Source organism: Candidatus Enterococcus moelleringii, from assembly GCF_017377575.1.
GTDB classification, from domain to species: Bacteria; Bacillota; Bacilli; order Lactobacillales; family Enterococcaceae; genus Enterococcus_A; species Enterococcus_A moelleringii.
In genome coordinates, this window is record NZ_JAFREM010000011.1 from 1 (window position 1) to 115,343 (window position 115,343).

Here is a 115,343-nt window from a genome sequence, read left to right on the forward strand (position 1 = left end):
GAGCCATCGGGATCAACAACGGAGTCATCGGAATCAATAATCCCAAGTTCACCGAGTGGAACAGGGACCTTGCCTTCAACGGGGCAAGGCACCCCTTCTAATCGGAGTCTGCTGCCGCAGACGGGTGAGCAAGTGGTTTACATGTTTCTAAGTGGTTTGTTATTAGTACTGATTTCTTTATTCTTTTTGAAAAAACGGCGGGAGGAGGAGCTGGAATGACCCAAAAAGAAAGACGACAGCATCTGTTTCGAGTGTTTCTTAAGAGTAAGCTGCTTTTTGCCTGCTTCTCTCTTGTTTTAAGTTTGTTATTGATTGTCGGCAGCACCTATGCTTGGATTACTTCAGCTGATGAGCGGGTAAATCGGTCAGATGTGAATGAGCGAAGATTATCGGCAATTATCGAGGAAGATTTCAACCGAGTCTATCGTTGGGCACCAGGAACAACGAAAGAAAAAAACGTTCGAGTTCGGAACACAGGCGAGATGCCAGCGATCGTTCGTCTGTCGCTAAAGGAATTCTTAGTTATCTTCGAGACGGTAACCAACGATAATCACGATCATACGACCCGAAACGGCAATGGAAATCTAAAGGTTTACGGCCAACCTACTACATCGATTAAAGTAGAGGATCCTTCTACTTGGGTGTCTGGAAATACGTATGGAATAAATGGTTCTACGTTTTACAAAGCCAGCAATAGCACTCTGACGAATCAAACCTATCAATATGATGCCTTAAATACTCGTAACGCTGCATTGGTTGGATTTGAGTTGGAATTTATGGCAGGAAAAGTATTTGATGCAACTAATCCACCACTAGCTGGTACGACGGAGTATTGGTATTACGAGAATGGCTATTTCTATTACTCAGAGGTATTACCACCAAAGGGTGTAACGCCCAATTTGTTGGATAGTGTGTCTTTAAGTGATGAGTATGCTAATCAATACAAAGGTGCTTTATACAAGCTAGTATCAGAGATGGATGCTCATGATCTGACGCGAGAATTATTTTCTGACTGGTCCATTCCGGAGAATGGAACAAATGCTATTTTCAAAATGTATGACAAAAAAATTGATCAACGAGATTAACGAAGGAGGAACAAGATGAAACGACCGAAGAATCCGGTACGCCGGGCTGTTTATATTGTTGTTACGTTAGGCTTGCTCCTTTTGTTAGTTGGCGGCAGTTATTTTGTCTACGCAGCAATGACAGCGGAGGATCGGAAAGATAATGATTTTCAAGTAGGACAGGTAGAGACAGAGCTAGTCGAAGAAGATTTTGTACAATCTACTGAAATTTCGAAAGATGTGACTGTCGATAAGAAAATATCTGTTAGGAACCACGGGACGATCAATCAGTTTATTCGGGTGATGGTCTTGCCAGAGGTAAAAGCAGATGTTGCGGATGAGCCGAGTAATAAAGAAGTGATGTCATTAGTGATTGGTAAAGATTTGATCTTGGTGAATTTGAATACAACGGATTGGCAAGACGGTGAAGATGGGTATTACTACTATATTAAAGAAGCAGTAAAACCGAATGATCCGACAACAGCTCTGTTCGATGGAATCAAATTATCCAATAGTATCAGTGACAAATATGACGGAGCGGAGTTTTCATTGTCGATGAAGGTAGAGACGATCAACTGCAATACGACAGCGTATCGTCAAGCTTGGTGGCATGGAGATACACCGACGAGCGCACCATTAAGTATTATTGATACTGCGTTACAAAGTAAGACAGACAACTAGGGATACAGCGTGAGCTGTATCCTTTCAAAAAAAAGCAACACTCATGAGATGAGTGTTTTACCGAGTGGAACATTGATTTGATAAGTGTTGAAAAGGAGTCGAGAAGAATGAAATGGGTCAAGAAAAAACACACAAAGAAGCTTTTAGTACTAGGAGTTCTTTGCTTACTAGCAGGCGGTTTGTTTGCCGGATTTAAATGGATGACTGATTCCGAAAAGGTCGAGAATATTCAAGCATCAACTGTTGTCCCAGGCAAGGATGGGGATTTTCGATTAACGGCGACTAATAAATGGGATAATACGGGAAGATTGAACTACGCCGATTTGGAATGGGCTCCGATAGCTGATCTGTCACAAGAAGGTTACCGATTGTTTCAGTCAAGTGACAGTGGGAATACGTGGACGAATCAGTCCTTGAATTATGGTAAGCAGATTAGGGTGCTGAATGTTTATCCGGACAGACAGCAGTCTAACACCTTATATACATGGATGAACAGTTTAAATTTAAAGGATGAGGATGGAAATAATTTAATTGATGTTTATCCTGTAGCCATAAGCACTTTCAATCAAAACCCGAATCAATATTTGAAAAATCAGCTTACTGGAGATTATAACATGGATGTCATTATGTTTGGTAGCTGGGACGATAATTATGCTAGAGATATCTCAGACCTTGGGGCACAGGCCACTCAAGAATTTATTGCATCAGGTCGGGGAGTACTGTTTGGACACGACACGGTATATAGTGCTCCAAACCAGAATCCTAAAAAGAACTGGTGGAAATACTTCCATGAACAAATGGATTATTTAGGAGTCGGGCATGATCCTAATATGCAATATCCCAATGGAAATGGTAATTATCCGATGATTAGAACCGATTATTGGTCGGGTTCTACGAAGGTAAAGATAACCAATGATGGGTACTTAATGAAATATCCCTTTGAGATGGAAAATGGGTTGGAATTGACCATTCCCTATTCTCATAATATTGAATTACAAAGAAAAAATGTAGGAACAGTATGGGCTGAATTCACGAGTCCTTTTACAGGTGATTATCCTCGTCCGCCATTCGACAATGCTACTTGGCGTGGTGGTTGGTATCTAAAGACGAATAACAATGTAGCCATGATCCAAACGGGTCATAGTAATGGTCGTTCGACAAGGGATGAGAATAGAATAATCGCTAACGTTCTTTATAATCTGGCGCAAGTTTCTCTGCAAAACAATGCACAAGACTACTCAGTTTCAGACCGTCAAGCTCCCGATGCGCCAGATTTGGATATTCGTTGCGGGGATAGCGATAACTTAAATGTTCGAGTCGATGCAAAAGATAATGGAGATCTTTATCAATGGTACGTAGAGGCGAGTACAAAAGAAAATGGTGTACTTAAATCAGATACTGTGGAAGAAGAAATCAGCAGTAATATCGCTGGGTATTTTTATCGGGTAGTAGCGGATCCAGCAAGTGAACGTGATTTTATAGATGTGGTAAATGATAAAAAAGATAACTATGGGCGATTTGCTGAATCTCAATTTGATTCGTATGTTGCGCCTAATACTGATTCCCTGGATTATCTAACAACCGGTTCTTTTACAATCAATGAAAAACAGGATTCAGGGAAGTATTTACAGGTAGTTGCAGCAGATCGGATGAGTAATGTAAGTAAAGTGACGACGGTACAAATCAAAGATCTGGCTCAGCACATTGATTTTGAAACTGAACGAACCGTTGATGAAGCGAAGTTAGTCGATATGACTTTGAGTTCAGAAACGGATCAAACCATGAAAGAAATAGAAATTCAGGTTCCTAAAAATACGGAGATTAAAGATTTGGGAACGTCAGCGATGACTCTGCCAAATACATGGTCTTATACCCAAAATGGCGCAAATGCCGGATACGATTCTATCACTTTTGATATGCAAGCCAACAATAGCAAAGCGGTTATTCAACCATTTTTGGAAGATCTGCGTTTTACTATCAAGAGTTCACCGAATACTTCAGGAAAGATTCAAATCATTTTGAAGAAGAATGAAGAATCGGTCAAGGATAATTGCTGGAATGCAGCGATTCCGCAAAAAATATCCTTAACTGCTTACAAGGAAGACGGCACCGCTTTGCCAGATGGGGATATTCTATACGATCAACAGCTGCGTATCGGACAAGGCATTACTGTTTCTCCAATTAGTTTGGATTTTTATGAATTCTTGGAAATGAGAGAGACGAACGATACTCCTAGAGTATTAGGATTAGATTATACAGTCTCTAATACGTATCAGGAAGGCAAAATAATCTATTCATTACGTAAAGCTACGCTGCATGTTCGGCAAGTGATAGTCGATTCATCGGATGAAATTGTTGTGCCTAGTGAAGGATATGTAAAAATAGAAAGCAATTTGTACAACAATGGCAATCCGGCAGTTGATACTGCTTATCAAGCAGATAAAATTGTTACATCTGGAAAGCAGGCGGATACGCCAGCATTTAGCGATTTTGTTTTGTCCACTAAGCATTTAAGCAGTGGAGACGATCAAGTCCTGTTTAGCCCAGTTGTACCAGCCTTTTATAGTTATTTAGGTCATTATGTATCGACGGATGCGGCTAGTCAACAGACTAATCCTTCTATCACAGCCGGATCTGCACCGATTACACGAAGCGACATCGATGCATCGAGGGAATTTTGGATTACGCTTTATATTAAACCAAATGTGGATGCTCAAGGTGATTCTAAAACACCGCAGCCTTACAGCTGGGATTATCAAAAGAATGATTTAGGAACAATCAAAACAAAATAAACGAAAGAGGCGAGGCAGATAGTGGTCTATCTATTGTTATTAGTATTAGGCCTAGTTGTATTAGTCCAAAGCTATTTATTGTTCTCGCTGATGCGAAGTCAACGGGACATACATGTGAAGGTCAACCGACTGCTTAGAAAGCAAAAGCGGTCGGCGCCACCTTTGCGAAAAACTCCGACAGAGAGAGGAAGGACACGATGAATCTAGGCTATGCACGGGGGTATCAGATTACCCAACAATTGGACGCGCTGGAGGATTATCCGGTGGATGAACTCTTTTCTGACGGGCATCAAGAGATCGAAGCAATGACCTCAGACACCAGTGAATTTCAAGCGCTGCTGAACTTTGCCCAACCGGGGGATTGTTTGGTGATTACCTCCTGGGAAGTGGTTTCTCGGGATTACCGACAGCTGCTGCTGTGTCTGGATAAGCTGGAGGCTTTGGAGGTTAAGCTGGAGGTCTTGAACCTCCCGCCGTTGACCATTGCTGAGTGGCGCCAAATTTTTCTTTGGTCGTTGCGCAACGATCGACTTCTCCATCCTTTTCTGGTGAAGGCGGGAAAAGAACGGGACCGCAGCAAGGATGCCTATTCCTTGTTTAGTAAAGAACCGGAGGCCAAGAAGCTGTATCGGGAGATCATCTGGCTGTTAGTCGAAAAGCGGACCATCCGCCAGGTTTCCCAACAAAAACGGGTACCGCTGGAAACTGTCTACCGGATTCAACAGGATTTGAAGCAGCTTCAGCTGGCGATTGTCCTGGTGGTGTGTTTCCTGTTAGCAATCTTTAGTATCAAGCTGGCTGAATCTTACTTCGATCAGCTATGGATTCAGGTGATTATTTGTATTGTCGTTACGCTAGTAATTTTGTGGAATGTACTGGTGGACATCGAAGAACCGGAAGCCCTGGGCAAACCGGCAGTAAAAGAAAAAAAGATTCCGAAAACTTAAAGAGAAGGTGATGAAGTATGCAACATGCGTTAATTCTTACCATGAATATACTGACAGAAGAAGAGCTAGTCAAAAAGCTGCAGCGAATGAACTATGAAACCTTATGCTCCAGCGACGTACTCAAACGTCTAAAAAGTCCCACGATCGGAGCTTTTCTGGGGTACTTCCATTTGGTTCTGTTGAGCGAAAACTTATCCAACAGCGAAGTTGAAGAAATTCTATCCCTGTTAAATCGCTATCCAATGTTAGTCGTTCGAATTACGGAGGACTATCCCAGTGAAGAAGAGCAGAGCTATTGGAAGGAGCTTGGCCTGGCCGATTGGTTGGTTCGGCAAGACGGCTTTGAAGACACTCGCGAGCGGTTGAGCGTCCTGCGCAAGCAGCTACCACAGGAAAGCCAAATTCTGGCATTTCCAACTGAGAGCTTGACGACGGTACCCACCAATTTCGAAAAGCTGTTTAAGAGCTTCTCGAAAACAGAAAAGAAAGTCTTTGAATATCTATTGAAGGCTTACCCGGAACAGGAGGTCTCCTCCCGTCAAGATATGTGCAATCACCTGTGGAGTGATGGTAGCACATCATCCAATATGAGTCAGCTCTCCTGCTTGATCAATAAGCTGAAGCGTAAATGTAAACAACATGGCATCACCGGCGATATGATCTCGACGTACTGGGGCCGCGGCTACAGGCTGAGTGATGACTTTTACCAGCAATGGGTTCAAGGAACGCCTGAGAATTCTCAGCTTTATTATTCGGCAACCAATTAAATCAGATCGCATCGCTCAATCAAAGGAATGGTTGAGCGATTTTAACGATAAGGGGATGGTTACAATTAAGAAGGTATACATAGTATGTTTGAGTTTTGTAATTTTTTTTGGGTTTAGTCTGGAGGTTCAGGCTGATCCAAAGGAAGATACTCAGCAGACGATCGTGGAACTGCAGGAACGACTAAGCAAGCTGAACGATGAAATCTCGACTTCAGTGGTTCAGCAGGAAGATCAAGAAAAGCAGATCGCAACCTTGGATCAAGAACTCATTGAACAGGAAAAGAAAGTGACTGAGATGAACGACAAATTGACAGTGCTGGAAAAAGAAATCCAAGAGCGAGTAAGAGCGATCCAGCTGACCGATGCCAATCAGAAGGCAGCTTTTTTTAAGGTGGACGGCTGGTCGAAAATGTTAGGATCGGTTAAAGGTGTTGAAAAGGTTCAGAAGGCGGACGCAGCTCGGGCCAAGGAATATACTGATTTAGTGGAGGCTATTTCTAAACAGCAGAAGGCCTTAGAGAAGAAACGGCAGGAGTATCAGGCAGCGCAGGATTTATTGAAGACGACGATTGAGAAGCAGAATGCTAGTAAGGCCGAGTTGGAGAAAGAGCTGAAGGATAATGAAGCTTTGTTGGCGCAAATTCAGGAAGAAGAACGGCAACAAGAACTTGCCTTGAAAGCTCAGCAGGAGGCCCTTTTGCAACAAGTCGTATTAGGTCAAAACTTTACTACAGATGAAGAGGCTTCGAAAAAGGCTCAAGATATTATCCTGTCAGCAAAGCAATACCTTGGAGTTCCTTATGTTTGGGGTGGAACGACTCCAGCTGGTTTTGATTGTAGTGGATTGATGCAGTGGGTCTTTGCCCAGAATGGGATTGGGATTCCACGAGTGAGTCAGGCACAACAGGCTTCTATTAAAGAAATTCCTATTAGTGAAGTGCAACCGGGGGACTTAGTATTTTGGGGACGGCCTGCTCATCATGTGGCGTTGTATATTGGGGAAGGGTATTTTATTCAAGCACCACAACCTGGAGATGTCGTGAAGATTACCCATAATAGCTGGTATCCGTTTGAGAGTGCGGGAAGAGTGCTGAATTAATTAAATAAGTAGAGCCGAAAGTATTGTAAAAGATACTTTCGGCTTTTTTGTGCGCTCTTCAGACGATCGATGGTTTTAACCAACCTATCGTCAGTTTGCGATTATAGCAAAAATTGTAAACCTGTGCTTGAGGATGTTGTTGATTGTTATTGAAAAATGATGAAAATAAAATTTACAAACCTTTTGCTAAAAACTTATTTAAAAATTGTGTATGTGCTATATAATTAAAGTTGTTGAAGGATGCAAATTTATAGTGTTTTCTTTTTTTACGAACAATTGATAGAGAAAAGAACGAAAGGATTTGATAAAGGTTGATTTCTTGGTCTAGTAAAGACCAAGAGTGAGAGAGGATAATAGTTGAGCTTTTTAATATTTTGGCGTCCTACTCTAGTATTATTATAGATTACGATAAAAAAATACGCAATATATTTTAAGAAAATAACCAAAATGAATATTATTCCAAAAATGATTGAAAATTGGATCGCGCGACGGTTCGTAAAAAGACCATAGAATAAGCTATTTTATTTACCGTCAAAAATACCGTCGATTATATAGAAAGGAAGTGTACACATGCGTCGTGGAGAAAACATTTATCGCCGCAAGGACAGGAGATGGGAGGGTCGTTATGCGGTTGGAAAAAAGGAAAATGGAAAAACAAAGTACAAATCCGTATATGGCAAAACTTTGCAGGAAGTTAGAGAGAAGCTCTATCCGCTAAAGGTGAAATATCAGATTATTTTGCATGTTCAAGGGGAAGCCACAATTTCCTTTTACGAGTGGGGGTATCAATGGCTGGAGGAGGTCCAATCAGGCGTTAAACAGTCCACTCACGCCAACTACAAATACAAGCTCACTCAGTATGTTCTTTCCGTTCTTGGAAACTATGCACTGAACGAATTGGATGAACAGGCCGGAGAAGAACTGCTGAAAAGCTTGAAGGGGCGGGGGTTTTCGCCGTCTATGATCCAAGCGGTGTTCCGTATTACTAAGCAATGTGTGAATTTAGCTATTCGGAAAAAACTAATCAAGGAGAATCCTTTTAAGGCCATTCAGCTGCCTAAGGTTGAACAGGTTAAGAACCAGGCGTTGACTAAGCAGGAACAAAAGCGTTTGGAAATTGCTGCGACAGAGGACGAAAAAGGACGTGGCATTCCGGTCTTACTAGCGCTACATGCTGGTTTGCGGATTGGCGAAATTGCCGCGTTGACTTGGAAGGACTTAGACTTTGAGAATAACCTGATCCATGTTCGTTCCACCTATCAACGGGTTTTCAGCTTGTTAGAGGGGCAGAAAACGGAGCTGGTTTTCACCAGTTCTAAGACTTCTTCATCGGTTCGCTCGATTCCTATGAGTAAGCTCTTGAAGGAAGTATTGTTAAAAAGAAAGCAGGCATCAATCGGTGAATTTGTGGTGGCTAACAAGAATAAGCCTTTGGAACCGCGGCTTTTGACGTATCATTTCCATCAGATTCGTCAGATGGCTAATTTGCCTGAGACACATTTTCATCAGCTGCGTCATACGTTTGCGACGCGTTGCTTGGAATGCAAAGGGGACATCATGAGTGTCAGTGCTATGTTGGGGCACAGCTCTACTCAGATGACCTTGGACCGCTACGCAGGTTCTGTGATGGAGCAGCGTATCCAAGTAGTCGAACAAATGGCTCACTCAATCGCATAAAACGTTTTCAAAAATTGCTTTTTGCATTTTTGGGGTGTTTTTTTTTGTTTTTTTCTAAGAAAACGCTTACCTAAGGTGGTGTAACCCAATTTTAGAATGAATGACTGATTTTTGCGGCTGAGACCTCTTTTTTCTCCCAAATCCTCTTTTAGTTTATAAAAATAACACTCATTAAAGATCGCTCTAATTGTATAAACCGTCAGCTGCCGTCAAGAGGCGGCTTTTTTTGTTGTTATGACGGTCTTTTCATGGTTTTTCGTAGTCTTTACTAGACCAGGAAAACCAGATGAGAGGTTTTACCATCAATAAAAGTATAACACGCAAGTGGGAAATTCGTAAAAAAGACTAGGTTGTTAGAGGAGGAAGCTGAATGTTTGGATTTGGCAAACAGAAGAAGGAGACATTTCAAGATCCGCAAGAAGAGTATTACTACGACGAATACGATGAAGGTTACGAAGAGGATTACGGGTACGATGCCTATCCTGAAGAGGACTACGATCGACCCGTTGACAATCATAATGACTATGATCGCGGCGAACGAAGAGGGCGCAGAAAGCCGGCACCCGCTGCAGAGGAACGCTACGAAGAACGGTATGACAGCCGCTATGACGATGGAAAAGCGTTGCGTCCGGAAGAAGAACCTGCTCCACGGGACGAATCGCCTTTACAACAAGAGGTCGAACGCCTAGAAGAGACAGTGGCTCAATTGAAGGGTCAGCTTGAGGTGAAGCAAACTGAAATGTCCCATATGGCGACGACTTTAACCGAGAAGAATCAAGCGCTGGAAGAGCAAAACGCTGAAAAAGCCCAACAGCTGGAGGAGCTGCAAGCGAAGATGCACCAAGAGCTGCAGGAATTGCAGACAACGACCGACCAGCTGCTGCAGGAAGTCCAAACAAAGAAAGATCAAGAGCTTCAAGGCATGCGAGCAGAAAAAGATCAAACCATCACTCAATTGCAGCAGGAAGTTGAACGGCTAAAGGTCCAGCTGAAAGAAACGCAAACAACGCAAGCTGATGCGCTGATTCAAGCCCAACGGAAAATCGACGATCTGAATCGAACAAAGGTTGAAAATGACGAAATGAAGGCTGAGTTAACCAACATTTTGATCGAAACCAAAAAACAGGAACGGGCGATTTTGGAACGAGCAGAATATGAGGCCAAAGGGATTCGCAGCCAAGCAGAACAGGAAGCTCATCAAGTCATGCACGATGCTTCGTTGGAGCTACGGGTGATGAAGCAGGAAATCAGAAATTATCGCAAACGGATTCGCTCGGTACAGGAAGAAACGACTCAGGTCTTTGTTCGCCTGTTAGCCAATAGCGACACGCTGTTGGAAGATGAGTAGCGGAAAGGGAAGAGTTGTATGAAGCAAGCCAATAGTCAAATCGCTCTGTATCCGACACCTGCTCCGTTGATGCAAGAAGAACTGATTACACAGCCTTTATTAGAGGAAATCGAACGGGCCTGTGAGTATTTGTATGCGCCCCATGGCACCTTGAATGAGGACCAGCGCAAGAAAATTTATCAGCACTTTGAGCAGTTGTTTCAACTCATGAACAGCAGCTATCACTTTGAATTACTGTTGGTACCGGGAACCTTCAACTGGAAAGCTTTTTGGCAATCTTTGCACCAGTTTTTCCCGCAGTTTGCCTGGATCAAAGCTCAAACCGATCAGCCGAAGTATGGCAAACAAGTTTATCGCTTTGATTTTGTACCGTTGGTTTACCGCAAGGAAGGTTTTCCCTTTGCCATTCATTTGGAAGACAGCTTGGTCCAGCAATTTCCGCTAACCGGAGAAGAAGCTATCGAACGGGCAGAACAGCTGCTGCTGGAGCTGGCAGGACAACATTTTTCAGAGGGCATTGTGAAAGAGGTCGTAAAAGACCCGCAGCCTGCGAAAAAGCCGGAAACTAGTTCGGCACCGATTGAACAAGCTGAAACGAAAGCCCAAGCGGTGGAGGTATCCGTTGGTGAACGAGTCCAACAGGAAGAGGTTCGTCAAGAAAGCCAAAGCAAGGCGCGCCTCAGGGCCGTGAATCAAAAGCTGGAAATGGTGATTGAAAAATTAGAGCTTTCTATGCTATATAGCGGCATTCAGTACTTCGACCAGGAGCACCGCGAAGAAGGCGATTGGGATAAGCGCATCAAGATTAGCTTGCGAGAATATACCTATTTATTGCAGAAGGCTAGATTTCTGGAACAGATGTGGAACCTCAACGGCGAGCTGATTAATAAAACGGAAAAAATGACCGTCACCGGTAACAAGCTGGTCTACGAACGAGATCAAGTTAAACAAATTAAAGACAATCTTTCGGCTAGAGATATTCATTTTGTGCTCTACGAATGCCAAGTAATTGAGTCGCGAGCAAAGGTTCACGCTCGACCTTGGTTCAGAAAGCCCTATGTGAAGTTGATGAAGATGGATTACGACAATCTATTAAGCAAAGCAGCTTACTTTGATCTTTTGCAGGGTGAAAGTGCGATTTTGGAAAAAATCGTGCGGGAACACCAGGATGCACCGGTTAAAGAAGCCCGGGAGGTTGGCTGAGGTCAGCCGTTCAATCGACTGCTTTTAGCAAAACTCGGGCTGACTTTTGTCGTGTGTTACTGCATATTTTTCGGCATTTTCCGGGGTTATCACTGGATGTATCCCAAGTATTCCGTCAGCGGCGAATCGATGAATCCGACATTTTGGGAAGAAGAAGTGGTGCAAGTTAAAGCCCATCATAAACCGGAACGCTTCGATGTAGTCGTCCTGCATCCACCGAATGATCGGGAGGATTTGTATTTGAAGCGGGTCATTGGTTTGCCAGGAGAGCGGATCGATTACTGGGAAGGTCAACTACTAGTCAACAATCAGCTAGTGGATGATGCGTTTGCCGGTGAAACGGAGAATTTTATGTGGGATCTGGTGTACCACCAGCCGATTCCAGCAGGCTATTACTTTGTATTAGGGGACAATCGCGCAATTTCAAAGGACAGCCGGATTTTTGGCTTGGTTCCAGAAAAACAAATTTTAGGCATCGTCAAAGAGGGGAACAGCAGGGAATGAAGACATTGCAAGAAAAAATCGAATGGTACACCTTTTGGTACTGGGTTTACTGGCTCTTCTCTTTTGTGATTTTACTAGGTGTGTTGGTGTTAGGTATCTTTTTCTACTTTACCGATTTCCAGGAAGTGGTGACGGTCAGTCAATTGTTTCTATTATTACTGCTGATGGTGTTAGCTGTGTATTTGCGCATGACCGCGCTGCATTACCACTCGATACTTTTGAAGCTGAAGCAGGCCGCTGCCCGACCAAGAAGACCGCGAGGACGGCCGCCGCAGGAAAGGCGGAAACCAAATGAAGGGTAAGGCACTCTTGCTTGTTGGCTGTCTGCTTCTAACTGGTTGTCAGGCGCAAGTGAAACAATCGGTTTCGGCGGAGACGAAAGAATCGCTCGCGGTGCAACAGGAATCTGTGGAGAGTCAACCATCGGTATCAAGTGAAGCTACACCACCAAGTGAGGCCAGCAGTCAGCCAATTGAACAAAGCTCCGTGCAGGAATCTTCTATTAAAGAAGAAGTTGGCTCGACTGTCGAAAGTACAGAAGTGAGTCCTGAAACGGCTGTCTCCAGTTCTGCCGGCGAAACAACTGAAGAGTCAAAGCCAGCAGAAGCACCTGCTGAAGCAGTTAAGCAGGTTATTTCACCGCCAATTACAGCAGAAAAGGTTGAAGAGAACTACCAATTCTCGGTGGTAAAAAATCAGACTACCGAAGAATTCATTCAAGCCATTGGCAAAGATGCCCAGCAGATTGCCTGGGACGAAGGACTCTATGCTTCTGTGATGATCGCTCAAGCGATTCTGGAAACTGGTTCAGGAAATAGCCAATTGGCAAGACCCCCGCATCATAATTTGTTTGGTATTAAAGGGAGTTATCAAGGGAAACAAGTGAACTTCAATACCCGAGAAGACAAGGGAAACGGCCAGTTGTATACGATCAACTCGTCTTTCCGTCAATATCCCAGCTACAAAGAATCGCTGGAGGATTATGCGGCACTGCTGAAGAACGGACTTTCCGGCAATCCGGGATTTTACCAAGCAACGTGGAAAGAATCAGCCGCAACTTATCAAGATGCCACGAAGGCACTCACTGGCAAGTATGCCACGGATACGTCTTATGACAAGAAGTTGAATGCCTTGATTGAGACGTATGAGTTAACAAGATATGACCAAGAAACTGAACCGGAGGTAACTGAAGAGAGCAGCGTTGCTTCCGAGCCAAAACAGGAAAGTTCGGAACAACCGGCTTCATCTGAAACTACCGAGTCTTCTATAGAAGAAACTGGAAAATCACGCGTATACGAAACCCGTGTACCGGTTCAACAAATCGCTGATTTTGCCCAGCGCCAGGCCAGAAATGTAAAAGGAACAGAAACTGTCAAATGAAAGAAGGGGAGCTATGACCAGAGAAAGAGAAGAACGGCCTCGGCGCTATGAAGAAGCACCACCAAGGTATTCTCAAAGACCTGACTCACAGCGCCCACCAGCCCAACGACTACGAAGAGAACGAATGCCAACGGATGGGCGGTATCAGGAACGACCGGTAAGGCGCCCGTATCGGGAAGAGGATGCGTACGACGAACGGCGCCGACCTAGATCTGATTGGGAAGAGGATGTTTACGGCGAGCCACCTCGTAGGCCTAGACCGCCAAGGGAAGGGCAGCGACCAACGAATCGCCGAATGCCACCGCCGAGAAATCCGGAATATGGAGGCAATCGTCATTACGATGAGCGTAGCTATGGCAATGGTCGACCTCGGCCGCAGGGGATGCGGCCACCGACTGCTGGGCCTGTCGTTGCGGAAGATCAGAAAACAAGCGGAAAGAAACGAATTTTTCTCTTTCTTTACAACCTGATCTTTTACAGCTTTACCATCGGCATCTTAATGACTGCATTGATGTTTGCCTTTAGTGAACAGACAGATGCCTCGATTTTAGGTTATCGCTTCTATCAAGTTCTAACTGATTCGATGGCACCTGTCGAGGGAGCGCCAGATGGCGGCTTCTATTCAGGGGATGTGGTGATCGTCAAGATGATGGACGGATCTGAAGTGCAGCCGGGAGACATCGTGACCTACCAGCTGGGTGGCGGCAAGAGCTACCTGACTCACCGGATGGTGGAGCGCTTAACTGAACTAAATGGCGAACCGGGCGATTACATCGTCACTAAAGGGGATGCCAACAACAGTAACGATCCACCGATCAAAGCGGAACGAGTGCATGGGAAAGTAATTTTCGTTGTACCGAATGTGGGCACGTTGTTAACTTTTGTACGCAACAGTTTCTGGTTGTGCTTAGTCTGTGCACTGTCACTGTTCGGGTTCTTCTTAGTATTAAAAGCTTACTTCTTGGAACCAAACGAGGCCAAGAAACAAGCAAAAAAAGGGGTATGATCATTTGCTCGTCAAATGTTTATATAAAAAAAGGAAAAAGGATGTATAGGAGGAAAAGAAATGAAGAACAATAAGAGAAAGAAAAAGATGTTGGCCGCAGCTGCGGTACTGGCATTAATTGCCGCAATGTCGGGAACGTTTGCCTGGCTTACTGCTCAGGACCAAGCGATTAACAGGGCAGCTAGTGCAGTAGTAAAAGACGACAGCGTAACAATCAGTGAAAAATTTACACCAATCCCACTGATGGCTGGAACATCAACAGAGAAGGAAGTAAAAGTTAAAAATACAGGGACAGCTGACGTATTTGTCCGTGTATCTTATGAAGAAGTACTGAAGCATTTGGCCGATAAAGGAAATGTCACTTATGGTGCTGACAATAGTCAAACGGATGGAACAAATCCGAAATATACCGATGTTCCTAATGATCCAGGATTGGACAAGCACATGCCGGTTGAATTTGACTGGGCGAAGTCAGTAGCTGAAGGCTTTGTCGTGTCTGAAGGAACGGTCACTGGTAAAGGGACCGATCCAAATGTTCTTTTGCTGATAACAGGGCAAAGAATCGTTAATCCATTAGATCCTGCAGATATAAACCATCAGTTTACAGGTCAATTAGTGCATCGTTATCGTACAGATACAACGACGCCTGCCAATAACAAATATCAAATTATGTCTTTTGATTCACTTGTATTGGATAGCGACAACGGAAGTACTGATCCAAAAGATTGGGACTTCACAGTTGGCGGTGTGAAATTCGGTTATTACAAGGACGGATACAAGCATTCACTGGCTAACTGGGCAACTTCTAAATTAGCACCAACTGGACAAGCTGCACCAACTGGACGTGCTGTTTTAGGTGAGACAGGTAATCGCCATAATGTAGAATTCGATTACACCGCAGCGACTTTAGGAACTACACTTCCAAGTGTAACTCCTGTCACTGGTGATACAAAAGGCCAACTACCTGAGGCAGGCGAAGAGAAGAGTGTTCAAGCTGACCAAGTCGACCCTATTGGTAAAGGAATTAAAGTGAAATACAGTGCGGATATTACTGATACAACGACAATGGATTCTGACAAATGGGTCTACAACCCAGAAGATGGCTGGTTCTATTACACTACACCAGTAAAAGCACCTATTGCAGGGTCAACTAGTGAAACGAAACCTTTGATTGAACGCCTGATCTTTGATGGTTCAATGGGTAAAGAGTACAACAATGCTTCATACGACTTAGTAGTTAAGATGGAAGCTATTTTTGCCGATCGTGAAGCATTAACAGGAACCGAGGGCTGGACGATGGATACTACTGCCGGCAGCGACTCTCTGAAGATTGTTGATAAATTAGCGCCAGTAACACCTTAATACAATTGATTACCGAGAACACCACAGCCATGACAGAAGGAGGCGTGTATGACGATTCGCAAATTCATTCGTATGCTAACACTGTTCATGAGTTTGATTGCTGGTTTTGGCTTTTGTCTAACCAGTGAGGCCGCCAATACGCTTCCTCCAGGCATGGTGATTGGCGATTCCAATGGGATTTACGCCAGCGACGAGGGAGAGTACGGGATTGACCTGGATAATCTCTTGCCTGGCGAAACTCATGAAAAAGAAATAACCATCCGCAGCTTGGATTTAGAAGAGCCGTTCTCACTTGGGCTGCTGGTGGAGCCGATTTCCTCTGAGGGGCCGATTGCCTGGGAAGATCATATTGAGATGACCTTAACCTTGGATGGTGAAGAGATTTACCAAGGTCCCTTGTTGGGAGACGGTAGTTTTGATTGGACGAAAACTCCGCTAGAGTTGGGTGTGTGCAAGTATGGCACAGACAAGTTATTGAAGGCGACCTTTATCACGGATCGTACGTTGAGTATGGATCAATTCAGAGAAGCCAGTGAATTAACCTTTTACTGGACCTTTGTGGGGACGAAGGATCAACAGCCGACAACACCGTCTGAGTCTGAGCCGCCAACATCTTCTACATCAGAGGAACCTGTAACGCCTGGCGAACCGCAGCGCCCGAACCTGCCAGATGCTGGTGGAACGGGAATCCTGGAACGGCTAGCCAAACGCCTGCCGCAAACTGGTGAAGAAGTGCGGGATGCCTTGTACAAAGTTTTAGCTGGATTATTGATGGTACTCATTGCTCTATTTCTATGGAAGAAACAACGAGAGGAGGAGAAGGAGTGAGTCTGCGAAAGAAACTGCGTCATTTGCTCCGAATATTTTTCAAAAGTAAGCTGCTCTTTGCCTTCTTCTCCCTTTCGTTGAGTTTACTTCTGGTAGTTGGTAGTACCTATGCTTGGATTACTGATAGTGATCAGCGGCTGAACCGGAGTGAGAAGCAGACAAGTAAATTGCAGGTGCGATTAGATGGTGACTTTAATCAGGTGATGTATTGGGCACCGGGAACTACGAAGCAAAAGCCGATTCGAGTAGCTAATTACGGCAAAGTGCCGGCGATGGTCCGTATCTCTTTTGAAGAATTTTTCGTTGGCTTTGAAACCGATGTGCAGGACAACCACGGCGATGGGAATGGGAATGGCGATCTAGTTGTTTATGCAAGCCCAGAGTTACCAGCCATTACTCGCGATACATCAACTTGGGTAGTTGGGAAAACCTATGAAGCCAATGCCAATAAGTATTATAAGGCGAACAAGGTTTTGCTTAATGAAGCCTATGCGTATAAAGGCACTCGAGCAGAACCATTGCCAGCTGTTCAATTGAATTTTATTTCAAACAAGTTTTTTGATTCAACCAATCAGCCAGGAAACACCGAAAAGGATTACTGGTATTACGAGGACGGATTTTTCTATTATTCAGAGATCTTAGAGCCAAACGATACGACAACCGATTTATTGGCCAGTGTCACTTTGAGTTCAGATTATGCCAATCAATACAAGGGTGGTTTGTATCACTTGGTACCTACCATGGATGCCCATGATATTGGGAAGTCACTGTTAACCAACTGGACGTTGGATCCTAGTAAATTCGTTCATGACATGTACAAAGACAAGCTGCATTAGAGAGGGTGGTTATGATGAGAAAGAGAAAATTAACGAGTATCTGGCGTAGCCGCCTGATCTTTTTATTGCCGATCGTATTTATTGGTTTATGTGTCGGTAGTTTAGTGGTCTATGCGGCGATGACTTTGCAGGAACAAAAGGAAAATCAATTCCAAGTTGGGAATGTGGAGACGAAGATAGAAGAAGTCTTTACCAAGCCAACAACGATCAAACCAACAGTTGCTGTACCGAAAGAAGTCAAAATCAAAAATACCGGAACGATTAAGCAATTTGTCCGGGTAATGATTCAGCCAGAAATTGTCAGCAGTATCACCAGCGGTAGTAATAAGCTGATCCTGTCATCGAAAATCGGCGAAGAAGTCGGATTGGATATTACTGGAGATTGGGTGAGCGGGAATGATGGCTACTATTATTACACCAAAGCAGTCGAGCCTACTAAGGAAACCGCGGTGCTATTTAATGAAGTGACCTTGAAAGGTGGATTGGATCGTTTTTACACAGGTGGGACTTTCCAAATTGTTTTGAAGGTGGAAGCCATCCACTGTCATGGATCAAAAGCTGATGGGACAGGCGCTTTCCAAGAAGCCTGGTGGCAAGGGAAAAAGCCAACCGCAGCACCATTGACAACAATCAATACAGCGCTAATGAGCGCAGTGGAAGAATAGCAGTAAAAATTCAAAAATCTATGAGGTGAGGGTTTGAACAAATCCAACCTTGATTTGATGGATTTTTAGAAAGGAAAACGGTGAAAGAATGTGAAAAAGATTTCCTTAAAGAAGAAATACCTTGTTGGGCTGCTTTTGGTCTTAGGGATAGCAGTTGTTGGTGGCAGCTTACTTTGGTCATCGAATCAGAAAAGTGAGCCTCCTAAGAAGAAAGTCTCGGCCCATCCAACGAATGAAATCGTGATTAATAAAGATACCACGAATAAATATACCGTAGGGAAAGATGCGACAGGGAAAGTGGAAGATACGATTCCAGCTGATTATGTGCAGCGGGATAAGTTTTATTATCGGTTCCGGAAGGATAAGATTGATGCTTATATAGAGCCGTATTTTGGTTACGGAAATTCGTATACACTGACTTATTTTGAAAATAGAATTCCTATTGATGAAAAACACGATGCGATTGTAACTTACGGGTATAGACCCGGGTTACCTATTTTTGCTGGATCTGCTGCAGTAATGGTGGATAAAAGTGGGACTGTTGTTACAGATAATACAGGTTTACCAAAAGCAGTACGCTCAAGTCCGATAGCTCCTTGGCCCCCCCAGTTTGGTGCCAGATATACACATCAAGCAGGTCCTGGAGGATTAGTAAACTATCCAGATGGAAACTTCGGTTTAATTACCGGTCCCTATGACGAAGCAGCAGTATATACAACACGATTTAATAACGAGTTTAATGTTACGACACCGACTACTTCTATACCACTTACTGGTTCAAGTCTACCTGTCATGACTCCTTATGGTGGATATATGGAAGGGGATATTGCTTATCTACAAGTTCATAATCGAAGTGATAATGCCTCTACTGCTAGATTAGTAAAAGTTAACCTAGTTACCCAAACGGTTGAAGGAATAGAAACTTATAAAATACTACCCTCATCAAGCTTCCTAGGAAACTACGTATTAGGGAATGAATCGCAACTAAATTTTGGCGGGTATGATTATGCAAAACAGTTCATGAAAACATCTGATGGTGGAACAATAGGTGCGGTTCATTATAGATCAAATCCAGAAAATACATTCTTAATCGTTGTTTACAAATGGGATGCTCAAGGAGAGATAGAATATTGGACACGTGGCCCACATGAAACCTATGCCAAAGAAAGGTTCACACCTTGTTTAAGTATATCAGATGAAAACTATTATTATTTTTGGAAAAATGGTTCGCATGATTCTGACTCTAGATTGTGTCGTATTGATTTAAAAAATCCTGGAGAAACGAATTCAGATAAATCGCTGAAAGATATAGAGGTAGTCAAAATACTTCCCAAAACTTCCTTAATGCAATTACAAAAAGAAAATGCAACGGATACCTATTTCTTTCAAGGGTATGTTAGTGAGTTGACTGACGAATTAAGAGCTGTAGGTATAGACAATCCTGGTGTAATTATGGGTCAGTTAGATAAAAATTTTAATGTCATTAGCGGTCAAACAGTAGAAGCAAACGGATATACATGGTTCACAAAATTTGATTTTGATCCGGATAATCCAACATCAATTTCTGTTGAAGGTTCTTCATCAGCTAATAACTTTATGGATAAAAAATATCAAGATTATTATAATCGGAGTAATGCTAATTATGGTACAGCGGCTAAAGAATATTATCAATACGCCTTCTGGGGCGACATGACTGCCTTCAAAAACTATGCTCCAGCGATCAAAGTAGAAGACAATATCCAAATCAATATCAATCAATTTTCTGAGAAAAATGCTTTTGAACAAGAATTGCTTTCGAAAGTTTCTGTTACCGATACCTTCGACTTAGGGACGGGAATAAACGGAGGAAATCTGACCCAAGATTCTTTGGACAAACGAATCAATCGCAACCCGAATGATTTGTCTTTAGACATTGATTGGGAAGCGTTAGGAATCGATCGGACGAAACCAGGTCCGCATCAAACGACCTTTTTCGTAACCGATTCTACTAAGTTAGAAACATCTACCTCCAAGTGGGTGGATCTAACAACCAATCAAACGGTGATTGAGAATAAATTTGCCTTGGATGCACAAAACTTTTCGATCCCGTTAACCGACGTTGGAACCATCACCGATGCGGATGTTTTCAAGAAGCTGGCTAAAACAACCGCTTGGAACATGACCGATCACACGGTGGATGAAGATAGTTCGACTGGGAAGCTATCGCCAAAAGTAACAGTGAATGCCGAACAACTAGCGGCTGTTCAAAATGCTAAAGTAGCTAAGCCGTATCCAGTGGATGTGACTTATGCCGCAGATGGAACGACGTCTGTGACGAACCGAGTTTGGGTCTTTGTCACAACGAAGAATACCAAAGTAGATACCAATACAGGTATTGTCATTTATGCAAACGACTATTCATTGCCAGTTTACTTGGCAGCTCAAGAAACGTTACAGGATGTTTATACTCATTCTGATGTGAAGGTCTATGACTATTACGATTCAACTCATGAGAGTGATCCTGAATTACCAACTTTGGCCGATAAGGATACGATTACTGGCTTAGGAGTTACCAATCTGAACGTCATTACAGGGGCCACGACTGCCTCGGTGGTGCAGCCGGAAATTACTTATACCGGCAATAGTCAGACTACCTCGACTACAGTGGACGTCACGATTATCACCGCCTTTACCTTGCATGCACGACAGGTAATCGTGGATGGATCGGATGAACTGGTGGTGCCAACTAAGGGCTATCTGCAGCTGGAAAATACAGCTGATCGAGTGGTCAACTTGGAAGTGGATTCCGCTAAAGAGGACAGCTTGCCAAATTACCGGACCGCGGACGTTGAAGTCGATAATAAGGGCGGCAATAATACCGTCGATTTCAAAGTGGTCGTGCCGGAATATTACGAATATCTGGGCTATGTAGTGACCGACGCGGATACACCGCATCAATCCAGCAGCTTAACTGGAACGAGCGTCTATCGTTATGATTTCACTTCTGGTGACTATGAAAAATGGCTGACGGTTTACCTGAAGCCGAAGTTCGGTTCCGAAGGGGCTCCTAACATGTATGGTTGGGACTATGAAGAAAATGACCTGGGAGAAATCGAACCAGATGGGCCATAGAAAGGATTCTTTCATTGATTTATTTACTACTGTTACTGTTGGGGTTGGTTATACTAGCTCACAGCTTCCTAATTATTTCCCTCATGAAAGCCAACCAACGACTGGAGGGGCGGATTCGCTCCTTAAGTCGGGTCGTTGGCAAGAAACCACGACCAGTAAACCAGGCTCAAGGACACGCAAGAAAGGGGCCAGTAAAATCTAGAAATCAAGGACGGTAAGAGTATGAGATTAGGCTATGCACGCGGCAACAATCTAACCCAGCAATTGGATCTTTTAGAGGACTATCCAGTGGATGAACTCTTTTCTGATGGCAATCAGGATGAAGAGGCCATTACCTCGTCGGCCAGCGAATTTCAGGCGCTTTTGAAGTTCGCCCAAGCCGGGGATATGATGGTGATTGCCTCGTGGGAAGTGGTTTCCCGTGACTATCGTCAGCTGCTGATGTGCTTGGATCGGCTGGAAGAGTTGGAGGTAGGTTTAGATGTCGTGAATCTGCCAGCCTTGACGATTGAGGAGTGGCGCCAGATTTTCTTGTGGTCGCTGCGGAATGATCGATTGCTTCATCCGTTTTTGGTGAAGGTCGGAAAAGAAAGAGAACGCAGTAAAGATGCCTACTGGCTATTTAGCAGAGAACCGGAAGCGCGGAAGCTGTACCGGGAAATCATTTTGCTGTTAATCGAAAAGCAAACCATTCGGCAGGTGGCCCAGCAAAAGCGGGTGCCTTTGGAGACGGTGTACCGGATTCAACAGGAATTGAAGCAGCTTCAACTGGCGATTGTGCTGGTGGTGTGCTTTTTGTTAGCGATTTTTAGTATCAAACTGGCCGAATCTTATTTTGACCAGCTGTGGATTCAGGTAACGATTTGTGTGGTGGTAACTGGGGTCATTTTATGGAATGTATTGATCGACAGCGACGAGCCGGATACCCAGTCAAAGCCAGCACCAAAAGAGAAGAAAACCTAAAGAGAGGGTGACGAAGTATGCAACACGCATTAATTTTAACCAAAAATATTTTACCTGAGGAGTCCCTCGTAAAGAAATTGCAGCGAATGAGCTATGAAACTTTGTGCTCCACGGACCTGTTAAGCCGCTTGGCTCATCCGTCCACCAGTGCTGTGCTGTCCTATTTCCAATGGGTGCTGTTAAGTGAAAGCTTGTGTAATCACGAGGTCGAGAGTATTCTTCAGCAGTTAACCGGCTATCCGTTGATTATGGTCCGAGTGACGGAGAACTATCCCAATGAAGAAGACCAAGCCTTCTGGAAAGAACGTGGTCTATCAGACTGGTTGGAAAAAGATGCCGGTTTTGAAGAAACACGGGAAAAATTAAGCGCCCTGCAGCAACAGCGCCAGCAGGAGATCGAGTCTGGCAATCGGATTCTATCTTTCCCGACAGGCGAATCTGCAGCGAATGGGTCTACGACGCTGGAGGATTTGTATGATCGTTTTTCCAAAACGGAAAAGCGGGTGTTTGAATATCTGGTGAAGGCTTATTCAGAACAAGGTGTGTCGTCTCGCAAAGAATTGTGTGAACACTTATGGCGCGAGGGTGACACGCCATCCAATATGAGTCAGCTGTCTTGTTTGATTAATAAACTGAAACGTAAGTGCGAAATGCAGGGAATCCAAGGTGAGATAGTGACGACCTTATGGGGCCGCGGGTACATGCTAAGTGATGAGTTTTACCAACGATGGATTCAAGGTTCGCAAATGTTTGATATGCAGCGTTACTATTCCGTTAATAACTAAGCGTCATCGCTCAATCCAATTGTCGATTGGGCGTTTTTATCGACAAGGAGGCGTCAATGATTAAAAAGTTATACATAGTCTTGTTAGTCTGTGTCGGGTTGTTCAGTTTTGGACTGACTGCTCAGGCTGATCCAAAAGAAGAAGCGGAACAGACCGTGACCGCCTTGCAGGAGCGACTGAGCCAGCTGAATGACGAAATCTCAACTTCGGTAGTCCAACAGGCGGAACAAGAAAAGCAGATCATAGCCTTGGATCAAGAACTGGTGGAACAGGAAAAGAAAGTTGCGGATATGAATAGTCAACTGAGTCAGTTGGAAAAAGAAATCCAAGAACGAGTCCGTGCGATTCAGCTGACAGACGCCAATCAAAAAGCAGCTTTCTTTCAAGTAGATGGCTGGTCGAAAATGCTGGGTTCGGTTAAGGGTGTTGAAAAGGTTCAAAAGGCGGACGCAGCCCGGGCCAAGGAATATACTGAGTTGGTAGAAGCAATTACCAAACAACAGAAAGCCTTAGAGAAGAAACGGCAGGAGTATCAAGCAGCGCAGGATTTGTTAACGACGACAATTGAGAAGCAGACCGCCAGTAAAGCAGAGCTGGAGAAAGAACTGGCCGATAATCAGGAGTTATTAACACGAATTCAGGAAGAAGAGCGACAACAAGAGCAAGCCTTGAAAGCCCAACAGGAGGCTCTTTTACAACAAGTCATAGTAGGCCAAACTTTCGCAACGGATGAAGAGGTTTCTGAGAAGGCCCAGGATATTATTTTGTCAGCGAAGCAATACCTTGGAGTTCCTTACGTTTGGGGTGGAACGACACCATCTGGTTTTGACTGTAGTGGATTGATGCAGTGGGTCTTTGCCCAAAATGGCATTGGGATTCCAAGAGTCAGTCAGGCACAGCAAGCATCTGTTAAGGAAATTCCGATTAGTGAAGTGCAGCCAGGAGATCTGGTATTTTGGGGACGACCGGCTCATCATGTAGCGTTGTATATTGGGGATGGGTACTTTATTCAGGCTCCTCAGCCTGGGGACGTGGTGAAAATTACCCATAATAGTTGGTATCCGTTTGAGAGTGCGGGACGGGTTTTGCAATAAATAATAATATTTCACACTGATTTATGGGGTTTTTAAGTGTACCGTTTAATGAACCTTTGGGATATGTTATACTTTTAATAGTAGTTTTTTGTTCGGATGGACAGTCGATGGGACAACCCAGCTGTTCGAATACGTATGACTTAACCCAAGTAGTGAGGTGTCTACAATGATTGAAATGAGAAATGTGAGTAAGTTTATCACTGAACCCCGCAGAGTGAATATTAATGGAACCATTAAAATAAAAAAGCAGCAGCTGCCGATTTTGAGTCGGGTCAATCTGCTGATACCGTCTGGTGAGTTTGTCTATATTACCGGTGCATCTGGCGCTGGTAAATCCACCTTGTTGAAGCTTTTGTACAAGGATATGGTGCCGGAGCAAGGAGAAATTTACGTGAATCAATACCGGCTTAGCCAAATGAAACGCAAAGAGCTTCCTTATTTGCGTCGGGAAATTGGTGTCGTCTTCCAGGACTTCCGCCTGTTGCCGCAAATGACGGTGGAGGAAAATCTGGTGTATGCACTGGATATTGTCAAGACGCCGCCAGAGCAGATCCCGCGTAAGGTCAATCAAGTACTGCGTTTAGTGGGATTAACCCATAAACGTCATGCGACGAAGCTCTCAGGCGGTGAAGCGCAGCGGGCAGCGATTGCTCGGGCGATTATCAATCAGCCGCGAATTTTGTTAGCCGATGAACCAACTGGGAACTTGGATGCAAAGAACGCGATGCAGGTACTAGACCTGTTGGAGCGCATCCATCGTAAAGGCGTAACGGTGGTTATGACAACCCATAACCAATCGTTGGTTCGCCGCTTTCCGCACCGAGTGATCCACTTGGCTAACGGAAAAGTCGTCCATGATAGCCGCCCAGCGAAACGACTGGTTCGGAAGAAGACCCGGGCTAAGGCGTATAGTAGATAGAAATATTCGCACCTCTCAGCTTTGAGAGGTGTTTTTTGAGATAACACGAATTAAAAAGGAAAAGGGGATTTTGTTATGGCGACTACCAATGAAAGCTTGCTGCAAATCACAATTGATGAGGAGTTATTAAACAAAGCCGAAAAGGTGTTCAATGAGCTGGGTTTAACTATGACTGATGCTATTATCATGTTCCTGCAAGAAACAGTTGCTCGCCAAGCACTGCCTTTTCAGCTTGACCAGGAGGATATGGATACGTTAAAGGCTCTAAAGGACGCTGAAACTGGGAACCTTCACGGCGGCTTTGATTCAATCGATTCTTTAATAGAAGATTTAGATAGTTGATCCGCACCTCTTGCATTGAGAGGTGTTTTTGTTTTGCAGTATAATAGAAGTGAGGTGATCAAAATGGACACAACAATTCAAGCAGCAGTAGAAAAAATCCAACAAGCTAAAAGTATAACCTTTTTGACCGGGGCGGGAGTTTCGACGCCTTCTGGAGTGCCGGATTACCGGTCGTTGATGGGAGTCTATCAAGGGATCGATGCACCGGAATATTTATTAAGCATCGATTGCTTAGATCGGGAGCCGGATAAGTTTTATCGGTTTGTGAAGACCCTGTATCATCCGACAGCCAAACCGAATGTGATTCATAAGAAAATGGCAAAGCTGGAGAGTAGGAAGCCAGTCTGGATCGTGTCACAAAATATTGACGGACTGCACCAAGCGGCCGGCAGCCAGCAGCTGGTGAATTTCCACGGTTCGCTGTACGATTGCTACTGTCGCAAATGTGGTCAGGCGGTGCCTTGGCAGGAGTATCTGGTAAGTGATCATCACGAGAATTGTGGTGGACAGATTCGGCCGGGGATTGTTTTGTACGGCGAAGGCTTTACCGAGGATACCCTCAGTCAGGCGATTCACGCAGTAAATGTTTCAGATTTGGTAGTAATCGTTGGAACGAGCTTTCAAGTCCATCCGTTTTGTGATTTAATTTATGAGAAGAAGGAATCAGCTGCCGTATTGGCGATCAACCAGACGCCGATTTATATTCCTGGGAAGTATGAGTTTGTGGAAGCAGAAGGCAGTGCTGTTTTTGAACAAGTATAGGAGGCGCGTGATGGAAATGGAACGTACAGAAAAAGAAAAAATGATTGCCGGGGAACTATATTTTGCCGGGGATGCGGAATTATCAGCTGACCGTAAAGATGCTCGGGTGAAGCTGCGGGCGATTAATAATGAAACAGATTCAGCGAAGCGCTCGCTGTTAGTAAAGGATACTTTCGGTAAGACCGGCGAACGTGTTCATGTGGAACCGTCGATTTCCTTTGATTATGGCTACAATATTTTCGTAGGAGAAAACTTCTACTGCAACTTTAACAATATTTTCTTGGATATTTGTCCAATTACGATTGGCGACAACTGTATGTTTGGCCCGAATTGTCAGCTTTATGCGGCCACTCATCCCCTTGAGCCAGTCAAGCGCAACAGTGGGCTGGAATACGGCAAACCGATCACGATTGGCGACAATGCCTGGTTTGGCGGCGGAGTCGTGGTTACTCCTGGCGTGACTTTAGGTAATAATGTCGTCGTAGCAGCCGGTGCAGTGGTTACAAAATCTTTCCCAGACAACGTGGTGCTTGGCGGAAATCCGGCTCGCATCATTAAAACGATCGATGTCGATGGCGAAGGTGATCAGCTAGCTGAAGCCCGCCGTCAAATCGATGCCATTGACCAACAACTAGTCGTGCTGCTGGAAAAACGGCTGCAGGCTGTTACCGAAGTCACTGCTTACAAAAAGGAACATCAAAAAGACGTGTTGGATCAAAGTCGGGAAACGGAAGTGTTGGAAAGAGTCGCTAGCCGGGTTCAAAATCCATTGTTCAAGGAGACGATTGGTGCCACTTTTGAGGATATCATGAAGCAATCCCGAAACTTCCAATCCAAAGAATTGAGTGAGTAAATATGAAGGATGGAATCAAACGTAGACGAGAGATTCTAAAGATCTTAAAAAGTAACAAAAGCCCCGTCAGTGCCACAAAATTTGCGGAACGTTTTGGCGTAAGCCGCCAGAGTATCGTGGGGGATGTCGCTTTGTTGCGGGCAGCCGGTGAGAATATCATCGCAATGCCCCGCGGCTATGTGCTGGAGCGTTCTTCTGCCCGTATCACCAGCAAAATTGCGGTGCAGCACGATCGAGATCAGGCCGAAGAAGAATTACGCACAATTGTGGAAGCCGGCGGTGAGATCGTTGATGTGATTGTGGAACATCCTTTATATGGTGAGCTGGTGGGTGGTCTGCACATCCGTACGCAAAAGGATGTCGATAGCTTCATAAAAAACTATCACTCGTCGAAGGCCGTTTTCTTATCAGAGCTAACCGATGGGATTCATTTGCATACAATTGCCTATGATACTAAGAGAGACTTGGCGAAGATTACTCAGGCGTTGTCTGAAAAAGGGATTATGTACGAGGAAAAAGAATAGGTTTGCCAAAACACGAAAACTGTATAGTTTAAAAGGAAATGCTTTCATGTCGAAAGCATTTTTTTTGTTTCGTCTCAATGTTTGCGTTTACATCTCATTAATTTTAAGGTATACTCGTCTTGAGGATAAGACGTTATAACGTCTTATCTAGTAGGGGTCGTGTTTCTGTCTTAATGAATAGGAAGGAGATAACACTTATGGGGACAACAGAGGCTTTGGCTAAACATTTACTAGAATTTATGGGAGGTGCTAATAACGTTGTTTCAGTGACGCATTGTGCTACAAGACTGCGTCCGAAATTGAGAGATCGATCTGCTGTAGATGTGGGGAAAATTGAGGCACTTGATGGCGTAACAGGGATAGTAGACAAGGATTCAGGGATTCAGGTAGTCATCGGTACAACTGTTGGGGAAGTTTATGAAGCATTTATAGGTGAATTGGACGTAAACCATTCAGAGAGCAATGACAAAAATTTAGAAACAACTGAGAGTAAAGAAAAGCATTTATTGAATGATTTTGTTGGACTAGTTGTAAGTATATTTTCGCCATTGCTACCATTGCTTGCCGGATCAGGTTTGCTTCGAGGATTCACAATTTTAGCAAATGAATTAGGGTGGTTATCTACAGAAAGCACAACCAATTTGATGCTTACTTTAGCAGCTACTTCAGTATTTTACTTTTTACCGTTATTAGTTGCTGTTACTTCTGCCAATCGTTTTAAAACCAGTCCTTTCATTGCAATCGCCGTTATGGGGGCATTGATTATGCCGGATTTCATATCTTTAATACAGGGTGATGGCGGAAACATGATCTCATTTTTAGGTATTTCCATTCCTGTATTTAATTATACTAGCCAAGTGATACCAGCAATCTTAACCATATGGGTTCAATCAAAAATGGAACACTTTATGAAAAAGAAATTACCAAATAGTCTACACATGATCGTTATTCCTACAATTTTATTGCTATTATTAGTGCCGATAGCAGCTGGTATTTTTGGACCATTAGGAAATTACTTGAGCATTGGTATCGCTAATGCTGTTGGCTGGTTAGCAAATATTAATCAGATTGTTACAGGAGCTGTCATTGGAGGAATTTGGAATATCTTAATTATGTTTGGTGTTCATTGGGCTCCAAATACGATGGTTATCATTCCAGAAATAGCTAGAACAGGATCTTCTGCGTTTATCGCGTATGGAGCAAATGCTAATTTTGGAATGGCCGGAGCAGCTTTTGCCATCTTCTTGCGATCCCGCAATCAAAAACTGAAAAACTTTTCATTAACTGCTATAACATCAGTTTTTCTTTCTGGAATTGTAGAGCCGGCGATTTACGGGCTAGGTGTAAAATTCAAAACGCCATTAATTGCAGGATGCATAGGAGCAGCGCTTGGCGGAGCCTTTATGGGAGCTTTTGATGTAGTAGGGAATGCCTTTGTTTTTGGTGGTTTGACCACAATACCAGCTTTTGCTGGACCAACGTTGTGGGCCTATATCGTGGGATTAGCCATTTCCTTTTTAGGTGGATTGATACTAACCATTGTTTTAGGAGTTAAGGACCCAGAAGCAGAGATGTCGAATATAAAAAAATAGGAGTAAGAGAGGAAGATAATTATGTCATTACAAACAAAAATTCAAGGTGTTTTAGGTTTAGCAGCAATTGGAGACGCGATGGGAGCTGCCACAGAGAATCTATCATTTGACCAAATTCGCAAGCATTTCGGAGGAAAAGTCACTGATTTACAAAAACCAGGTGAAACAGCATTTGCTCTAGGAAATGAAGCTGGGCAAGTAACGGATGATTTCTCACAAGTCTATTTTATGTCTAAAGCAATTTTAAAAAATGAAGGGGTACTCGATAAAGAGACCGTTATAAAGGCAATTCTTGACTGGTCAGATGTTTCTTGGTACTTTGATCGATTCGCAGGACCTACTACGAGAAGTGCAGTAGCGATGTATAAAGATCCTGAGCTAAAAATGAAAGCTTTGCCTGGCGCAGTGACGGTAGATTATGCTTCCAAAGCAACAAATGGGGCGGCTATGAAGATTGCACCAGCAGGTATTCTAAATCCAGATAATGTAGCTGGAGCTATTGAAGCAGCAATTACTATTACTAGAGTGACTCATGATAATTCTTTAGCCATTTCGGGAGCTTGCGCTATTGCGGCAGCAACGAGTGCCTCATTGGCACCGCACTCAACTGTAGAAGAAGCATTGGCAGCTGGCTACTATGGAGCTATTCGCGGAGAAACCTTAGCCAAAGAGATTTCTCGTGAGGTGGCAGGGCCTGGTGTTGTAGAGCGCATTCAACTAGCGTATAATATTGTAGACGGCGTAGGAACAAAAGAAGAAAAATTACGTCGGCTTTCAAAGATCGTTGGTAGTGGACTCCACATTTCTGAAGCTGTTCCGTGTGCTTTTGGGATTGTGGCTTTAAATAAGGATAGCGCTTTAGATGCAGTAATTGATGCGGTAAACATTGGGTATGATACAGATACAATTGCTACGATTGTTGGAACAATGGTTGGAGCATTTGTTGATCTAAGCGATCCGGAGTTTCTTTCTCTATTTAAAACCGTCCAACAAGCCAATGATTTTGACTTAGTAGAATTATCAAATTCATTAGCAGATGTGGTGAGGTTTCATGAAAGGGAACAGTGTTAAATATCTATCTATTTATGAGGAATTGAAACAAGATATTGTCGATGGGAAATATCCTGTGGGTGATTTATTTCCAGCTGAACCTGATTTACAAAAGCGCTTTAATGTAAGTCGTATAACTGTGCGAAATGCAGTGAAACTTTTGGTAGATGAAGGCTATGTTCAGCGTATCCATGGGGTTGGTACGATCGTATTGAGCCGAAAAGAATCTCTTCAATTACAGACACTACTCAGCTTTTCGGAAGAAAATAGTGACCGTAATGTACATGCATCTCTGCACTCTTTTAAAGATTCTATGGTTGCCGATCCAATGGTTTGCTCCCAATTGGAATTACCTAAAGGGGCTACTGTCAGCTGTCACGAGCGGCTACGATGGATAGGGGATGTACCGATTGGTTTCCAACGTGTGTATTGTCCGTCCTTCATTACTTTGTATGCTGAAGAACTAGAAGGGCCAAATGTTTCTTTATACAAGTTGTTACGGGAAAAGGGTTTTGTAGTAACTAACGCTAAAGAAACTATAGAGTCGATAGAGGCAGACAAGCGTTTGGCTGAAGTATTGCAAGTAGAAGAAAATAAACCATTGCTGTATGTTCAACGAGTGACCAGAGACCAACGAGATCGACTGATTGAGTATGCTGAGATTTTTTATCGCGGAGATCGCTATCGATACAATGTGCAATTACAGGTACCAAGATAATTATCGTAAAAACTGAACAATTAAGACAAGGGTTTCTCAAGCTACTGCTTTGAGAGATCCTTTTTTTAGCAAAATAGTACAATTCAAAAACAAAATCGTAGGATGCAAAATAAACCTTTGACGTATATGATAGACTAGTAATAGGAGTGAAAGCGATTTATATAGATAATCTGTATTACTCGCAAAAGAGCTCCGTTTGTTTATCAAGCATCTTGTGAATTACATAACATGAATGGAGGAAGAACAATGGTAAATCGTATGATCCTGAACGAAACATCCTATTTTGGTAAAGGGGCAATCAATGATATTGTGCCGGAATTCAAAAAACGCAACTTCAAAAAGGCGATCGTCATCACGGATAAAGGGTTAATCGAACACAAAGTAGCCACCCGAGTGACTGATCTGCTGGATGAAGCGGGCGTTGACTACGAAGTATACGACGGTGTCGTGCCGAATCCAACGGTTCAAAATGTGAAGGACGGCGTGGCAGCAGTCAAAGCTTCCGGAGCAGAATGCATGATCGCCATCGGCGGCGGCTCACCGATTGATGTAGCTAAAGCGATCGGAATTATCGTGACTAATCCAGAATATGCCGATGTTTTAAGTTTAGAAGGACCGGTTGAAACCAAGAATCCATGTATGCCAATTTTAGCAGTGCCGACCACTTCAGGAACCGCAGCTGAAGTAACCATTAACTACGTAATTACTGATGAAGTCAATCATCGTAAGTTCGTTTGTGTCGATCCTCATGATATTCCAGTCGTAGCCTTTGTCGACAGCGAAATGATGATGGGCATGCCAAAAGCGTTGGCTGCTGCAACTGGGATGGATGCGATGACTCACGCGATTGAAGGCCTGATAACTAAAGGTGCTTGGGAACTAACCGATATGCTTCATCTAAAAGCAATCGAAATCGTGGGTCGTTCTTTGAGAGATTCCGTAGCTGAAAAACTGGAAGCCAGAGAAGAAATGGCATTAGGCCAATACATTGCTGGTATGGGCTTCTCTAACGTTGGGTTAGGATTAGTTCACGGTATGGCGCATCCGTTAAGTGCTTGGTACGATATTCCTCATGGCGTTGCCTGTGCATCGTTGTTGCCAACAGTGATGAAATTCAATAAAGAATATACCGGTGAAAAATATCGGGATATTGCACGGGTGTTAAATGTAGAAGGTGCTGACACCATGAGTATTGAAGATGCGCGCGATGCAGCTTGCGATGCCATCGACCTGTTAAGTAAGGATGTGGGTATTCCGCCAACTATTTCTGAATTAGGCGTGAAAGCTGAAGATATTCCGAAGATTGCGGAAGATGCGTTCCGGGATGTTTGTTCACCAGGAAATCCGCGGGATGCGACAGTTGAAGAAATTATCGAGCTGTATCAAAGCTTGATGTAGATAGAGGGAAGGCTAGTTCTGTGAAGGGACTAGTCTTTTTTTTAGTCATTTCTGCTGTGTTCAGCAGAGTATTATAGGAAGGAAAAAGTTTTGAATGCTTCGTACGAACTCGAAGAACGGTTGGAAAGCTAGCGCTGCTAACCGTTCTTCGAGCTTTTATTTAGCCTTTTTCCACCAATCGACTGGATCAATCAAAAATAAATAGGCAGCTAAATAGTTGCTATATCGGCCTTTTCAGCAGAGATTGAAAAAAAGTTCACTTATATTAAAAAAATTCATTGACTGAACTTTAGTTTAGTTGTATACTTCATTCATAGGCAAGATGAAAAAAAGTTCATCGGATAGCAATTATTTTAGTAAGACTTCGAAGTTGAATAGGTTAAGCAAGTTGCAGTAGGAAAAGATTAAGTTTGTAAAAAATTTGGAGGCGACGAAATGGAAACGGTATCAGGTGTGTTAATGTTAGTTCTTGTATTATGTGGGATGTCTTTATTTTCTTTTAAAGCACCGCGGGGTAGAAAAGCGTTAGGCGCTCTGTCTGGGGCAGCGTGTGCAACGTTTTTACCAGAAGCATTTTTACGGTATGCAGTCGGCGGAGTATTCAATATTGAATATATCTCAAACATAGGTGAAGTCATGGGTGGTCTCGGAGGTTTAGCCGCGGGTGCATTAGTACCGCTGGCATTTGGCATCAGTCCAGTATTTTCAATCATTATGGGAATTTCATTAATCAAGGTTAGTTTGTTACCAGCATTTATTACAGCGTATCTATTATCTTTCCTTATTCGTCAAATCGAAAAACGAGTGACTGAAGGAATTGATTTACTAGTGATCATCTTGGTTATTCCATTAAGTGCAGCGTTAATCGCCGGTTTGATTCAACCAGTTGTCCTAAGTGTCTTAGGAGTGATCGGCGGAACCATCTTAAATGCAGTCGAAGGCAATCCTTATGTCATGGCAGCAATCTTAGGAGCAATTATCCCGATCGTCGGTATGACACCGCTAAGTTCAATGGTTCTAACTGCGCTAATCGGATTGACGGGCGTTCCAATGGCTATCGGCGCGATGACCTGCTACGGCAGCTCATTAGTCAATGCTGTACTATTCAAACGCATGAAGCTAGGCAGCAAATCTACACCGTTAGCAGTTGCAATTGAACCATTAACTCAGATCGATATCATTAGTTCAAATCCGATTCCGGTTTATATGACTAATTTAGTCTCAGGTATCATTAGCGGAATCATTGTTACCTTCTTCGGATTAACTGTTCCGGTAACAGGAATGGCTACACCATGGGCCGGCTTATTGGTTACCCTTGGCAATAATCCAATTCAAACGACACTGCTTGTTGTAGTCTTGATCACTGTTGTCAGCATTATCTGCGGATTACTTGGAGCTATCGTATTCAGAAATTACAAAGCTGTCGAAATTGACAATGCCAAAAAATTGGGAACGCCAGAAACCATGGTAACTGAGCTGGAAAATTAGCCATAAATAAAGGAGAGTTATATATATGAATGCAGTATTAACGATGGACAAACCGAAGAAAATAAAGAGTGCGATGAATTATAAAAGTTGTTTTGATGTGATTGGTCCGATTATGATTGGGCCATCAAGTTCTCATACAGCGGGTGCATTAGCTATTGGAGCAGCAGCTCGCAAATTATTTGGTGGTACACCGAATAAGATTTCTATTAAATATTACGAATCCTTTGCAGATACGCATAAGGGACACGGAACCGATTTTGCCATTATCGGTGGGGTTTTAGGTTTTAAAGCCAACGATGCGGGAGTTATTAATTCGATTGCAATAGCAGAAGAGCAAGGAATCGAGATTGAATTTCATGAAATGTGTGAAGAAAGTCCGGTACAACACGCCAATACAGCTTGTGTGACCTTGAGTGACGACACTCATGAAATCCATTTAACCGGCATCTCTGTCGGCGGTGGAACAATTGAAGTGAAATATATTGAACTAGAAGGCTTTGGCGTTGAATTGCACGGACCGTTGCCGATCTTGATTGTCATCAATGAAGATGAGCGGGCTATGCAAAAATTCAAAGAATCTGATCTTACCATCAATTCAGTTTCTCGCTATGTAAATCACGATGCGGCATTGTTCGCTTTTGATCTAGATACGACACCAATGGAATCTGTAAAAGACGAGCTGTTTTCGTTGGATGATTCATCACAAATAATTTTATTGTAGGGAGAATTTAAAGATGTATTATTCGATTGCAGAATTTATTGAAGAAGCTGAAAACAGCGGGAAAAGTATTTCGGATTTAATGATTGAGCTGGAAATGGAACGCAGTCAAAAAAGCCGTGAAGAGCTTTTGGATCTGATGGAGCAAAATTTAATCGTGATGGATGCAGCCGTTAAACGTTCGCAAGAAGGCGACGGCGTCTTCTCACCAACTGGTTTAACCGGCGGCGATGCGGTTCGTCTGAAAAATTATCGGGCAAAAGGGAAAACGCTATCAGGTGATCTGATGGTCTCAGCCGTTCAAGCGGCTTTAGGGACAAATGAAGTCAATGCGTCGATGGGTGTTGTTTGTGCGACACCGACAGCTGGAGCCAGCGGGACACTTCCAGGGGTATTGATGGCGATTAGAGATACCTTGAACTTAACGACGGAACAACAAGTCCGCTTTTTATTTACTAGTTCGTTGTTCGGAATGGTCACCGCCAATAATGCCATGATTGCTGGGGCAATCGGTGGATGCCAAGCAGAAGTGGGCAGTGCGTCAGCGATGGCAGCCGCCGCTGCAGTCGAAATGGCCGGTGGAACACCGCAGCAATCCTCTGAAGCTTTTGCTATTGCGTTGGGCAATTTGCTGGGACTGGTCTGTGATCCAGTGGCTGGTTTAGTGGAAATTCCTTGTGTGAAGCGAAATGCTATTGGGGCGGGCAATGCTTTGATCGCGGCAGATATGGCTTTAGCAGGAATCGTCAATAAAATTCCGGCAGATGAAGTGCTGGAGGCTATGAATAAAGTCGGACGCCAATTACCACGATCACTCCGGGAAACAGGACTAGGTGGATTAGCCGATACGGAAACCGGGCGACGAATGAAAAAAGAAGTGTTTAGTCAAGTGAAATTCACATTTCACTAAAAAATAGGGTGTTAAGAAGGTAGGACTATGTTAGATATTAAAAGAATTCGTCAGAATGCAGAAGAAGTAAAAACCAAAATGATTTCTCGTGGTGTTGAACCAGAAGTGATCGATTCGTTTTTGGACTTAGATGAGCAGCGTCGTGAATTATTAGTGAAGGTTGAAGAATTGAAGCAGTATCGGAATACCGTTTCTACGAAGATTGCTGAGATGAAGCGGGCGGGCACTGATGCTTCTGCTCAAGTGGCTGAAATGAAGGAATTAGGCGAGCAGATTAAGCAGATGGATAAAGAAATTGCGGCGGTTGAAGCAGCGTCTAAAGATATCGCAGAAAACTTACCTAACCTGCCTCACGACAGCGTACCGGTTGGCGAAGATGAAGACGATAATGTGGAAGTCCGCAAATGGGGAAATCCAGCAGACTTTGCTTTCGAAGCAAAACCGCATTGGGCAATTGGGGAAGACTTAGACATCTTAGATTTCGAAAGAGGCAGTAAAGTGTCTGGAAGCCGATTCCTTTATTACAAAGGCTTAGGCGCTCGACTGGAACGGGCTGTTTACAACTTCATGCTGGATCAACATGTGGATGAGCATGGCTATACCGAGATGATTACGCCATATCTGGTAAACAGCCAATCAATGTTTGGCACCGGGCAGTTTCCTAAATTCAAAGAAGATGTTTTTCAAATTGATGATAGAGACCTCACCTTGATTCCGACGGCAGAGGTACCATTAACCAATTATTATAGTCAGGAAATTTTGGATAAGGCGGATTTGCCGATTTACTTTACGGCGATGAGCCCATCATTTAGATCAGAAGCAGGAAGTGCCGGTAGAGACACTCGCGGTTTGATCCGGCTGCATCAATTTCATAAAGTTGAAATGGTGAAATTCAGCGATGCCGAAAATTCTTATGACGAATTGGAAAAAATGGTCACAAACGCCGAAAGCCTGTTGCAAAAACTGAACTTGCCTTACCGGATTGTGACTCTCTCAACCGGAGATATGGGCTTTTCAGCTGCGAAAACCTATGATATCGAAGTCTGGATTCCAGCCCAAGATACCTATCGTGAAATCAGCTCCTGTTCAAATTGTGAAGATTTTCAAGCCCGTCGCGGGATGATTCGTTACCGTGATGAGAATGATAAAGTTCAATACGCGCATACGTTAAATGGCTCGGGCTTAGCAGTTGGCCGTACAGTAGCCGCTATTTTAGAAAATTACCAAAATGAAGATGGTTCGGTAACCGTTCCTCTTGCATTAGTTCCATATATGGGCGGAACGACTGAAATTAAGTAAGCAATAATGCTGCAAAAAAGAGATCAAACTCAAATGTGTGAATATTTGAGTACCCCTTTCTATTGTGACGTTTTAGTCGATGAAACAATAGCAAAAGGGGGCTCTTTTTGGTACACTCAACTATGTGAAATATAAAAACACGGAGATATATTGGCAGCGCTGACTTTCTGTTAGATCTTCGGGTTGTTATGAGTCGTTCTGACCTAATTAGATAGCGAAGAACAACAATCATTTTAAATAAATTCAGGAAATGGAGGGCTTATTTTGGAACCCTATTTACGTTTAAGTGAAGTTGATAAGCAAATACTACAATCTTATACCATGATGTTGGATGGTTTAGGAAATTTTATGGGGAACTCATGCGAAATTATTCTCCACAGTTTAGAATATCTGGAAAATTCCGCGATTAAGGTGATTAATGGGCACTTCAGCAATCGGAAACAAGGAGCACCTATTACCAATTTAGCGCTAAAAATGCTGGATCAATTAAATGATAGTGAGGATTATTCAGCTATGCCGTACTTTAATAAGAATATAGACGGTGTGAATTTGAAATCCTCCACAATCCCGATATTTGGGGAGAACAATCGCATTATCGGCTTAATTTGTATTAACATGCACTTAGAGCAGCCATTGTACGAATTTTTACATGATCTTTTACCGGCTACTCATCCAGTTGAAGCTTCTAACGATTCGAATAATTCAGAGCATTTTTCTGATAATATTGATGACTTAATCATGACGGCTTTAGCAAAAGCGAAGCAATCCGTTAAAGCAGATCCAAAAATCTCGAATTTGAATCAAAATAAGGAAATCGTCATTCGGTTGTACGATCAAGGTATTTTCAATTTGAAGGATTCAGTGATCAAAATTGCGAACTCTTTGGATATCTCAAAAAATACGATTTACCTGCATATCCGCAATCACAAAAAAGAAAACAAAACAGAGTAAAATCGAATCATTTCCATTCCAGCAATTTGTGAAGCAGCCCTTCATGAATTGTTTTTTTATTTTGTGGGAACTTTTTGGTGGTTTATTTGCTCTAATAGAGTGTAGTAAGAAAAAAGGTGGTGAGTTTTAATTGTTGAAAGAAATATGGCTGGTGAAAAAGGCGCAGCAAGGCGATGGAGAAGCTTTTGTCCAACTAACGAAACAGTACGAAAAAATTCTTTATGGCGTAGCCAGACGGTATCTGAAAGATGAGGATGTGGCCGACGTATTACAAGACACACTCTTGATTGCATTTAAGAACATACATAGTTTGAAGCAGCCAAAATATTTCAATACTTGGCTTACCAAAATTTTGATTAATGAATGCAATAAACTCCTCAAAAAGAATAAGCAATACTCCTATCAAACGCTGGAGGAAAATGCTGATCTGGCTGAACGAACATCGGTAGATACTTTGGAATTAGAGGAGCTGATTTCTGAACTAAATCCAATCTACAAGACGCCGATTCTGCTCTATTACTACAGTGGATTTTCCTACAAAGAAATCAGCCGCATTATCGATGAGCCTCTAGGTACAGTGAAATCACGCATTTCTAGAGGGAAGGCGTTACTGCAAAAAGAATACCGGAAAGGAGAGTAGCGGGATGGATCACGAATTTGAAAAAAAGCTCCAAATGCTAAAGCATGAAGAAATTGAAATACCTGATGAAGTAAGGAATAAGTTGGATAGAACTTACCAAAAAATAGAGATGAACAAACTGAAAAAGCGACGTTTTCGAAAAAACAGGGTAGGAATCGTGCTGGCTGCGGTTGTGCTTTTGATCCTGATTGGCTTTTCGCCCATCGCCAAAGCCGTGGATAACTACATCAAGTTCGGCCAATTCACCTCCAAGACTTTAAAGGACGAGGGATTTGTCGCAAAACCGGCTGAGACAGTTAAAAGCAGTGGGATAAAAATAGTCTTAGAAGAAGCTTATCTGGATCAAAAACAATTAGGACTGCATTTTATGGTTATGATCCCGAAAGATTCTGACTTGAATTCTGATCAGATCGATTTTTACAGTCTCGGTTTTTCAATTAAGAATAGTGAAGACCGTGTTCTTTTTTCTAATGTCTCGGCAGAGGGTTCTTTTGAGGGAACGGCTACTGGCAACCAACATTTTGACCAAAAGAATCATACCTTGGAAATTACTTATCTATTGAATAACTATCAAGAAGAGTTTGCAGACTCTGGTGATTTGTCGATTGAAATCACGAGAATTTCGGGTGTCGTTCAAGGCAAGACAGAAGTGGGAGCTGGGTTTAGTAAAGTAAAATCGGTCGCAACTGAAGGGACTTGGACGCTGCCTTTAAAGACAAACAGTATAAAAGAATTTAAGCCTTTGGATTACTCGGGAGTACTTAATGATAACGATCAGAAGGTAACAGGCGAAGCTTTCCCAACCATGTTCAAAGTTGTGACCGAACCTTTTGAAGCAGCTAAAAATACCTTAGATATCGAACTGGTTTCGAGGGATCAGAGCTCTGTTAAAACGTATCTTCTGTCAAGCAGCTCAATAGAAGATGGTTTATTGGTTTGGTATTTCGATTATCCTTGCTATGATCAAAATAGTGAAGTAACACTGCGGATTGATGGACAGGATGTAGCAGTGTTAACGAGAAAATGAAGCCAAAAAAATACTGGAAATCAGAATTCCCTGATTTCCAGTCGCTGTTTATTCGATTACCAATACGCCTTCATCTAAAGTGAACGGTGATTGTTCGTTGATGTGGTCGTAGAACATGATGCCATTGATGTGATCAATTTCGTGTTGAACGACGATTGCGTTGTAGTTTTTCAAACGAACCTTTTGTTTGTTGCCTTCAGCATCATAGTAAGAAACCGTGATGCGAGCGGCACGTACAACATAACCTGGCACTTCCCGGTCAACCGATAGACAGCCTTCGCCTTCACCAAGGCTGGCTTGTTGAACTGAGTGGCTCAAAACTTTCGGGTTATACATGACGGTGCTGAGGCCTGATTCTGGTTTTTCAGGATCAAGACTAGGCACATGAACAGCAATAATTCGTTTTGAAATATCTAATTGGGGAGCAGCTAATCCGACGCCTCCGCGCAGCTGCAATTCTTCAGCTTTAACCGGATCTTGACTATTTTTAAGAAATTCCATCATTTCTTCCCCAAGCTTTACGTCCTCTTCCGTTGGCGGAATCGGCACTTCTTTTGCGACAGCGCGCAGGGTGGGATGTCCTTCCCGTATAATATCATCCATTGTGATCATTAAAAAGGTCTCCTCTCAAAAGGACTCATACATCAAGATAGTTTATCACAAAAGCGGCCCCAAGCAAATGGACTGCTTAAATATTGTGATTTTTTAAAGAATCCTTCAACAGGCGAAAAACCAGGATTTCTTTGCGCCAAATCTTGCTTTTTTGTCCAGAATCTAGTAAAGTGTTAAGGTACGCTATGCGTACATCGCCTACTACTTGGTTGGGCGCTTCACCAACGCTTTACTCAGTTGTAGGGAAAAAAAGAGAAAGAGGTGAAATACATGGCTTTATCACAAGAACGCAAAAACGAAATCATCAAAGATTTTGCTCGCCATGAAGGAGATACTGGTTCTCCAGAAGTACAAATCGCTGTACTTACAGAAGAAATCAATCATTTGAATGAGCATGCACGTGTCCACAAGAAAGACCACCATTCTTACCGTGGTTTAATGAAAAAAGTTGGTCATCGTCGTAACTTGTTAGCTTACTTACGTAAGAATGACGTACACCGTTACCGTGAATTAATCCAACGTTTAGGACTACGTCGTTAATTTTTGTCAAAAAAGCGAGGTTCCTAGGAATCTCGCTTTTTTGCCAGTTATGCTTTTCGCAGGATATAACAGTTTGAATTGCTATCAGGAATTTAGCAATAAAACGAACAAGCAGTTTAGCATAATGGTAAGCGTGCGAAAATCGCGTGAATTTTTACGTTAGAAAAATTCACCCATAACTATGAGTTAGCTGCTAGTTATGCTTTTGCCATTCGTATAGCACGATAGAATGCTTGCGAAGAAAATCATTCATCAACAATGAGCTAGCTGTCAGATGGTATCTGAGGCTGGATCACAAAAAAATCAACCCCCTCCCGCAGTCTGCCGTCACTCTACTAACCAAATGCAAGAAGCGAAGTCCTTCGCTGTTTCCATTTGTTTAGTAGCGTCGCAACTGTCAGAGGGAAAAAGGAGAAATTATGTCAGAAAAACAAGTTTTCAAAACCACTTGGGGCGGACGTCCCTTGCAAGTCGAAGTTGGCCAAATGGCGAAACAAGCAAATGGTGCAGTCTTGGTTCGTTATGGTGACACAGTTGTATTAAGTGCCGCAGTTGCTTCAAAGGATGCGCGGGACACCGACTTCTTCCCATTAACTATCAACTACGAAGAAAAAATGTACGCAGTTGGTAAAATCCCTGGCGGTTTCATCAAACGTGAAGGACGCCCAAGTACAGAAGCGACTTTGACTGCTCGTTTAATCGACCGTCCAATTCGCCCAATGTTCGCGGATGGCTTCCGTAATGAAGTTCAAGTAACCAACGTTGTCATGAGTGTTGAACAAGGCTGTTCACCTGCAATGGCTGCTATGTTTGGTTCATCTTTAGCTTTGGCTATTTCAGATATTCCATTTGATGGCCCAATTGCTGGAGTAGACGTAGGTCGCGTTGATGGCGAATACGTATTGAACCCAACAACAGAACAAAATGAAGTTTCCGATATCAACTTAACGGTTGCTGGTACGAAGAAAGCTATTAACATGGTTGAATCAGGTGCTGCCGAAGTTTCTGAAGAAGATATGTTAGGTGCTTTGATGTTTGGTTTTGAAGCCATTAAAGAAATGGTTGCTTTCCAAGAAGAAATCACTGCTGCTGTTGGCAAACCTAAAATGGAAGTTAAATTGTTGCAAGTAGACGCTGACTTGAAGAAAGAAATCTTTGGCAGCTACTACGAAACAATGAAAACTGCTGTTATGACTGAAGAAAAATTGGCTCGTGAAGACGAGATCGAAAAAGTTAAAGAGACCGTTAAAGAAGTGTATGCAGAGAAATTTGCGGAACACGAAGATGCGGATCAATTAACTAAAGAAGTAAAACAAATCGCCGAAGATCTTGAAAAAGATGTGGTTCGCGAATTAATCACAATTGATAAAATCCGTCCTGATGGCCGTCAATTAGATGAAATCCGTGCATTGGATTCTGAAGTTGGTGTATTGCCACGGGTTCACGGTTCTGGCCTATTTACCCGGGGACAAACACAAGCTTTGTCAGTATGTACGTTAGCACCATTAGGCGAACATCAAATCATTGATGGTTTGGGACTTGAAGATTCTAAACGTTTCATCCATCATTACAATTTCCCACAATTCTCAGTGGGTTCAACTGGCCGTGCCTTTGGTCCTGGCCGCCGTGAAATTGGACATGGAGCTTTGGGTGAACGTGCCTTGTCACAAATTATCCCTAGTGAAGAAGACTTCCCTTACACAATCCGTCTAGTTGCGGAAGTATTGGAATCAAACGGTTCATCTTCTCAAGCAAGTATCTGTGCTGGAACATTGGCATTAATGGATGCTGGTGTGCCGATTAAAGCACCAGTTGCCGGTATTGCAATGGGCTTGGTATCTGATGGCGAAAACTACACCATCTTAACTGATATCCAAGGACTAGAAGATCACCTAGGCGACATGGACTTTAAAGTAGCCGGAACAAAAGACGGCATCACTGCGTTGCAAATGGATATTAAAATCCAAGGGATCACTGAACAAATCCTAACAGAAGCTTTGACCCAAGCGAAAAAAGCTCGTATGGAAATTCTAGAAAACTTAACCAACACATTGGCTGAACCTCGTAAAGAATTAAGCCCATATGCTCCTAAGATTGAAATGATCAAAATCGACCCTGATAAGATCAAAACCGTTATCGGTAAAGGCGGCGACACGATCAATGGTATCATTGATGAAACCGGCGTGAAGATCGATATCGACCAAGAAGGTCAAGTGAGCATTGCGTCATCTGATGCTGAAATGATCCAAAAAGCCATCAAGATCATCGAAGAATTAACCAAAGAAGTCAAAGTCGGCGAAGTTTACTTAGGTAAAGTTGTCCGCATTGAAAAATTCGGTGCCTTCGTTAACTTGATTAAAGGCAAGGATGCCTTGGTACACATCTCTCAACTTGCGAACGAACGTGTGAAACAAGTAGAAGATGTTGTGAAGATGGGTGACGAAGTCTTAGTCAAAGTAACTGAGATCGACCGTCAAGGCCGCGTCAACGCTTCTCGCAAAGCAATGTTAAAAGATGATGAAGCGAAGAAGGAAGAAAAATAATTTTTTCAAATTCATTCACATATCCTTTGACAAAAGACAAAACTACGCCCATAATACGGATATGTTTTAGGGGAGTAGCGACATAGAGTCTCTATGCTTTTAGATCAACAACTAGTGTACTAACACTGGTCTAAAAGATAATTTGCCAGACCTAAACGACAGTATAATGCTGTTGTTTAGGTCTGTTTTTTTGCCAGTTCTGCTTTTCGCAGTTTGCTCAAAGCGAACCATCTAACCTAAAGGTATAGATAGTATTCGTTCCAAACTGTTTAGCAGAATGATATGCGTATGACGATCAGACTCATTTTTTCGGTTTTTGAAAAAATGAATACCTTATTTGGAACTAGCTGCCACCAGCCCTGCACCATACAAAGGTATCTAGAAACTTGATCGTACTGCCCAGCAAATATTAAACTCACCCAAAACACCCAGCAACATCTCCTCATTTTTCCCAACCGAAAAATGAGTTTCCATAGATTGAGTCATCTGTAAGAGGAGAGTGTAGGAATTGGAAAAGAAGAGTCATGTTAAAAAATTATCGGTCGCGGGGCTTTTAGTCGCGATGGGCGTGGTGTACGGCGATATCGGAACTAGTCCGCTGTACGTTATGAAGGCTATCTTAATGGAAAATGGCGGCCTTTCTTCTGTTACGAATGACTTTGTTATCGGAGTCGTTTCTCTGGTTTTCTGGACAGTCATGCTGCTGACCACCGTAAAATACGTAATTATCGCCCTGAATGCCGACAACCACGGTGAAGGCGGGATTTTCTCTTTATATACATTAGTCCGTAAAGGCGGGAAGTATTTAATTATCCCAGCCATGATCGGCGGGGCTGCCTTGCTGGCTGATGGTGTGTTGACGCCGGCCGTAACCGTCACGACAGCGATTGAAGGGCTGCGAGGTATCCCTGATTTTTACGATCGCTTTGGTAATAATCAAAACATTATCGTGATTATCACGCTGGTTATTTTGCTGTTTCTTTTCTTGATTCAGCGATTTGGGACGGATTTCGTCGGAAAAGCCTTCGGACCGATCATGCTGTTGTGGTTCACTTTCCTTGGTGTCATGGGATTGATCAATATCCCTTACGACTGGTCAGTGATCCGCGCGTTGAATCCTTATTACGCGATTCATTTATTGTTCAGCCCGGAAAATAAGATGGGTGTCTTTATCTTAGGGAGTATCTTCCTAGCGACCACTGGGGCTGAAGCGTTGTACTCAGATATGGGGCATGTGGGTAAAAAGAATATTCGTTTTAGCTGGCCCTATATTTTCAGCTGTTTGATGCTAAACTATGCTGGCCAAGCTGCCTGGATTATTCACGCTAAAGGCAACCCGGCCTATGAAAATATGGAAAACTTGAATCCTTTCTTCCAAATTTTACCGGATGGCTGGATCGTTTTCGGCGTAATATTTGCGACTATCGCAGCAGTTATTGCTTCTCAAGCCTTGATCTCCGGATCATTTACGCTGGTTTCCGAAGCGATCAAATTGAAGCTTCTGCCAAGATTACGGATTTTTTATCCCGGCAGTTCGATTGGGCAAATGTACATTCCGGCCGTGAACTTTATTTTGTGGGCGGCCTGTTCGCTGGTAGTGGTGACCTTTAGAACCTCTAGCCACATGGAGGCAGCTTACGGTCTGTCGATTACCGTGACGATGCTGATGACGACGTATTTGTTGTATCATTACATGATCCAGCAAAAGGTTTCTAAATTCTTGGCTTATTTAATGGTGATTTTCTTCGGCTTCCTGGAAACCTTTTTCTTTATTTCCAGCGTGACCAAGTTCTTCCACGGCGGGTTCGTGGCAGTTGGCATGGCGCTGGTGATTTTAGGACTGATGTACATTTGGCACCGCAGCAATCGAATTCAGGAAAATACCAGTCAAGAAGTCGATTTCCGAGATTACATGGGACAGCTGCAGGAGTTGCATGAAGACGATCGCATCCCTTATTACCAAACTAACGTGGTCTTTTTGGTACCTAAGCTGAAAGGCGACCAAATTCCCCAACAGTTCATTTATTCAATTTTGGACAAACGTTTGAAACGGGCGAAGGTCTACTGGTTCGTGAATGTAGAAGTAACCGATGAGCCCTATACCGAAGAATTCTCGGTAGATATGATGGGAACTGACTTTATCGTGAAGGTGAAATTGTACCTTGGCTTCCGGATGTCACAGGACGTTAACGTGTACTTACGCCAAATCATTCAGGATTTAATGAAGCAAGGCCGTTTGCCTGAACAGCCGCAGCATTATTCTTTAACTCCTGGCCGCCAAGTAGGAGACTTCCGTTTCGTGTTGATTCAAGAAGAATTGTCCATGATGACGGAAATTGCCAAATGGGACCGCCAAGTCATGCAGGCACGACTAGCAATCAAACGGCTAGCCGTCTCGCCAGAGCGCTGGTTTGGTTTAGAATACAGCGAAGTGGTCTATGAGACTGTTCCATTGATTGTGGGGCAGGCCCGGAAGACTAGGTTAACAGAAAGAAACTAGCCGCAAACCACTCTGTGAAAACTTTTTAAATTAAACGAATGAGAACTTCTCCTTCCTCTAAACACTAGAGTGAGGAGGAGTTCTCTTTTTTACAATTTTATCAAACGGATCGTTGTTACAATGAAATAGAAGAAAGGGATGTTTATCATCTTAAGGTATAAACATTCAACATTCTGAGGAGTTGTTGAGGGATGGCCACTGGCAATCTTTATTGGAGAGTATCAGATAGGCCAGTACCATCCTTTACAACAGACCTCGAATTTTTCAATAGTTAAATGTAAGCGCGAACATTAGGTGCGGCAGGCAAATGAAAACTGAAAGAAGAAAAAAGTTGAGAAAATACCTGCACTTATTTAGCCTAAAAAATTTAGAAATAGAACTTTTCGCAATCGTATTTTCGCCCTGGCGGATTCACATGGCTGGTAAATTATCCTGCTAATCGGCGGTTACATTAGGGCTTCCGGATGTAAGAAAAGTTGTTCATGTCGGCTATTCTGCCACAATGGATATTATTTAAGGATACACCAGTGGCCTGGACTGCAGCCGGGTTGCTGAAAAATAAAAATACTTAAGGGATTTACTAGTAAATGAACCAAAAGAACCATGAAAATTGTCAGACAAGGTTTCCTCCAACAAGCGGAACGACCGAGCTAAGTACCTCAGCTCATTCGTATAGAAGTGGCTTGGGCTGCTTTAAGGAAGCCATGATCTGTACGAAATAGTTCGCCTGTTTTCCGCAGGTGGACAATCCAAGATACGAGGAGGAAAAACGGTGAAAAATATCAAAATAAAAGCCGCGGTATTGTCTCAGTCATTTGTAGTAATGGCGATCATGATTGCTTCCACAGTATTGGCAAATATTGCCCAGAGTTTTCCAGATGCTAGTTTGACGGCGATTCAGATGGTGATGACCTTTGGCATGGTGGCCTCTTTCCCAGCGACGCTATTGGCCGGCGTGTTAGGCAATCATTTGAACAAAAAGCACATTGTATTGTTTGCTCTTGCCATTATGTTAGTTGGCGGTCTGCTGCCAGTATTCCTACATGATAAGCTGATGTATATCTATGCTTCCAGCTTATTGATCGGGGTAGGACAAGGAACCTTGATGACCACTATCAGTAATATCTCGACTGAATTGTTCGAAGGGGAAGAACGCAGTCAGATGTACGGTATGCAGACGGCCTTCCAGAATGGCGGGTCAGTAGTAATGATGATGGTTGCAGGTATGTTGGCCAAAAATTCCTGGTCTAAAGGATATTGGACTTTCGGCATTATCTTGATCACAATGGTTATCGTATTGTTATGGCTGCCATCTGAAGCAGTTGCTCCTAAGCGAGAAGCTGCTGCCGCTCAAGATGCACCGAAAGCTAAAGTACCTGTCTCCGTGTACATGATTGGTTTGTTAATCTGTCTGTTTTGTATCGGCTATGCCACCTTCTCATTGAATGCTTCATTATATATTGCGTCAATGGGCTTAGGGGATTCAGCGACGGTTGCGTTGGCAATGTCATTAAGTACCGGAGCCGGAGTTGTCGGAGGCTTTGTTTTCCCAGCCTTCTTCAAGGTAATCAATCGCTTCGTCCTGTCCTTTGCCTGTGCAGTGACAGCAGTTGGGTATTTGCTGCTGGTGATTTCGCCAAGTATCGTGACGGTCTTCTTAGCAGCAATCACGGCTGGTATCGGATTCTCGTTGTCGATTCCTTTAGGGATTCAAGCAATCTCAGAAACTGCAACACCAGAACAGATGTCTAGTTCTATGGGCAGCTACATGGCCTTCACCTCAGTTGGTGCAGCAGCCTCGCCTTTAATTATTAATGCTTTGGCTGGAATGATTCCGAATGCTGATGACAGTACCGTTTTTTTAACCAGTGTTGTTTTCTTAGCCATCTTGACCGTGATTACCATTGTTTGGAGTATTAAAACCAGTACCGCTAAAAATGCTAGTGAACCACCTGTACCAGAATAGATTAGGAGGAGAAAAAATTGACAAAAATTTTAGACATTCACACTCACGTAGGAGACATTTTCCACGAAAACCGCAGCATCACCTTCAAAACCAACATTGAAAAAGGCGATTATGAAGATCCATTTATTGAAGTTGAGCGTTCAGGCTACACCAAACCATTGATCGTGAAGGACCAAAAAGACCATCAACGCTTGATTGATGCCGGCCAATATCGCTGTTGGGAATGTACCATGGAAAACTTTGCCAACGACATGACCGAAGATCAAGTGGATTATGCTTGCTTACTGCCAGTGCTGCCTAACACCAGCTTTGAGGAGTATTTAGCTGTTTCTAAATTGGATGATCGTTTTATTCCATTTACTTGCCCAGACTTTAGTTTAGAAATTCCTGAATTAGAGAAGAAATTGGAGCTGGATATTAAACGCGGAGCAAAAGGCTTAAAAATCCATCCGATTTTACAAAATGTCAGCTTGGAAGATCCAAAAGTAGAAGCTGCGGTGGAGGTTTTCGGTAAAGCGAATATCCCGACCATTTTCCACGTAGGGATCACCGCTTACTATGGACCAGATAAGGATTATCCAACGAATCCAGACTTTGGTGATCCGCAATACTTCTATGATTTTGCGCCGCGTTTCAGCAAATATCCATTGATTGCTGCTCACTGCTGCTTATTGGCTGAAGACTTTGCGAAAAATACTAAAGGCTTAGATAACGTGTACACCGATACTACGATGTGTTCAGCTGAATTGATGCAAAAAGGGGTGCAGTACATCGGCGAAGATAAAATCCTGTTCGGCACTGACTATCCATTTGGTACCTTCAAGTATTCGATTCAAGAAGTGAAGCGGGCTTTTGCTGATGATGAACGAATTATGAACAAAGTATTTTATGAAAATGCTGCGAAGATTCTGCATTTAGAAGACTAAATTAGACAAGGAGAACGACAATGAAAATTATTGATTTCCATACTCATGTGGGAGATATTTTTCATGAGAATAGAAGCATTACCTTTAAAACCAATTACAAAAAAGGGGATTACGTGGATCCATTTATTCCTTTTGAAGAATCCGGCTACAATATGCCGTTCTTCCCAGAGAGCCCGGAAGCACTGCAGCAGCTGATTGATGCTGGTCAGTATCGGGTTTGGGAATGTACTATGGAAAACTTTGGTCGTGACATGACAGAAAACAATATCGCTTATGCTTGTCTTTTGCCAGTGTTGCCAAATACCAGCTTTGAAGAGTATTTAGCTGTATCCAAATTAGACAATCGCTTCATTCCGTTTACTTGTGCTAATTTTGATTTGGACATACCAGAAATGGAACAAAAACTGCTTTCGGACATTAAAAAAGGCGCCAAAGCTTTGAAGGTTCATCCAATTTTACAAAATATCAGCTTGGAAAATCCTAAAGTTGAAGCAGCCGTAGACCTGTTCGGAAAAGCTGACCTGCCAATTATTTTCCATGTGGGAATTGGGCAATATTATGGACCAGATACCAATTATCCGCAAAATCCAGAATTTGGCGATCCGCAATATTTTTACGATTTTGCGCCGCGCTTTAAGAACTACGACCTGATTGCCGCTCACTGCTGCGGCTGGCCAGAAGATTTTGCCAAGAATACCAAAGGCTTAGACAACGTGTATACCGATACCACCTTCTGTAATGCCGACCTGATTAAAAAAGGGGTTGAGCTTTTAGGGGAAGATCGTGTCTTGTTTGGAACGGATTATCCTTTCGGCAACTTCAAATATTCGATCCAAGAAGTCAAAACGGCCTTAGCCGACAATCCGCAAGCGATGGAGAAGGTCTTTTACCACAATGCAGCGAAGCTATTGAAATTAAAGGATTAAGCATTGGTGACAGTGCTTCCTAATATAATGAAAGAAAGAAGGATTATGATGAGTGAACAAGCAGTTAGAAAAGTAGTGGAAAATTATATCGAAGGAACCTTTACCGCAAATACCGACATGCTGAAGGGGGTCTTTCATCCTGATGCGATCATGACCGGCTATATGGGACCAGACTTAATGATTGCTAATCCAACACCTTTTATTGAAGACGTGGGTTCAAAGCCTGCAATGAAGGAAAGCGGCGATCCGTATAAAGCAGAAATTACCAATTTGCAAGTGACTGGTAATATCGCAGAAGCGACTGTCTACGAAACCGGATTTTTCGGCGATGGTAAGCTGGAGGATCATTTCCATCTATTAAAGGATGCCAACGGCGATTGGAAAATCATCTCTAAATGCTTTACCACTTTATAAAGTAAGAATAAAGGAAGCAGGAACTGGGTCAGTACCGACCAGTTCTTGCTTCCTGTATGCAATTATAAATAATCCGATTTTTTTACAAAGTCTAAATAAAGCAGTGAAAAAACAGCCCTGTTTTAACCGCTTTCCGTGATAAAATGAAGGTATCCTAAAGTTTTAAAAAGGAGCGATATGGAGCATGAAATTCATGAACAAACAAAATTTTTCTGTGATTTCAACCCCCTTTCAGCCTTTCATCAGTGAAAATAAAGCGATCGAAAACTACCGGGAGGAAATGATTTGCTGGAACCCGGAAATTTTAAAACGTGAGGGCATTGTTTATCAGTTTACGGTTAAAGACGCCCCATGTCGGGTCATGCTTTTTCCTGATGCCTGTGTGAACTTTCTTTTTGAGTGCACACCAGATGCCCCCAAGTCCTGGATGTCAGGCCTGTGCACCGAACCGCTGGAATTATCCCTGGCTGCAAATACAACTTATTTTGGAATAAAACCCTTCTCAAATATTGGATTAAAGTATCGAAATGGTCATGCCTCAGATTACGTGAATAAGACCTCCACTGTCGAGGAAGTCTTTTCTCTGACAGATGATCTGGCATTAATGATCAGCCAAGCCGCCGATTTTGAAGAACGCAAAAAGACGTTCTTTCGTCACACCGCCGAATTAATTCATCATGAGCGAGATACATTGTCGACTGAATGTCTATCGATTCTGTTATGCGACAATAGTGAGGAGTTTTCTCTAAATCGAGTAGAACAGGAGATGGGGTATACGAAGCGCTATAGCGAACAGCTTTTCAAAACAGAGATCGGCATTCCGCCTAAAAAATACAGTCGCGTGATTCGTTTTCAAAATTGCTTGAAGGAGTTAAACGAAATGTCTATTGCCGGGAATCTAGCCGATGTAGCCATCAAACTAGGCTACTATGACCAAGCCCACCTAATTCGCGATTTCAAAAGCTTCACGAATTATCCGCCGATGAAATTAGTCAAAGAATTGAGAGCAGTCAGCTGTTGAAAGAGTAATTGTGTTGTCTATAAATAGTACCAGAGCAGTTCATTTCAAAAATTTTGAAATGAACTGCTCTTTTTGTTGGGCTTTTACATCCTTTATACTAAGAGCAGGAGGAAGACCTATGGATAATCGATTACCAAATTTATATAGTTTACTAGCAAAACAAACATCAAGTTTTCAGATTAGCGAGTTGGCCGCTCGCTTTCAGGTTAGTACCCGAACTATTTACAATGACATAGACAAATTGAATGAACTGCTAAAAACAGTAGATGCAACAGAAATAATGATTGAGAAAGGTCACATTCTTTATGTGAATGAAACGCCTGTTGATATTGAAAAAATTCTGTTCAAGGACAGTGACTTTATCAACAGCGATAAACGGGTTAGAAAAATCCGAATCTTAGAATCAGTTTTGCTTCTGCCAGACAATTTTAGTTCAGAGGACTTGTTGCAGCGCACATTGGTTTCTAAAAACACTTTGCTAAACGATTTGCGCTCGGTTCGTAAAGAACTGGTGAAGAATGAGATTGTTTTAGAAACAATTCCCTTTAAAGGTTACAAAGTAATCGGAGAGGAAGCGAAAATCCGTAATCTTTTGGTTGCTACACTAGAACAAGATCCTTTGCTATTTGAGAGTACTGGTTTTGAGAAGGAAAAAGCAAGCTTAGCTGAAATTGATCGACTAATTGAAGAAGTCAATGAAATGATCGGTATCCAATTAAGTGATCAGTCTTTTCAAAAGGTCAAATTGCATTTCTGGGTGACTATGAAACGATTAGAAGTACAAAAATCGATTCAGTTGCTGGAAGAAAAAGATATTTACAACAAGGAAGAACAAATTCTGCTAACTAGGAAAGAACAAGTTTCCAAACTGTTCAGTCTAGCAATCAGTGAAGAAGAACTGCTCTACTTAGCCAATAAGTTATCTGAAGCATCAATTACTAAGAATCAGGAGTTAATGACGGATAAGTGGCTGACTTTTAATTTGATTATTGAACAATTTATTACCGCAGTTGATCAAGATTTTTCGGAAATTGATTTTACTATCGATCAAAAGCTTTATGAAGGCTTGCTGAACCATTTACGGCCAGCCTACAAAAGAACCCTTGCTAAAGAAACGATTGAAAATCCGATGTATGATTACGTGCTGGATAATTATTACTTGCTGCATAGTTCAATCTGCAAGCATATCTTGCTAATAGAAAAGGAATTAAAAGTAGAATTTTCTGATCAGGAAATCAGCTTCTTTACCTTATTCTTTGCGGCTTCCTTAGAACGAAAAAAGTTCTTTGTGCCTAAAAAAACTAAAATAGTAATTATCTGTAACGCTGGAATCAGTACTTCCGAAATTCTGAAAAGTAAAATCAAAAATACTTTTCAGGTAGAGGTAGTGGGCACTTTTGGCGCTAGAGAAGGCATCAAATGGTTGTCAGATCATAAAGTTGATCTAGTTGTCACCACTATTCCTTTAGAATTAAAAAGTGTGCCAGTTGTTCAAGTAAATCCCTATTTATCGGATGAAGATCGTGAGAGCATTCATCGATTTGTAAAACCCATTTTCCATGAGGTGAATGTGGATCATTTGCTAGCCATTGTAAAAAAGTATACAGACTTGAATATTCAGGAAGCTAAAAGCTTATCGAATGAACTTACTACTTATTTGAATTTATCCCAATCCCGAGAGAAGAAGGAGTATCAGCCTATGCTTAAGGAAATACTGACCCCAGAGTTGATTGATCTCAATTATTCAGCCAAAAATCGTGACGAAGCAGTTAAAAGAAGCGGAGAGCTTTTAGTTAACAAAGGTTTGGCGACTAGTGCTTATATCGATGGCATGATTGAGAATGTAGAAGTAAATGGTACTTATATTGTTATAGCACCAGGCATTGCAATGCCTCATGCACGTCCAGAAGAGGGTGCGTTGGATGTTGGCTTTAGCATTGTTACGTTGAAGGAACCGGTTGTTTTTGGGCACCCCAAGAATGATCCGGTGAAGATTGTTATTGGTTTATGCGCAATTGATCATCAGACGCATTTAAAGGCTCTAGCAGAACTAGTTGAAATTTTATCGTCAGAAGAAAATATTGAGTGTTTTATTAATGCTAAAGACAAAAAAGAGATTATGGATATTGTAGAAGGAGGAAAATAAAATGTTAAAAATCGTAACCGTTTGTGGAGCTGGAGTAGGAAGCAGTATGATGATGCGTTTATTCACTCAGCAAATTTTAGATGACGAGAAAATTGAAGCAACAGTGGATGCGGCTGATATTGGGTCAGTGGATCCGAACAGCTATGATATTTTGATTACCACATCTGACTTTGCGGATACATTACGGGATTCTTCGGCAAAAATCATCCGCATCGATAACATGATGGATAAAGAGTATTTGAAAGAGCAGCTATTGTTAACTATTAAAGATTAGGGAGGGCAAAGGGGATGTCTGTATTTCTATATATTGTCAATAATGTACTGAGTCAGGCTGTCTTTATTATAGGGATGGTAGTTGTTGTCGGAATGATCGCGCAGAAAAAGACGTGGGATCAAATTTTACCAAGCGCGATTAAGACAATGATTGGTTTTACAATGATCAATGTTGGTGGTCAAACTTTAGGTGGCGCACTACTGCCTTTGCAGCAAATGATCTCAAAGATTTTTAACATGCAGAGTTTTTCAGCGGACATTGGAGCCGCACAAGCCGAAAGTCTTGCAGATATTGGGACAGAAATGGCTTTGATTTTTGCTTTTGGTTTCTTAATCAACCTACTGTTAGCTAGATTTACCCGATTCAAATATGTCCATCTATCAGCCCATGTATCCTTTTTCTTTGCAGGACTAATTGCAGCTTTGTTGAAATTCGGAACTACGTTGCCATTTACCGGGATTGTTGCAATTGGATCAATTTTACTGGGATTGTACATGACCTTTTCATGTGCCTATGTGGCAGTTTGTATCAAGGGAGTCAAAGGAGGAGAAGGCTTCACCTTGGCTCACTCAAGTTCGTCAGGTCTACTAGTAGCTACACTGTTAGCCAAAGCTTTCGGAAACAAGGAACATGATTTGGAAGAGATGGAAATACCAAAGAAACTGAACTTCTTGCGTGAAATGACTATCGCTTTAACAATCGTTATGACAGTTCTTTTTCTATTAATTAGTATTATAGCATCGCCTAGCTGGACGATGGAAAATATCACTGGCGGACAAGATGTTATTGTTTTTTCTTTATTGCGTGGCGTAGAGTTCGGAATGTGGATTACTGTAATCATTACCGGGGTACGAATGATGCTTTCGGAAATTATCCCAGCCTTTCACGGAATTGCCAATAAAATTATTCCTAATTCTAAACCTGGTTTAGATATTCCACTACTGTTTCCAAATTATCCGACTTCGGTTATTGTTGGGTTCCTATGCAGTTTAGTTTCTGGCTTAGCAGGTATGCTTATTTTAGGAGCATTGAATTATCCAGTAGTTGTTTTTCCAGCATTGATTCCTACCTTCTTCACAGGAGCAGCAACGGCGATTTTCGGAAATGCCCATGGTGGACGTAGAGGGGCGATTATGGGTTCATTGGCGAATGGTTTCATTTTGATCTTTGGTCAAGCCTTCTTATTACCGATGGTCGGTAGCTATGCACCGATCATGCGTATTTTGAGCGAAACAGATTATACGGTTTATGGTCCGATTCTTGGTTGGTTCTTGCAACTGTTTGGAGGTGCTTAATGAATAATCTCGTATTGTACGTAACCATTAATTACCCGTCTAGGGAGAAATTTTTTGAGATATTGGATGTAATTGAACAGTTTCAAGTGGGTTATGTTGAAATTGGAATCCCTGTCAAAAATCCTCACTTAGATGGTGGAGTGGTAAGGAATACACAAGAATTGGTTTTTCCAACGCTGACGCAAGAAGAAATTGCTTCGGTTCTAAAGGAAGTGAGAAGAAGATATCATTTTAAAGTAATCTTGATGACTTATTGCGAGGGGATCGAACATTTTCAATTGGGACGATTACCCACTAGACTGTATGACGCAATTTTGTGCGTAGATAAAGAGTTAGAAGAAACGGACTATTCCGGACTTGTTCATATATTTACCAATAATTTGGATCAAGCAACAGTTAATGAGCTATTAGCCAGTAGTTCGCAGTTCGTTTATATCGTGTCTGGCGAAGGCAAAACTGGGGAGTTCGAACAATTACCTGACGATTACACTAAGTTGCTGCCCTATATAAAGGAGCACACACAGCTGCCTGTATTTGTCGGATTTGGAGTGAAAACACCAGCAGATGTTGCTAGTATTCTGGCTAATGGAGCTGACGGAGCAATCATTGGGTCTGAATTTATTAAGCGATTCAATGAAGCACAGCTATTTGGCATTGTGAACTACTTAAGAGAGTTAGAGAAAGTTTGTAAAAAAAGCTTATTAACCAAAAATTGAGACGAAAAAGCTGTCGTAGGCTCACGACAGCTTTTTCTAGCTAGAGATACTACTCCAATTATTGTTGCCTTTATTATAGCTTGCCAAATACAACAAAAAAAGCCTAAAACCTGCAGCAGATTTCAGACTCTCGATTAATTAATTTGTTGAAGTAACTGGTTTGTGTTCTTCTTCCGGCAAACCAAGTTCTTCGGCTTTTTGTTGACGTTCTAATTCCTTCAGCTTGCGAATGGCTTTAATGGTTGATGGCAGCAATACCGACACCGAACCGATCCAAGCTAGTGGTGAAGCGAAGGCTGCACCAGGGTAGCCGTACAAGCCAGTCAAGATGATAGCTGCGAACGAACGCATTAATAGTTCCATAATCCCAGCAAAGGTTGGAATTTTTGCCTGTCCTAATCCTTGTAAGGTATAACGCAGGATGAACAGAACAGCTAAAATCACATACAAGACGCCGCTAATGTTGAAGTAGACTTGCGCCAATTGGAAGACTTGGGTTTCACCCTTATCTACGAACAAGGCCACTAGGTAATGACCAAAGAAAATCACTGAGAAACCAGCTAGTAAGCTAAACAGGATATTCATAATCAAGCTTTGCTTAATCCCGGTTAAGATACGACCATATTGTCTAGCCCCAAAGTTTTGAGCAGTGAAGGTAGCCATGGTAATCCCAAAGGACATCATTGGCAGGATGGCAAATTGTTCGATCCGGCCAGCTGCAGCTTGGGCAGCAACTACATCAGTACCTAAACTGTTTAAAGCAGATTGCAAAACGACAGCACCAATCGCGATAATAGAAGATTGGAAGCCCATTGGCAAAGCTGCGTTTAAGTGAGTACGAATTTCTTTTTTATCTAATAGGGCAAAATGTTTCCGGCCAATTTGTAACAGCGGGATCCGTTTGCGAATGTAAACCAGACACAATAGGCTGGCGATCACTTGGGCAATCACGGTTGCATAACCGGCACCAGCGATTCCTGAATTAAATTGAGTAATGAAGACGATATCCAGAACCACATTCACGAGAACGGCAAGGGCTAAAAAGATTAGCGGTGTTCGGCTGTCACCTAGGGCACGAATCATGTTAGACAACAGGTTGAACATCATTGCCGCAAAAATCCCTGCTAAAATAATGGAAATAAACGCTTGGGCTTGATCCAAAATTTCCGGCGGTGTTTGCATGACTAAAAGCAGCGGACGTAAAAACAAGAGGCTAAGTGCTGTTAAAACGACAGTTACGGCTACACTGATCAGTACAGATGCGGCGAAGCTTTTGCGAACGCCTAATTCATCTTTGGCGCCGAATCGCTGGGAAGTGATAATCGAAAGACCGGATGTTAATCCCTGGGCGAACCCGATAATCAAAAAGCTGACACTCCCGGTTGCTCCAACAGCGGCCAAGGCATCTTTACCAAGTGTCTGACCCACGATGATCATATCTATCATATTGTAAAATTGCTGCAAGACATTACCGGCTAACAATGGAATCGTAAAAAACAAAATCAATTTTGCAGGATTTCCGCGCGTAAGTTCTTTCATCGTTTTTCATTCCTTTCATGAAAATTGCTCACTAGATATTACCACAGAACCTGCACAATGCAAGCGTTAATCTTGAATTATAAAGAAATTACAAAAAGGCGGACTAGAAGCAGTTGTAAATGCCTCCAGTACGCCTTTTCAATAGCTAAAGAAACTCATAAGAAAAGAAGTTCCTTTTGTAATATTCATGATGTTTGGCTTTTTGAAATCGATGCTCCGAAGCTGCCCGAGTTTTCGAAGCCTTTAATATTTAACGTTGTCTAATTTCACTAGGGAGCAGGATAGTTTGACGGGTGCCGTCATCGTATGCGTAAACTTCTGCCGGGAATTCATTGGAGTAGACAAATGGAAGATCAATATCCATCTCCACTTCGCTGCCGTCTTGGTAAAAGTGCATCGTCACATGCCCTTTTTTATTTTCAAGATCAAATGTCAACATATTGTCTAATGGAATCAAGCCTTTTAAATCCAAATCAATAATAAACCAAATGCTGTCTATTAATTCACCAGGCAAGCTGGAGACTACACCGACCGAGGCATAACGACTTCTATTTGCATCAAATGTTTCAAACATGTTTTGTCCTCCTTCGCGGAACAGGTATATGAATTAATTATAGCGCAATTCACGGAACCTTGCCTTTGTAGTGACTTATTGTAAAGCTTTTTATAGGAAAAGACAAACATTTGCTACGGGTCGAGGGAGGGGTTTGGGCGTGGCTGAAGGACAAAAAGAGACTGATTCCTAAGAACCAGCCTCTGTTTATTTGTATTAAGATTATTCAGCTTCAGTTTCACCAATAACTTCAGGTTCTGCTGCTTCGCCAGGAACTTCAAGTTCTGCTGATTCTTCTTGAGCGCCTTGGATAGCCGCTACTTGTTCTTCAGCATCTGTGATAACAGTGTAGTCTGCATGGGCAGCCAAGTCACCAACAGTGATTGATTGACCAATTTGCAAGTCAGTGATGTCTACTTCGATGTTTTCAGGCAATTTGTCTGGAGTTGCTGAAACAACGATAGTGTACAATGTTTGTGCCAAAGTACCGCCAGCTTTCACACCAGCTGCTTCGCCGACTAAGACGATTTCAGTTTCAACTTCAGTTGTTTCTGCCATATCTACTGATAAGAACTCAACGTGGGTAAATTCACGAGTGAATGTTTCAGATTGGTAATCATGAAGCAAAGTGTTTACTTTTTTACCATTCAAATCCATTGAGAAGACGGTGTTTGCGCCGTTTTCCCGTAAAAGTCTCATTAGTTCATGATCTTCTACTGCAATCGCTGTGTTTTCCACTTGGTAGCCATAAACGACTCCAGGGATTTTACCTTCGTGACGTAGCTTGTTGCGTAGGGAACGGGGACGAGTTGCTCTTTCTTCTACTTTCAATGTTACTGCCATAACCAAATTCCTCCTTAAAATGTCACTGACTGCTGGTTTACAGCCAGATCTCTTAAAGTGACGGGTTATTCTCAGCACGATGGTTTTGCGAAAATACGCAAAAAGACAGTCGCAAGCGCAACTGTCTAAAAAAAGTCTAGGTTCAACTTTCTCTACCAGGTCATTACGCTGTGTATGAGAAACCTTGTATTCACTTAGCAGATCGCAGAAATTTACGATCTAATTAAAGACTAACGCTTTTTTTAACAAATTGCAAGGAAAAGCGGTTTTAAATGAAAATAATCTGGATATTTCAGCAAAAAATACGAAAAAGCATTTTTGAAGCACGAAAACTGACGAAAAATTTCGCTTGTGCTAAGGTTTTTATGAGAGGAGAGGAATAAATTATGGATACACAAAAACAAAATCGAGGATTTAACTGGAGCTCGCTGATTTTAGGCGTTCTATTTATTATCGTGGCCTTGCTTTCATTTCAAGACCCAGTTGGGAATCTGGTAGCGATCGTGATCGTTATTGGGGCTTTTGCTATCATTAAGGGAATCTACGAAATCTTTGTCCGAAACAAGGTGAAGGAATTAACCGGTTATCAAAGCAAAATGCCGATTGTAATCGGGATCATTGATATCATCATCGGGGTACTTTTACTATTTAATATTGGCGTTGGTGTAATCACCTTGCCGTTTATCTTTGCTTTTTGGTTCCTGTTTGATTCTATTTTAGGCTTAGTAACAGCAGGCAGTGCCCGGGCCTTCAGTAACGGATACTACTGGTTTACTGTGATAATCAACATTATCGGTATTCTATTGGGGATCTTCCTATTGTTCAACCCGCTTTCTTCTGTATTGACTTTAAGCTTTTTAGTCGGAGCTTACTTCATGCTAGTGGGGATTACCGAAATTATCTATGCGTTTCGTTAGAAATTAAAAATGCAGATTCTCTGTTGCAGAGAGTCTGTATTTTTTAGCTTTTGGAAAGACTTGACCCTATGATTGCATTCATCCGTGATTCCAGTATAATTGATGGCGATAAGCTTAAAGGAGTTTTCAACGTGCGTTTAGACAAATTAATTGAGTCTCGTCTGCAGACAACCCGCAAAGAAATGAAGCGACTGTTTCTCATGAAGCGGGTGCGAGTGGATGATATAGTGGAAATGAACCCGCAGCGCAATGTGGATAGTCAGCTGCATCAGATTGTAGTAGACGGGCAGCAGTTGTTCACCGAGCATGTGTACTATTTACTGAATAAGCCTAAAGGTGCGGTGACAGCGAAGCAGGATGCCAATTGCCAAACCGTATTGGAATTAATTGCAGAACCGGATCGTAGAAAAGAGCTATATCCGGTGGGGCGCCTGGATCGAGATACTACAGGGTTGCTTCTACTGACAGACAACGGCCAATTAGGTTATGACCTGCTGCAGCCAAAGCTAAAGGTTCAGAAGACCTATCGAGCGATTGTAAATGAAGAAGTCATCGAGGAAGATGTGGCAGCCTTTGCCAAGGGAATTGTTTTCCATGGTGGAATTATCTGCCAGCCGGCGGAGTTGGAAATTATTGCAGCGAGCCCGACTGCCTCTGAAGTGGCGTTAACCATTCAGGAAGGCAAGTTCCATCAAGTGAAGAAAATGTTTCTAGCCTGCGGGAAAAAGGTAGTAGAGCTGGAACGTTTGACGATGGGACCTTTACGCCTGCCGCCGGACCTGGCACAGGGCACGTACCGCTCCTTGACGCAAAGCGAATTGAAGCAGTTAAAAAAATACTTTAGATAGAAGGAATAGAAATGTATAACACCTTATTGTTTGATATTGATGATACGTTGCTGGATTTTCAAGATGCTGAAGAGCAAGCATTGAATAAGCTATTTACTGAGATGGGTGTGCCTTTAGATGAAGAGGTAAAGAATGCCTATAAGGAAATGAACCGCGGCTTTTGGCGGGAGCACGAACAAGGCCTGCTTTCTAGACAGGAACTGCTAAACAAACGTTTCAGTATCTTTTTTGAAGGCTTTGGCAAAACGGTAGATGGTCCAGCCACTGAAGAACGCTACCGCTACTACTTGAATCAAGGCCACACACTAATCAAAGATGGTCTGGAGGTCGTGCAGCGATTAAGCCAAACTAAAGATTTATATGTAGTGACTAACGGCGTATCGGCAACACAGCATCAACGATTGAAGCAATCTGGTCTAGCACCTTACTTTAAGAAATTTTTCATTTCCGAAGAGATGGGGGTTCACAAACCCATGAAGGAATACTTTGACATCGTTTTTGATGCTATCCCTCATCTTGATAAGAAGGAAACTGTGATTATCGGTGATTCGTTAACTTCGGATATTAAAGGTGGGCAGGTTGCTGGGATTGATACGGTGTGGATGAACCCGCAAAACAAGCCGGCAGAAGTCATTCAGCCTACGTATCAAATCCGCCAATTGACCGATCTTTACAAAATTTTGCAAGAATTTTGATAAAGCAATAGCAATTGCCTTGATTTTCGCTATAATGAGTGTAGCAAAGACACGAAAGAGGTTGTATTTCATGAAAAGCAAGCCAATTATCATTGGTGTAACAGGCGGTTCCGGCAGCGGAAAAACCAGCGTCAGCCGTGCTATTTACAATAATTTTCCCGATCATTCAATTATGATGCTGGAACAGGATTCTTACTATAAAGATCAAAGTAACTTAAGCTTTGAGGAACGGTTGGAAACGAACTATGACCATCCTTTCGCATTTGATACGGATTTACTGATTGAACATCTGCAAAAACTGCTGAACTTTGAAGCCATTGAAAAGCCGGTTTACGACTACGTAGCTCATACTCGCAGTACAGCAGTAGTGGTGCAGGAGCCTAAGGAAGTTATTATTCTGGAAGGAATTCTAATTTTAGAAGACGAACGCCTGCGGGATTTGATGGATATCAAGATTTACGTAGATACTGATGACGATATTCGCATCATTCGCCGGATCAAACGGGATATGGAAGAACGGGGCCGCACCTTGGACTCGGTTATCGAGCAGTATTTGTCGGTGGTCAAACCGATGTATCATCAATTTATCGAGCCAACCAAACGCTATGCCGATATTATCGTGCCAGAAGGCGGCGAGAACCATGTAGCGATAGACCTTTTGACTACTAAAGTTTCGTTTTTCTTAAATCATGAATAGATAATTGCTGCAGCCAGACTCTTTGAGGGACGGGCTGCTTTTTTAATTTGGAGTATAAAAAAATACCGCCAAGATCACTCTCAGCGGTATAGCTATTCTTATAAGTAGTATTTTTTCGCTACTGTTAAATCGTCGTTCAATTCATAAACAAGTGGTTGGCCTGTTGGGATTTCTAAGTCCATGATATCTTCATCAGAAATACCTTCGATATGTTTAGCCAAAGCACGTAATGAATTACCGTGAGCTGCTACTAAAACAGTTTTGTTGTCTTTCAAAGCAGGAGCGATTTCATCTTGCCAGAAAGGAAGCGCGCGTTCTAAAGTTACTTTCAAGTTTTCGCCGCCAGGGATGTCCCGAGGGTCTAACATTGAGTAACGACGTTCTTGTGCTGCTGAACCTTCGTCAGTTGCTTCCATCAATGGAGGCAATACATCGTATGAACGACGCCAGATGTGCACTTGTTCGTCACCGTATTTTTCAGCGGTTTCTTTTTTGTTCAAGCCTTGTAATTTACCATAGTGACGTTCGTTTAAGCGCCAAGATTTAACTGTTGGTACCCAAAGTTGGTCAGATTCTTCTAAAATGTAGTTACAAGTTTTGATGGCACGAGTCAATACAGAAGTGTAAGCAACATCAAATTCGATTCCAGCTTCTTTGATTTTGCGTCCGCCTTCTTTTGCTTCTTCGACACCTTCTGGAGCTAGATCAACGTCTGCCCATCCAGTAAATTGATTCAATTTGTTCCATTCACTTAGTCCGTGACGAGAAAAAACTAATTTTGGCATAATATTCTCTCCTTTAGTTCATTTCTGAAATTTTCAATTCCTGGTTCATTGTACAATGTTTTCGCCGTTTTTTCCATCGTTTTCCTTTAGATAGAAGCGGAATTTAAAATTTAGAGCCTATTTGCCAGGTACAACTAGTTCTTTTGGTCCGTCTGGGGTACCTACAACGACACGCGAAATCATGTCAATAAACAAACCGTGTTCCACCACGCCCACATAACGGTCCAGTTCATCAGCCAATGCTTTAGGATCTTCAATTACGTCTAAAGCCAAGTCGATAATGTAATGTCCGCCATCAGTTATCAGCAATTCGCCTTCTGCCGTTTTGCGCCATTTTGGATTGTAGCCTTTTTCTTCAAAGAGACGGAACAGGTTGTGGCTGCCAAATGAAACTACTTCAACTGGTAACGGGAAGTTGCCTAATTTATCCACCATTTTACTTTCATCTACGATCCAGATGCATTCGTCGGAATAAGTTGCTACGATTTTTTCGAACAATAAGGCTGCGCCGCCGCCTTTGATTCCTTGGAAGTCGCTGCTGATTTCATCTGCGCCATCAATAGTCAAATCCACATGGTCCACTTCATCAATTGCTTTTAAAGGAATGCCTAGTTCTGTTGCTTGTTTTTCAGTCGTAGAAGAGGTAACAACACCCGTAACGTTCAGTCCTTCTTCTTTCATGCGACGGCCGATTTCTTTTACCATATAATATGCTGTTGATCCAGTACCCAATCCAACGACCATGCCGTCCTTCACATATTTAGCGACCTCAATGCCTACCAGTTCCTTTAGATTCATCGAAAAATCCCACCTTCGTTTAAGTTACTTCTATTGTAATCGGAACCCGTGAAAAAAGATAGTTCTTTTGAGTAAAAAAGACCAAAAAGATTTTTTCTTCTTATTAATATAGAAAGACTAAACCAATTGAAAATATCCCAAAAAACTTCCAACTGGTTGTTGACAGGTATATCCAACCGTGATATGCTATCTGAGGTGCTTTGTGAACAGGTCTCTCAAGTGAGACGTGCTGACTGTGTCAAGGTACGCTTGATAAAGAATGCATAGAATGCATTATTTTTTATCGCCGAAAAAGAACCACCAGGATGTGTGGGACTAGAAAGCGAATCGAGGAAGGAGGAAACAAGGAATGCCTACAATTAATCAATTAGTACGTAAACCTCGTAAATCAAAGGTGGAAAAATCAGGTTCACCTGCATTGAATAAAGGATACAACAGCTTCAAAAAAGTTCAAACAAACGTTAACTCTCCACAAAAACGTGGGGTCTGCACACGTGTGGGTACTATGACACCTAAGAAACCTAACTCTGCATTACGTAAATATGCCCGTGTTCGTTTGTCTAACTTGATCGAAGTAACAGCGTATATCCCAGGTATCGGCCACAACTTGCAAGAACATAGTGTTGTTTTATTGCGTGGTGGACGTGTAAAAGATTTACCAGGAGTACGTTACCACATCGTGCGTGGCGCATTAGATACTGCCGGCGTTAACGATCGTAAACAAAGCCGTTCTAAATACGGTACTAAGAAACCTAAAGCTTAAAAAAACGAACTAGATAAAAGACATATTTTCGGAAGGAGGAGTTACGCATGACTCGTAAGGGTGCTGCTATAAAACGCGATGTTTTACCAGATCCTATGTATAACTCAAAGCTAGTAACTCGTTTAATCAACCGTGTAATGGTTGACGGAAAACGTGGGATTGCTGCAAATATCGTTTATAACGCATTTGACACAATCAAAGAATCTACAGGAAATGATCCATTGGAAGTTTTCGAACAAGCAATGGAAAATATTATGCCTGTTTTGGAAGTTAAAGCTCGCCGTGTTGGTGGATCTAACTACCAAGTACCAGTTGAAGTACGTCCAGAGCGTCGTACAACACTTGGTTTACGTTGGGTTGTTAACTATGCACGTTCTCGCGGAGAACATACAATGGAAGACCGCTTAGCTAAAGAAATCATGGATGCTGCTAACAACACTGGAGCTTCTGTGAAAAAACGCGAAGATACTCACAAAATGGCCGAAGCCAACCGTGCTTTTGCTCATTATCGTTGGTAAAATCCTCTCTGCATTTGACAACTGTCAGCAGAAAGATATTCGTACGCTTAATTTGATTTAAGAGAGGAGAAACAGAAGAAATGCCAAGAGAATTTTCTCTAGACAACACTCGTAACATTGGTATCATGGCCCACATCGATGCTGGTAAAACGACTGCGACTGAACGTATCTTGTATTACACTGGTAGAATCCACAAGATTGGTGAAACTCACGAAGGAGCTTCACAAATGGACTGGATGGAACAGGAGCAAGAACGTGGAATCACTATCACGTCCGCAGCGACTACCGCAGCTTGGAAAGGTCATCGTATCAATATCATTGACACACCAGGACACGTGGACTTCACTGTAGAAGTTGAACGTTCATTACGTGTACTAGATGGTGCTGTAACTGTACTGGATGCTCAATCTGGGGTTGAACCTCAAACTGAAACCGTATGGCGTCAAGCAACAACTTATGGTGTGCCACGTATCGTATTTGCTAACAAAATGGACAAAATCGGCGCAGACTTCCTATATTCTGTAGAAACTTTGCACGACCGTTTGAACGCAAATGCTCATCCAATCCAATTACCAATTGGTGCGGAAGATGATTTCACTGGTATCATCGACCTTGTGAAGATGAAAGCTGAAATCTATGCAAACGACTTAGGTACTGAAATCGAAGAAACTGACATTCCTGAAGAGTACAAAGAATTGGCTCAAGAATGGCATGAAAAATTAGTTGAAGCTGTTGCTGAAACTGATGAAGATTTGACGATGAAGTATCTTGAAGGTGAAGAAATCACTGAAGCAGAATTGAAAGAAGGAATCCGTAAAGCAACAGTTAACGTTGAATTCTATCCAGTTCTATGTGGTTCAGCCTTCAAAAACAAAGGGGTTCAACTATTGTTGGATGCCGTTCTTGACTACTTGCCTTCACCTTTGGATATTCCTGCAATCAAAGGGATCAATCCTAAGACTGAAGAAGAAGAAGAACGTCCAGCTGACGACAGCGCTCCATTTGCTGCATTAGCATTTAAAGTAATGACAGACCCATTCGTTGGTCGTCTAACTTTCTTCCGTGTGTACTCTGGTGTCTTACAATCAGGTTCATACGTACAAAACGCAACTAAAGGCAAACGTGAACGTGTTGGTCGTATCTTACAGATGCATGCTAACTCACGTTCTGAAATCTCTGAAGTTTACGCTGGAGATATCGCTGCTGCAGTTGGTTTGAAAGATACAACTACCGGGGATACATTGTGTGCTGAAAAATCACCAGTTATCCTTGAGTCAATGGAATTCCCAGAACCAGTTATCCAAGTTGCGATTGAGCCTAAATCAAAAGCAGACCAAGATAAAATGGGTGTTGCCTTGCAAAAACTATCTGAAGAAGATCCTACCTTCCGTGCTGAAACAGACGTGGAAACAGGCGAAACAATCATCGCTGGTATGGGTGAACTTCACTTAGACATTATCGTTGACCGTATGCGTCGCGAATTCAAAGTTGAAGCAAGCGTTGGAGCTCCTCAAGTATCTTACCGTGAAACATTCCGTCAAGGTACTCAAGCAGAAGGTAAGTTCGTACGTCAGTCTGGTGGTAAAGGTCAATACGGTCACGTATGGATCGAATTCGAACCAAACGAAGAAGGCGGCGGCTTTGAATTTGAAAATGCAATCGTCGGTGGGGTTGTCCCTCGTGAATACATTCCAGCTGTTGAAGCAGGTTTGAAAGCATCAATGGACAACGGTGTATTAGCCGGCTATCCTATGGTTGACATTAAAGCAAAACTTTACGACGGATCTTACCATGATGTCGATTCAAATGAAACAGCCTTCCGTGTTGCCGCTTCTATGGCATTACGTGCAGCTGCGAAGAAAGCTGATCCAGCGATTCTTGAACCGATTATGGCAATTGAAGTTGTTATCCCAGAAGATTACTTAGGTGATATTATGGGTCACGTGACTGCTCGTCGTGGTCGCGTAGAAGGAATGGATGCTCGTTCCGGCGGCTTACAAGTCGTTCGTGCAATGGTTCCATTGGCTGAAATGTTTGGTTATGCAACCACTCTACGTTCAGCAACACAAGGTCGGGGTGTCTTCACTATGACATTTGACCACTATGAAGCTGTTCCAAAAGCTGTTCAAGAAGAAATTATTAAGAAAAACGGCGGAAAATCTGAGTAATTTTTAAATTCTCGGATAAAATCCAATTGTTTTCTTAAAAGAACTGTATTTTTGGCAACAATTCAGCTAAAATAATAGCGATGATATGGGCTCGCGGTGCAAGCGTACCGCGGACCTATCAGATAAAAACACTCAGGAGGAACATATTTAAATGGCTAAAGAAAAATTTGACCGTTCAAAACCCCATGTTAACATTGGTACTATCGGACACGTTGACCATGGTAAAACAACTTTAACTGCAGCAATTACAACTGTACTTGCTAAAACTGGCGGCGCGACTGCTATGGATTACGCACAAATCGATGGTGCTCCAGAAGAACGCGAACGCGGAATCACAATCAACACTGCTCACGTTGAGTACGAAACTGAAAACCGTCACTACGCTCACGTTGACTGCCCAGGACACGCGGACTATGTTAAAAACATGATCACTGGTGCTGCACAAATGGACGGAGCTATCTTAGTAGTATCTGCTGCTGATGGCCCTATGCCTCAAACTCGTGAACACATTCTATTGTCTCGCCAAGTTGGCGTACCTTACATCGTTGTTTTCTTAAACAAAGTTGATATGGTTGATGACGAAGAATTACTAGAATTAGTTGAAATGGAAGTTCGTGACCTATTAACAGATTACGATTTCCCAGGCGACGACACTCCAGTTATCGCTGGTTCAGCTTTGAAAGCTTTGGAAGGCGACGCTGCTTACGAAGAAAAAATCGTTGAATTGATGGCAGAAGTTGATTCTTACATCCCAACTCCAGAACGTGACACTGAAAAACCATTCATGATGCCAGTCGAAGATGTATTCTCTATCACTGGTCGCGGAACAGTTGCTACTGGCCGTGTTGAACGTGGACAAGTACGCGTTGGTGACGAAGTTGAAATCGTTGGTATCGCTGAAGAAACTGCGAAAACAACTGTTACTGGTGTTGAAATGTTCCGTAAATTGTTGGATTACGCTGAAGCTGGCGACAACATCGGCGCATTGCTACGTGGTGTAGCACGTGAAGATATCCAACGTGGACAAGTATTATCTAAACCAGGTACTATCACTCCACATACAAAATTCTCTGCTGAAGTTTACGTTTTATCAAAAGAAGAAGGCGGACGTCATACTCCATTCTTCACTAACTACCGTCCTCAGTTCTACTTCCGTACAACTGACGTAACTGGTGTAGTTGAATTGCCAGAAGGAACTGAAATGGTTATGCCTGGCGATAACGTAGCAATGGAAGTGGAATTAATCCACCCAATCGCTATCGAAAACGGTACTAAATTCTCAATCCGCGAAGGCGGACGTACAGTTGGTGCCGGCGTCGTTTCAGCAATCAACGCTTAATTCGAACTTACACAACTTTTTATAAATGCAATACACATGCCCGGACGTAAAGGGTCGCTTTTAGCGGCTCTTTTTTTGTACCTGAAAATATGAGATTAAAGGTTGATGCAGCAGGTTTTTCCAGCACATAATCGAAATGGAAAGTCGTGTTTCTTCTATTATATAATGCAAAATTCAACTGCCTTATTTTGAAAAGTTGAAAAAATTTCTGAAAACTAGCGAATTAACGGGAATTTTCTTTAGAAAATCCTTGCAATGCCTATTCTAATGTAATATAATCATAAAGGTGCTGTTCACAGGAGTGTGAATGTACTGGGGGGTTCTAATTTGAATCTTCCGGCTTTGAAACGAGAGGTTGCGACACGCCCGGACGCTTTGCCACGAACGAGCGTGACGGAAATTTTCGTGGAGCTATGTCTACTTTTTAAAATAGGCGAAGGAGGGAACAAGATGGCAAAACAAAAAATTCGTATCCGTTTAAAAGCGTATGAACATGGTATTTTAGATCAATCAGCGGATAAGATCGTAGAAACTGCAAAAAGAACTGGAGCTAGCGTGTCTGGTCCAATTCCATTACCAACAGAACGCAGTCTTTACACTGTAATCCGTGCGACTCATAAATACAAAGATTCACGCGAACAATTCGAAATGCGTACACACAAACGTCTTATCGACATTGTGAACCCAACACCAAAAACAGTTGATGCTTTAATGAAGCTAGACTTACCAAGCGGTGTAAATATTGAAATCAAACTATAATAAGAAGATGGAGGTGTAATCATGACCAAAGGAATCTTAGGGAAAAAAGTGGGAATGACACAAATCTTCACAGAGTCTGGTGAATTAATTCCAGTAACTGTTGTCGAAGCAACACCAAACGTCGTTTTACAAGTGAAAACAATGGAAAACGATGGTTACGAAGCAGTTCAATTAGGTTACCAAGATAAACGTGAAGTTTTGTCTAACAAACCTGCGAAAGGTCATGTTGCAAAAGCAAACACGGCTCCTAAGCGCTTCATTCGAGAATTCAAAGATGTTGAGCTAGGAGATTATGAAGTAGGACAAGAAGTGAAAGTTGATACTTTCCAAGCTGGAGACATCATTGATGTAACCGGAACGACTAAAGGTAAAGGATTCCAAGGCGTTATCAAACGTCACGGACAAAGCCGCGGCCCAATGGCTCACGGATCTCGTTACCACCGTCGTCCTGGATCTATGGGTCCTGTTGCACCGAACCGTGTATTTAAAAATAAAAAATTGGCTGGACGTATGGGCGGCAACCGCGTAACAATTCAAAACCTTGAAGTTGTACGTGTTGACGTTGAACGCAACGTTATCTTAGTTAAAGGTAATGTACCAGGCGCTAAAAAATCATTAATCACAATCAAAAAAGCTGTAAAAGCTAAATAATTGTTATAGGAAAGGAGGAACTAAGGAATGCCGAATGTAGCATTATTCAAACAAGATGGAACTCAAAATGGTGAAATCACTTTAAACGAAGAAATCTTCGGAATCGAACCAAATGAAAGTGTTGTGTTTGATGCAATCATCATGCAACGCGCTTCATTAAGACAAGGAACACACGCTGTGAAAAACCGTAGCGCTGTTCGTGGCGGTGGCCGCAAACCATGGCGTCAAAAAGGAACAGGTCGTGCCCGTCAAGGTTCAATCCGTTCACCACAATGGCGTGGAGGTGGCGTTGTCTTCGGACCTACACCACGTTCATACAGCTACAAACTTCCTAAAAAAGTTCGTCGCTTAGCAATCAAATCTGTTTTATCAGAAAAAGTTGCTGCAAACAACTTGGTTGCTGTTGAAGCATTAAGCTTTGATGCACCAAAAACAAAAGAATTCAAACAAGTTTTAGCTAACTTGTCAATTGACTCAAAAGTATTGGTTGTTCTAGAAACAGGTAACGAAGCTGCAGAACGCTCAGCTCGCAACTTGCCAAACGTTACTGTTACTACTTCATCTAACGTAACTGTACTTGATGTAGTCGCTAACGAAAAAATCTTAGCAACGCAAACTGCTCTTAACCAAATTGAGGAGGTGCTTGCATAATGGAATTACTAGACGTAATTAAACGCCCAGTGATCACTGAAAAAGCCATGTTAAAAATGGACGAAAAGAAATACACTTTCGAAGTGGACACTCGTGCGAACAAAACTTTAGTTAAACAAGCTGTTGAAGCTGCGTTTGACGTTAAAGTAAAAAACGTAAACATTCTGAATGCTAAACCAAAAGCGAAACGTATGGGTAAATACACTGGTTTCACTAAAAAACGTCGTAAAGCAATCGTGACGTTAACAGAAGATTCAAAAGAAATCCAAATTTTCGATGCTGAATAAGCACAAGAAATAGCGATTAATATAGGAGGGAAACAGACGTGGCGATTAAAAAGTACAAACCTACCACAAATGGCCGTCGTAACATGACAAGTTCTGACTTTGCTGAGATTACAACTAGCACACCAGAAAAAACTTTGTTAGAGCCATTAAAAAACCATGCCGGTCGTAACAACAACGGTCGTATTACTGTACGTCACCAAGGTGGCGGACATAAACGCCAATACCGTGTCATCGACTTTAAACGTAATAAAGATGATGTTGTTGCAACTGTTCAAACGATCGAATACGATCCGAACCGTTCAGCAAACATCGCGTTGGTTCACTATACAGACGGAGTGAAAGCTTACATCTTAGCACCTAAAGGCTTAGAAGTTGGCATGACTATCGTTTCTGGACCAAATTCAGATATCAAAATCGGAAACACTTTACCTCTAGAAAACATTCCAGTAGGTACTGTGGTTCACAACATCGAAATGAAACCTGGCAAAGGCGGACAATTAATCCGTTCTGCTGGTACAAGTGCTCAAGTACTTGGTAAAGAAGGCAAATACGTATTAGTTCGTTTGAATTCAGGCGAAGTTCGTATGATCCTAGCTGCATGCCGTGCTACTATCGGTTCTGTTGGTAACGAACAACACGAATTGATCAACATCGGTAAAGCTGGACGTTCTCGTTGGATGCGCAAACGCCCAACTGTACGTGGTAGCGTAATGAACCCTAACGATCACCCACACGGTGGTGGTGAAGGTAAAGCTCCTATCGGACGTAAAGCTCCAGTATCTCCATGGGGACAACCTGCATTGGGTTACAAAACTCGTAACAAAAAAGCTGCATCAGACAAACTTATCGTACGTCGTCGTAAGAATAAATAGTATCATTGACCATGTGTCGCACATTTTGAGAGGAGGTACACCATGGGTCGTAGTTTGAAAAAAGGACCTTTCGCAGATGAACATTTGATGAAGAAGGTCGAAGCACAACAAGGCGCTGAAAAGAAAAAAGTCATTAAAACTTGGTCTCGTCGCTCAACAATTTTTCCTAATTTCGTAGGATTCACAATTGCTGTTTATGACGGACGTAAACATGTACCAGTTTACATCCAAGAAGATATGGTAGGACATAAATTAGGTGAATTTGCACCAACTAGAACTTATCGTGGCCACGCAGCCGATGATAAGAAAACAAGACGTTAATTTTGAGGGGAGGATATCATCATGGAACAACAAATCACATCAGCGAAAGCAACTGCAAGAACAGTTCGCACGTCTCCTCGTAAAGCACGTTTAGTAATCGATCTTATCAGAGGAAAGAGCGTAGCAGAAGCGATTTCAATTTTGAAATTCACACCAAACAAATCTGCTGGGTTAATCGAAAAAGTTTTAATGTCAGCAGTTGCTAACGCAGAAAACAACTTTGACTTAGATGTTGAAACTTTGGTTGTCTCTGAAGCTTTTGTTAACGAAGGACCTACAATGAAACGTTTCCGTCCACGTGCTAAAGGATCAGCGTCACCAATCAACAAACGTACAAGTCACATTACCGTAGTGGTATCAGAAAAATAAGGAGGGATAATCAGTGGGACAAAAAGTTAATCCTATTGGAATGCGTGTAGGCATCATCCGTGATTGGGATGCTAAATGGTATGCCGAAAAAGAGTATGCTGAGTTTCTACACGAAGATTTGAGAATCCGTAAGTTCATCGCAACTAAACTTGCTGATGCCGCTGTGTCAACAGTTGAAATCGAACGCGCTGCAAACCGTGTGAATATTTCAATCCACACAGCTAAGCCTGGTATGGTTATTGGTAAAGGCGGATCTGAAGTTGAAAACCTAAGAAAAGAATTAAACAAATTAACTGGTAAACGAGTTCACATCAACATCGTTGAAATCAAAAAACCAGATTTAGATGCAAAATTAGTCGGAGAAGGTATTGCACGTCAATTAGAAAACCGTGTAGCTTTCCGTCGCGCACAAAAACAAGCCATCCAACGTACTATGCGTTCTGGCGCTAAAGGAATCAAAACTCAAGTATCTGGTCGTCTAAACGGTGCGGACATCGCTCGTTCAGAAGGATACTCTGAAGGAACTGTTCCTCTTCATACATTGCGTGCCGACATCGACTACGCTTGGGAAGAAGCAAACACAACATACGGAAAACTAGGAGTTAAAGTGTGGATTTATCGTGGAGAAGTTCTTCCAACTAAAAAAAACACTAAGAAAGGAGGGAAATAATCATGTTAGTACCAAAACGTGTGAAACACCGTCGTGAGTTCCGTGGAAAAATGCGCGGAGAAGCTAAAGGCGGTAAAGAAGTAGCATTTGGTGAATATGGTTTACAAGCTGTAGAATCTCACTGGATCACAAACCGTCAAATCGAAGCAGCGCGTATTGCGATGACTCGTTATATGAAACGTGGTGGGAAAGTATGGATTAAAATTTTCCCTCATAAATCTTATACTGCCAAAGCTATTGGGGTACGTATGGGATCTGGTAAAGGTGCTCCTGAAGGCTGGGTTTCACCAGTTAAACGCGGTAAAATCATGTTTGAAGTTGCCGGTGTTCCTGAAGAAGTTGCCCGCGAAGCATTACGTCTTGCTTCTCACAAATTACCAGTGAAGACTAAGATCGTTAAACGTGAGGAAATGGGTGGTGAATCGAATGAAGGTTAAAGATATCAGAGAATTAACCACTGCCGAAATGCTTGATCAAGAAAAACAATTAAAAGAAGAATTGTTCAATCTTAGATTCCAACTAGCAACAGGTCAATTAGAAAACACTGCACGTATTAAAGAAGTACGTAAATCGATTGCACGCATTAAAACTGTATTGCGTGAACAAACTGTAAAATAGTGGAAGGAGGCCATTTCAGGTATGTCTGAAAGAAATCAACGTAAAGTTTATCAAGGTCGCGTGGTATCTGACAAAATGGACAAGACAATTACGGTTGTCGTTGAAACCAAGAAGAATCACCCTATCTATGGCAAACGCATGAAATATTCTAAAAAATATAAAGCTCATGACGAAAACAATGAAGCAAAAATTGGTGATGTTGTGAGAATTATGGAAACTCGTCCATTATCAGCTACTAAACGGTTCCGTTTGTTAGAAATCGTGGAAAAAGCAGTGGTTATCTAATCACGCCAGAGTTTCGTAAATATTTCTATTTATACAAACCCGTCCTGCTTTGTTTTAAAGGTATGTGACGCAAGAATAAAACCTAAGTTTCTCAAAACTTATTTCTTTAAAATTGAGAAGGGAGGATACACAAGTGATCCAAGCAGAAAGTCGTTTAAAAATCGCGGACAACTCAGGCGCTCGTGAAATTTTAACTATTAAAGTTCTCGGCGGATCTGGTCGCAAAACCGCTAATATCGGTGATGTGATTGTTGCTACGGTTAAACAAGCAACGCCAGGTGGGGTTGTCAAAAAAGGTGAAGTTGTTAAAGCTGTTATCGTTCGTACGAAAACAGGAGCTCGCCGTCCCGATGGTTCATATATCAAATTTGACGAAAACGCAGCAGTTATCATTCGTGATGACAAGAGCCCAAGAGGAACTCGTATCTTCGGTCCTGTTGCTCGCGAATTGCGCGAAGGCAACTTCATGAAGATCGTTTCATTGGCACCGGAAGTATTATAATCGGAATGTTTCAACCAAAGGAGGTGCGCAACAGTAATGTTCGTTAAAAAAGGCGATAAAGTAAAAGTTATCTCTGGTAAAGATAAAAATAAAGAAGGCGTAGTATTAGAAGTCCTTCCTAAAAAAGACAAAGTCGTTGTTGAAGGCGTCAATGTCGTTAAAAAACACCAAAAACCTTCTCAAACTGCCGCTCAAGGTGGAATTTTAGAGTTTGAAGCACCGATTCACGCTTCAAACGTGATGGTTATTGATCCTTCAAACGGAGAAGCAACTCGCGTTGGCTACAAAGTAGTTGAAGGCAAAAAAGTCCGTGTTTCTAAGAAGACCGGCGAAGTTTTAGATAAATAATTACAGGAAAGGAGGATCTTATTAGATGAACCGCCTAAGAGAAAAATATTTAAATGAAGTAACCCCATCATTGATGGAAAAATTTAACTATAGTTCAATCATGGAAGTACCTAAAGTTGACAAGATCGTCATCAACATGGGTGTTGGTGATGCGGTATCAAACGCAAAGAACTTGGACAAAGCAGTTGAAGAATTGGCATTGATTTCTGGTCAAAAACCAATTATCACTAAAGCTAAAAAATCAATCGCTGGATTCCGATTGCGTGAAGGCATGCCGATTGGTGCGAAAGTAACACTACGTGGAGAAAGAATGTATGAGTTCTTAGACAAATTAGTGTCTGTATCTCTTCCACGTGTACGTGACTTCCACGGAATCAGCAAAAAAGCCTTTGACGGCCGCGGCAACTACACTTTGGGTATCAAAGAACAATTGATCTTCCCTGAAGTTGACTATGATTTAGTTGATAAAGTACGCGGAATGGATATCGTTGTTGTTACAACAGCTAACTCTGACGAAGAATCACGCGAATTATTAACACAACTTGGAATGCCATTCCAAAAATAATCAAGGAGGCGAAAAAATTTGGCTAAAAAATCAATGATTGCTAAAAACAAACGCCCTGCAAAATTCTCAACGCAAGAGTACACTCGTTGCGAACGCTGCGGACGTCCACATTCAGTTTATCGTAAATTTCATCTTTGCCGTATTTGCTTCCGCGAACTTGCCTATAAAGGACAAATTCCCGGCGTGAAGAAAGCTAGCTGGTAAAATACAACTCGCATAAAGGAGGTAAACAGTTCAATGGTCATGACAGATCCAATTGCAGATTTTCTAACTCGTATTCGTAATGCCAACATGGTTAAACACGAATCATTAGAAGTACCTGCATCAACAATCAAACGTGACATCGCAGAAATCTTAAAACGTGAAGGTTTCATCCGTGATGTTGAATATATCGAAGATGACAAACAAGGCATGATCCGTGTTTTCCTTAAATACGGAAAAAATGACGAACGCGTTATCACAAACTTAAAACGTATCTCTAAACCAGGCTTGCGTGCTTATGTCAAAGCTGACGAAGTACCAAAAGTATTAAACGGTTTAGGAATCGCAATCATCTCTACTTCAGACGGTGTTATCACTGATAAAGAAGCTAGAGCAAAAAACGTCGGCGGAGAAGTATTAGCTTACGTTTGGTAATTTCAAACAATCCATGAGGAGGTGTCTTTAAGTGAGCCGTATTGGTAATAAAATTGTCGTTTTACCTGCAGGAGTTGAAGTAACTCAAAAAGGAAATGACATTACTGTAAAAGGACCAAAAGGTGAATTAACACGTACGTTTTCTTCTGATATCAAAATGAGTATCGAAGGCAGCGAAGTAACATTCACTCGTCCAAATGAAAGCAAAGAGATGAAAACTATTCACGGAACTACTCGTGCAAACTTCAATAACATGGTTGTTGGTGTTTCCGAAGGTTTCCAAAAAGCATTAGAATTAATCGGGGTTGGGTACCGTGCGCAATTACAAGGTTCAAAACTTGTCCTAAACGTTGGTTACTCACATCCAGTTGAAATTGTAGCTCCAGAAGGAATTACAATCGAAGTTCCTGCAAACACACAAGTTGTGATTAAAGGTTCGAACAAAGAAGTAGTCGGTGAAGTTGCAGCGAAAATTCGCAGCACTCGTCCGCCAGAACCTTACAAAGGCAAAGGAATTCGTTATGTTGGCGAATATGTACGCCGTAAAGAAGGTAAAACTGGTAAATAGTAGGTTTACCCTACATGCGGCCTAGGCCAGCTTAATTTAAGAGGTGACAATTGTGATTACAAAACCAGATAAAAACAAAACACGCCAAAAGCGCCACATGCGCGTACGCGGCAAAATCTCTGGTACTGCTGAGTGCCCACGCTTGAACGTTTTCCGTTCTAACAAAAACATCTACGCGCAAGTAATTGATGACGTAGCGGGTGTGACGCTAGCAAGTGCCTCTACCTTGGATAAAGAAATTTCAGGTGGAAACAAAACTGAACAAGCACAAGAAGTCGGCAAATTAGTTGCTGAACGTGCTTCTGAAAAAGGTATTAAAGTAGTAGTCTTTGACCGTGGTGGATACCTTTACCATGGCCGTGTAGCAGCTTTAGCTCAAGCAGCTCGCGAAAATGGACTAGAATTTTAGGAAAAGGAGGAACACCATTCATGGTTTATATCGATCCAAAACATTTGGAATTAGAAGACCGCGTTGTTGCGATTAACCGTGTAACTAAAGTTGTTAAAGGTGGACGTCGTCTACGCTTTGCAGCCCTAGTTGTAGTCGGTGACAAAAACGGTCACGTAGGCTTTGGTACTGGTAAAGCACAAGAAGTACCTGAAGCAATTCGTAAAGCAATCGAAGATGCGAAGAAAAACCTAGTCGAAGTACCAATGGTAGGAACAACTCTTCCTCACGAAGTTATTGGTGTATTCGGCGGCGGACGTATCTTAATGAAACCTGCCGTAGAAGGTTCTGGGGTTGCCGCTGGTGGACCTGTTCGTGCCGTCTTGGAATTGGCTGGAGTAGCTGACGTTACTTCTAAATCTCTAGGCTCAAACACACCAATCAACGTTGTTCGTGCAACTGTTGAAGGTTTGAAACAATTAAAACGTGCAGAAGAAGTAGCGCAATTGCGCGGCGTCTCTGTAGAAGACTTAGTATAAGGAGGACGAAAATAATGGCTGAATTAAAAATTACTTTAAGACGCAGTGTTATCGGACGTCCTCAAAACCAACGTGATACAGTGAAAGCTCTAGGCTTGAGAAAGTTGAATAGCACCGTTGTTAAACCTAGCAACGAAGCCATCAAAGGTATGGTTAACACTATTTCACATTTAGTGGACGTAGAAGAAGTCTAGAAATTAGATTTAGATTGTTAAGGAGGTGCCAAATTAATGAAACTTCATGAATTAAAACCTGCAGAAGGTTCTCGTAAAGTTCGTAATCGTGTCGGTCGCGGAACTTCATCAGGTAACGGTAAAACTTCTGGTCGTGGACAAAAGGGTCAAAACTCTCGTTCAGGTGGAGGCGTGCGCTTAGGCTTTGAAGGGGGTCAAACTCCTTTATTCCGTCGTTTGCCAAAACGTGGATTTACTAACGTAAACCGCAAGGAATACGCAGTAGTAAACTTAGACGTTCTTAACCGCTTTGAAGACGGAACAGAAGTAACTCCAGTTGTCTTGGTTGAAGCTGGAATCGTGAAAAACGAAAAATCTGGAATCAAAGTATTAGCTAAAGGTTCTTTAGATAAAAAATTAACAGTTAAGGCTACAAAATTCTCGAAAGCTGCACAAGAAGCAATTGAAGCTGCAGGTGGATCAATCGAGGTGATCTAATGTTTAAACTTTTAAAAGATTCTTTTAAGGTAAAAAACATCCGATCTCGTATCCTGTTTACGGTATTGATCTTACTGGTTTTTAGAATCGGTGCTCAGATCACAGTACCCGGGGTTGATGCTAGAGGATTGCAAGGCTTAAGCGAAATGCCATTTTTCAGAATGCTGAATATGGTCAGCGGTTCTGCCATGCAAAACTTCTCAATTTTCTCTATGGGGGTTTCACCCTATATTACAGCATCTATCGTAATTCAATTATTGCAGATGGATATTGTGCCGAAATTTGTTGAATGGTCTAAGCAAGGGGAAGTCGGACGGAAGAAACTGAATCAAGCAACGCGTTACTTAACGTTGGTGCTGGCATTCGTTCAATCTGTCTCTATCACAGCAGGATTTAACTATTTTGCTCAATTTGGTTTCGTACCAGATAGTGATATGCAAACCTTTATAACTATCGGTGTCATCTTAACGGCTGGTACCATGGTTGTTACTTGGCTAGGTGAACAAATTACGGAAAAAGGAATTGGGAATGGCGTTTCTATGATTATCTTTGCCGGAATCGTTTCACGGTTGCCGCAAAGTATTGTAGACATTTACGAGGACTATTTCGTGAATATTGAATCTAGTGAAATTTGGAAATCTGTCATTTTTGTTGTAATTCTAGTACTAGCAATGATCTTGATCGTTGTTTTTGTTACTTACTTCCAGCAAGCGGAACGAAAAATTCCGATTCAATATACTAAACAAGTCGTTGGTGCACCAACCAGCAGCTATTTGCCATTAAAAGTAAATGCTGCCGGCGTTATTCCGGTTATCTTTGCCAGCTCTTTCATCGCAACACCAAATGCGGTGCTGCAAGCCTTAGCGGGTCGCTATGGCGCGGAAGATTGGTATGGGATTGTAACTAATTTGTTTAGTTATAACACGGTACCCGGTGCGGCGATTTATACTGTTCTGATTGTTGCCTTTACTTTCTTCTATGCCTTTGTTCAGGTAAATCCTGAGAAATTGGCAGAGAACTTGCAAAAACAAGGAAGTTACATTCCGCGTGTGCGCCCAGGTAAAGGGACTGAAGAATACGTATCGCAAATCTTGATGCGTTTAAGTGTAGTTGGTGCTATGTTCTTAGGACTAATTGCCTTAATTCCAATCATTGCTCAAATGGTTTGGGACTTGCCACAATCTATCGGATTGGGCGGTACCAGCTTGCTGATCGTGGTAGGGGTTGCGTTAGAGACTGCGAAACAATTAGAAGGACTTATGTTGAAACGGCGTTATGTCGGTTTCATGGATGCAGAGTAAGTGGGTTGAGGGGTTCCTCAACACCCTTCTCGCTTCGCATTTATTAAGGAGGGAAAACAATGAACCTCATCTTAATGGGGCTGCCTGGAGCAGGTAAAGGAACACAGGCTGAAAGAATTGTAGAAACATACAATATTCCACATATCAGTACTGGCGATATGTTCCGTGAAGCAATTAAAAACGAGACTGAACTCGGATTAAAAGCAAAATCCTTTATGGATGCAGGGAATTTGGTTCCAGATGAAGTAACAAATGGTATTGTGAAGGAACGTCTAGCACAACAGGATACTGATAAAGGTTTCTTGTTAGATGGCTTCCCACGTACATTAGATCAAGCAGAAGCACTGGCTGAAATGCTTGAAGACTTGAACAAAAAGATCGATGCTGTGATCGAAATTCAAGTTGCTGAATCAGTGTTAGTTGAACGACTAGCAGGACGCTTTATTTGTCGAAATTGTGGAGCGACGTATCATAAGATATTCAATCCTACAAAAGTCGATGGAACCTGTGATCGCTGCGGCGGACATGAGTTTTATCAACGTGATGATGATAAGCCTGAAACGGTTAAGAATCGTTTAGCTGTGAATGTAAAAGCTAGTGAACCAATTTTAGCTTTCTACAATGAAGCAGGTCTGTTATATCCAGTCGACGGAGATCGTGACATTGATGCCGTATTTGCAGATGTAGAAAAAATTATTGCAAAATAGTTTTTTACTACCGACTTGAAAAATGCAGTTCGTCTTGCCAAGTTTAATGTTTTATGATAGAATATGTCAGTCCGACTTCTAACTAGAAGTGAAACTTAAAAATCAAGGTGGGAACTGCAGTTTCCGCCATTTTATCGTGTGAAAATGCGAAACAAAAACAAGGAGGTACTCTGCGTGGCAAAAGATGATATGATCGAAATCGAAGGAACAGTCGTCGAAACTTTGCCGAATGCAATGTTTAAAGTCGAATTGGAAAATGGGCACGAAGTACTTGCACATGTTTCCGGTAAAATTCGAATGCATTATATTCGAATCTTGCCGGGGGATAAAGTGACTGTTGAACTTTCTCCTTATGATCTAAGTCGTGGTCGCATTACCTATCGCTTTAAGTAAATTGTACTCCGTAAAACTTCAGGAGGTATTATCATGAAAGTAAGACCATCAGTAAAACCAATGTGCGAACATTGTAAAGTGATTCGTCGTAACGGACGAGTTATGGTGATTTGCCCAGCAAATCCAAAACACAAACAACGTCAAGGATAATTGGAGGTGTAATTTAATATGGCTCGTATTGCAGGAGTAGATATTCCTCGTGATAAACGCGTAGTAATTTCTTTAACTTATATTTTTGGTATCGGAAATACTACTGCGAAACAAATTCTAGCCGATGCTGGCGTATCTGAAGACATTCGTGTACGTGATCTAACAAACGAACAAACAGACGCTATTCGTGCAGAAGTTGATAAATTAAAAGTTGAAGGTGACCTTCGTCGTGAAGTCAACCTAAACATCAAACGCCTGATGGAAATCGGTTCTTACCGTGGAATCCGTCATCGTCGTGGATTACCAACTCGTGGTCAAAACACGAAAAACAATGCGCGCACTCGTAAGGGTCCAGCTCGCGCGATTGCAGGTAAGAAAAAATAATTAGTGAAGGAGGTTAAATCTTCATGGTAGCAAAGAAAGTTAATCGTAAACGTCGTGTGAAGAAGAATATTGAGTCAGGAATTGCTCACATTCATTCGACTTTTAACAATACAATCATCATGATTACTGATAAAAACGGTAATGCTCTAGCTTGGTCTTCTGCTGGTTCATTAGGCTTTAAAGGTAGTAAAAAATCTACTCCTTTCGCTGCTCAAATGGCTGCTGAAACAGCTACAAAAGCTGCAATGGAACATGGTTTGAAAAGTGTTGAAGTAACTGTTAAAGGACCTGGTTCAGGTCGTGAAGCAGCTATTCGTTCATTGCAAGCAACAGGTTTGGAAGTAACCGCAATTCGTGACGTGACTCCAGTACCTCATAATGGATGCCGCCCTCCAAAACGCCGTCGTGTTTAATGAGTGCCCCTCTCACTATGAGTTTTACAGGAACGTCATTGAACAAGACACTTTTCGTTTTGAAAGGGGTAAATGATAAGAATGATTGAATTCGAAAAACCAAGAATCACAAAAATTGATGAAGACAGAGATTATGGCAAGTTCGTTGTTGAGCCTTTGGAAAGAGGTTATGGAACTACTTTAGGTAATTCTCTACGTCGTATTCTACTTTCTTCTTTACCTGGTGCTGCTATTACTAATATTCAAATTGACGGCGTATTGCATGAATTCTCTACTGTAAAAGGTGTAAGAGAAGACGTAGTACAAATTATCTTGAATATCAAAGGTTTAGCGTTGAAATTATTCACCGAAGAAGAAAAAACCCTTGAGATCGATATTACTGGACCAGCTACGGTTACTGCCGGCGATATTATCGTTGACAGCGACGTTGAAATCTTAAATAAAGATATGTACATCTGTACAGTTGCTGAAGGTGCGACATTCCACGCTCGCCTTACAGTAAGACCTGGTCGAGGTTATGTTCAAGCAGACGAAAACAAAAAAGAAGATATGCCAATCGGTGTACTTCCAGTCGATTCTATCTACACACCAGTACGTAAAGTCAACTACCAAGTTGAAAATACCCGTGTCGGTCGTAGAGATGATTTTGATAAATTAACGATGGAAATTTGGACAGACGGTTCAATTATTGCGCAAGAAGCGTTAAGCTTAGCTGCAAAAATTTTAACTGAACATTTGGATATCTTTGTAAATCTAACAGATGAAGCGAAAAATGCGGAAATCATGGTAGAAAAAGAAGAAACTCAAAAAGAAAAAATGTTGGAAATGACCATCGAAGAACTAGATTTGTCTGTACGTTCATACAACTGTTTGAAACGTGCCGGAATCAATACGGTTCAAGAATTAACGAATAAGTCTGAACCTGAAATGATCAAGGTTCGTAATTTAGGCCGTAAATCACTTGAAGAAGTGAAAGCTAAATTACATGATTTAGGCCTAGGCCTACGTAAAGACGATTAATATTGTTGACAAAGGAGGGAAACCTACGTGAGTTATCGTAAATTAGGACGCACATCTAGCCAACGTAAAGCTATGTTGCGTGACTTAACAACTGACTTAATTATCAACGAACGCATCGTAACGACTGAAACTCGTGCGAAAGAAATTCGTTCAACAACTGAAAAGATGATTACTTTAGGAAAACGCGGGGATCTTCATGCACGTCGCCAAGCAGCACGCTTTGTACGTAATGAAACCGCTGATGTTCGCGAAGAAAACGATGAAATCGTTGTTGAAACAGCTTTACAAAAGCTATTTAACGACATTGCACCTCGTTACGCTGAACGTCAAGGAGGATACACTCGTATCTTGAAAACTGAACCTCGTCGCGGCGACAACGCCCCTATGGTTGTTATTGAACTTGTTTAATAATCACTCTTCACTTTAAGATGATTCTTTAGAGTGTTATGATGTTGGAGAGAAATCTCCGAGTCTAGCTCAGCGCTGCTTCCCAGATTGTTCTGGGAAGCATGCACTCATCATAAAGTGTTTTTTTGTACCCTGATTTCCTGTCAAGACATCAAGGTATCAAAAAGCATTTTAAGTAGAACAAATTGAAAAAATCCCGCTTTTTTGCTAGTCTTAGGACAGATTTTTGGGAAATGAAATATATGTAAATGAAGGGTGCTGTCATGGATCCAATTATTGAAGTTAATCAGATTGAATTTAGCTACCAAGAAGATACCCCACCAGCATTAAAAGATGTTTCTTTTACTATAAATAGAGGTGAATGGATTGCCATCGTTGGACACAACGGTTCTGGAAAATCCACCCTTGCCAAAACCATTAATGGCTTGCAGATGCCGCAAAAGGGCAGTGTCAAAGTTGGTGGCCAAGTGCTCTCAGAAGAGTCTGTCTGGGATGTTCGTCGCATGGTGGGCATGGTTTTCCAAAATCCTGACAATCAGTTCGTGGGAGCGACTGTGGAAGACGATGTCGCTTTTGGGTTAGAAAATCAAGGCATTGAGCGCAATGAAATGCTAAAACGGGTAACAAATGCTTTGGAACAAGTCAAGATGACTTCATTTGCGACCCGGGAACCGGCGCGTTTGTCAGGCGGGCAAAAGCAGCGGGTGGCCATTGCTGGAGTAGTGGCACTGCGTCCAGACATTATTATTTTGGATGAAGCTACCAGCATGTTGGACCCGGAAGGTCGGGAAGACGTGATTGCAACGATTCGTCAAATTAAAGAAGAAAACGAGCTAACCGTTATTTCTATTACTCATGATATTGATGAGGCAGCCAGTGCTAATCGCATCTTAGTCATGCGGGAAGGTCAGCTGTACCAGGAAGGAACACCGGGGGAAATCTTCTCTGCAGGTCCTGAACTGGTTTCGTTAGGACTTGATCTGCCATTTCCTGAAAAGTTAAAAATGGCATTGAAGGCCCGTGGGGTTGAAGTCCCAACCACCTATTTGGATGAAGAAGGGATGATGGACTGGTTATGGACATCCGTTTTGAAAAAGTAAGCTATGTTTATCAACCGAATACTCCCTTTGAACAACGTGCACTAGTTGATATTGATTTAGCGATTGAAGAAGGTTCTTATACGGCATTAGTTGGACATACCGGCAGCGGCAAGTCCACACTTTTGCAGCATCTAAATGCGTTGTTGAAGCCAACTGATGGCCAGGTAACGATTGGTGATCGGGTGATTACACCGACCACTGACAACAAAAACTTAAAACCCGTGCGGAAAAAAGTCGGGATCGTTTTTCAGTTTCCAGAAGCACAGCTGTTTGAAGAAACAGTGGCTAAGGATATCGCCTTTGGTCCTCAGAACTTTGGGGTGAAGGAAGAAGAAGCGTTGAAATTAGCAGCTGAGATGTTGAATTTAGTTGGTCTAGATGAAAGCTTCTTGGAACGCTCGCCATTTGAACTATCTGGCGGCCAGATGCGTCGGGTAGCGATTGCTGGTGTATTGGCAATGCAGCCGGAAGTATTGGTCTTAGATGAGCCGACAGCTGGGTTAGATCCGGCTGGGCGCAAGGAAATGATGGAAATATTTTGGCGTTTGCATAAAGATCGCAACATGACGATTGTTTTAGTGACCCATTTAATGGATGATGTGGCGAATTTTGCCAATTATGTTTATGTATTGGAAAAAGGCCAAGTGGTCAACAGCGGAACTCCGCAAGCGGTCTTTCAAAATGTTGAATGGCTGAAAGAAAAGCAACTAGGGGTTCCTGCAGCTAGTGCATTTGCTGAAAAGATGCAGGAAAAGGGCGCTCGTTTTGACCAGTTGCCTTTGACAGAAACAGAACTAGCGGATTGGATTATTCGTGAGGCAGGAGGTACTGTCCATGATGAATAAACTGATTTTTGGCCGCTACATTCCAGGCGACTCACTGATTCATCGCTTGGACCCGCGGGCTAAACTAGTTGCCAGCTTCTATTTTATCGGGATTATCTTTTTAGCCAACAATTGGCAAAGCTATTTGTTTTTAGGATTATTTACTTTGTTTGCGATCATGCTGTCGAAAGTGGATCTGAGCTTCTTCATTCGTGGCGTGCGACCATTAATTTGGCTGATCTCGTTTACGGTGATTTTACAGATGCTCTTTACCCGGGGTGGTACGTTGTATTGGTCTTGGGGAATTTTTAGTCTTTCTGAGTACGGGATTCAAAATGGACTTTTCATTTTTTGCCGTTTCATTTTGATTATTTTTATGTCGACTTTACTAACATTGACGACCCCACCGTTATCAATGTCAGATGCCATAGAATCGCTTTTAGGGCCTTTTCGCGTAGTGCATGTTCCTGTGCACGAAATTGCTTTGATGCTGTCTATCGCGCTGAGGTTCGTTCCTACGCTGATGGATGAGACGGAGAAGATCATGAACGCACAACGAGCTCGTGGAGTGGACTTTGGTGAAGGCAATTTGATTCAAAAAGTCAAAGCCGTCGTTCCTTTGCTGATCCCGCTGTTTGTCAGCAGTTTCAATCGTGCTGAGGATTTGGCAACAGCGATGGAGGCTCGCGGCTATCGCGGGGGTGAAGGCCGCAGCAAGTATCGTTTATTGAAATGGTCAGGCCGAGACACAGCGGTAATCATTGCCTTTGCGGCAGTAACAGTAGTATTAGTCTTTTTACGAAGTTAACAATTGTATCCGAACTATATTAGCAGAAGCTCTACTCGTTTGGAGCCAGACTAAAGTAGTTCGGATTTTTTTCGAGAATATATGCTTTTTAGGAGAGAATTTATGGTTAGATACAAAGCAGTCATTGCCTATGATGGTACGAACTTTCATGGGTTTCAAAAGCAGCCGAATGGCCGAACAGTGCAAGAAGAGGTTGAAAAAACGCTGCAGAAAATGAATAATGGGGAGCAAATCACTATTTATGGTTCTGGGCGCACGGATGCAGGCGTCCATGCGATGGGCCAGGTGATTCATTTTGATTACCCTCAAGAGCGGCCAGTAGAACGGATGCGCTTTGGGCTGGATACGCAAACGCCGGAGGATGTCGCAGTACGCTCAGTTGAGATTGTATCTGAGGATTTTCATGCACGTTATGATGTAGCGGAGAAAACTTATCATTTCAAAGTACAGATTGAAAAGCCTCGCAGCCCGTTTCGCCGGTTTTATGCGTCCTACTATCCTTATCCACTGGATTTGGAAAAGATCCAGCAGGCGTTGCCGGATTTGTTAGGGACTCATGATTTTACTTCTTTTTGTGCTACGGGAGGTTCAATTGAGGATAAGGTGCGGACGATTTATCAGGCGGATATGGAAGTTAGTTCGGATGGTAGAGAAATAACCTTTATTTTTCGCGGGAATGGTTTCTTATATAAAATGATTCGGATTTTGGTTGGGACGCTATTGAAGATCGGCAATGGACGCTTGCCAGCGGACAGTATTCCGGAAATTATTGCTCTGAAGGATCGCAATGCTGCGGGGCCGACTGCTCATCCAGAGGGGTTGTACTTGGCAGAAGTAAAATACAAAAACTAATACAAAGGATCAATGGCGATAAAGCTGTTGATCCTTTTTTTGTACAAATATACATTTATTTGTCAATAAATCTGCTTAAAGTCGTATTGTTTGATAAAAAAATCCAACTCTTGTTACACTAATTGTATATTCAGAAATAACAAAGGAGGAATTTATCATGAATAGAGGACTTAGAAGATATTGGCAGACGGACGGAAGAGAAGCTGGCTACAATATTTCGTGGGGATCAATTTTTGCTGGTGTAGTAACATTTTTTGCACTTTTGTTTACTTTTTCATTAATTGGTTCAGCAATTGGATTTGGCATGGTGGAACCGACCTCCAGCAATCCATTGGACGGTGTTGGCACAGGTGTAATTATTTGGACAGTAGTGACGATGGTTCTATCATTCTTTGGAGCTGGACTGGTTTCAGGGATTGCGGCTAGAAGAGTTGGCTTGCTGCATGGCTTCTTGACGTGGGCAACCAGTGTCTTTGCTTTGATTGCAATCTTATCTTACGTAACCATTGGTGCGTTTTCAGCAGTGGGATCATTACTAGGTACTGTTACTTCAGCCATTGGTGATGGTGTGGAGACAGTGGCTTCAGGAGCTGGTGATGCGATTTCCCAAGGTTTTGAAGAGGTATCAGGTAATATCAGCTCAGTCGATACGCAGAATTTGCAAAATGAAGTAGAGCAAGTATTACAAGACACCGATATTCCTGAGCTGCAACCGAACTATTTAAGAGATCAATTATCAGAAGCAACGGATGAAATCACTGAAGCAGGGAAACAAATCGTAACCAATCCAGAGAATTCAGATCAAATCATTAGTGATTTATCGAATAATTTAGAAGATCGAGCTAAAACGATTGGCGATTCTGTTGATGAACAAGCAATTGCTAATGCTGTGGAATCTAACACTGATTTGAATCAGCAGGAAGCCCAAGAAGCGACACAAAATATCGTTACCGGATTGCGCACAGCATCAGAAGAAGCCCAAACGCAGGTAGAAAATGCGAAAGATGCCTTGAACCAAGCGCAAGATGACTTAGACGATGCAATTCAAGAAGCCCGTCAAACAGCGGATGAGGCAGCGACTGCTACTTCACAGGCATCTATTTGGGCCTTTGTAGCAATGATCTTAGGTTTAATCTTAACTGCGGCAGCCGGCTATTTAGGAGCTAATATGGTTAAAGATCCTGTCATTGAAGATAAAATGTAAGAGGATTTGAATAGGCAAGAGATAAAAGCACGTACGTAGACAAGAAATGAGGATGCGGCGCTTTGAATCCTCTGGGAAAAAAGGCGTAGAGCATAGTTCTAACGCCTTTTTTCTTGATTTATACAGCCGAAAAGGAGGAAATACCATGAAAAGAACGGCACCAGGGAAGTTTTCCGGCGGGTTTATTTTTGCCCCGTCAACGGAAAAGTTCAAGGAAAAGTGGAAGGTGAAGCAAAGTGACGTCATCACCTTTATTCCGGAAAGAGTTTATGTTCCGATGCAGCAGCATATCGGAGCGCCGGCAGAAGCGGTGGTGGAAGTTGGTGATCACGTGAAAGCGGGGGATTTGATTGCCGAAGCTGGGGGCTTCGTCAGTGCCAATACTCACGCCACGATTTCTGGAACAGTGATTGATATTTTGGATTGGCCGGATAATTCTGGCGGTGAAGTGCCGACGATTGTGATTAAGAAGGAAGAAAATGAAGTTCGTGAAGCGCCGGAAAAGATTGAAAGCTTTGATAATTTAGATAAAGATGCACTAGTTGAGCGGGTCACTGAAGCCGGCGTTGTGGGAATGGGGGGCGCGACTTTTCCAACCCACGTTAAGTTGACAGTAGATGATGATGTTGAAGTAGAGACAATCGTACTAAATGGAGCGGAATGTGAGCCATTTTTAGAAGCGGACAACTTACTGATGCAAGTAGAAAGTGCCAAGGTACTGACTGGTGCACGAATTGCACAAAAGATTCTGGGAGCCAAAAAGGTAATCGTTGCGATTGAAGATGACAAGCCAGATGCCATCAAAAAGATGGAAGAGGCGGCAGCTGATTTTTCTGATGTAACAGTGGAAAAGGTGCGCACCAGTTATCCGCAAGGTGGAGAGAAACAGCTGTTGGAAGGGCTGCTAGGTGTTGAAGTGGACTTAGATGGGGTGCCAGTAGACTCTGGGGTCTATTTAATGAACGTGGCGACTTCAGCAGCAGTGGCTGATGCGGTAGAAAGAAAAGAACCGTTGATCAATCGTTTTTGTACGGTGACGGGAGATGTGCAGAAGAAACAAACCGTTTCTTGTCCGATTGGTACGTTGACAGGGGATTTGATTGATTTTTGTGAAGGCTTTGTAGGGGATCCGCGGAAGATTTTTGTTGGCGGTCCGATGATGGGGCAATCTATTGATACGCTGGAGGTGCCGATCACTAAGTCCAGTAATGGATTGGTGGTCATGAACACAGAGCATGCAATGTACTATGAAGAAAGTCCATGCATTCGCTGCAACTTATGTGCCGAGGTATGTCCGATGCGTTTAGAACCGCAAAACCTGGATTTATTTTACCGAGCAGGCGAGTTCAAACGCTGTCAGGACTTGATGGCAGAAGCCTGCATCAACTGCGGCGCATGTACTTATGTTTGTCCGGCTAGGCGTGATTTGGCTAAAAATATCACCGCTGCTGCTGCCAAGATTGAAGAATTACAGGAGGCTTAAGACGATGAAAAATGATGCAAAACAAGTTGATCATGTTTCTGGCAAAAGCGCGGAAATATTTGCCAAAGCTCAAAAGAACGTTCCGCCGCCTGAGGCAAATCCGCATATTCGCGGCGATTATACAACTAGAAAAATCATGATGTGGATGATTATCGCTCTTGTACCTTCGATGTTGGGGGCCGGTTATTATTTTGGTTTTCGAGTTTGGGGACTATATTTGGTAGCGATTGTTACGGCTCAGTTAAGTGAAATTTTGTGGTTTAAGTTGTGTAAAAAAGAATTGACCTGGGATTTGAGTGCGATAGTAACGGCGATTTTATTGACAGCCAACATGCCGCCTTCTGCACCTTGGTATTTTCCCGCAATTGGTTCGGCCTTTGCCATTATTGTCGTAAAAGAATTTTTTGGCGGAATTGGTTTTAACTTTATCAATCCGGCTTTAGGCGGTCGAGCTTTGCTGGTAGGTTTGTTCTTTACCGAAATGTTCAAAATCAGCTGGCCGGACCCGCCCTTTAATCGAATTACACCGGATGTGGTAACTAGTGCGACGCCTTTGGAGATTCTCAATAACGGGGGCAGCTTATCTGGCCAGGAATTGTTTAATACCTTTGTCGGAAATATTGGCGGCCGTTTAGGGGAAACCAGTACCTTGCTGATTTTGATTGGTGCCGCGATTTTGGTGTATAAGAAAATCATTCATCTGCGGATTCCGCTAACGATGCTGGGAACGATTGCGGTGATTGCTTTTGTCTTTGATGGGCAAAACTTTTTCACAGCCGATTTGAATACCGTATTGGGGTATGTCCTTAGTGGTGGTGCCGTGTTCGGAGCTTTCTTTATGGCCACTGATTATGCGTCGACTCCTTCCACCCGAGCTGGTGAATATTTGTTTGCCTTTTGCTGCGGCGCGCTGGTGATGGTCTTCCGTTATTATGGTGTGACCGAAGAGGGTGTCAGCTACAGTATTTTGATTATGAACTGTCTAACGCCATTGATCGATTATGTGTTACGTAATCGCGTGTTAGGCGAAGAAGGCAGTCAGCTGCTGAACATCAAGTGGAACAAGTAGAAGGGGGGAATAAAAAATGACGATAGCGAATCGGTTGGTCTTTTTTGGCTGTATTTTATTTACCTGCTATTGTGCACAGAAGTACAAGCAAAAAAGTGTGCCGGCAGAAGGTCCCAGTCCAGTAGCGTGGACGGCCTATAGTGCTTTATTGAATTATATCGCTTACTGTATCGCTGGTCTTGTTTTTGCGGTATTGGTGACTGAGGTAGGGATTCCGGGGACGGAAAGTGTCATGGAGCTGGTTTATGCTGGAGGAATTGCTTTAGTAATCAGCGGGATTACTTTGCTTGCCCCTAGGTTGACAATTGACTTGAAAAAGATGATGTTGGTAGTCGTCTTTTTAATGAGTACGGCGACATTTTCACGGATTGAGGCAGTGGACGTGGCTGACTTTATGTATCAGGTGATTATCTATGGTGCGATGTATTTTGTGTTCAGTGTGGCTTATATTGGCGCCTTGGATCGGATGTCGATGGCAACAATCCCTAAGTTTTTGACGGGGGTGCCGATTGGGATCATCACAATGTTTTTGATGTACCTAAGTTTTTCATTCTTTAATGGTGTATTTTTTGGGTATTTATTTTAAAGAGAAAGAAGTGTTTTGATGAGTGTAAAAGACCAAGTGGCAATTGTAACTGGTGGCGCTTCAGGAATGGGCGCAGCGATTGTGGAAACCTTAGCAGCAAACGGTGCGAAGGTAGTTATCGCTGATCTGGACCTTGAGACGGCTGAAGAATTAGTTGAGAAATTGAAACAAGCGGGCGGCTCAGCGTTAGCAGTGGAAACCGATGTCAGCGATCAAGAAGCGCTGGAAAAAATGTTTAAGCAAACAGTAGATGAATTCGGTACCTTGGATATTTTAATCAACAATGCGGGAATTATGGATGGACGTGAGGCGATTCATGATGTAACGAATGATCTTTGGGAAAAAGTGATGGCTACTAACTTGAATAGCGTCTTCTATACTTCTCGTTTGGCGTTGGATATCTTTCTAGAAAAAGAGTCGGGAGTTATTTTGAATATTGCTTCTGTGGCCGGTTTGCACGGTGCTAGAGGCGGTGCAGCTTATACAGCGGCCAAGCATGCGACCATAGGTTTAACTCGTAATACAGCTTATATGTATGCTGAAAAAGGCATCCGAGCGAACGCGATTGCGCCGGGAACGATTGATACCGGGATTTTAGATTCGGATTCTTCCGATGATGCCAATGATTTCGGCGAAGAACGTCAAGACTTGGGTAAGGGGACTAATCCACGCTCAGGTGACCCAGAAGAGATTGCGAAAGCGGCCTTGTTCTTAGTTTCAGACGATGCCAGCTTTGTAAATGGCGATGTTCTAGTAGTCGATGGCGGCTGGACTAGCTATTAAAAAAAGAAAGGCGATCAGGATGCGTGAAAACATCTTGATCGCCTTTTTTAGCGTATTAGTTAATGTGGCAAGCGGGGACGGCGTAATTTGTGCACGTCTTGATTGCCGTCTTTGCGTTTTAGCCAATGCAGATATAGGATAAACAGTAAAATCGAAACTACAAAGGAAATAGCGCCAGGTACAAAGCCTGCTGGAGTATAAGTGAAGGTTACCTTGTGTTCACCTTTTTCGATCGGGATGCTGACAAAGGCATCCTCAAAGGCAGTAATGTCAACCTTTTTCCCGTCGACTTTAGCCTGCCAACCTTCATCGTAAGGGATCGTGGTTACCAAGGTTTGATCTTCATCGGCAGTCACCGTACCAGCAGCACTGTGTTTGCCAACGGTCATTTCCACACCGTTTTCTTGAATTTTCCGGCTGGCTAAATGATAAGCCACCGTATCCAAAGCCAACACCTGCGGATTTTGGAAGCTGACCGATTTGGTTCCATAGAAGCTGGCGGTAAAAGTTACGTAAGTTTCAGCTGGATAATAGCCTAAATCATAGTACTGACCGTTAATATTGATCTGCGTTTTCCGAGTTCGTCCATTGACCGTGACACTGGCTGTGGAGCTTTCCAACTCGCCAAAATCATATGGAAACAGACTCAAGTAAGCTTGTGTATTGGCCGGTACTCGGACCTGCCAAGTGACTTGTTTGGCAACATTGCCTTCTTCTTCGGCGATGGTCATGATATTGCCAGTATTGCTAATTACTGCATTTTCGCTGTCGGTCTGTTGAATCGGTAGAAATTGATAATACTGATAATTTTCTTCGGCTAACGCATTGTAGAGCTGCGTTTGAGTACCTAAATTGTCATTTGGCAGAGGCTTCAGCTTCGTGACCGTTTTTGGTGCCAAAAAGGCCAACGGCAGCTGGTACTCATTTTCGTATAAATGATAATCGCCTTCTTTGCCGACTTGGGTAAAGCCGTATTTCGCCAGGTCATCAGTTTTAGCAATGTTGTATTTAATTCCCGTAAAGGAATCCATCAGCAAAGTATTGTTCGGGTAGCGAATATTCAAATTGGTTCCGCGTGAACGAAAGCCTAACTGATCCAGATAGCCAGACGAATGGCGATTACGAATCGAAGAGAACATGCTGACGCCGCTGTAGTCATAGTTAAAGGCATCGTTGGAAGAAACCGGATCGAGATTTTCCAAACGGTAAAAGCTGTCATTCTCTTCCTTGGTCTGATCCACCAGTGACTTAATACTAGGATACGGATCAGTATACAGACTACGGGAGGCGTAATTCCAATCATCAAGAATCCCATGAATCATCGCGTCTGCATTAACAAAGGCTTCAGTGCCCATCAGCAGCAGGAACAACATCGTTATGGTTTTAAGCGGAATTCGTTTGAAATAATAGCCCGTCAGAATCAACGCGTAGAAAGCTAAAAAGGCTAGGGAAACATAAAAGGAATAGTTCTCAATATAGTCATAGCCTTTGCCCTTCATGCCCCAGAAAATCGAAATAGCTGCAATCATCATTAGTAAAATAGCTACTAGCTGCAAGCTGTTTTCCCGGGTGAGTTTTTCCCAGCCCCAGGCCCCTAAAGTAATAATCAAAAAGGACAGCAGATAAGCATAACGAAACAGGAACATGTTCGGTGCATGCATCCCGTGCCACAACAGATTCATCGGCACGATGTAAAAGCTGGCAATCAGCAACGCTGCCACAAAACCGTAAAGGATTTTATTTTTCCAATGAATCTTCTTCGATAGAAAATAAAACAAACAAAGTGCTAAGGGAAACAGGCCAATATAAATGAAAGGAATCGAACCATATTTAGTGGTGTCGTAAACTCCTACCATATTTTTCGCCACAAAATCCCACCAGCCGGTTGTTTCGGTTTTCAGCTGCGTAATCTTGGTTAATTCTTCCCCATTGGTCCGTAAATCCACAATGGCCGGTAAAATCATAATCATGGAAGCAAAGCCGGCTAACAGCGAAGTAATTCCGTAAGGCAGGATGCTTTTTTTGTATCGTTTCCAGTTGGTCAACAAACGAGCCATAAAATAAAGGACGGAAAAGACCCCGATCATAAAGCCCATATAAAAGCTGGTTAGAAACAACATTAAATAGGAAACAAAAAGCACGGTTGGTTTCCGTTTGTCCATAATCCGATTAATCCCGAGAATAATCAGCGGCAAATAAACAAAGGCATCCAGCCACATAATAATTTCCGAATGAGCTGTAGCAAAGGACATCAAAGCATAACTAGTGCTTAGTGCCACCTTCGACCAATTCGGCAGGCGGAAGCTTTCTTTAGCATAAAACCAGAAGGCCAGTCCGGCTGAACCGATTTTCAGCAAAGTAATAACGTACAAGGCATCCGGCATATACTGGTTAGGAAAGAAAATCACCAGCGGAGTAAAGAAGCCGCCTAAATAGTAAGAAACCAGCGAAAGATAATTCAAGCCTAATGAAGCATTCCAAGTATAAAAGAGCCCTTGTTTTCCCAGCAGCATATTTCTAAAGCTGGCGTGGAAATTGGAAAATTGCGAAAAAGCATCACTAGCCAAAATGCTGCGGCTGGAGCCAGGGTAAATTCCAATCGTTAAATACGCAATAATCATTAAGATAAAGGGTATACCAAAGCTGGCCAATAAGTACCAGCGATTTTCACGAAGATATTTTTTCAAAAGAGTCACCAAATTTCTATCCTATCTATTAAATACTACTCAAAGTTTACCATAGATGAAAACAGATGAAGAAGAAGATCGCCCGAAAGAAGTGTTAAAAATTTATGAAGAAAAAAACACAGCAAACTGTCTTATAAAAAACAGTCTGCTGCGTTTGGCTTAGAAAAATAAAAAACCGTTCAGTCGAACGGTTTGGTTGTGTTCGATTAATTTGAATTAAACGCGCTCAACTTTTCCAGATTTCAAAGCACGAGTTGACACCCAAACTTTTTTAGGTTTGCCGTCGATCATTACACGAACTTTTTGTAAATTAGGTTTTACAGTACGTTTTGTTGCATTCATAGCGTGAGAACGGTTGTTGCCGCTGCTTGTTTTACGGCCAGTGAAATAGCAAACTTTTGCCATGTGTTGTTTCCTCCTTTTGCCTTGATATTGGAGCGCTTCTTTGGCTCATACTAAAATAATTTAGCACAAAAGAAATAAAATAGCAAGCATATTTTCTAAGAAAGATTGACAAGACGGCTTTTTGCAGGTAAATTAGACACTGTTAGCTCAAAGATGGAAAAGTTGCAAGTACATAGGTCAGGCTTTTAGTCGAACTTCCTTTTAATTGCATGGGGGCTATGATAGAATATTATAGTAGAAAAAATGGGCGAATAGGCTTATTTAAGGAGGCTAACAACAATGGCTGTGAAGATTAATACCCAAACAGGCATGATCGAAATTTCAAATGATGTCATCGCAACAGTAGTAGGCGGGGCAGTGACCGACGTGTTCGGAATTGTCGGTATGGCAAGCAAAAAACAAATCAAAGACAATATTACTGAAATTTTACGTAAAGAAAATTATTCTCGCGGGGTCGTCGTACGTCAAGAGGAAAATGGAATTGCGGTTGATGTTTATACAATCGTCAGCTATGGAACAAAAATTTCTGAAGTATCCCGCAACGTACAAGAAAAAGTGAAATACAATCTTGAAACGTTACTAGGTGTCAAAGCCAATTCAGTGAATGTATTTGTCCAAGGTGTACGCGTACTGCCAGACTAAGTAGGGCAGTGTTCTTAAGGAGGATTATCTAAGTGAAGGTAACAGAAATCAGCGCGAGCCAATTCCAAGAAATGGTGGAGGCTGGCGCTAAACGTCTGCAAACTAATGCAGAATATGTCAATTCGTTAAATGTCTTTCCAGTACCAGATGGCGATACTGGAACCAATATGAATTTATCTATGACCAGTGGTGCAACGGCGGTCGTCAATTCTCCCTCTGAAAAAGTTGGCGAATTAGCGAACGTACTAGCTAAAGGTTTATTAATGGGCGCTCGCGGCAATTCAGGAGTTATTTTGTCGCAATTATTCCGTGGTTTTTCTAAAGAAATTCCTGATGTCGCAACGTTAAATGCCCAAGACTTGGCAAAAGCTCTGGTTCACGGGGTTGAAACAGCCTATAAAGCGGTAATGAAGCCTGTTGAAGGAACCATTTTAACGGTGGCTCGTGAAGCAGCGAAAGCTGGCGATCGCAAAGCTAAACAAACCGATGATGTCATCGAAGTATTAGAAGCTGTCGTTAAAAGCGGCAAACGGGCATTGGATAAAACACCAGATTTGCTGCCAGTGTTAAAAGAAGTCGGCGTAGTAGACAGCGGCGGACAAGGCTTGCTGTTTATCTATGAAGGATTCTTAAGTGCGTTGAACGGCGAATATTTCGCTGATGAAGCCTTTGAACCGGGACCAGCTGAAATGGACGAAATGGTGAATGCTGAGCATCACCGCAGTGTTCAAGGTCATATGGCTACTGAAGATATCAAATTTGGTTACTGTACGGAGATCATGGTTCAATTAGGCCAAGGTCCAACCGTAGACAGTCAATTTGACTACGATACTTTCCGTAATTACTTAGACGGACTGGGAGATTCTTTATTAGTGGTGAACGATGAAGAAATCGTTAAAGTCCACGTGCATACCGAACATCCTGGTGAAGTCATGAATTACGGTCAAAAATTTGGTTCGTTAGTGAAGATCAAAGTCGACAACATGCGCTTGCAGCATGAATCAATTTTGGAACACGATGAACAAGTTGCTGAATTTGAAGGAACTGCCAATGCTGAACGCAAGCCTTATGCTGTGATTGCTATTGCAGCCGGTGAAGGCGTAAAAGAACTCTTTAAGAGCTTAGGCGTTTCTTACGTGATCAGCGGCGGCCAAACCATGAACCCAAGCACACAAGACATCTTGAAAGCAGTCAAAGAAGTCAATGCTGATCAAGTCATTGTGCTGCCTAACAATAAGAACATCTTCATGGCAGCCGATCAAGCTGCTGAAGTAGCCGATGTTCCAGTAGTTGTCGTACCAAGCAAAACGATTTCTCAAGGAATGACCGCAATGTTGGCCTTCAATGAGGAACAAAGCTTGGAAGACAACAAAAAAGCCATGTCTGAAATGTTGGAATCAGTGGTCAGCGGACAAATTACCAATGCGATCCGCGATACTTCCATCGACGGCGTGGAAATCCACGAAGGCGATTATCTAGGAATGATCGACGGCAAGATTGTCTTGTCTGAACCTGACTTGTACCAAACGACCTTGGACACCTTAAAACAAATGATCACTGCTGATATTGAGATCATTACCATCATTTATGGTGAAGAAGGTACCAAAGCACAAGCCCAACAATTAGCAGAAGCGATTGAATCCATGGATGCTGATTTAGAAGTTGAAATCCACGAAGGAAATCAACCTGTATATCCTTACTTGCTTTCAGCTGAATAAACCAAAAAGGCCGGGATTTCCCGGCCTTTTTTTATCTTAAGCTATTACGAGAGGAGGAATTGTATGACCTTGCAAGATAGTGTCAGTGTTTTACCGGGAGTAGGTCCTAAGCGTGCGCAAAATCTTGCGGAGTTAGGCATCCTCACGATTGAAAACCTGCTCAGCTACTATCCTTTCCGTTACGAAGATATCCAGGAAAAGAATCTGCTGGAAATTAACGATCAAGAAAAAGTTACTCTCAAAGGTGTAGTAGTTTCAGCACCGGTGCTGAATCGATTTGGCCACAAAAAGAGCCGGCTGCAATTTCGCATGATGCAGGATCACGCTGTATTCACGGTCTCCTTCTTCAATCAGCCTTACCTGAAAGATAAAGCTGAGGTTGGTGAAGAAATTGCTGTATACGGCAAATGGGATGCTAAACGCAAATCGCTAACCGGGATGAAAATTCTCGGCGGCAAGCAGACAGAAGATTTTGCGCCAATTTATCACGTGTCAAAATCGGTTCGGCAAAGTACCTTAGTTGAGCTGATCAAAGTCGCTTTTGAAAAATACGGCAACGAAATTCCGGAAAACTTGCCAGCCTACTTGCTGGAAAAATACCGATTGATTCCACGAAGACTCGCTATGTTTGCTATGCACTTTCCTAGGAACCCTGAAGAAAGTCGCCAAGCCAAACGGCGGGTAGTCTTTGAAGAGTTCTTCTTATTCCAAATGCGGATGCAGGGCTTGAAAAACAGCGAACGCAGCGAAAAGAACGGGATTACCGTCAAGTACGACGTGCAACGCTTGAAGAAGTTCACCCAAAGCTTGCCTTTCGAATTAACCGATGCGCAAAAAAAAGTAACCAATGAAATCTGTTATGATCTTCGCAGCAGAAAGCACATGCAGCGTTTGCTGCAGGGAGACGTTGGTAGTGGGAAAACAGTAGTAGCAGCAATTGCTTTGTATGCTGCTATGACCGCTGGCTTCCAGGGAGCTTTGATGGTGCCAACCGAAATTTTGGCCCAGCAGCATTTGGAAAGCTTAACGCAGCTCTTTGATCCTTTAGAAGTCAGCATTGCTTTGTTAACTGGCTCCACCAAGGCTAGAGAGCGTAAAGTCATTTTAGAAGCGCTGGCTAATGGCGAAATCGATGTGATTGTGGGAACCCATGCCTTGATTCAGGACAATGTTCAATTCTCCAATCTAGGCTTAGTGATTACCGATGAGCAGCATCGCTTTGGGGTAAATCAGCGGCGAGTGCTGCGAGAAAAGGGATTACATCCAGACGTGCTCTTTATGACCGCTACCCCAATTCCGCGAACCTTGGCGATTACAGCTTACGGAGAGATGGACGTTTCCGTAATTGATCAAATGCCAGCTGGCCGGATTCCAGTAAAAACCAGCTGGATAAAACCAAAGCAGCTGGATCATACTCTGGATTGGGCCCGTCAGGAACTTAAACGCGGGCATCAAATCTACGTGATTTGTCCCTTGATTGAAGAATCTGAGGCCTTGGATGTGCAAAATGCGACGGAAATCTACGAGCAGTTAAAAGCCTTTTATGCACCAGATTACCAAGTCAGCTTACTCCACGGTAAAATGAAAAACGCCGAAAAAGAAGCCATCATGGAAGAGTTTAAGGATAATCAGAGTCAAATCTTAGTTTCTACTACGGTAATTGAAGTTGGCGTGAACGTACCCAACGCCACTGTCATGTTTATTATCGATGCAGAGCGTTTTGGCTTGGCTCAGCTGCACCAATTACGCGGTCGAGTAGGTCGAGGCTCAGAAGCTTCCTATTGTATCTTAGTAGCCAGCCCGAAAAACGAAATGGGTAAAGAGCGGATGAAGATCATGACGGAAACCAATAATGGCTTTGTGTTAAGTGAGAAGGACTTGGAATTACGTGGTCCCGGCGAAGTATTCGGCTTCCGCCAATCAGGCTTGCCGCAGTTTATTATTGCTGATTTAGTTAATGATGCCAATGTATTAGAGGTGGCTCGTGAAGAAGCTGCTGCGATTTGGCAAGTGGAAAACTGGCAAAAACAGCCGGAATACGCCCCATTGGATCAAGTAATTCAACCTACGCAAAGCGGCGAAACATATTTCGATTAGTGTGCTATACTAAAATAAAAATTAAAGGAGTGACCCTCAAATGAGAATCGCAGTAGATGCGATGGGCGGCGACTTTGCCCCACAAGCAATTGTGGAAGGCGTTATGCTGGCAAAGAAAAACCATCCAGACATTGAGTTCCAATTATATGGTAAAGAAGAGGCTATCCGTCAATATGTAACCGACGAAACCAATATCACAATTATCCATACCGATGAAAAAATCAATAGCGACGATGAACCGGTTAAGGCGATTCGCCGCAAAAAGACCGCTTCTATGGTATTGGCTGCTCAAGCAGTTAAAGAAGGGCGAGCAGATGCGATCTTTTCAGCTGGAAACACAGGGGCGTTATTAGCAGCCGGATTATTTATTGTTGGCCGAATTAAAAAAATTGAACGTCCTGGTTTGATGTCAACGATGCCTGTTTTAAGCGGGGATCAAGGATTTGATATGCTTGACTTAGGAGCGAATGCCGAAAATAAACCGGAGCACTTGCATCAATATGCGATTTTAGGCTCTTTTTACGCGAAGCATGTTCGCGGCATTCAGAATCCTCGCGTGGGACTTTTAAACAACGGAACCGAAGAAACCAAAGGCAGCGAGTTAACTAAGCAGGCTTATCAATTGCTGCAGGCTGAAAAAAGCATCAATTTTATCGGCAACGTAGAAGCACGGGAATTGTTAAACGGAGCAGCTGATGTAGTTGTGACGGACGGCTTTACCGGTAATGCGGTGTTGAAAACCATTGAAGGAACAGCGATGGGGTTGATGCAGTTAATTAAAGGCAGTATTAAGGATGCAGGCGCTAAAGGGAAATTTGGTGCGCTGCTTTTGAAGGACACATTGTACGGTTTGAAGGACAAATTAGACTACTCCTCTCATGGCGGAGCGGTATTGTTTGGTCTAAAAGCTCCAGTGATTAAAACCCACGGATCAACCGGTCCTGAAGCGGTTTCTCACACGATTTCACAAATCCATACGATGCTGGAAACCGATGTTGTTGGCCAATTGGTCCAGTTCTTTGAGCAGGAGCAGTAGGCAGTCTGAGGGTGGAATTTACCGAAAAAGCTAGACAAACCCTTGAAACACCAGTAAAATGTACAATGACCTTCTGGTATTTGAATGGAAAAATGAAGTTAATTGTGTGGAGGTGAATGTTGTTGACGCGTGAGGAAGTATTCGGAAAAGTGGCTGAGATAATCTCAAACCATTTTGAATTAGACAAAGAAAAGGTAACACCTGAGCTAAGTATCAAGGATGATCTAAATGCAGATTCAATCAGTATCATGGAATTTATTCTAGAATTAGAAGATGAATTCGGAACAGAGATTTCTGATGATGAAGCAGAAAGAATCGAAACCGTTGGTGCTGCAGTTGATTACATTTTGGAACATCAAGGCTAGGAACAAAAACGCAGAATCGCAGGATTTTGCGTTTTTTTCGTAGTCTTTTCTAATAAACGGAGGCGATAAAATGAAGGCGATCGATCTGCATTGTGATACGATCTTTAAGATTTATCAAACACCTGCTGCCCAGCTGCGGGAAAATGAGTTCCAAATTGATTTGCGGCGGATGAAGGAAAGCGGTACGGTGTTGCAAAATTTTGCTATGTTCGTTCAGCTTGATGAAGTAGATGATCCTTACCGAGTTTGTCGGGAAATGATTGCCTGCTATCAAGCAGAACTAGAAAAAAATACTGATTTGATTCGGCCGATAACAACGATGGCTGAATACGAAGCCAATCAGCAAGCTGGACTTTTGAGTAGTTTATTGACGATGGAAGAGGGCGCTCCTTTAGCAGGCCGTTTAGATCGTTTGCAGGAATTCTATGATTTAGGTGTGCGAATGCTGACCTTAACTTGGAATTTCGAAAATGAAATCGGCTATCCCAATGCTGTTTATTGGAATGATGAACAACAATCATTGGCTTCCCAGCAGCAGGGATTAACTGAAAAAGGGATTTCAATCGTTCGACGGATGGAAGAGCTGGGAATGATGATTGATGTTTCTCATGGTTCGGATCAATTAGTTCGGGATGTACTGACTTATACGAAGCGTCCATTTGTGGCGAGTCATTCCAATGCACGGGCTATTTGCAATCACTCTCGTAATTTAACAGATGAGCTGATTCGCGGGATCGCTGACCGAGGCGGTGTGATCGGAATGAATTATTACGAAGCCTTTATTCGTCCTGAAGGCAGCCAGCAGTCATTGGTAGAGGGTTTAATAGATCATATCAAGCATTTTGTCCAAGTTGGTGGTGTTGACTGTATCGGCTTAGGCTCAGATTTTGATGGCATCGAAGAAAATCCTGAGCTGGCAGATATTCGGGCGATTGAAAAAATCGAACTTGGTTTGCAAGCTGCTGGTTTTACGACTAGCGAGATCGAAAAAATCTTTTATCAAAATGTCGAGCGTTTGTATCGCGAATTTTTAACCTAAAAAAGAACCGTTCGCAGGTTTCGCGAGCGGTTCTTTCAACTTGATTCAGCGATTAATCCTGTTTTTCAACCGCTGATTAATGACGAGAGCGGCTCTTGCGCAACCATACATAGGCAACGATACCGACAATAATTAGTCCGATAACTACCATCCAAATGGTTCGTTGTTCCCCAGTTTTTGGCAAAAGCTTTTGCACGATAGTTTGACTTTCGGATGAAGATGGCGTCGTAGCAGCTGCTTGCTTGGTTGAAGAAGTTGTGGTTGATTCAGCAGTGCTGCTTTCTTGGGTTTGTTGGGTAGAGTCTTCAGTTGCTGGAATGCCTTTTTCCGCATAGTTGGAAATCAAGGCAATCATTCCTGGCCATAAGTAGCCTCTTTGTTCAATGATTTTTTGTTGTACTGGAGCAATATGCTTCAAAATCGCAATCAATTCGTCGTTAGTTAGACTGCGAACTCCCCAGAAGCTGCTGTTAGCTGGATACATTGCTTTTAAGTAAGCCTGCAATTGATCCACCACTGGAATCAAATCTAAGCTGCTTTGGTAGTTTCTAGGATTAAATGATAATGCTTGTGTTGCAGCTTCATAGGAAAGAGTATTGTCCTTATATAAAGCCTGTAATAAGCGCGCAAAGCTACTAGCATCCATGCCGACTGTGTCGTAGTTGTAACGTTCAAATAAGGTTTGAGCGTTTAATAGTTGCTGATCGGTATAGCTGTCCACTTCTTCTTTGGATATTAAGTTTCCACCAATTTCGTATAGCGCTTCTCGCCATTGCTGGGCAGTTAGATTCGTGTCCTGTTTTTCCTCCGAAGCTTTGATCCCTAAGTCTTTTTCAATATCTTCGACAACTTTATTTTGCACATCTTCGGCTTCTTTGTCAGATACTGTTCCTTGGGGGCTGCTTGAGTCAGTGGTGACAACTGGTTCAACTGCTGCTGCGGAATCGCTGGTTGCTGTATTTGATGGATCATTAGTTGGCTCAGTGGATGCAACGGTGTTAACCTCATCGCTGTTTTGAGTTGATGTTAAGGTTTCCTCCTGAGCAGTTAGAGCTGCCTCATTTCCATTTGTTTCGTTTGATTCGGCATGGGCTGCCAGTGGGAAAGCCAACACACAGACGCCTAGTAAAAGCCACTTTTTCAAAGTAATCACTCCTTAATCTTTTTGTAACAATATTGTAACATAAGAAATTTTATTGTAAATAGAAAAATTGCAGTTTTTTGAAAAAATTTCGGACTTTTTTTATCTGAGAACCTTCAATCGCTGTTTTTCAAGTTTTTCTTACTATTATCGCTTCTCGTTTAAAAATTCGTAAAAAAACAGTATAATAGAGCGTGATGTAAAACTTTAAAAAAGGAATGTAGCCAATGGATACGCAATTGATCAACGAGTTAAAAGAACGCTATGGCATTGTCTTTCATGATGTCACGTTATTGGAACAGGCTTTTACCCATTCGTCCTATGTCAATGAGCACCGCAACATGCAGCTTTCTGATAATGAACGTTTAGAGTTTTTAGGAGATGCCGTATTAGAGCTTCAAGTTTCTCATTATTTATATCGTCAATATCCAGATGTACCAGAGGGCAAACTAACGAAATTGCGTTCGGCAATTGTTCGCGAGGACAGCTTATCTAAATTTGCGAAGGAATGCCATTTTGATCAATATGTATTGCTGGGCAAAGGAGAGGAAAACTCCGGCGGTCGCAATCGCGCATCTTTACTATGTGATCTCTTTGAGTCCTTTTTAGGTGCTCTGTATTTGGATCAAGGCTATGAAGCCGCACTTCACTTCATTCAAACGGTAATTTTTCCTAAGATCGAAGCCGGAGAATTTACCCGGGAAATGGATCATAAGACCCGCCTGCAGGAAGTTCTGCAAAAAAGCGGTGATGTAACGATTGACTACCGGTTAGTTAGTGAAGAAGGACCAGCCCATGAACGAACATTTACGATTGAGGTCTATGTAGATGATCGCCTGATTGGTTCAGGAAAAGGAAAGTCAAAGAAATTAGCGGAACAAGATGCCGCAGCTAAGGCATTGGCATCACTTAGAGTATAAATGGAGGTACACCTTTCGTGTATTTGAAACGTATAGAAATAGCCGGATTTAAATCCTTTGCTGAACGAACCAAAATAGAATTTGAAACCGGCGTGACGGCAGTCATCGGACCTAACGGCAGCGGCAAGAGCAACATTACCGAAGCTATCCGCTGGGTTCTCGGTGAGCAATCCGCAAAAAATCTGCGGGGCGGTAAAATGCCGGATATCATTTTTGCCGGGTCGGAAGCAAGAAAACAATTAAATATTGCCGAAGTCACGGTTGTCTTAGATAACACGGATCACTATTTGCCTTTGGATTTTAGCGAGGTCAGTGTGACCCGACGCTATCGTCGAACGGGAGAAAGTGATTTTTTCATCAATAAAAAAGCCTGTCGTTTGCGGGATATCCAAGATTTGTTTATGGACTCTGGGTTAGGTAAGGAGTCCTTCTCGATTATCTCCCAAGGTAAAGTAGAGGCAATTTTCAGCAGCAAGCCAGAAGACCGTCGGGGAATTTTTGAAGAAGCTGCCGGTGTGTTGAAATACAAACAGCGCAAACGCAAAGCGGAACAAAAGTTGTTTGAAACCGAGGACAATTTAAACCGTGTTCAAGATATTATTTACGAATTAGAAGATCAGCTGGTTCCCTTGGCTGCCCAAAGTGAAGCGGCCAAGGAATTTTTAGCGCTGAAGGAACAGTTGACTGAGATGGATGTCAGCTTGACAGTTGCTAAAATCAAAGCCAACAAACAAGCTTGGGAAGCAGCCTGTACAGATTTCGAGCAATTATCGGCCACTGTCGAAGAGCGCTCTCACTTCATTCTGCAAACGGAACAACAGCTAGGCAACCTGCGGGAAAAACGCGGCAAGCTGGATGAGAAGCTGGAAAATGGCCAGCAGCAGTTGCTTCATTTAACTGAAGCTCTTAAGCAAACTGAAGGGCAAAAGGAGCTGTTAAGCGAACGCTCCAAAAACACCCAAAAAACTAGTGAAGAGTACCAAGCCTCTTTGGCTCAAAACCGTGAAAAACAAAAAGCCGTTGAAGTTGCCATCCAACAACTGGAAGAGCAGCAGCAGCAAAAAGAAATTGAAAAAACGGCTTTGGATAAAGAGATTGCTCAGCTAACGGTTGAAGCGATTAAATACCAAAAGTCTACGAAGGAAGTCTTAGAAGATTTAAGAGGCACCTACGTAGAATTGATGCAAGAGCAAGCCAATGTCAGCAATGAATTGAAATATTTAGAGCGCCAATACAATCAAGAAACAGCGAAGAATCAGCAAAGCGTGACCCGCTTTGAAGCCTTGCAGACTCAAGTAAAAGAAATGCAAGAGAAACAGAACGCAGCACAAGAGCGGGCAGAAACGGTTGAAACGCAGTTAATCAATGAACAACAAGCGTATCGTCAATTAACAGAAGAAACGACTAAGCAGCAAAAACGCCTAAGTCACGAACAAAGCTTAATGTACGAGCTGATGAATCAAGTCCAACAAGTTCGGGCCCGTAAAAAGAGCCTGCAGGAAATTCAAGAAAATTACAGCGGCTTTTATCAAGGTGTCCGCAGCGTCTTGCAGCATAAAGACAAGCTGTCAGGTGTTGTCGGTGCGGTAGCTGAGTTGATTGAAGTACCACAGGAATATGCTTTGGCAATTGAAACTGCCTTAGGTGCGGCAGCGCAGCATGTAATTGTAGAGAATGAAGCCGATGCACGTAAAGGCATCACCTATTTGCGTCAGCAACGTAGCGGCCGAGCAACCTTCCTGCCGTTAACAACGATTAAGCCCCGCAGCTTAGCCAATCATCACTACCAAGCAGTGAAAGGTCATGAAGGATTCATTGGAGTAGCTAGTCAGTTAGTTTCCTTTGAACAAAAAGTTTCGACTGTTATGGAGAACCTGTTAGGCGGGATCGTTATTGCCCGCGATTTGAACAGTGCCAACCAATTGGCCAAACAGCTCCACTACCAAGTGCGGGTAGTTTCTTTGGAAGGCGATGTTATGAATGCCGGCGGATCGATGACTGGTGGTGCTACCAAGCAGGGCAGTCGGGGGAATTTATTCAATCAAGGTCACGAACTAGAAACCTTGACGAAACGCTATGAAGAATTAAACCGGGATCTAAAAAATAAAGAATTGCTAGTTAAGAATATGCAGCAGTTGATTCAAGAGCAAACAGCTGAGATTGAAGCTTTGCGGACAAAAGGTGAGCAAACTCGCTTAACCTACCAAGAAGCCCAAAGCGAGCTGGAGCGTTTAGAAGCTGATTTGACTCGTTTGGAAAAAGAACATACTTTATTCTCTTACGAAGCCAAAGAATTGGAACGCTTTTTGACGGATTACCAGCAGCAAAAAGCCCAATTAGAAGCTAAAGCGGAGCAGCTGCAGGCTGAACAACAGCGCACCGATCAGGAAATTAAGCAATTGAATCAAGAAAGTGATTTGCTGGAAGAACGTCGGTCAACAATTGCTACTCAACTGAGCCGTTTCCAAGCCGACTGTGCAGTAATGGAAGAGCAGCTGAATCATTTAAATCAGCAGCAGATCATGCAGCACCAGCAGCTGACTGTCTTAGTCAATGAAATGGACAGCTTGGAAAATCAGCTGTTGGCTTTATCCAACGACTCTTCTACCCACGAAGAAACGGTGGAAAGCCTGAACCAGCGTTTAGCTGAGCTAGAGACGACGCATGAACAATTAGTCGCTCAGTTAGCTGGCTGGAAGCAAGAACGTCAGGAACTGCAAATGCAGGTAGACAAAGCCGATGGCGAACTAACTTTAGCCAACCGGGAGCAAAAAGAATTATTGGCTCAGCAATCACAAGCCGACGTGCAGAAGAACCGCTTAGAATTGCAGCTAGATAATGAATTGGATTATTTACAGGAAGAATACAGTTTGAGCTTTGTTGCGGCGGAAGAGATGGCAGATATGACGATTGATGTCGGACCTGCCCAGCAGGAAGTAACTCGCTTGAAACAGTCGATTGAAAAATTAGGACCAGTCAACTTGAATGCAATCGAACAATTCGAGCAAGTAGAAGAGCGTTACGATTTCTTAACCACTCAAAGAGACGACTTACTGTCTGCCAAAGAACAGCTGTTTGAAACGATGGATGAAATGGACGATGAGGTCAAATCACGCTTTTTCACCACTTTCCAAGCTATCCGGGAACAGTTTAAAGAAGTATTTCCTAATATGTTTGGCGGCGGCAGGGCTGAACTATTGCTGACGGATCCTAACGATTTATTGAATACCGGGATTGAAATCGAAGCTCAACCGCCCGGCAAGAAGCTGCAAAGCTTGTCCTTGCTTTCAGGGGGAGAGCGGGCTTTAACAGCAATTGCTTTGCTGTTTTCGATTATCCAGGTTCGTCCGGTACCGTTTTGTGTGCTGGATGAAGTGGAGGCAGCTTTGGATGAGGCCAATGTCTCGAGATTTGGCCGCTACTTAAGCTCATTTGAAGATGATACCCAGTTCATCGTAGTGACTCATCGTAAGGGAACGATGGAAGCTGCCGATGTATTGTATGGTGTTACGATGCAAGAATCCGGCGTATCGAAGATTATTTCGGTTCGTTTGGAGCAAGTTAATGAAGGTGGTAAATTTGAAACTGGAGAGGAGCTGTCCCATGATAAAATTGGTAGCAATTGATTTAGACGGTACGCTATTGACTGATGCTAAAACGATTTCTGATAAAAATAAAGCGGTCTTGGCTCAAGCGAAAGCACAAGGAGTTAAAATTGTCGTTTGTACCGGCCGCCCGTTAATCGCGATTGGCGAATATTTAGAAGAGTTAAACTTAGTTGATGAAGGCGATTATTCCATCACCTTTAACGGCGGATTAATTCAAAAAAACAATACCGGCGAACTGTTAGGTAAAACGGCCTTGAATCTAGAACAGGTGCAAGATCTTTACAAACTGTTCACACAATTGCCTTTGCCGATGGATATTTTATCGGATGCTCGTTGTTTACAATTGAACACGGCTCCTGAACATGTGTCATTGTATCCAACGATGAATAAAAAAGTAACGTATTTCCCAGCAGCTATCGAGGATTTAACAAAAGATACGTTATACAACAAAGTAGTTGCCGCCATTGATGTGGACTATTTAGATGAAAAGATGACAGAGATTCCAGCTGAGTATCTGGAACGCTATGAAGTCTGCAAAACCCGGCCTAACTTATTAGAATTTATGCCTAAGGGTGTTACAAAAGCTTATGGATTAAAAGTATTAGGTGAAGAATTAGGCATCGATGCCAGCGAAATGTTAACGTTAGGCGACGAAGCCAACGATTTGCCAATGATTGAGTATGCCGGAATCGGTGTAGCAATGGAAAATGCTACGGACGACGTGAAGGCGGTGGCTGATTACATCACAGGCACCAACCAAGCTGACGGTGTCGCTCAAGCAATCGAAAAATTTGTTTTGAACTAAGGAGGAATACGATGGGCTTATTTGATCGAATAAAAAATGCCTTCATGAGTGAGAAAAAAGAAGAGCAGGAAACACCAGAGTCAACAGAACCACAAGAAACCGAAGCTGAGGATTCTGATCCTTCGGCCGTCGAGGAACAAACGACAGTTGAACCTGAAGAAACATCTGAATCAGCCGATCAAGCAACTAGCGAAGAACCAGCCGATTCAGCAGAGCCTGCGGAAGCTGAAGAAGAAACACTTGTAATCGAAGAAGTTCCAGAAGAGACAGCAGCGGAAGAACCCGTTCAATCAGTTGAACCGGTTCAGCTGGAAGAAGTTCAACCAGAAGAAATTTTACCGGAAGCAAAGTTGGAAGCACCAGAAGCTACGGAAGAAATAATGGAAGAACTTGCAGCTCCGACTGAAACAAGTGCGCAAGAAAAATATGACAAAGGGTTAGAAAAAACGCGGAAATCCTTCGGCGATCGCATGAATGAATTGTTTGCTCGCTTCCGTCGAGTGGACGAAGAATTCTTTGAAGAGCTGGAAGAAACCTTGATTGGTGCCGATGTTGGTTTTGACACAGCGATTAAGCTGACTGAATCTTTGCGCCAAGAAGTTAAACTGAAAAATGCTAAGAAGCAGTCGCAAATTCAAAATGTCATCATTGAAAAACTGGTAGATATTTACGAAGCCGAGGGTGTCGATGAGAACAATCAACTGAACTTGCAGCCGGATGGGTTATCTATCATTTTGTTTGTGGGAGTTAATGGTACTGGAAAAACGACTAGTATCGGTAAATTAGCCAATCAATACAAAAACGAAGGAAAAAGAGTCCTGTTGGCAGCAGCGGATACTTTCCGGGCTGGAGCGATTGACCAATTGGTTGTTTGGGGCCAACGTTCAGGCGTAGAAGTCGTTCGCGGCAATGCTGGCGGTGATCCCGCAGCGGTAGTTTACGATGCTGTGGCTCGTGCGAAAAATGAGAACTACGATATCTTGCTGATTGATACAGCCGGACGGTTGCAAAACAAAGTCAACCTAATGAACGAATTACAAAAAATCAGACGGGTGATCCAGCGAGAATATCCGACAGCTCCTCATGAAGTGCTGTTAGTAGTGGATGCAACTACTGGACAAAATGCCTTGTCACAAGCGCGTCAATTTAAAGAAACCACTGATATCACTGGTTTGGTGTTAACCAAGCTGGATGGAACAGCTAAAGGTGGGATTGTACTGGCGATCCGTAATGAATTGCATTTGCCAGTAAAATTAGTCGGTCTTGGTGAAAAAATTGATGACCTAGCTGTCTTTGATCCAAACGATTTTGCGCTTGGATTGTTCAAAGGACTATTAAAAGAAGAGTAAAAAATGAAGCTTATCTGAACAGACCAATGTTCAGATAAGCTTTTTTATGCGAATAAAACTTCAAATATAAGGACAGTAACACAACAAACGATCGCCACTTGGAAAAGATTGCCACGGTACCAAGCAGTTAAGCTGCCGGTTAATAAAGCGGCTAGTCCGGCTAAAGGAATCTGAGTAACTTCTAAAATTGCCGGGAAGGTCATTACGGCCAAGGTAACGTAAGGGACATAATGCAAAAAAGATTGCACGAAAATATTCTTAATCGGTTTGCGCAGAATCGTCAATGGCAGTAAGCGGATGCTGTAGGTCACGACGGACATGACCAGGATATACATATAGATATTAGGCATGGATATCTCCCTCCTTGTTAATTGGGAACAACAGGGCCGCGATGGTACAAATGACGACGGTCAAAATGATAGTACGAGTACCGCTGGAAATCGCGGCAAAGATCGGTATATTCGCTGCCGCATAGCTAGCCGCAAAACTAATGAGAACCAAAGCACCGATTACTTTATTTTTACGAGTGGGCGGAATAATTACCGCTAGGAACATGCCGTACAAAGCAACGCTCAAAGCGCTAACCAGTTGAAGAGGCAAAATGTTTCCGGAAACAACACCAATAGCTGTTCCAATCGCCCAGCAAGGAGCTGCCGCTGCGACTGCGCCATACATATAATAAGGATTCAAGTAGCCGGAACGAGAAATGATCAAGCCAAACAACTCATCAGTAATATCAAAACTGATGAAAAAACGATGGATAAAAGGCATTTCCGGCGATAATCGCTGACTCAAGGCGCACCCCATCAGTAAATAGCGCGCATTTGTAATCAAAGTCACTAATGCTAGCTCCAAATAAGAGCTTTTAGCCGAAATAACCACCAAAGCAGCATATTGGCCTGCCGAAGCATTGTTCAATAAACTCATTATAAATCCTTGAAAGGCTGACATTCCCGCATTTCGAACGGTGATTCCCAACGAGAAAGCTACCGCGAAATAACCAATCCCGATGGGGAAGCCGTCTTTGATTCCCGATCTAAAAACACGCCAATTAGTAACCGCTTGCATATTTTCGGTGGATGAACCCCATTCTTTTTCTTCCATAACCTAGTAACATCCTTCATGTTCATTTTTTCGTATTATAGCAAGCGCTTTTACATTAGTAAAACAAATGATTATAATGAAGTCATAAGAAAATGTAATGGAGGTGGCCAAATGATTTCCCGATACATGGTTTTTTGCCAAGTGATTGAAGCCGGCAGTTTTACCCAAGCTGCCGATGACTTAGGTTATTCTCAAAGTGCCATCAGTCAAATTATTAAAGCCTTAGAGCAAGAGCTGGGCACGCTGTTAATCCAGCGCAAAAAAGATGGGCTAGGCCTGACCAATGATGGTCACCAGTATTTTCCCTACTTGCAGGCGATTGCTGTTGCCGAAAAGGCCTTGCAGCAGAAAAAACGGGAAATTAACGGATTGAAAGACAGCACCATTCGCATCGGGACCTTCACCAGTGTGAGCCGTACGTTGCTGCCACCGTTAATCAAAGCCTTCAAGCGACAATATCCAGAGGTGAATTTTGTAATTCGCCAAGGAGAATATACCAGTATCGCAGAATGGGTACGCAACAATCAGGTAGATCTAGGCTTTGTCCACACTGCAGCAGTAGAGGATATTGAAATGAAGGTTTTGTATCAGGATGTGATGCAGGCCGTTTTTACTAAGGATCATCCATTAGCGAAAAGCCGCACTGTGTCCTTAACACAATTAACAGAGGAGCCGCTGATTTTGCTAGATGAAGGAGCCTATAGTGTAACATTGTCGGCTTTTGCTGACTGTGGTTTAGTTCCCAAAATCGAGTATGAAGTGTATGATGACTACTCGATTATTGAAATGATCCGTCAAGGACTGGGCTTTTCCATCATGTATCAACGAGTTCTGGCGGGGATGGAGGGGGAATTGGCCATTCGACCGATTGAAGAGCAGCCGGAACGAACGGTGGCTTTGGCTTGGCGCAATTGGACGACGCTGTCCTACGCATCCCGTACCTTTGCCGAGTTTATTTTACGAGCTGTTACGCAAAAGGATAAGAAATAGAGGCTAATTGAAAAAATTAAAAAAACAATTTAAGCATTTCCATTCTTTTTCCACTAAATATTCTATATAATAGGGCGTGATGAGGAGGCCTGCATAAATGAGAATCAAAGAAATGATGCGCCAAGAAAAAGTTAAGCCGTGGTTGCTGCAAGCACGTTTTGGAATAGAGAAAGAAAGTCAGCGAGTCGATTTAGAGGGCCATTTGGCTAAAACGGATCATCCTGACAAACTAGGCAATCGTAGTTTTCACCCATATATTCAAACCGACTTTTCGGAAACGCAGCTGGAACTAATCACACCGGTTAGCGATTCAGCTGAGGAAGTCTTAGCTACTTTGACAGCGGTCCATGATGTGGCCCAGCGCAGTATGCCGGAAAATGAAATGATGTGGCCATTGTCCATGCCGCCAGCTTTACCGGAAAAAGAAGAGGATATCGTCATTGCCAAGTTAGAACGGCACGAAGATGTATTGTATCGTCGCTTCTTGGCTCGTGAATATGGCAAGCGTAAGCAAATGGTGAGCGGCATCCATTTTAATTTTGAATACGGAATGGATTTAGTTAGAGAACTCTTTCAAGTCCAGGATGAGTACAAATGCACTGAAGCCTTTAAGACAGAGTTATATATGAAGATTGCCCGCAACTTTTTACGTTATCGCTGGTTGTTAACTTATTTATTTGGTGCAACACCGATTAGTGAAGAAGGGTACTTCGTCGATGAAGAGCGCCCCAACGAACCGGTTCGCAGTATTCGTACTAGTCCTTTTGGTTATGTAAATAAACCAGATGTGCAGGTATCCTATGCTTCTTTAGATCAATACAGTGAAGATTTAGCTGAGAACGTTGCTCAAGGTCGTTTATCAGAGGAGAAAGAATTTTACGCACCGATTCGGATGCGGGGCGGCAAAAAAGTTGCTGACTTGTTCCATACCGGCATTCGTTATGTCGAGCTACGTAATATTGACTTAAATCCTTTTGAACGAATTGGGATTAATCAAGAGGCGGTTGAATTTATCCATCTGTTCATGCTGTATTTGCTGTGGACCGATGAAAAGGCACCGGCGGATGAGTGGGTAGAAACTGGAAATAAAATCAATGATGAAGTCTCTTTAGAGCATCCTAATCATCAAACAGCTTATATCGAAGAAGGCCGTCGTATGTTTGCTGAAATGCAGGAAATGGCGGAAGAATTAGATTTGCCGGTTGACGATCAGATAACGAATTATCAAGAATGGTTGGAAAAACCAGAGTTAACCTTGGCAGCTCGTTTGTTGAAGGCGGATGAAGCAGAAGGTCAATCGGTTTTAGGAAAACAATTAGGTCGAGAATACTATGACATCGCCTATGCTCATCCTTACCAATTGGCAGGTTTTGCCGAAATGGAATTATCCACGCAAAATATGTTGTTTGATGCCATTCAAATGGGCTTAGAGTTCGATGTAATGGACCGCAGCGACCAGTTTGTTTTCTTGAAACATGGGGATCATAAAGAATATGTGAAAAATGGCAACATGACCAGCAAAGATACCTACATTTCACCTTTGCTGATGGAAAATAAAACGGTAACGAAGATGGTCTTGGATCAAGCTGGTTTCCGAGTGCCTTTAGGTGAAACCTTTACTTCTATTGAAAAGGCCCGCAGAGCGTACCCACGTTATGCACAACAAGCCTTTGTCATTAAGCCGAAATCTACCAATTACGGCTTAGGGATTACTATTTTCAAAGAAGGAGCTTCGCTGGAGGATTATATTGCTGGTTTGAAGATTGCCTTTAAAGAAGACGACTCTGTATTGATTGAGGAATTCATGGAAGGAACAGAGTACCGTTTCTTTGTAATTGATCATCAAGTAAAAGCAGTTCTTCTGCGTATCCCAGCTAATGTTGTGGGAGATGGCGAGAAAACAATTAGACAGTTAGTTGAAGAAAAGAACCAAGATCCGTTGCGGGGGACTCACCACCGCTCACCGTTGGAGCTGATTCAACTAGGCGATTTGGAAAAATTAATGCTGAAGGAACAAGGCTTCACGATTAACAGTGTGCCAGAAGCTGGCCAGCAAGTCTTCTTACGGGAGAACTCCAACATTTCTACTGGTGGCGACTCAATCGATATCACCGATGAAATGCACGAAAGCTACAAGGAGATTGCGATCGCAGCAGTGGAAGCCCTGGGTGCTGAAATTAGTGGGATTGACTTAATTATTCCGGATAAGGACAAACCATATGAAGACAAAATGGATTACGGAATTATCGAAGCTAACTTCAACCCAGCAATGCACATGCACATCTATCCTTACGCTGGCAAAGGCCGTCGTTTGACATTGGAAGTATTGCATCTATTGTTCCCAGAACTAAATAAATAAGCTTAAGCTCTATGTATCTTCAAGATATGTAGGGCTTTTTTTGCCAGTCCAACTTTTCGCAGTTTAGCAAAAGTTAGAAAGATATTTAGCAATTAATCACTTATAAATCGACACGAGAAGTTTAGTAGGATGATATGCGTACGAAGATAGAATTGATTTTTCCCGGACTTGGAAAAATCAATTCCAAAAAAGGAGATAGCTGTCAGTCTTATTTTCTGAAATGAATACCTTAAGACAAACTATCCGCTGTAAAGGCAACTAAAGCGAACGTTTTATGTTTGTTCTGCTTGGTTGTTTGCCGCAAGTTTCCTGCTAAAATAAAAGTGGGAGGTAGGAAAGATATGAAAAATCAGAAAGAGATTACCATTCAGAAGAATTTACGTTTTTTGCGAACGCAGCATAATTACACCTTAGAAGAAGCAGCTGAAAAAATCGGTGTGACGCGTCAAGCGATAGCCAAATGGGAGACCGGTGATTCGATGCCTGATTTAATCAATACCATGGCTTTGGCTAACTTATATGAAGTGACGGTGGATGACTTAATGAGCTTTGATGAAGAAGCATCAGCCACCAAAATCCCGCCGAAGGGCAAGCACATGTTTGGTGTGGTAAAAGTCCAGGAGCGGGGACAAATAGTTATACCAAAAGAAGCGCGTGATATTTTCAATATTAAAAAAGGGGACAACTTAGTTTTATTAGGTGATGAAGATCCGGAATCATTTGGCATGGCGCTAATTCCAGCAGATTTGTTTTTAGGCTTTTCAGAACGAATGAAGGAAGAACTTGAGGGAAGGCGGAAACAGGATGGGAACCATTCTTGAAACAAAGGCCTTAACTAAAGCCTATGGCAAGTTTAAAGCATTGGATCAAGTTACGGTTTGTTTAGAGCAAGGTGAAATCTATGGATTGATTGGCCAAAATGGTGCTGGGAAAACCACCTTCATGCGGCTGATTGCTGGACTAAGCTTTCCGACAGCTGGAAGAATGACCCTTTTCGGACAACCGATTGGAAAGACGCAAACAACTGATCAACAAATGGGTTTTATGATTGAAAATCCAGCGATCATTCGCCATTTAACTGCTAAAGAGGTCTTGCGCTATTTTGCTAAAATGAAAGGTTTAACTTGTAATGACGAGCAGTTAGACCAGCTGTTAACCAAGGTCCACTTAGCTGATACTGGTAAAAAGAAGGCCCACCAGTTTTCCTTAGGCATGAAACAACGCCTGGGCATTGCGATCGCTTTGTTGGGAGATCCGACATTTTTGGTTTTGGATGAACCAATTAATGGGCTGGATCCTCAAGGTATGGTGGAGATTCGTGCGCTTTTGCGCCAGTTGGCTTCCGAAGGGAAAACAATCTTGTTATCCAGCCATAACTTGCCAGAGCTGTATCAAGTAGCTACTCAATATATCATTTTAAATCAAGGGAAAGTCGTGAAACAGCTGAGCCTGTTAGAATTAGAGAAACAAACTCGACACTACTTGCGAGTGGTCGTCAACGAACCTCGGCGTTTGGCCCAGGTTCTTTCAGAAATAGAGACAATCGGAAATTATGAGATCAACCATGAAGGGGAAGCCAAGCTTTTTCAGGTGGAATCAAAAGAAGATCTTTTAAAACAATTAGTCGCGCACAATGTTTGGCCGATTACTTTTGTCGAGCAGGAAGAAAGCTTGGAAAATTTCTATTTTTCTTTGATTGGAGGCAGTTAGCATGATGGATTTATTGAAGGCCGATTGGTTTAAGGCCAGACACTCTCGAGTACTATATATTCTTTTTATGCTGGCTTGCATTAGCAGTTTGGTGATGTTTTTTACCGCGTATTATTTAGGGAAAACAGAGGCAGCCGCCAGTTTGATTAATTTAGCTTCTTTTTTCTCGGATCCTCAGATGGTTTCCTTGTTAGGCTGCGTTTTTGTGGGAATTTATGTTTGTCGCGATTTTGAAGAAAAAGTAATGGAGCAGGCCATTGCCAGCGGCAAGTCGCGAGGAAAAATTGTTTTCGAAAAGGTAGTTTCTCTATTGTTCTTTATCAGCCTGTTGTATTTGCCTTACGTTTTAGGCAGTCTCGTATTGTTAGGAACTTCGATTGATTTATCGGCTTATTTACCAACAGTTCCTTTGCAGTTGGCCGCAGAAAATCAAATCTTGAATGCAGACAGCCAAACAATTGCGGGTATAGCCAAACTGCTCAGTTTAACAGTAATTAATATGGCGGCTCAATTGACGATTGCTTTACCAATAATGTTC

123 protein-coding genes (1 of these 123 running past the window's edge) are annotated in these 115,343 nt (G+C 42.5%); 112 read left to right on the forward strand and 11 right to left on the reverse strand.

Translation table 11 applies throughout. The annotated features are described in order from the left end of the window. From JZO70_RS06160 to JZO70_RS06350, 39 genes are all read left to right on the forward strand, one after another. On the forward strand, nucleotides 1-219 hold a 219-nt coding region (locus tag JZO70_RS06160; protein WP_207672676.1), incomplete at its 5' end, for an LPXTG cell wall anchor domain-containing protein. Next, nucleotides 216-1,085 (forward strand): BsaA family SipW-dependent biofilm matrix protein, encoded by an 870-nt coding sequence (locus JZO70_RS06165; protein ID WP_207672677.1) that lies wholly within the window; start codon nucleotides 216-218, stop codon nucleotides 1,083-1,085. The genes JZO70_RS06160 and JZO70_RS06165, both read left to right, overlap by 4 nt. 15 nt (nucleotides 1,086-1,100) lie before the next feature. Further along, nucleotides 1,101-1,745 (forward strand): hypothetical protein, encoded by a 645-nt coding sequence (locus JZO70_RS06170; RefSeq protein WP_207672678.1) that lies wholly within the window; start codon nucleotides 1,101-1,103, stop codon nucleotides 1,743-1,745. A 107-nt stretch (nucleotides 1,746-1,852) separates the two neighbouring features. Beyond that, nucleotides 1,853-4,537, forward strand: coding sequence for a DUF5057 domain-containing protein (locus JZO70_RS06175; RefSeq protein ID WP_207672679.1), 2,685 nt, complete (start codon nucleotides 1,853-1,855; stop codon nucleotides 4,535-4,537). 197 nt (nucleotides 4,538-4,734) lie between these two features. Further along, a complete protein-coding gene (locus JZO70_RS06180; protein ID WP_207672680.1) occupies nucleotides 4,735-5,484 on the forward strand; it encodes a recombinase family protein in 750 nt (249 codons plus the stop codon). A gap of 17 nt (nucleotides 5,485-5,501) precedes the next feature. After that, nucleotides 5,502-6,251 (forward strand): helix-turn-helix domain-containing protein, encoded by a 750-nt coding sequence (locus tag JZO70_RS06185; RefSeq protein WP_207672681.1) that lies wholly within the window; start codon nucleotides 5,502-5,504, stop codon nucleotides 6,249-6,251. An 88-nt stretch (nucleotides 6,252-6,339) separates the two neighbouring features. Beyond that, complete coding sequence (locus JZO70_RS06190) at nucleotides 6,340-7,350, forward strand: C40 family peptidase (protein WP_242703814.1); 1,011 nt, start codon at nucleotides 6,340-6,342, stop codon at nucleotides 7,348-7,350. Nucleotides 7,351-7,920: 570 nt separating this feature from the next. Continuing rightward, nucleotides 7,921-9,027, forward strand: coding sequence for a tyrosine-type recombinase/integrase (locus JZO70_RS06195; RefSeq protein WP_207672682.1), 1,107 nt, complete (start codon nucleotides 7,921-7,923; stop codon nucleotides 9,025-9,027). A 370-nt stretch (nucleotides 9,028-9,397) separates the two neighbouring features. Beyond that, complete coding sequence (locus tag JZO70_RS06200; protein ID WP_207672683.1) at nucleotides 9,398-10,375, forward strand: coiled-coil domain-containing protein; 978 nt, start codon at nucleotides 9,398-9,400, stop codon at nucleotides 10,373-10,375. An 18-nt stretch (nucleotides 10,376-10,393) separates the two neighbouring features. Continuing rightward, nucleotides 10,394-11,578 carry a hypothetical protein gene (locus JZO70_RS06205; protein WP_207672684.1) on the forward strand — a complete coding sequence of 395 codons (1,185 nt, stop codon included), beginning with the start codon at nucleotides 10,394-10,396 and terminating at the stop codon, nucleotides 11,576-11,578. A gap of 96 nt (nucleotides 11,579-11,674) precedes the next feature. Then, entirely contained in the window at nucleotides 11,675-12,082 is a 408-nt protein-coding gene (gene lepB / locus JZO70_RS06210; RefSeq protein WP_207672685.1) for a signal peptidase I, read from the forward strand. Continuing rightward, a complete protein-coding gene (locus JZO70_RS06215; protein WP_207672686.1) occupies nucleotides 12,079-12,384 on the forward strand; it encodes a hypothetical protein in 306 nt (101 codons plus the stop codon). Before lepB ends, JZO70_RS06215 begins: the two co-directional genes overlap by 4 nt. After that, nucleotides 12,374-13,462 carry a glucosaminidase domain-containing protein gene (locus JZO70_RS06220; protein WP_207672687.1) on the forward strand — a complete coding sequence of 363 codons (1,089 nt, stop codon included), beginning with the start codon at nucleotides 12,374-12,376 and terminating at the stop codon, nucleotides 13,460-13,462. The genes JZO70_RS06215 and JZO70_RS06220 overlap by 11 nt, the downstream gene beginning before the upstream one ends. Nucleotides 13,463-13,475: 13 nt before the next feature. Beyond that, nucleotides 13,476-14,468, forward strand: coding sequence for a signal peptidase I (locus tag JZO70_RS06225; protein WP_207672688.1), 993 nt, complete (start codon nucleotides 13,476-13,478; stop codon nucleotides 14,466-14,468). 60 nt (nucleotides 14,469-14,528) lie between these two features. Beyond that, on the forward strand, nucleotides 14,529-15,830 hold the full coding sequence (locus JZO70_RS06230) for a hypothetical protein (RefSeq protein WP_207672689.1): 1,302 nt from the start codon (nucleotides 14,529-14,531) through the stop codon (nucleotides 15,828-15,830). A gap of 48 nt (nucleotides 15,831-15,878) precedes the next feature. Beyond that, complete coding sequence (locus JZO70_RS06235; protein ID WP_207672690.1) at nucleotides 15,879-16,658, forward strand: LPXTG cell wall anchor domain-containing protein; 780 nt, start codon at nucleotides 15,879-15,881, stop codon at nucleotides 16,656-16,658. Then, complete coding sequence (locus tag JZO70_RS06240) at nucleotides 16,655-17,494, forward strand: BsaA family SipW-dependent biofilm matrix protein (RefSeq protein WP_207672691.1); 840 nt, start codon at nucleotides 16,655-16,657, stop codon at nucleotides 17,492-17,494. The genes JZO70_RS06235 and JZO70_RS06240 overlap by 4 nt, the downstream gene beginning before the upstream one ends. 11 nt (nucleotides 17,495-17,505) lie before the next feature. Beyond that, a complete protein-coding gene (locus JZO70_RS06245; RefSeq protein WP_242703815.1) occupies nucleotides 17,506-18,159 on the forward strand; it encodes a hypothetical protein in 654 nt (217 codons plus the stop codon). 90 nt (nucleotides 18,160-18,249) lie between these two features. Further along, nucleotides 18,250-21,270, forward strand: a complete 3,021-nt coding sequence (locus JZO70_RS06250) for a hypothetical protein (protein WP_207672692.1) — start codon at nucleotides 18,250-18,252, stop codon at nucleotides 21,268-21,270. A 14-nt stretch (nucleotides 21,271-21,284) separates the two neighbouring features. After that, the gene (locus tag JZO70_RS06255; RefSeq protein WP_207672693.1) at nucleotides 21,285-21,488 is read left to right on the forward strand and encodes a hypothetical protein; all 204 of its coding nucleotides are present in this window, start codon (nucleotides 21,285-21,287) and stop codon (nucleotides 21,486-21,488) included. A gap of 4 nt (nucleotides 21,489-21,492) precedes the next feature. Next, a complete protein-coding gene (locus JZO70_RS06260) occupies nucleotides 21,493-22,233 on the forward strand; it encodes a recombinase family protein (protein WP_207672694.1) in 741 nt (246 codons plus the stop codon). 17 nt (nucleotides 22,234-22,250) lie between these two features. After that, complete coding sequence (locus JZO70_RS06265) at nucleotides 22,251-23,018, forward strand: helix-turn-helix domain-containing protein (RefSeq protein ID WP_207672695.1); 768 nt, start codon at nucleotides 22,251-22,253, stop codon at nucleotides 23,016-23,018. Nucleotides 23,019-23,074: 56 nt separating this feature from the next. Continuing rightward, entirely contained in the window at nucleotides 23,075-24,112 is a 1,038-nt protein-coding gene (locus tag JZO70_RS06270; RefSeq protein WP_242703816.1) for a C40 family peptidase, read from the forward strand. Between the two features lie 166 nt (nucleotides 24,113-24,278). After that, on the forward strand, nucleotides 24,279-25,031 hold the full coding sequence (locus JZO70_RS06275) for a cell division ATP-binding protein FtsE (protein ID WP_207672696.1): 753 nt from the start codon (nucleotides 24,279-24,281) through the stop codon (nucleotides 25,029-25,031). Between the two features lie 75 nt (nucleotides 25,032-25,106). Then, the gene (locus JZO70_RS06280) at nucleotides 25,107-25,373 is read left to right on the forward strand and encodes a type II toxin-antitoxin system RelB/DinJ family antitoxin (RefSeq protein ID WP_207672697.1); all 267 of its coding nucleotides are present in this window, start codon (nucleotides 25,107-25,109) and stop codon (nucleotides 25,371-25,373) included. A 63-nt stretch (nucleotides 25,374-25,436) separates the two neighbouring features. After that, entirely contained in the window at nucleotides 25,437-26,135 is a 699-nt protein-coding gene (locus JZO70_RS06285) for an NAD-dependent protein deacylase (RefSeq protein WP_207672698.1), read from the forward strand. A gap of 16 nt (nucleotides 26,136-26,151) precedes the next feature. Further along, on the forward strand, nucleotides 26,152-26,988 hold the full coding sequence (locus tag JZO70_RS06290; protein ID WP_207672819.1) for a chorismate mutase: 837 nt from the start codon (nucleotides 26,152-26,154) through the stop codon (nucleotides 26,986-26,988). 2 nt (nucleotides 26,989-26,990) lie between these two features. Continuing rightward, on the forward strand, nucleotides 26,991-27,512 hold the full coding sequence (locus JZO70_RS06295; protein ID WP_207672699.1) for a transcription repressor NadR: 522 nt from the start codon (nucleotides 26,991-26,993) through the stop codon (nucleotides 27,510-27,512). A 197-nt stretch (nucleotides 27,513-27,709) separates the two neighbouring features. Beyond that, nucleotides 27,710-29,104, forward strand: a complete 1,395-nt coding sequence (locus JZO70_RS06300; RefSeq protein WP_207672700.1) for a PTS transporter subunit EIIC — start codon at nucleotides 27,710-27,712, stop codon at nucleotides 29,102-29,104. Nucleotides 29,105-29,125: 21 nt separating this feature from the next. Beyond that, nucleotides 29,126-30,175: an ADP-ribosylglycohydrolase family protein gene (locus tag JZO70_RS06305; protein WP_207672701.1), complete on the forward strand. Its 1,050-nt coding sequence runs from the start codon at nucleotides 29,126-29,128 to the stop codon at nucleotides 30,173-30,175. Then, nucleotides 30,156-30,872, forward strand: coding sequence for a GntR family transcriptional regulator (locus tag JZO70_RS06310; RefSeq protein ID WP_207672702.1), 717 nt, complete (start codon nucleotides 30,156-30,158; stop codon nucleotides 30,870-30,872). Before JZO70_RS06305 ends, JZO70_RS06310 begins: the two co-directional genes overlap by 20 nt. Nucleotides 30,873-31,118: 246 nt before the next feature. Next, a complete protein-coding gene (fucO, locus tag JZO70_RS06315) occupies nucleotides 31,119-32,270 on the forward strand; it encodes a lactaldehyde reductase (protein ID WP_207672703.1) in 1,152 nt (383 codons plus the stop codon). 435 nt (nucleotides 32,271-32,705) lie between these two features. Then, nucleotides 32,706-33,758: a PTS sugar transporter subunit IIC gene (locus JZO70_RS06320; protein WP_207672704.1), complete on the forward strand. Its 1,053-nt coding sequence runs from the start codon at nucleotides 32,706-32,708 to the stop codon at nucleotides 33,756-33,758. 73 nt (nucleotides 33,759-33,831) lie between these two features. Next, on the forward strand, nucleotides 33,832-34,479 hold the full coding sequence (gene sdaAB, locus JZO70_RS06325; protein WP_207672820.1) for an L-serine ammonia-lyase, iron-sulfur-dependent subunit beta: 648 nt from the start codon (nucleotides 33,832-33,834) through the stop codon (nucleotides 34,477-34,479). Nucleotides 34,480-34,492: 13 nt separating this feature from the next. Further along, a complete protein-coding gene (sdaAA, locus tag JZO70_RS06330) occupies nucleotides 34,493-35,386 on the forward strand; it encodes an L-serine ammonia-lyase, iron-sulfur-dependent, subunit alpha (RefSeq protein ID WP_207672705.1) in 894 nt (297 codons plus the stop codon). A gap of 27 nt (nucleotides 35,387-35,413) precedes the next feature. Next, nucleotides 35,414-36,685, forward strand: a complete 1,272-nt coding sequence (serS, locus tag JZO70_RS06335; RefSeq protein WP_207672706.1) for a serine--tRNA ligase — start codon at nucleotides 35,414-35,416, stop codon at nucleotides 36,683-36,685. A gap of 264 nt (nucleotides 36,686-36,949) precedes the next feature. Then, nucleotides 36,950-37,636, forward strand: a complete 687-nt coding sequence (locus tag JZO70_RS06340) for a helix-turn-helix transcriptional regulator (RefSeq protein WP_242703818.1) — start codon at nucleotides 36,950-36,952, stop codon at nucleotides 37,634-37,636. A 130-nt stretch (nucleotides 37,637-37,766) separates the two neighbouring features. After that, entirely contained in the window at nucleotides 37,767-38,276 is a 510-nt protein-coding gene (locus JZO70_RS06345) for an RNA polymerase sigma factor (protein ID WP_207672707.1), read from the forward strand. 4 nt (nucleotides 38,277-38,280) lie between these two features. Then, the gene (locus JZO70_RS06350; RefSeq protein ID WP_207672708.1) at nucleotides 38,281-39,303 is read left to right on the forward strand and encodes a DUF4179 domain-containing protein; all 1,023 of its coding nucleotides are present in this window, start codon (nucleotides 38,281-38,283) and stop codon (nucleotides 39,301-39,303) included. Between the two features lie 48 nt (nucleotides 39,304-39,351). Here JZO70_RS06350 and def read toward each other — a convergent pair whose 3' ends face one another. Next, nucleotides 39,352-39,915, reverse strand: coding sequence for a peptide deformylase (gene def, locus JZO70_RS06355; RefSeq protein WP_207672709.1), 564 nt, complete (start codon nucleotides 39,913-39,915; stop codon nucleotides 39,352-39,354). A gap of 270 nt (nucleotides 39,916-40,185) precedes the next feature. Between def and rpsO the strand changes: the two genes are divergently transcribed. The 12 genes from rpsO to JZO70_RS06415 all read left to right on the forward strand — a co-directional run bounded on the left by rpsO (nucleotide 40,186) and on the right by JZO70_RS06415 (nucleotide 55,182). Next, nucleotides 40,186-40,455 (forward strand): 30S ribosomal protein S15, encoded by a 270-nt coding sequence (gene rpsO / locus JZO70_RS06360; protein WP_207672710.1) that lies wholly within the window; start codon nucleotides 40,186-40,188, stop codon nucleotides 40,453-40,455. Nucleotides 40,456-40,874: 419 nt separating this feature from the next. Then, nucleotides 40,875-42,998: a polyribonucleotide nucleotidyltransferase gene (gene pnp, locus JZO70_RS06365; protein ID WP_207672711.1), complete on the forward strand. Its 2,124-nt coding sequence runs from the start codon at nucleotides 40,875-40,877 to the stop codon at nucleotides 42,996-42,998. Between the two features lie 508 nt (nucleotides 42,999-43,506). Then, complete coding sequence (locus JZO70_RS06370; protein WP_488473502.1) at nucleotides 43,507-45,498, forward strand: KUP/HAK/KT family potassium transporter; 1,992 nt, start codon at nucleotides 43,507-43,509, stop codon at nucleotides 45,496-45,498. Between the two features lie 772 nt (nucleotides 45,499-46,270). Next, nucleotides 46,271-47,464, forward strand: coding sequence for an MFS transporter (locus tag JZO70_RS06375; protein ID WP_207672712.1), 1,194 nt, complete (start codon nucleotides 46,271-46,273; stop codon nucleotides 47,462-47,464). 17 nt (nucleotides 47,465-47,481) lie between these two features. Next, on the forward strand, nucleotides 47,482-48,390 hold the full coding sequence (locus JZO70_RS06380; RefSeq protein ID WP_207672713.1) for an amidohydrolase family protein: 909 nt from the start codon (nucleotides 47,482-47,484) through the stop codon (nucleotides 48,388-48,390). A 20-nt stretch (nucleotides 48,391-48,410) separates the two neighbouring features. Further along, complete coding sequence (locus tag JZO70_RS06385) at nucleotides 48,411-49,316, forward strand: amidohydrolase family protein (RefSeq protein WP_207672714.1); 906 nt, start codon at nucleotides 48,411-48,413, stop codon at nucleotides 49,314-49,316. 48 nt (nucleotides 49,317-49,364) lie between these two features. After that, a complete protein-coding gene (locus tag JZO70_RS06390; protein WP_207672715.1) occupies nucleotides 49,365-49,730 on the forward strand; it encodes a nuclear transport factor 2 family protein in 366 nt (121 codons plus the stop codon). 193 nt (nucleotides 49,731-49,923) lie between these two features. Further along, on the forward strand, nucleotides 49,924-50,751 hold the full coding sequence (locus tag JZO70_RS06395; RefSeq protein WP_207672716.1) for a helix-turn-helix domain-containing protein: 828 nt from the start codon (nucleotides 49,924-49,926) through the stop codon (nucleotides 50,749-50,751). A gap of 118 nt (nucleotides 50,752-50,869) precedes the next feature. Next, on the forward strand, nucleotides 50,870-52,897 hold the full coding sequence (locus JZO70_RS06400) for a BglG family transcription antiterminator (RefSeq protein ID WP_207672717.1): 2,028 nt from the start codon (nucleotides 50,870-50,872) through the stop codon (nucleotides 52,895-52,897). Between the two features lies 1 nt (nucleotide 52,898). Beyond that, nucleotides 52,899-53,171 (forward strand): PTS sugar transporter subunit IIB, encoded by a 273-nt coding sequence (locus JZO70_RS06405; protein ID WP_207672718.1) that lies wholly within the window; start codon nucleotides 52,899-52,901, stop codon nucleotides 53,169-53,171. Nucleotides 53,172-53,185: 14 nt separating this feature from the next. Further along, entirely contained in the window at nucleotides 53,186-54,466 is a 1,281-nt protein-coding gene (ulaA, locus tag JZO70_RS06410) for a PTS ascorbate transporter subunit IIC (RefSeq protein WP_207672719.1), read from the forward strand. Further along, nucleotides 54,466-55,182 (forward strand): tryptophan synthase subunit alpha, encoded by a 717-nt coding sequence (locus JZO70_RS06415; RefSeq protein ID WP_207672720.1) that lies wholly within the window; start codon nucleotides 54,466-54,468, stop codon nucleotides 55,180-55,182. The genes ulaA and JZO70_RS06415 overlap by 1 nt, the downstream gene beginning before the upstream one ends. Nucleotides 55,183-55,320: 138 nt before the next feature. Here the strand turns inward: JZO70_RS06415 and JZO70_RS06420 are convergent, their stop codons facing one another. From JZO70_RS06420 to JZO70_RS06430, 3 genes are all read right to left on the reverse strand, one after another. Next, on the reverse strand, nucleotides 55,321-56,721 hold the full coding sequence (locus JZO70_RS06420) for an MATE family efflux transporter (RefSeq protein ID WP_207672721.1): 1,401 nt from the start codon (nucleotides 56,719-56,721) through the stop codon (nucleotides 55,321-55,323). Between the two features lie 250 nt (nucleotides 56,722-56,971). Then, the gene (locus JZO70_RS06425; protein ID WP_207672722.1) at nucleotides 56,972-57,295 is read right to left on the reverse strand and encodes a DUF960 domain-containing protein; all 324 of its coding nucleotides are present in this window, start codon (nucleotides 57,293-57,295) and stop codon (nucleotides 56,972-56,974) included. A gap of 201 nt (nucleotides 57,296-57,496) precedes the next feature. Continuing rightward, nucleotides 57,497-58,117, reverse strand: coding sequence for a 50S ribosomal protein L25/general stress protein Ctc (locus JZO70_RS06430; protein WP_207672723.1), 621 nt, complete (start codon nucleotides 58,115-58,117; stop codon nucleotides 57,497-57,499). Nucleotides 58,118-58,503: 386 nt separating this feature from the next. On the opposite strand from JZO70_RS06430, the gene JZO70_RS06435 reads away from it, so the two are divergent. From JZO70_RS06435 to udk, 4 genes are all read left to right on the forward strand, one after another. Beyond that, entirely contained in the window at nucleotides 58,504-59,034 is a 531-nt protein-coding gene (locus tag JZO70_RS06435) for an HdeD family acid-resistance protein (protein WP_207672724.1), read from the forward strand. Nucleotides 59,035-59,165: 131 nt separating this feature from the next. After that, on the forward strand, nucleotides 59,166-59,882 hold the full coding sequence (locus JZO70_RS06440) for a pseudouridine synthase (protein ID WP_207672725.1): 717 nt from the start codon (nucleotides 59,166-59,168) through the stop codon (nucleotides 59,880-59,882). Nucleotides 59,883-59,893: 11 nt separating this feature from the next. Beyond that, nucleotides 59,894-60,577, forward strand: coding sequence for a YjjG family noncanonical pyrimidine nucleotidase (locus tag JZO70_RS06445; protein ID WP_207672726.1), 684 nt, complete (start codon nucleotides 59,894-59,896; stop codon nucleotides 60,575-60,577). 70 nt (nucleotides 60,578-60,647) lie between these two features. Continuing rightward, nucleotides 60,648-61,274 carry a uridine kinase gene (gene udk / locus JZO70_RS06450; protein WP_207672727.1) on the forward strand — a complete coding sequence of 209 codons (627 nt, stop codon included), beginning with the start codon at nucleotides 60,648-60,650 and terminating at the stop codon, nucleotides 61,272-61,274. A 98-nt stretch (nucleotides 61,275-61,372) separates the two neighbouring features. Here udk and gpmA read toward each other — a convergent pair whose 3' ends face one another. Further along, on the reverse strand, nucleotides 61,373-62,059 hold the full coding sequence (gene gpmA / locus JZO70_RS06455) for a 2,3-diphosphoglycerate-dependent phosphoglycerate mutase (RefSeq protein WP_207672728.1): 687 nt from the start codon (nucleotides 62,057-62,059) through the stop codon (nucleotides 61,373-61,375). Between the two features lie 117 nt (nucleotides 62,060-62,176). Further along, complete coding sequence (rpiA, locus tag JZO70_RS06460) at nucleotides 62,177-62,857, reverse strand: ribose-5-phosphate isomerase RpiA (RefSeq protein ID WP_207672729.1); 681 nt, start codon at nucleotides 62,855-62,857, stop codon at nucleotides 62,177-62,179. 349 nt (nucleotides 62,858-63,206) lie between these two features. On the opposite strand from rpiA, the gene rpsL reads away from it, so the two are divergent. From rpsL to JZO70_RS06670, 42 genes are all read left to right on the forward strand, one after another. Continuing rightward, nucleotides 63,207-63,620 carry a 30S ribosomal protein S12 gene (gene rpsL, locus JZO70_RS06465; RefSeq protein WP_207672730.1) on the forward strand — a complete coding sequence of 138 codons (414 nt, stop codon included), beginning with the start codon at nucleotides 63,207-63,209 and terminating at the stop codon, nucleotides 63,618-63,620. 47 nt (nucleotides 63,621-63,667) lie between these two features. Beyond that, entirely contained in the window at nucleotides 63,668-64,138 is a 471-nt protein-coding gene (gene rpsG, locus JZO70_RS06470) for a 30S ribosomal protein S7 (protein WP_207672731.1), read from the forward strand. An 80-nt stretch (nucleotides 64,139-64,218) separates the two neighbouring features. Further along, nucleotides 64,219-66,306, forward strand: coding sequence for an elongation factor G (gene fusA, locus JZO70_RS06475; protein WP_207672732.1), 2,088 nt, complete (start codon nucleotides 64,219-64,221; stop codon nucleotides 66,304-66,306). 151 nt (nucleotides 66,307-66,457) lie between these two features. After that, the gene (gene tuf, locus JZO70_RS06480; protein ID WP_207672733.1) at nucleotides 66,458-67,645 is read left to right on the forward strand and encodes an elongation factor Tu; all 1,188 of its coding nucleotides are present in this window, start codon (nucleotides 66,458-66,460) and stop codon (nucleotides 67,643-67,645) included. Nucleotides 67,646-68,095: 450 nt separating this feature from the next. Further along, nucleotides 68,096-68,404 (forward strand): 30S ribosomal protein S10, encoded by a 309-nt coding sequence (gene rpsJ, locus JZO70_RS06485; RefSeq protein WP_010756438.1) that lies wholly within the window; start codon nucleotides 68,096-68,098, stop codon nucleotides 68,402-68,404. Nucleotides 68,405-68,425: 21 nt separating this feature from the next. After that, on the forward strand, nucleotides 68,426-69,055 hold the full coding sequence (gene rplC / locus JZO70_RS06490; RefSeq protein WP_207672734.1) for a 50S ribosomal protein L3: 630 nt from the start codon (nucleotides 68,426-68,428) through the stop codon (nucleotides 69,053-69,055). A 27-nt stretch (nucleotides 69,056-69,082) separates the two neighbouring features. Continuing rightward, a complete protein-coding gene (rplD, locus tag JZO70_RS06495) occupies nucleotides 69,083-69,706 on the forward strand; it encodes a 50S ribosomal protein L4 (RefSeq protein WP_207672735.1) in 624 nt (207 codons plus the stop codon). Beyond that, nucleotides 69,706-69,993: a 50S ribosomal protein L23 gene (locus tag JZO70_RS06500; RefSeq protein ID WP_207672736.1), complete on the forward strand. Its 288-nt coding sequence runs from the start codon at nucleotides 69,706-69,708 to the stop codon at nucleotides 69,991-69,993. Before rplD ends, JZO70_RS06500 begins: the two co-directional genes overlap by 1 nt. 38 nt (nucleotides 69,994-70,031) lie before the next feature. Beyond that, entirely contained in the window at nucleotides 70,032-70,865 is an 834-nt protein-coding gene (rplB, locus tag JZO70_RS06505) for a 50S ribosomal protein L2 (protein WP_207672737.1), read from the forward strand. A 42-nt stretch (nucleotides 70,866-70,907) separates the two neighbouring features. Then, nucleotides 70,908-71,186: a 30S ribosomal protein S19 gene (rpsS, locus tag JZO70_RS06510; protein WP_207672738.1), complete on the forward strand. Its 279-nt coding sequence runs from the start codon at nucleotides 70,908-70,910 to the stop codon at nucleotides 71,184-71,186. Between the two features lie 21 nt (nucleotides 71,187-71,207). Then, nucleotides 71,208-71,555 carry a 50S ribosomal protein L22 gene (rplV, locus tag JZO70_RS06515; protein ID WP_207672739.1) on the forward strand — a complete coding sequence of 116 codons (348 nt, stop codon included), beginning with the start codon at nucleotides 71,208-71,210 and terminating at the stop codon, nucleotides 71,553-71,555. 13 nt (nucleotides 71,556-71,568) lie between these two features. Then, nucleotides 71,569-72,225, forward strand: coding sequence for a 30S ribosomal protein S3 (gene rpsC / locus JZO70_RS06520; RefSeq protein ID WP_010756445.1), 657 nt, complete (start codon nucleotides 71,569-71,571; stop codon nucleotides 72,223-72,225). Nucleotides 72,226-72,227: 2 nt separating this feature from the next. Beyond that, nucleotides 72,228-72,662 (forward strand): 50S ribosomal protein L16, encoded by a 435-nt coding sequence (gene rplP / locus JZO70_RS06525; protein ID WP_010756446.1) that lies wholly within the window; start codon nucleotides 72,228-72,230, stop codon nucleotides 72,660-72,662. Then, entirely contained in the window at nucleotides 72,652-72,843 is a 192-nt protein-coding gene (gene rpmC, locus JZO70_RS06530; RefSeq protein ID WP_207672740.1) for a 50S ribosomal protein L29, read from the forward strand. The genes rplP and rpmC overlap by 11 nt, the downstream gene beginning before the upstream one ends. A gap of 21 nt (nucleotides 72,844-72,864) precedes the next feature. Then, nucleotides 72,865-73,128 carry a 30S ribosomal protein S17 gene (gene rpsQ, locus JZO70_RS06535; RefSeq protein ID WP_207672741.1) on the forward strand — a complete coding sequence of 88 codons (264 nt, stop codon included), beginning with the start codon at nucleotides 72,865-72,867 and terminating at the stop codon, nucleotides 73,126-73,128. A 133-nt stretch (nucleotides 73,129-73,261) separates the two neighbouring features. Then, on the forward strand, nucleotides 73,262-73,630 hold the full coding sequence (rplN, locus tag JZO70_RS06540; protein WP_010756449.1) for a 50S ribosomal protein L14: 369 nt from the start codon (nucleotides 73,262-73,264) through the stop codon (nucleotides 73,628-73,630). Between the two features lie 36 nt (nucleotides 73,631-73,666). Next, the gene (gene rplX / locus JZO70_RS06545) at nucleotides 73,667-73,978 is read left to right on the forward strand and encodes a 50S ribosomal protein L24 (protein ID WP_207672742.1); all 312 of its coding nucleotides are present in this window, start codon (nucleotides 73,667-73,669) and stop codon (nucleotides 73,976-73,978) included. Nucleotides 73,979-74,003: 25 nt separating this feature from the next. After that, nucleotides 74,004-74,543, forward strand: a complete 540-nt coding sequence (gene rplE / locus JZO70_RS06550; RefSeq protein WP_207672743.1) for a 50S ribosomal protein L5 — start codon at nucleotides 74,004-74,006, stop codon at nucleotides 74,541-74,543. A gap of 18 nt (nucleotides 74,544-74,561) precedes the next feature. Then, nucleotides 74,562-74,747: a type Z 30S ribosomal protein S14 gene (locus tag JZO70_RS06555; RefSeq protein WP_003128010.1), complete on the forward strand. Its 186-nt coding sequence runs from the start codon at nucleotides 74,562-74,564 to the stop codon at nucleotides 74,745-74,747. Nucleotides 74,748-74,780: 33 nt separating this feature from the next. Continuing rightward, nucleotides 74,781-75,179, forward strand: coding sequence for a 30S ribosomal protein S8 (gene rpsH, locus JZO70_RS06560; RefSeq protein ID WP_207672744.1), 399 nt, complete (start codon nucleotides 74,781-74,783; stop codon nucleotides 75,177-75,179). 31 nt (nucleotides 75,180-75,210) lie between these two features. Next, the gene (rplF, locus tag JZO70_RS06565) at nucleotides 75,211-75,747 is read left to right on the forward strand and encodes a 50S ribosomal protein L6 (protein WP_207672745.1); all 537 of its coding nucleotides are present in this window, start codon (nucleotides 75,211-75,213) and stop codon (nucleotides 75,745-75,747) included. A gap of 52 nt (nucleotides 75,748-75,799) precedes the next feature. After that, nucleotides 75,800-76,156 carry a 50S ribosomal protein L18 gene (rplR, locus tag JZO70_RS06570; RefSeq protein ID WP_207672746.1) on the forward strand — a complete coding sequence of 119 codons (357 nt, stop codon included), beginning with the start codon at nucleotides 75,800-75,802 and terminating at the stop codon, nucleotides 76,154-76,156. 20 nt (nucleotides 76,157-76,176) lie between these two features. Next, a complete protein-coding gene (gene rpsE / locus JZO70_RS06575; RefSeq protein ID WP_207672747.1) occupies nucleotides 76,177-76,674 on the forward strand; it encodes a 30S ribosomal protein S5 in 498 nt (165 codons plus the stop codon). 14 nt (nucleotides 76,675-76,688) lie between these two features. Then, nucleotides 76,689-76,868, forward strand: a complete 180-nt coding sequence (gene rpmD / locus JZO70_RS06580; protein WP_207672748.1) for a 50S ribosomal protein L30 — start codon at nucleotides 76,689-76,691, stop codon at nucleotides 76,866-76,868. 36 nt (nucleotides 76,869-76,904) lie between these two features. Then, nucleotides 76,905-77,345 carry a 50S ribosomal protein L15 gene (rplO, locus tag JZO70_RS06585; protein WP_207672749.1) on the forward strand — a complete coding sequence of 147 codons (441 nt, stop codon included), beginning with the start codon at nucleotides 76,905-76,907 and terminating at the stop codon, nucleotides 77,343-77,345. After that, nucleotides 77,345-78,646, forward strand: coding sequence for a preprotein translocase subunit SecY (gene secY / locus JZO70_RS06590; protein ID WP_207672750.1), 1,302 nt, complete (start codon nucleotides 77,345-77,347; stop codon nucleotides 78,644-78,646). Before rplO ends, secY begins: the two co-directional genes overlap by 1 nt. Before the next feature lie 59 nt (nucleotides 78,647-78,705). Beyond that, on the forward strand, nucleotides 78,706-79,353 hold the full coding sequence (locus JZO70_RS06595; protein WP_207672751.1) for an adenylate kinase: 648 nt from the start codon (nucleotides 78,706-78,708) through the stop codon (nucleotides 79,351-79,353). Nucleotides 79,354-79,527: 174 nt separating this feature from the next. Further along, entirely contained in the window at nucleotides 79,528-79,746 is a 219-nt protein-coding gene (infA, locus tag JZO70_RS06600) for a translation initiation factor IF-1 (protein ID WP_010756460.1), read from the forward strand. 33 nt (nucleotides 79,747-79,779) lie between these two features. After that, a complete protein-coding gene (gene rpmJ, locus JZO70_RS06605; protein WP_010742772.1) occupies nucleotides 79,780-79,896 on the forward strand; it encodes a 50S ribosomal protein L36 in 117 nt (38 codons plus the stop codon). Nucleotides 79,897-79,914: 18 nt separating this feature from the next. After that, on the forward strand, nucleotides 79,915-80,280 hold the full coding sequence (gene rpsM / locus JZO70_RS06610; protein WP_010756461.1) for a 30S ribosomal protein S13: 366 nt from the start codon (nucleotides 79,915-79,917) through the stop codon (nucleotides 80,278-80,280). 23 nt (nucleotides 80,281-80,303) lie between these two features. Next, a complete protein-coding gene (rpsK, locus tag JZO70_RS06615; protein WP_207672752.1) occupies nucleotides 80,304-80,693 on the forward strand; it encodes a 30S ribosomal protein S11 in 390 nt (129 codons plus the stop codon). 81 nt (nucleotides 80,694-80,774) lie between these two features. Then, nucleotides 80,775-81,713 (forward strand): DNA-directed RNA polymerase subunit alpha, encoded by a 939-nt coding sequence (locus JZO70_RS06620; protein ID WP_207672753.1) that lies wholly within the window; start codon nucleotides 80,775-80,777, stop codon nucleotides 81,711-81,713. A gap of 27 nt (nucleotides 81,714-81,740) precedes the next feature. Continuing rightward, entirely contained in the window at nucleotides 81,741-82,121 is a 381-nt protein-coding gene (gene rplQ / locus JZO70_RS06625; RefSeq protein ID WP_207672754.1) for a 50S ribosomal protein L17, read from the forward strand. A gap of 263 nt (nucleotides 82,122-82,384) precedes the next feature. Then, nucleotides 82,385-83,221: an energy-coupling factor ABC transporter ATP-binding protein gene (locus JZO70_RS06630; protein ID WP_207672755.1), complete on the forward strand. Its 837-nt coding sequence runs from the start codon at nucleotides 82,385-82,387 to the stop codon at nucleotides 83,219-83,221. Further along, complete coding sequence (locus JZO70_RS06635; RefSeq protein ID WP_207672756.1) at nucleotides 83,197-84,066, forward strand: energy-coupling factor ABC transporter ATP-binding protein; 870 nt, start codon at nucleotides 83,197-83,199, stop codon at nucleotides 84,064-84,066. The genes JZO70_RS06630 and JZO70_RS06635 overlap by 25 nt, the downstream gene beginning before the upstream one ends. Beyond that, nucleotides 84,056-84,853 carry an energy-coupling factor transporter transmembrane component T family protein gene (locus JZO70_RS06640; RefSeq protein ID WP_207672757.1) on the forward strand — a complete coding sequence of 266 codons (798 nt, stop codon included), beginning with the start codon at nucleotides 84,056-84,058 and terminating at the stop codon, nucleotides 84,851-84,853. The genes JZO70_RS06635 and JZO70_RS06640 overlap by 11 nt, the downstream gene beginning before the upstream one ends. A gap of 102 nt (nucleotides 84,854-84,955) precedes the next feature. Further along, a complete protein-coding gene (truA, locus tag JZO70_RS06645; protein ID WP_207672758.1) occupies nucleotides 84,956-85,705 on the forward strand; it encodes a tRNA pseudouridine(38-40) synthase TruA in 750 nt (249 codons plus the stop codon). A gap of 157 nt (nucleotides 85,706-85,862) precedes the next feature. Then, a complete protein-coding gene (locus JZO70_RS06650; protein ID WP_207672759.1) occupies nucleotides 85,863-86,909 on the forward strand; it encodes a hypothetical protein in 1,047 nt (348 codons plus the stop codon). Nucleotides 86,910-87,054: 145 nt separating this feature from the next. After that, entirely contained in the window at nucleotides 87,055-88,392 is a 1,338-nt protein-coding gene (gene rsxC, locus JZO70_RS06655; protein ID WP_207672760.1) for an electron transport complex subunit RsxC, read from the forward strand. Nucleotides 88,393-88,396: 4 nt separating this feature from the next. Further along, nucleotides 88,397-89,461 carry an RnfABCDGE type electron transport complex subunit D gene (locus JZO70_RS06660; RefSeq protein WP_207672761.1) on the forward strand — a complete coding sequence of 355 codons (1,065 nt, stop codon included), beginning with the start codon at nucleotides 88,397-88,399 and terminating at the stop codon, nucleotides 89,459-89,461. A 16-nt stretch (nucleotides 89,462-89,477) separates the two neighbouring features. Beyond that, complete coding sequence (locus JZO70_RS06665; protein ID WP_207672762.1) at nucleotides 89,478-90,047, forward strand: hypothetical protein; 570 nt, start codon at nucleotides 89,478-89,480, stop codon at nucleotides 90,045-90,047. A gap of 18 nt (nucleotides 90,048-90,065) precedes the next feature. Then, entirely contained in the window at nucleotides 90,066-90,830 is a 765-nt protein-coding gene (locus tag JZO70_RS06670; RefSeq protein WP_207672763.1) for a glucose 1-dehydrogenase, read from the forward strand. A 59-nt stretch (nucleotides 90,831-90,889) separates the two neighbouring features. Here JZO70_RS06670 and JZO70_RS06675 read toward each other — a convergent pair whose 3' ends face one another. Together JZO70_RS06675 and rpmB are read right to left on the reverse strand one after the other, a co-directional pair. Next, on the reverse strand, nucleotides 90,890-93,517 hold the full coding sequence (locus JZO70_RS06675) for a YfhO family protein (RefSeq protein WP_207672823.1): 2,628 nt from the start codon (nucleotides 93,515-93,517) through the stop codon (nucleotides 90,890-90,892). A gap of 216 nt (nucleotides 93,518-93,733) precedes the next feature. After that, nucleotides 93,734-93,922 (reverse strand): 50S ribosomal protein L28, encoded by a 189-nt coding sequence (gene rpmB, locus JZO70_RS06680; RefSeq protein ID WP_010756473.1) that lies wholly within the window; start codon nucleotides 93,920-93,922, stop codon nucleotides 93,734-93,736. A gap of 279 nt (nucleotides 93,923-94,201) precedes the next feature. On the opposite strand from rpmB, the gene JZO70_RS06685 reads away from it, so the two are divergent. From JZO70_RS06685 to JZO70_RS06710, 6 genes are all read left to right on the forward strand, one after another. Further along, nucleotides 94,202-94,564, forward strand: coding sequence for an Asp23/Gls24 family envelope stress response protein (locus JZO70_RS06685; RefSeq protein ID WP_207672764.1), 363 nt, complete (start codon nucleotides 94,202-94,204; stop codon nucleotides 94,562-94,564). Between the two features lie 32 nt (nucleotides 94,565-94,596). Then, nucleotides 94,597-96,282: a DAK2 domain-containing protein gene (locus JZO70_RS06690; protein WP_207672765.1), complete on the forward strand. Its 1,686-nt coding sequence runs from the start codon at nucleotides 94,597-94,599 to the stop codon at nucleotides 96,280-96,282. Nucleotides 96,283-96,345: 63 nt separating this feature from the next. Continuing rightward, the gene (gene recG, locus JZO70_RS06695; RefSeq protein WP_207672766.1) at nucleotides 96,346-98,379 is read left to right on the forward strand and encodes an ATP-dependent DNA helicase RecG; all 2,034 of its coding nucleotides are present in this window, start codon (nucleotides 96,346-96,348) and stop codon (nucleotides 98,377-98,379) included. Nucleotides 98,380-98,419: 40 nt separating this feature from the next. Next, nucleotides 98,420-99,415 carry a phosphate acyltransferase PlsX gene (gene plsX, locus JZO70_RS06700; protein ID WP_207672767.1) on the forward strand — a complete coding sequence of 332 codons (996 nt, stop codon included), beginning with the start codon at nucleotides 98,420-98,422 and terminating at the stop codon, nucleotides 99,413-99,415. 122 nt (nucleotides 99,416-99,537) lie between these two features. After that, nucleotides 99,538-99,780, forward strand: a complete 243-nt coding sequence (acpP, locus tag JZO70_RS06705; RefSeq protein ID WP_278252590.1) for an acyl carrier protein — start codon at nucleotides 99,538-99,540, stop codon at nucleotides 99,778-99,780. Between the two features lie 70 nt (nucleotides 99,781-99,850). Next, a complete protein-coding gene (locus JZO70_RS06710) occupies nucleotides 99,851-100,819 on the forward strand; it encodes a dipeptidase (protein ID WP_207672769.1) in 969 nt (322 codons plus the stop codon). A 76-nt stretch (nucleotides 100,820-100,895) separates the two neighbouring features. Here the strand turns inward: JZO70_RS06710 and JZO70_RS06715 are convergent, their stop codons facing one another. Continuing rightward, nucleotides 100,896-101,963, reverse strand: a complete 1,068-nt coding sequence (locus tag JZO70_RS06715; RefSeq protein ID WP_207672770.1) for an LPXTG cell wall anchor domain-containing protein — start codon at nucleotides 101,961-101,963, stop codon at nucleotides 100,896-100,898. A gap of 224 nt (nucleotides 101,964-102,187) precedes the next feature. Here JZO70_RS06715 and rnc point away from each other — a divergent pair, with 224 nt between their 5' ends. The 4 genes from rnc to ftsY are packed head-to-tail and all read left to right on the forward strand — an operon-like array spanning nucleotide 102,188 to nucleotide 108,642. Continuing rightward, complete coding sequence (gene rnc, locus JZO70_RS06720; RefSeq protein WP_207672771.1) at nucleotides 102,188-102,880, forward strand: ribonuclease III; 693 nt, start codon at nucleotides 102,188-102,190, stop codon at nucleotides 102,878-102,880. A 17-nt stretch (nucleotides 102,881-102,897) separates the two neighbouring features. Beyond that, nucleotides 102,898-106,506, forward strand: coding sequence for a chromosome segregation protein SMC (gene smc, locus JZO70_RS06725; protein WP_207672772.1), 3,609 nt, complete (start codon nucleotides 102,898-102,900; stop codon nucleotides 106,504-106,506). Beyond that, nucleotides 106,484-107,293, forward strand: coding sequence for a Cof-type HAD-IIB family hydrolase (locus JZO70_RS06730; protein ID WP_207672773.1), 810 nt, complete (start codon nucleotides 106,484-106,486; stop codon nucleotides 107,291-107,293). Before smc ends, JZO70_RS06730 begins: the two co-directional genes overlap by 23 nt. Nucleotides 107,294-107,304: 11 nt before the next feature. Continuing rightward, nucleotides 107,305-108,642 carry a signal recognition particle-docking protein FtsY gene (gene ftsY, locus JZO70_RS06735; protein ID WP_207672774.1) on the forward strand — a complete coding sequence of 446 codons (1,338 nt, stop codon included), beginning with the start codon at nucleotides 107,305-107,307 and terminating at the stop codon, nucleotides 108,640-108,642. A gap of 44 nt (nucleotides 108,643-108,686) precedes the next feature. Here ftsY and JZO70_RS06740 read toward each other — a convergent pair whose 3' ends face one another. Together JZO70_RS06740 and JZO70_RS06745 are read right to left on the reverse strand one after the other, a co-directional pair. Continuing rightward, entirely contained in the window at nucleotides 108,687-108,992 is a 306-nt protein-coding gene (locus JZO70_RS06740; RefSeq protein ID WP_207672775.1) for an AzlD domain-containing protein, read from the reverse strand. After that, entirely contained in the window at nucleotides 108,985-109,746 is a 762-nt protein-coding gene (locus JZO70_RS06745; protein WP_207672776.1) for an AzlC family ABC transporter permease, read from the reverse strand. The genes JZO70_RS06740 and JZO70_RS06745 overlap by 8 nt, the downstream gene beginning before the upstream one ends. Nucleotides 109,747-109,857: 111 nt before the next feature. Here JZO70_RS06745 and JZO70_RS06750 point away from each other — a divergent pair, with 111 nt between their 5' ends. The 5 genes from JZO70_RS06750 to JZO70_RS06770 form a co-directional block, all read left to right on the forward strand. Continuing rightward, nucleotides 109,858-110,736 carry a LysR family transcriptional regulator gene (locus JZO70_RS06750; protein ID WP_207672777.1) on the forward strand — a complete coding sequence of 293 codons (879 nt, stop codon included), beginning with the start codon at nucleotides 109,858-109,860 and terminating at the stop codon, nucleotides 110,734-110,736. 97 nt (nucleotides 110,737-110,833) lie between these two features. After that, a complete protein-coding gene (gene gshAB / locus JZO70_RS06755) occupies nucleotides 110,834-113,095 on the forward strand; it encodes a bifunctional glutamate--cysteine ligase GshA/glutathione synthetase GshB (protein ID WP_207672778.1) in 2,262 nt (753 codons plus the stop codon). A gap of 341 nt (nucleotides 113,096-113,436) precedes the next feature. Beyond that, on the forward strand, nucleotides 113,437-113,916 hold the full coding sequence (locus JZO70_RS06760; protein WP_207672779.1) for a helix-turn-helix domain-containing protein: 480 nt from the start codon (nucleotides 113,437-113,439) through the stop codon (nucleotides 113,914-113,916). Then, a complete protein-coding gene (locus tag JZO70_RS06765; RefSeq protein WP_207672780.1) occupies nucleotides 113,900-114,805 on the forward strand; it encodes an ABC transporter ATP-binding protein in 906 nt (301 codons plus the stop codon). The genes JZO70_RS06760 and JZO70_RS06765 overlap by 17 nt, the downstream gene beginning before the upstream one ends. Nucleotide 114,806: 1 nt before the next feature. Continuing rightward, nucleotides 114,807-115,343 carry the 5' portion of a hypothetical protein gene (locus JZO70_RS06770; protein ID WP_207672781.1) on the forward strand. 249 nt of this gene lie beyond the right edge of the window, so the window shows 537 of its 786 coding nt (coding positions 1-537); its start codon is at nucleotides 114,807-114,809; its stop codon lies off the right edge, out of view.

Excerpts from the sequence above, each read along its gene's own strand:
- rpsS (WP_207672738.1), top strand. The coding sequence starts at position 70,908 with ATGGGTCGTAGTTTGAAAAAAGGACCTTTCGCAGATGAACATTTGATG.
- JZO70_RS06180 (WP_207672680.1), top strand. The coding sequence starts at position 4,735 with ATGAATCTAGGCTATGCACGGGGGTATCAGATTACCCAACAATTGGAC.
- JZO70_RS06395 (WP_207672716.1), top strand. The coding sequence starts at position 49,924 with ATGAACAAACAAAATTTTTCTGTGATTTCAACCCCCTTTCAGCCTTTC.
- JZO70_RS06640 (WP_207672757.1), top strand. The coding sequence starts at position 84,056 with ATGATGAATAAACTGATTTTTGGCCGCTACATTCCAGGCGACTCACTG.
- rplV (WP_207672739.1), top strand. The coding sequence starts at position 71,208 with ATGGAACAACAAATCACATCAGCGAAAGCAACTGCAAGAACAGTTCGC.
- JZO70_RS06435 (WP_207672724.1), top strand. The coding sequence starts at position 58,504 with ATGGATACACAAAAACAAAATCGAGGATTTAACTGGAGCTCGCTGATT.
- rplD (WP_207672735.1), top strand. The coding sequence starts at position 69,083 with ATGCCGAATGTAGCATTATTCAAACAAGATGGAACTCAAAATGGTGAA.
- rpmB (WP_010756473.1), bottom strand. The coding sequence starts at position 93,922 with ATGGCAAAAGTTTGCTATTTCACTGGCCGTAAAACAAGCAGCGGCAAC.
- JZO70_RS06260 (WP_207672694.1), top strand. The coding sequence starts at position 21,493 with ATGAGATTAGGCTATGCACGCGGCAACAATCTAACCCAGCAATTGGAT.
- JZO70_RS06420 (WP_207672721.1), bottom strand. The coding sequence starts at position 56,721 with ATGAAAGAACTTACGCGCGGAAATCCTGCAAAATTGATTTTGTTTTTT.
- rplC (WP_207672734.1), top strand. The coding sequence starts at position 68,426 with ATGACCAAAGGAATCTTAGGGAAAAAAGTGGGAATGACACAAATCTTC.
- plsX (WP_207672767.1), top strand. The coding sequence starts at position 98,420 with ATGAGAATCGCAGTAGATGCGATGGGCGGCGACTTTGCCCCACAAGCA.
- rplE (WP_207672743.1), top strand. The coding sequence starts at position 74,004 with ATGAACCGCCTAAGAGAAAAATATTTAAATGAAGTAACCCCATCATTG.
- JZO70_RS06430 (WP_207672723.1), bottom strand. The coding sequence starts at position 58,117 with ATGGCAGTAACATTGAAAGTAGAAGAAAGAGCAACTCGTCCCCGTTCC.
- udk (WP_207672727.1), top strand. The coding sequence starts at position 60,648 with ATGAAAAGCAAGCCAATTATCATTGGTGTAACAGGCGGTTCCGGCAGC.
- JZO70_RS06730 (WP_207672773.1), top strand. The coding sequence starts at position 106,484 with ATGATAAAATTGGTAGCAATTGATTTAGACGGTACGCTATTGACTGAT.
- JZO70_RS06685 (WP_207672764.1), top strand. The coding sequence starts at position 94,202 with ATGGCTGTGAAGATTAATACCCAAACAGGCATGATCGAAATTTCAAAT.
- rpmC (WP_207672740.1), top strand. The coding sequence starts at position 72,652 with ATGAAGGTTAAAGATATCAGAGAATTAACCACTGCCGAAATGCTTGAT.
- pnp (WP_207672711.1), top strand. The coding sequence starts at position 40,875 with ATGTCAGAAAAACAAGTTTTCAAAACCACTTGGGGCGGACGTCCCTTG.
- fucO (WP_207672703.1), top strand. The coding sequence starts at position 31,119 with ATGGTAAATCGTATGATCCTGAACGAAACATCCTATTTTGGTAAAGGG.
- JZO70_RS06225 (WP_207672688.1), top strand. The coding sequence starts at position 13,476 with ATGACCAGAGAAAGAGAAGAACGGCCTCGGCGCTATGAAGAAGCACCA.
- JZO70_RS06185 (WP_207672681.1), top strand. The coding sequence starts at position 5,502 with ATGCAACATGCGTTAATTCTTACCATGAATATACTGACAGAAGAAGAG.
- fusA (WP_207672732.1), top strand. The coding sequence starts at position 64,219 with ATGCCAAGAGAATTTTCTCTAGACAACACTCGTAACATTGGTATCATG.
- sdaAA (WP_207672705.1), top strand. The coding sequence starts at position 34,493 with ATGTATTATTCGATTGCAGAATTTATTGAAGAAGCTGAAAACAGCGGG.
- JZO70_RS06175 (WP_207672679.1), top strand. The coding sequence starts at position 1,853 with ATGAAATGGGTCAAGAAAAAACACACAAAGAAGCTTTTAGTACTAGGA.
- gshAB (WP_207672778.1), top strand. The coding sequence starts at position 110,834 with ATGAGAATCAAAGAAATGATGCGCCAAGAAAAAGTTAAGCCGTGGTTG.
- JZO70_RS06665 (WP_207672762.1), top strand. The coding sequence starts at position 89,478 with ATGACGATAGCGAATCGGTTGGTCTTTTTTGGCTGTATTTTATTTACC.
- JZO70_RS06425 (WP_207672722.1), bottom strand. The coding sequence starts at position 57,295 with ATGTTTGAAACATTTGATGCAAATAGAAGTCGTTATGCCTCGGTCGGT.
- rpsJ (WP_010756438.1), top strand. The coding sequence starts at position 68,096 with ATGGCAAAACAAAAAATTCGTATCCGTTTAAAAGCGTATGAACATGGT.
- rpsO (WP_207672710.1), top strand. The coding sequence starts at position 40,186 with ATGGCTTTATCACAAGAACGCAAAAACGAAATCATCAAAGATTTTGCT.
- JZO70_RS06710 (WP_207672769.1), top strand. The coding sequence starts at position 99,851 with ATGAAGGCGATCGATCTGCATTGTGATACGATCTTTAAGATTTATCAA.
- ulaA (WP_207672719.1), top strand. The coding sequence starts at position 53,186 with ATGTCTGTATTTCTATATATTGTCAATAATGTACTGAGTCAGGCTGTC.
- JZO70_RS06205 (WP_207672684.1), top strand. The coding sequence starts at position 10,394 with ATGAAGCAAGCCAATAGTCAAATCGCTCTGTATCCGACACCTGCTCCG.
- JZO70_RS06630 (WP_207672755.1), top strand. The coding sequence starts at position 82,385 with ATGGATCCAATTATTGAAGTTAATCAGATTGAATTTAGCTACCAAGAA.
- gpmA (WP_207672728.1), bottom strand. The coding sequence starts at position 62,059 with ATGCCAAAATTAGTTTTTTCTCGTCACGGACTAAGTGAATGGAACAAA.
- JZO70_RS06650 (WP_207672759.1), top strand. The coding sequence starts at position 85,863 with ATGAATAGAGGACTTAGAAGATATTGGCAGACGGACGGAAGAGAAGCT.
- JZO70_RS06275 (WP_207672696.1), top strand. The coding sequence starts at position 24,279 with ATGATTGAAATGAGAAATGTGAGTAAGTTTATCACTGAACCCCGCAGA.
- JZO70_RS06745 (WP_207672776.1), bottom strand. The coding sequence starts at position 109,746 with ATGGAAGAAAAAGAATGGGGTTCATCCACCGAAAATATGCAAGCGGTT.
- JZO70_RS06400 (WP_207672717.1), top strand. The coding sequence starts at position 50,870 with ATGGATAATCGATTACCAAATTTATATAGTTTACTAGCAAAACAAACA.
- JZO70_RS06245 (WP_242703815.1), top strand. The coding sequence starts at position 17,506 with ATGATGAGAAAGAGAAAATTAACGAGTATCTGGCGTAGCCGCCTGATC.
- rpmD (WP_207672748.1), top strand. The coding sequence starts at position 76,689 with ATGGCTGAATTAAAAATTACTTTAAGACGCAGTGTTATCGGACGTCCT.
- JZO70_RS06445 (WP_207672726.1), top strand. The coding sequence starts at position 59,894 with ATGTATAACACCTTATTGTTTGATATTGATGATACGTTGCTGGATTTT.
- tuf (WP_207672733.1), top strand. The coding sequence starts at position 66,458 with ATGGCTAAAGAAAAATTTGACCGTTCAAAACCCCATGTTAACATTGGT.
- JZO70_RS06285 (WP_207672698.1), top strand. The coding sequence starts at position 25,437 with ATGGACACAACAATTCAAGCAGCAGTAGAAAAAATCCAACAAGCTAAA.
- JZO70_RS06390 (WP_207672715.1), top strand. The coding sequence starts at position 49,365 with ATGAGTGAACAAGCAGTTAGAAAAGTAGTGGAAAATTATATCGAAGGA.
- JZO70_RS06500 (WP_207672736.1), top strand. The coding sequence starts at position 69,706 with ATGGAATTACTAGACGTAATTAAACGCCCAGTGATCACTGAAAAAGCC.
- rpsM (WP_010756461.1), top strand. The coding sequence starts at position 79,915 with ATGGCTCGTATTGCAGGAGTAGATATTCCTCGTGATAAACGCGTAGTA.
- serS (WP_207672706.1), top strand. The coding sequence starts at position 35,414 with ATGTTAGATATTAAAAGAATTCGTCAGAATGCAGAAGAAGTAAAAACC.
- JZO70_RS06405 (WP_207672718.1), top strand. The coding sequence starts at position 52,899 with ATGTTAAAAATCGTAACCGTTTGTGGAGCTGGAGTAGGAAGCAGTATG.
- rpmJ (WP_010742772.1), top strand. The coding sequence starts at position 79,780 with ATGAAAGTAAGACCATCAGTAAAACCAATGTGCGAACATTGTAAAGTG.
- sdaAB (WP_207672820.1), top strand. The coding sequence starts at position 33,832 with ATGAATTATAAAAGTTGTTTTGATGTGATTGGTCCGATTATGATTGGG.
- JZO70_RS06310 (WP_207672702.1), top strand. The coding sequence starts at position 30,156 with ATGAAAGGGAACAGTGTTAAATATCTATCTATTTATGAGGAATTGAAA.
- JZO70_RS06385 (WP_207672714.1), top strand. The coding sequence starts at position 48,411 with ATGAAAATTATTGATTTCCATACTCATGTGGGAGATATTTTTCATGAG.
- JZO70_RS06195 (WP_207672682.1), top strand. The coding sequence starts at position 7,921 with ATGCGTCGTGGAGAAAACATTTATCGCCGCAAGGACAGGAGATGGGAG.
- JZO70_RS06765 (WP_207672780.1), top strand. The coding sequence starts at position 113,900 with ATGGGAACCATTCTTGAAACAAAGGCCTTAACTAAAGCCTATGGCAAG.
- rplO (WP_207672749.1), top strand. The coding sequence starts at position 76,905 with ATGAAACTTCATGAATTAAAACCTGCAGAAGGTTCTCGTAAAGTTCGT.
- JZO70_RS06265 (WP_207672695.1), top strand. The coding sequence starts at position 22,251 with ATGCAACACGCATTAATTTTAACCAAAAATATTTTACCTGAGGAGTCC.
- truA (WP_207672758.1), top strand. The coding sequence starts at position 84,956 with ATGGTTAGATACAAAGCAGTCATTGCCTATGATGGTACGAACTTTCAT.
- secY (WP_207672750.1), top strand. The coding sequence starts at position 77,345 with ATGTTTAAACTTTTAAAAGATTCTTTTAAGGTAAAAAACATCCGATCT.
- recG (WP_207672766.1), top strand. The coding sequence starts at position 96,346 with ATGACCTTGCAAGATAGTGTCAGTGTTTTACCGGGAGTAGGTCCTAAG.
- rpiA (WP_207672729.1), bottom strand. The coding sequence starts at position 62,857 with ATGAATCTAAAGGAACTGGTAGGCATTGAGGTCGCTAAATATGTGAAG.
- rpsQ (WP_207672741.1), top strand. The coding sequence starts at position 72,865 with ATGTCTGAAAGAAATCAACGTAAAGTTTATCAAGGTCGCGTGGTATCT.
- JZO70_RS06235 (WP_207672690.1), top strand. The coding sequence starts at position 15,879 with ATGACGATTCGCAAATTCATTCGTATGCTAACACTGTTCATGAGTTTG.
- JZO70_RS06200 (WP_207672683.1), top strand. The coding sequence starts at position 9,398 with ATGTTTGGATTTGGCAAACAGAAGAAGGAGACATTTCAAGATCCGCAA.
- JZO70_RS06635 (WP_207672756.1), top strand. The coding sequence starts at position 83,197 with ATGGACATCCGTTTTGAAAAAGTAAGCTATGTTTATCAACCGAATACT.
- rplP (WP_010756446.1), top strand. The coding sequence starts at position 72,228 with ATGTTAGTACCAAAACGTGTGAAACACCGTCGTGAGTTCCGTGGAAAA.
- JZO70_RS06670 (WP_207672763.1), top strand. The coding sequence starts at position 90,066 with ATGAGTGTAAAAGACCAAGTGGCAATTGTAACTGGTGGCGCTTCAGGA.
- rsxC (WP_207672760.1), top strand. The coding sequence starts at position 87,055 with ATGAAAAGAACGGCACCAGGGAAGTTTTCCGGCGGGTTTATTTTTGCC.
- rpsE (WP_207672747.1), top strand. The coding sequence starts at position 76,177 with ATGGTTTATATCGATCCAAAACATTTGGAATTAGAAGACCGCGTTGTT.
- JZO70_RS06270 (WP_242703816.1), top strand. The coding sequence starts at position 23,075 with ATGATTAAAAAGTTATACATAGTCTTGTTAGTCTGTGTCGGGTTGTTC.
- rpsK (WP_207672752.1), top strand. The coding sequence starts at position 80,304 with ATGGTAGCAAAGAAAGTTAATCGTAAACGTCGTGTGAAGAAGAATATT.
- JZO70_RS06280 (WP_207672697.1), top strand. The coding sequence starts at position 25,107 with ATGGCGACTACCAATGAAAGCTTGCTGCAAATCACAATTGATGAGGAG.
- JZO70_RS06220 (WP_207672687.1), top strand. The coding sequence starts at position 12,374 with ATGAAGGGTAAGGCACTCTTGCTTGTTGGCTGTCTGCTTCTAACTGGT.
- JZO70_RS06165 (WP_207672677.1), top strand. The coding sequence starts at position 216 with ATGACCCAAAAAGAAAGACGACAGCATCTGTTTCGAGTGTTTCTTAAG.
- JZO70_RS06320 (WP_207672704.1), top strand. The coding sequence starts at position 32,706 with ATGGAAACGGTATCAGGTGTGTTAATGTTAGTTCTTGTATTATGTGGG.
- lepB (WP_207672685.1), top strand. The coding sequence starts at position 11,675 with ATGTATCCCAAGTATTCCGTCAGCGGCGAATCGATGAATCCGACATTT.
- JZO70_RS06415 (WP_207672720.1), top strand. The coding sequence starts at position 54,466 with ATGAATAATCTCGTATTGTACGTAACCATTAATTACCCGTCTAGGGAG.
- JZO70_RS06595 (WP_207672751.1), top strand. The coding sequence starts at position 78,706 with ATGAACCTCATCTTAATGGGGCTGCCTGGAGCAGGTAAAGGAACACAG.
- JZO70_RS06230 (WP_207672689.1), top strand. The coding sequence starts at position 14,529 with ATGAAGAACAATAAGAGAAAGAAAAAGATGTTGGCCGCAGCTGCGGTA.
- JZO70_RS06760 (WP_207672779.1), top strand. The coding sequence starts at position 113,437 with ATGAAAAATCAGAAAGAGATTACCATTCAGAAGAATTTACGTTTTTTG.
- JZO70_RS06620 (WP_207672753.1), top strand. The coding sequence starts at position 80,775 with ATGATTGAATTCGAAAAACCAAGAATCACAAAAATTGATGAAGACAGA.
- JZO70_RS06295 (WP_207672699.1), top strand. The coding sequence starts at position 26,991 with ATGAAGGATGGAATCAAACGTAGACGAGAGATTCTAAAGATCTTAAAA.
- JZO70_RS06660 (WP_207672761.1), top strand. The coding sequence starts at position 88,397 with ATGAAAAATGATGCAAAACAAGTTGATCATGTTTCTGGCAAAAGCGCG.
- JZO70_RS06300 (WP_207672700.1), top strand. The coding sequence starts at position 27,710 with ATGGGGACAACAGAGGCTTTGGCTAAACATTTACTAGAATTTATGGGA.
- JZO70_RS06170 (WP_207672678.1), top strand. The coding sequence starts at position 1,101 with ATGAAACGACCGAAGAATCCGGTACGCCGGGCTGTTTATATTGTTGTT.
- ftsY (WP_207672774.1), top strand. The coding sequence starts at position 107,305 with ATGGGCTTATTTGATCGAATAAAAAATGCCTTCATGAGTGAGAAAAAA.
- rpsH (WP_207672744.1), top strand. The coding sequence starts at position 74,781 with ATGGTCATGACAGATCCAATTGCAGATTTTCTAACTCGTATTCGTAAT.
- rpsL (WP_207672730.1), top strand. The coding sequence starts at position 63,207 with ATGCCTACAATTAATCAATTAGTACGTAAACCTCGTAAATCAAAGGTG.
- def (WP_207672709.1), bottom strand. The coding sequence starts at position 39,915 with ATGATCACAATGGATGATATTATACGGGAAGGACATCCCACCCTGCGC.
- JZO70_RS06215 (WP_207672686.1), top strand. The coding sequence starts at position 12,079 with ATGAAGACATTGCAAGAAAAAATCGAATGGTACACCTTTTGGTACTGG.
- rplX (WP_207672742.1), top strand. The coding sequence starts at position 73,667 with ATGTTCGTTAAAAAAGGCGATAAAGTAAAAGTTATCTCTGGTAAAGAT.
- rnc (WP_207672771.1), top strand. The coding sequence starts at position 102,188 with ATGGATACGCAATTGATCAACGAGTTAAAAGAACGCTATGGCATTGTC.
- JZO70_RS06290 (WP_207672819.1), top strand. The coding sequence starts at position 26,152 with ATGGAACGTACAGAAAAAGAAAAAATGATTGCCGGGGAACTATATTTT.
- JZO70_RS06750 (WP_207672777.1), top strand. The coding sequence starts at position 109,858 with ATGATTTCCCGATACATGGTTTTTTGCCAAGTGATTGAAGCCGGCAGT.
- JZO70_RS06305 (WP_207672701.1), top strand. The coding sequence starts at position 29,126 with ATGTCATTACAAACAAAAATTCAAGGTGTTTTAGGTTTAGCAGCAATT.
- JZO70_RS06740 (WP_207672775.1), bottom strand. The coding sequence starts at position 108,992 with ATGCCTAATATCTATATGTATATCCTGGTCATGTCCGTCGTGACCTAC.
- JZO70_RS06350 (WP_207672708.1), top strand. The coding sequence starts at position 38,281 with ATGGATCACGAATTTGAAAAAAAGCTCCAAATGCTAAAGCATGAAGAA.
- rpsG (WP_207672731.1), top strand. The coding sequence starts at position 63,668 with ATGACTCGTAAGGGTGCTGCTATAAAACGCGATGTTTTACCAGATCCT.